This is a genomic window from Bifidobacterium sp. UTBIF-78 (genome assembly GCF_006408945.1).
Classification (GTDB): Bacteria; Actinomycetota; Actinomycetes; order Actinomycetales; family Bifidobacteriaceae; genus Bifidobacterium; species Bifidobacterium myosotis.
Map to the genome: position 1 here is coordinate 57672 of NZ_JFAO01000003.1, position 88540 is coordinate 146211.

General features: G+C 63.0%; 65 protein-coding genes, 1 pseudogene and 1 riboswitch (1 of these 67 running past the window's edge). Of the genes and pseudogenes, 54 read left to right on the top strand and 12 right to left on the bottom strand.

The annotated features are described in order from the left end of the window. On the top strand, positions 1-498 hold the 3' portion of the coding sequence (locus BG22_RS00780) for a MazG nucleotide pyrophosphohydrolase domain-containing protein (protein WP_258186150.1). 486 nt of this gene lie to the left of the window's left edge; 498 of the gene's 984 nt are visible here — the last part of the coding sequence; its start codon lies off the left edge, out of view; the stop codon is at positions 496-498. 357 nt (positions 499-855) lie between these two features. Beyond that, complete coding sequence (locus BG22_RS00785; protein ID WP_140492224.1) at positions 856-1641, top strand: trimeric intracellular cation channel family protein; 786 nt, start codon at positions 856-858, stop codon at positions 1639-1641. A 325-nt stretch (positions 1642-1966) separates the two neighbouring features. Here the strand turns inward: BG22_RS00785 and rpsT are convergent, their stop codons facing one another. Continuing rightward, entirely contained in the window at positions 1967-2227 is a 261-nt protein-coding gene (gene rpsT, locus BG22_RS00790; protein ID WP_140492228.1) for a 30S ribosomal protein S20, read from the bottom strand. 140 nt (positions 2228-2367) lie between these two features. On the opposite strand from rpsT, the gene lepA reads away from it, so the two are divergent. The 4 genes from lepA to BG22_RS00810 all read left to right on the top strand — a co-directional run bounded on the left by lepA (position 2368) and on the right by BG22_RS00810 (position 7713). After that, positions 2368-4254, top strand: coding sequence for a translation elongation factor 4 (lepA, locus tag BG22_RS00795; protein WP_181163318.1), 1887 nt, complete (start codon positions 2368-2370; stop codon positions 4252-4254). Then, the gene (hemW, locus tag BG22_RS00800) at positions 4254-5579 is read left to right on the top strand and encodes a radical SAM family heme chaperone HemW (RefSeq protein WP_140492233.1); all 1326 of its coding nucleotides are present in this window, start codon (positions 4254-4256) and stop codon (positions 5577-5579) included. Before lepA ends, hemW begins: the two co-directional genes overlap by 1 nt. Positions 5580-5693: 114 nt before the next feature. Then, a complete protein-coding gene (locus BG22_RS00805) occupies positions 5694-6686 on the top strand; it encodes a Gfo/Idh/MocA family protein (protein ID WP_219846918.1) in 993 nt (330 codons plus the stop codon). Between the two features lie 142 nt (positions 6687-6828). Further along, positions 6829-7713, top strand: coding sequence for a formate/nitrite transporter family protein (locus BG22_RS00810; protein ID WP_219846919.1), 885 nt, complete (start codon positions 6829-6831; stop codon positions 7711-7713). A 150-nt stretch (positions 7714-7863) separates the two neighbouring features. On the opposite strand, the gene BG22_RS11025 is transcribed toward BG22_RS00810, so the two are convergent. Beyond that, the gene (locus BG22_RS11025; protein ID WP_258186142.1) at positions 7864-7992 is read right to left on the bottom strand and encodes a hypothetical protein; all 129 of its coding nucleotides are present in this window, start codon (positions 7990-7992) and stop codon (positions 7864-7866) included. A gap of 343 nt (positions 7993-8335) precedes the next feature. On the opposite strand from BG22_RS11025, the gene BG22_RS00815 reads away from it, so the two are divergent. Continuing rightward, positions 8336-9376 carry a LacI family DNA-binding transcriptional regulator gene (locus BG22_RS00815; RefSeq protein WP_140492236.1) on the top strand — a complete coding sequence of 347 codons (1041 nt, stop codon included), beginning with the start codon at positions 8336-8338 and terminating at the stop codon, positions 9374-9376. A 50-nt stretch (positions 9377-9426) separates the two neighbouring features. On the opposite strand, the gene BG22_RS00820 is transcribed toward BG22_RS00815, so the two are convergent. Continuing rightward, positions 9427-10047, bottom strand: a complete 621-nt coding sequence (locus tag BG22_RS00820; protein ID WP_140492239.1) for a TetR/AcrR family transcriptional regulator — start codon at positions 10045-10047, stop codon at positions 9427-9429. A gap of 232 nt (positions 10048-10279) precedes the next feature. On the opposite strand from BG22_RS00820, the gene BG22_RS00825 reads away from it, so the two are divergent. The 11 genes and pseudogenes from BG22_RS00825 to BG22_RS00875 all read left to right on the top strand — a co-directional run bounded on the left by BG22_RS00825 (position 10280) and on the right by BG22_RS00875 (position 30651). Next, entirely contained in the window at positions 10280-10981 is a 702-nt protein-coding gene (locus BG22_RS00825; RefSeq protein WP_140492242.1) for an ABC transporter ATP-binding protein, read from the top strand. 5 nt (positions 10982-10986) lie between these two features. Next, the gene (locus tag BG22_RS11325) at positions 10987-14331 is read left to right on the top strand and encodes an FtsX-like permease family protein (protein WP_140492245.1); all 3345 of its coding nucleotides are present in this window, start codon (positions 10987-10989) and stop codon (positions 14329-14331) included. A 28-nt stretch (positions 14332-14359) separates the two neighbouring features. Beyond that, positions 14360-15883 (top strand): amidohydrolase family protein, encoded by a 1524-nt coding sequence (locus BG22_RS00835; protein ID WP_181163319.1) that lies wholly within the window; start codon positions 14360-14362, stop codon positions 15881-15883. Between the two features lie 107 nt (positions 15884-15990). Further along, positions 15991-16698, top strand: a complete 708-nt coding sequence (locus tag BG22_RS00840) for a flavodoxin (protein WP_140492251.1) — start codon at positions 15991-15993, stop codon at positions 16696-16698. A 143-nt stretch (positions 16699-16841) separates the two neighbouring features. Continuing rightward, positions 16842-17990, top strand: a complete 1149-nt coding sequence (locus tag BG22_RS00845) for a glycerate kinase (RefSeq protein ID WP_140492254.1) — start codon at positions 16842-16844, stop codon at positions 17988-17990. Positions 17991-18372: 382 nt separating this feature from the next. Then, positions 18373-22944, top strand: a complete 4572-nt coding sequence (gene gltB / locus BG22_RS00850) for a glutamate synthase large subunit (RefSeq protein WP_140492257.1) — start codon at positions 18373-18375, stop codon at positions 22942-22944. A 1-nt stretch (position 22945) separates the two neighbouring features. Then, positions 22946-24484, top strand: a complete 1539-nt coding sequence (locus BG22_RS00855; protein ID WP_140492260.1) for a glutamate synthase subunit beta — start codon at positions 22946-22948, stop codon at positions 24482-24484. Between the two features lie 577 nt (positions 24485-25061). Continuing rightward, positions 25062-25934: a C39 family peptidase gene (locus BG22_RS00860; RefSeq protein ID WP_181163320.1), complete on the top strand. Its 873-nt coding sequence runs from the start codon at positions 25062-25064 to the stop codon at positions 25932-25934. A 230-nt stretch (positions 25935-26164) separates the two neighbouring features. Continuing rightward, complete coding sequence (locus BG22_RS00865; RefSeq protein ID WP_140492266.1) at positions 26165-27805, top strand: ABC transporter substrate-binding protein; 1641 nt, start codon at positions 26165-26167, stop codon at positions 27803-27805. Between the two features lie 338 nt (positions 27806-28143). After that, positions 28144-30021: pseudogene (locus BG22_RS00870) on the top strand (DUF5696 domain-containing protein); the annotation flags it as partial. Between the two features lie 165 nt (positions 30022-30186). Further along, on the top strand, positions 30187-30651 hold the full coding sequence (locus BG22_RS00875; RefSeq protein ID WP_094668494.1) for a hypothetical protein: 465 nt from the start codon (positions 30187-30189) through the stop codon (positions 30649-30651). A 207-nt stretch (positions 30652-30858) separates the two neighbouring features. On the opposite strand, the gene BG22_RS00880 is transcribed toward BG22_RS00875, so the two are convergent. Continuing rightward, entirely contained in the window at positions 30859-31932 is a 1074-nt protein-coding gene (locus tag BG22_RS00880) for a hypothetical protein (RefSeq protein ID WP_140492270.1), read from the bottom strand. A gap of 838 nt (positions 31933-32770) precedes the next feature. Between BG22_RS00880 and glgA the strand changes: the two genes are divergently transcribed. From glgA to BG22_RS00925, 9 genes are all read left to right on the top strand, one after another. Further along, positions 32771-34018, top strand: a complete 1248-nt coding sequence (gene glgA / locus BG22_RS00885) for a glycogen synthase (RefSeq protein ID WP_140492272.1) — start codon at positions 32771-32773, stop codon at positions 34016-34018. A gap of 289 nt (positions 34019-34307) precedes the next feature. Then, positions 34308-35159, top strand: a complete 852-nt coding sequence (locus BG22_RS00890) for an ABC transporter ATP-binding protein (RefSeq protein WP_140492274.1) — start codon at positions 34308-34310, stop codon at positions 35157-35159. Positions 35160-35170: 11 nt separating this feature from the next. Continuing rightward, positions 35171-36013: an HAD family hydrolase gene (locus tag BG22_RS00895; RefSeq protein ID WP_375137675.1), complete on the top strand. Its 843-nt coding sequence runs from the start codon at positions 35171-35173 to the stop codon at positions 36011-36013. Positions 36014-36145: 132 nt separating this feature from the next. After that, entirely contained in the window at positions 36146-37753 is a 1608-nt protein-coding gene (locus BG22_RS00900; protein ID WP_258186143.1) for a hypothetical protein, read from the top strand. Positions 37754-37762: 9 nt separating this feature from the next. Beyond that, positions 37763-38680: a TerB family tellurite resistance protein gene (locus tag BG22_RS00905; RefSeq protein ID WP_258186144.1), complete on the top strand. Its 918-nt coding sequence runs from the start codon at positions 37763-37765 to the stop codon at positions 38678-38680. Between the two features lie 14 nt (positions 38681-38694). Next, positions 38695-39690, top strand: a complete 996-nt coding sequence (locus tag BG22_RS00910) for a hypothetical protein (RefSeq protein ID WP_140492280.1) — start codon at positions 38695-38697, stop codon at positions 39688-39690. Positions 39691-39818: 128 nt separating this feature from the next. Further along, the gene (locus BG22_RS00915; RefSeq protein ID WP_258186145.1) at positions 39819-40682 is read left to right on the top strand and encodes a nitrilase-related carbon-nitrogen hydrolase; all 864 of its coding nucleotides are present in this window, start codon (positions 39819-39821) and stop codon (positions 40680-40682) included. Between the two features lie 235 nt (positions 40683-40917). Further along, complete coding sequence (locus tag BG22_RS00920) at positions 40918-41709, top strand: DUF1295 domain-containing protein (RefSeq protein ID WP_140492282.1); 792 nt, start codon at positions 40918-40920, stop codon at positions 41707-41709. A 3-nt stretch (positions 41710-41712) separates the two neighbouring features. Then, a complete protein-coding gene (locus BG22_RS00925) occupies positions 41713-41946 on the top strand; it encodes a hypothetical protein (protein WP_258186146.1) in 234 nt (77 codons plus the stop codon). A gap of 287 nt (positions 41947-42233) precedes the next feature. On the opposite strand, the gene BG22_RS00930 is transcribed toward BG22_RS00925, so the two are convergent. Continuing rightward, a complete protein-coding gene (locus BG22_RS00930) occupies positions 42234-43082 on the bottom strand; it encodes an aldo/keto reductase (RefSeq protein ID WP_140492350.1) in 849 nt (282 codons plus the stop codon). A gap of 170 nt (positions 43083-43252) precedes the next feature. Beyond that, on the bottom strand, positions 43253-43999 hold the full coding sequence (locus BG22_RS00935) for a metallophosphoesterase family protein (RefSeq protein ID WP_140492284.1): 747 nt from the start codon (positions 43997-43999) through the stop codon (positions 43253-43255). A 196-nt stretch (positions 44000-44195) separates the two neighbouring features. Then, a riboswitch (TPP riboswitch) is annotated at positions 44196-44353 on the top strand. Between BG22_RS00935 and tenA the strand changes: the two genes are divergently transcribed. Further along, positions 44347-45114: a thiaminase II gene (tenA, locus tag BG22_RS00940; RefSeq protein ID WP_140492286.1), complete on the top strand. Its 768-nt coding sequence runs from the start codon at positions 44347-44349 to the stop codon at positions 45112-45114. (Overlaps the previous riboswitch by 7 nt.) Positions 45115-45697: 583 nt before the next feature. Here the strand turns inward: tenA and BG22_RS00945 are convergent. Further along, a complete protein-coding gene (locus BG22_RS00945) occupies positions 45698-46417 on the bottom strand; it encodes a dienelactone hydrolase family protein (protein ID WP_140492288.1) in 720 nt (239 codons plus the stop codon). Between the two features lie 41 nt (positions 46418-46458). Between BG22_RS00945 and BG22_RS00950 the strand changes: the two genes are divergently transcribed. After that, positions 46459-46650, top strand: coding sequence for a hypothetical protein (locus tag BG22_RS00950; protein ID WP_140492290.1), 192 nt, complete (start codon positions 46459-46461; stop codon positions 46648-46650). Positions 46651-46734: 84 nt separating this feature from the next. Here BG22_RS00950 and BG22_RS00955 read toward each other — a convergent pair whose 3' ends face one another. Then, positions 46735-46920, bottom strand: a complete 186-nt coding sequence (locus BG22_RS00955) for a hypothetical protein (RefSeq protein WP_140492292.1) — start codon at positions 46918-46920, stop codon at positions 46735-46737. A 554-nt stretch (positions 46921-47474) separates the two neighbouring features. On the opposite strand from BG22_RS00955, the gene BG22_RS00960 reads away from it, so the two are divergent. After that, entirely contained in the window at positions 47475-47657 is a 183-nt protein-coding gene (locus BG22_RS00960; protein WP_140492294.1) for a hypothetical protein, read from the top strand. Here BG22_RS00960 and BG22_RS00965 read toward each other — a convergent pair. Continuing rightward, on the bottom strand, positions 47634-48002 hold the full coding sequence (locus tag BG22_RS00965) for a nucleotide pyrophosphohydrolase (RefSeq protein WP_140492296.1): 369 nt from the start codon (positions 48000-48002) through the stop codon (positions 47634-47636). The two genes, BG22_RS00960 and BG22_RS00965, sit on opposite strands and share 24 nt — an antisense overlap. A 69-nt stretch (positions 48003-48071) precedes the next feature. On the opposite strand from BG22_RS00965, the gene BG22_RS00970 reads away from it, so the two are divergent. The 15 genes from BG22_RS00970 (at position 48072) to BG22_RS01040 (ending at position 68097) form a co-directional block, all read left to right on the top strand. Then, positions 48072-50225: a DUF2075 domain-containing protein gene (locus tag BG22_RS00970; protein ID WP_140492298.1), complete on the top strand. Its 2154-nt coding sequence runs from the start codon at positions 48072-48074 to the stop codon at positions 50223-50225. A gap of 187 nt (positions 50226-50412) precedes the next feature. Beyond that, positions 50413-51483 carry a tRNA (adenine-N1)-methyltransferase gene (locus BG22_RS00975; RefSeq protein WP_140492300.1) on the top strand — a complete coding sequence of 357 codons (1071 nt, stop codon included), beginning with the start codon at positions 50413-50415 and terminating at the stop codon, positions 51481-51483. 88 nt (positions 51484-51571) lie between these two features. Further along, positions 51572-52129 carry a histidine phosphatase family protein gene (locus tag BG22_RS00980; protein WP_140492303.1) on the top strand — a complete coding sequence of 186 codons (558 nt, stop codon included), beginning with the start codon at positions 51572-51574 and terminating at the stop codon, positions 52127-52129. A gap of 322 nt (positions 52130-52451) precedes the next feature. Beyond that, on the top strand, positions 52452-54755 hold the full coding sequence (gene metE, locus BG22_RS00985; protein WP_140492305.1) for a 5-methyltetrahydropteroyltriglutamate--homocysteine S-methyltransferase: 2304 nt from the start codon (positions 52452-52454) through the stop codon (positions 54753-54755). A gap of 144 nt (positions 54756-54899) precedes the next feature. Next, a complete protein-coding gene (metF, locus tag BG22_RS00990; protein WP_140492307.1) occupies positions 54900-55745 on the top strand; it encodes a methylenetetrahydrofolate reductase [NAD(P)H] in 846 nt (281 codons plus the stop codon). A gap of 127 nt (positions 55746-55872) precedes the next feature. Next, positions 55873-59106: a bifunctional [glutamine synthetase] adenylyltransferase/[glutamine synthetase]-adenylyl-L-tyrosine phosphorylase gene (locus tag BG22_RS00995; protein WP_140492309.1), complete on the top strand. Its 3234-nt coding sequence runs from the start codon at positions 55873-55875 to the stop codon at positions 59104-59106. A 255-nt stretch (positions 59107-59361) separates the two neighbouring features. After that, complete coding sequence (gene pyrB / locus BG22_RS01000; RefSeq protein WP_140492352.1) at positions 59362-60324, top strand: aspartate carbamoyltransferase; 963 nt, start codon at positions 59362-59364, stop codon at positions 60322-60324. Then, positions 60324-60743, top strand: a complete 420-nt coding sequence (locus BG22_RS01005) for an aspartate carbamoyltransferase regulatory subunit (protein WP_094668348.1) — start codon at positions 60324-60326, stop codon at positions 60741-60743. The genes pyrB and BG22_RS01005 overlap by 1 nt, the downstream gene beginning before the upstream one ends. Then, positions 60740-62206 (top strand): dihydroorotase, encoded by a 1467-nt coding sequence (locus BG22_RS01010; protein ID WP_140492311.1) that lies wholly within the window; start codon positions 60740-60742, stop codon positions 62204-62206. The genes BG22_RS01005 and BG22_RS01010 overlap by 4 nt, the downstream gene beginning before the upstream one ends. Positions 62207-62322: 116 nt before the next feature. Further along, positions 62323-63336, top strand: a complete 1014-nt coding sequence (gene pyrF / locus BG22_RS01015) for an orotidine-5'-phosphate decarboxylase (protein ID WP_140492313.1) — start codon at positions 62323-62325, stop codon at positions 63334-63336. An 87-nt stretch (positions 63337-63423) separates the two neighbouring features. After that, complete coding sequence (locus BG22_RS01020; protein ID WP_094668351.1) at positions 63424-64251, top strand: dihydroorotate dehydrogenase electron transfer subunit; 828 nt, start codon at positions 63424-63426, stop codon at positions 64249-64251. Then, positions 64239-65216 carry a dihydroorotate dehydrogenase gene (locus BG22_RS01025; protein WP_169834135.1) on the top strand — a complete coding sequence of 326 codons (978 nt, stop codon included), beginning with the start codon at positions 64239-64241 and terminating at the stop codon, positions 65214-65216. The genes BG22_RS01020 and BG22_RS01025 overlap by 13 nt, the downstream gene beginning before the upstream one ends. A gap of 88 nt (positions 65217-65304) precedes the next feature. Beyond that, on the top strand, positions 65305-66000 hold the full coding sequence (pyrE, locus tag BG22_RS01030) for an orotate phosphoribosyltransferase (protein ID WP_094668353.1): 696 nt from the start codon (positions 65305-65307) through the stop codon (positions 65998-66000). A gap of 238 nt (positions 66001-66238) precedes the next feature. After that, positions 66239-67084, top strand: coding sequence for a hypothetical protein (locus BG22_RS01035; protein WP_094668354.1), 846 nt, complete (start codon positions 66239-66241; stop codon positions 67082-67084). Further along, the gene (locus tag BG22_RS01040; RefSeq protein ID WP_140492315.1) at positions 67081-68097 is read left to right on the top strand and encodes a hypothetical protein; all 1017 of its coding nucleotides are present in this window, start codon (positions 67081-67083) and stop codon (positions 68095-68097) included. The genes BG22_RS01035 and BG22_RS01040 overlap by 4 nt, the downstream gene beginning before the upstream one ends. Before the next feature lie 304 nt (positions 68098-68401). On the opposite strand, the gene BG22_RS01045 is transcribed toward BG22_RS01040, so the two are convergent. Then, on the bottom strand, positions 68402-69325 hold the full coding sequence (locus tag BG22_RS01045) for a LysR family transcriptional regulator (protein ID WP_094668356.1): 924 nt from the start codon (positions 69323-69325) through the stop codon (positions 68402-68404). Positions 69326-69550: 225 nt separating this feature from the next. Between BG22_RS01045 and BG22_RS01050 the strand changes: the two genes are divergently transcribed. After that, complete coding sequence (locus tag BG22_RS01050; protein WP_258186148.1) at positions 69551-71434, top strand: ABC transporter ATP-binding protein; 1884 nt, start codon at positions 69551-69553, stop codon at positions 71432-71434. Next, entirely contained in the window at positions 71434-73344 is a 1911-nt protein-coding gene (locus BG22_RS01055) for an ABC transporter ATP-binding protein (RefSeq protein ID WP_258186149.1), read from the top strand. Before BG22_RS01050 ends, BG22_RS01055 begins: the two co-directional genes overlap by 1 nt. A gap of 68 nt (positions 73345-73412) precedes the next feature. Here the strand turns inward: BG22_RS01055 and BG22_RS01060 are convergent, their stop codons facing one another. Beyond that, positions 73413-74048, bottom strand: a complete 636-nt coding sequence (locus tag BG22_RS01060) for an HAD family phosphatase (RefSeq protein WP_140492317.1) — start codon at positions 74046-74048, stop codon at positions 73413-73415. Positions 74049-74713: 665 nt separating this feature from the next. On the opposite strand from BG22_RS01060, the gene kdpA reads away from it, so the two are divergent. The 5 genes from kdpA (at position 74714) to BG22_RS01090 (ending at position 83161) form a co-directional block, all read left to right on the top strand. Further along, entirely contained in the window at positions 74714-76390 is a 1677-nt protein-coding gene (gene kdpA, locus BG22_RS01070) for a potassium-transporting ATPase subunit KdpA (RefSeq protein WP_094668359.1), read from the top strand. Between the two features lie 91 nt (positions 76391-76481). Beyond that, positions 76482-78566, top strand: coding sequence for a potassium-transporting ATPase subunit KdpB (kdpB, locus tag BG22_RS01075; RefSeq protein WP_375137676.1), 2085 nt, complete (start codon positions 76482-76484; stop codon positions 78564-78566). Between the two features lie 35 nt (positions 78567-78601). Beyond that, positions 78602-79234 (top strand): K(+)-transporting ATPase subunit C, encoded by a 633-nt coding sequence (gene kdpC / locus BG22_RS01080; protein WP_094668361.1) that lies wholly within the window; start codon positions 78602-78604, stop codon positions 79232-79234. A 166-nt stretch (positions 79235-79400) separates the two neighbouring features. Continuing rightward, positions 79401-82433 (top strand): ATP-binding protein, encoded by a 3033-nt coding sequence (locus tag BG22_RS01085; protein WP_140492321.1) that lies wholly within the window; start codon positions 79401-79403, stop codon positions 82431-82433. A gap of 14 nt (positions 82434-82447) precedes the next feature. Next, complete coding sequence (locus BG22_RS01090) at positions 82448-83161, top strand: response regulator (protein ID WP_094668363.1); 714 nt, start codon at positions 82448-82450, stop codon at positions 83159-83161. A 319-nt stretch (positions 83162-83480) separates the two neighbouring features. Here BG22_RS01090 and BG22_RS01095 read toward each other — a convergent pair whose 3' ends face one another. Further along, positions 83481-85523, bottom strand: a complete 2043-nt coding sequence (locus BG22_RS01095) for a bifunctional ADP-dependent NAD(P)H-hydrate dehydratase/NAD(P)H-hydrate epimerase (RefSeq protein WP_140492323.1) — start codon at positions 85521-85523, stop codon at positions 83481-83483. Between the two features lie 156 nt (positions 85524-85679). Here BG22_RS01095 and BG22_RS01100 point away from each other — a divergent pair, with 156 nt between their 5' ends. Beyond that, on the top strand, positions 85680-87281 hold the full coding sequence (locus tag BG22_RS01100) for an ABC-F family ATP-binding cassette domain-containing protein (protein WP_094668365.1): 1602 nt from the start codon (positions 85680-85682) through the stop codon (positions 87279-87281). Positions 87282-87433: 152 nt separating this feature from the next. Further along, positions 87434-88141 carry an SDR family NAD(P)-dependent oxidoreductase gene (locus BG22_RS01105; protein ID WP_094668366.1) on the top strand — a complete coding sequence of 236 codons (708 nt, stop codon included), beginning with the start codon at positions 87434-87436 and terminating at the stop codon, positions 88139-88141. Positions 88142-88540: the final 399 nt, after the last annotated feature.

Consider the following 88540-nt stretch of genomic DNA (forward strand, 5'->3'; position numbering starts at 1 on the left):
ACCACCAATACCGCCGACTCGGCAGATAACGGCGGAAACGCCAAAGACGGGAACGCATCCCTGCAACAGGAATCCCCGGAAGCCGTTCTGGCGCTATGGGAAAAGATGAAACAGCAGGAAAAGCATCGTACTTCCGTCCTGGAGGGCATCTCCCAATCGCAAGGTGCGTTGCCCCGTGCGGCCAAAGTCGTCTCCCGCATCTCCAAGTCGCCCAATGCCGATGAACTGTTCAAGGCCTTCGATGAGATGCCCTTGAGCAAGGGCCAACGCGATGACGAACGACATGCGGCAGGGCGATCCCAGAAAGCGGAACAATCCACGCTGAACGGCGACGCGACTGCTGAGCGCGAAAAGGCTGATGCATATGCCAATGCGATTCTCGGCATCGTGCGCAAAGCTCGAATCGATGGGATCGATATCGAGGCCGCGTTGCGCAATCGTCTACGCGATGTCGAATCGCGCGTCGCTGATATCGAATCCAGCAGCCGAGCAAGATGAGGAACGCCGGTTTGGCCTGTACCTTCGTCTGCAGCAATGCGTGTAATGGCAGTGTCGTTGATAGGCGAGAGTCGTTATCCGGCCACAGGCTATCCGGCCATGGATTGCCGGGATGGCGACAACCGTACATCCGGTCGGTTTTGGTCACTCTTAGGATGACCATGCATAGCTCCCGACGAGACCCGGCGCTACCCGGCGTGGCGTCGCGGTGCTCAATCAGGCGAGGTTGGGGTAGGCTCGGGTACGGCGTTAGTGCCGGGCAAGGCGAGCGAAGGCGAACACGGTCGGATCGGCGCGGACCGGCGTGAACCGGAACGAACCGAAGCGATGCGAGAGATGCGGGAGGAGTGTGAACTCATGCAGCAGGTGGCGTTGGAGAACAATGTGGTGTTCGTGGGCATCGAATACCTCGCCATCCTGTGTTGGGGCCTGTCGGGCGGGCTCTCCGCCATCCGCAAGGGGTATGACATCTTCTCGATCATGCTGTGCGGCTGGCTGACCGCGTTGGGCGGCGGTCTGTTCCGCGACGTGATGCTCGGCGCGTTGCCCCCGGTCGGCATCACCGACAAAGGCTATGTGCTCACCACATTGTTCTCCGGAGTGGTCGTGGTGGTCGCGCATCCGGAGATCGCGAAGCTCAAATGGACGATGACCATCATCGACGCGCTCGGTCTGGGCCTGTTCGCCGTCAACGGCACGGCGAAGGCCTTGTCGTTCGGCATGTCGGGCATGACGGCCGTCTTCCTCGGCATGTTCACCGCCCTGGCCGGTGGACTCATCCGAGACATCTTCATCGGCGATGTCCCGATGATCATCCGCGACAAGCATCTGTACGCCGTGCCCTCGTTCATCGGCTGCATCCTGACCGTGCTCGTATGGCGCGGGGTGCGCTACGGGTGGTTCGACATGCGTTCGGAAATGATCTTGGATGTGCTCATCGTCATCATCGTGGTGGCCATCCGTCTGCTGTCGGTCGGATTCAACGTCACCATGCCCGGTGCCATGCAGCGTCACCATGTCTATCTTGCGGGGGAGGGACGGTACCTGCGCCGTCCGGTCATCCACCCGCATGTGGGGGAGGATGAGGATGACGACAACGAGGATGACGAAGCCGTTGAGGGGCACGGTCGCCGCCGTCGATGACGCAGCGCGTCGGTGGTGGTCCTACAGTGGCTCGACCCATGATGCCGGTGGCGCGCGCCATGGTGGCAGGTGGCTGACGATTTGTGCGGGCGCATCGGATGCATCAGTTGCATCGGGAGCATCGGTTGCATCGAAACATCGCCCGGGAATCCCGGGGCCTCATCCGACTTGGCATCCCGGAGCATCACGCCGAAACATGGCACATGGCAACATGACAAGCCAAACGCAAGCACCATAACAGAAATCCCGCAAACCAAACGGCTTGCGGGATTTTCTGAAACCTTGACGGTTGTGCAACGTCAGGTCAGCGCTTACGCGATGATGCTCACAGAGTGTTGATCGCGACGGCCAGACCGGACTTGCGGTTGGCGGCCTGGTTCTTGTGAATCACGCCGGCGCCGGCAGCCTTGTCCAGCTTGCGGGCGGCGACCTTGTAGGCGGCCTCGGCGGCAGCCTTGTCACCGGCGGCGATGGCTTCGCGGGTGGCGCGGATGGCGGTCTTCAGGCCGGACTTCACAGCCACGTTGCGAAGGTGCGCCTTCTCATTGGTGAGCACGCGCTTCTTCTGCGACTTAATGTTTGCCACGTTTACTCCAAACGATGTGTATTACAAGGACATACAAAAATGTGAGTATAGCACCGGCCCCGGAAAAACCCGCACCGAGCCACGCCGCATACAGTCCCTCGGCTAGAATAGGACGAGTTTGAGTAATTCCAAGAGGAGGAATGTCGTTGGTCGTTCAACACAATCAGCCGGGTTCCACCGATCAGTCGCTGATCCGCAACTTCTGCATCATCGCGCACATCGATCACGGCAAGTCCACCGTGGCCGACCGCATCCTGCAGTTGAGTGGCATCGTGCCCGAGCGCGAGATGCGTGACCGGTTCCTCGACCGCATGGACATCGAGCAGGAGCGCGGCATCACCATCAAGTCGCAGGCCGTGCGCGTGCCATGGACGTTCGACGGCACCGAATACACGCTTGGCATGATCGACACCCCCGGCCATGTGGATTTCACCTACGAGGTCTCGCGCGCGCTGGCCGCCTGTGAGGGTGCGGTGCTGCTCGTGGACGCTACGCAGGGCATCGAGGCCCAGACGCTGTCCAACCTGTACATGGCCATCGACCACGACCTGACCATCATCCCGGTGCTCAACAAGATCGATCTGCCGAGCGCCGAGCCGGACAAGCACGCCGAGGAGATCGCCGGACTGATCGGATGCGAGCCGGGCGACGTGCTGCGCGTCTCCGGCAAAACCGGCGAAGGCGTGGCGGAGCTGCTCGACCGCATCGTGCTCGAGGTGCCCGCGCCGCACGGCGATCCGGTCGCGCCCGCCCGCGCGCTCATCTTCGACTCCGTCTACGACTCCTACCGCGGCATCGTCACGTACATCCGTATGGAGGACGGCGAGCTGCATGCCCGCGAGAAGGTCCACATGATGGGCATCGGCATGAGCCACGACCCCATCGAGATCGGCGTGATCAGCCCCGACATGACCGCCACCAAGGCGCTCGGCGCCGGCGAGGTCGGCTACATCATCACCGGCGCGAAGGACGTGAGCCAGTCGAAGGTGGGCGACACGCTGACCTCGGCCGTCCGCCCCGCCACCAAACCGTTGCCCGGCTATCGCGATCCCAAACCGATGGTGTACGCCGGCCTGTTCCCGATCGACAACGCCCAGTTCCCCGAACTGCGTGACGCGCTCGACAAGTTGAAGCTCAACGACGCCGCGCTCATCTATACGCCGGAGACGTCCGTGGCGCTGGGCTTCGGCTTCCGCTGCGGCTTCCTGGGATTGCTGCACATGGAGATCGTCAACGAGCGACTGTCTCGCGAGTTCGGCCTGGACCTCATCCAGACCGCCCCGAACGTCACCTACGACGTGACCGCCGAGGACGGCAGCCAGCACCATGTGACCAACCCGAGCGAGTTCCCGGACGGCAAGATCAAGAAGATCGTCGAGCCGATGGTGGCCGCGGACATCATCACGCCCAAGGAGTTCATCGGCTCGGTCATGGACCTGTGCCAGGACCACCGCGGCCAGATGGGCACCATGGAGTACATCTCCACCGACCGTGTGGAGATGCACTACCGCATTCCACTGGCCGAGATCGTGTTCGACTTCTTCGACCAGCTCAAGTCCCGCACCAAGGGCTACGCCTCGCTCGACTACCACGAGGACGGCGAGCAGTCCGCCGATCTGGTCAAGGTGGACATCCTCATCCAGGGCGAGAAGGTGGATGCCTTCAGCGCCATCGTGCATCGCGACAAGGCGTACAGCTACGGTGTGATGATGACCAAGAAGCTGCGCGAGCTCATTCCCCGTCAGCAGTTCGAGATTCCGATTCAGGCCGCGATCGGCTCGCGCATCATCGCACGCGAGAACATCCGCGCCCTGCGCAAGGACGTGCTCGCCAAGTGCTACGGCGGCGACATCACCCGTAAGCGCAAGCTGCTCGAGAAGCAGAAGGCCGGCAAGAAGCGCATGAAGATGCTCGGTCATGTGGAGGTGCCGCAGGAGGCGTTCATCGCCGCCCTGTCCACCGGCGATGATTCCAACGACCGCGACACCAAGGACAAGATCCGCGCCGCGCAGAAGACCGAAGGCTGATGTTCGAGGTCTATATCCACGTGCCGTTCTGTCTGCGTCGTTGTGGGTATTGCGATTTCAATACCTATACGGCTGTGGACATGGGCGCCGGCGCCTCGCGCGGCAATTACGCCAACATGGTCATCCGCGAGATGGAACTGACCCGGCAGTGGCAGCTCGACCACGGCATCGAGGAGCCTCCGGCGTCGACCGTGTTCTTCGGTGGCGGCACGCCAACCATCCTCTCGGCGGACGACCTGGTGGCCATGCTCGACGCGATCCGGCGCATCTGGGGTCTCGAGCCCGATGCCGAAATCACCACCGAGGCCAATCCGGACACTGTCAACGAGTATTACATCGGCAAGCTTGCCGAGGGCGGCTTCACGCGCGTCTCCTTCGGCATGCAATCCGCTGTGCCGCATGTGCTCAAGACCCTCGACCGCACGCACACGCCCGCCAACGTGGAGGCCGGCGTGCGCGCCGCGAACAGGTTCGGGCTGCGTTCCAGCGTGGACCTCATCTACGGCGCGCCGGGGGAGAGCCTCGACGACTGGCGCACCTCGGTCGAAACCGCCATCAATCTTGGCGTGAACCACATCTCCGCCTACGCGCTCACGGTTGAACCCACCACCAAGATGGGCCGTCAGATCGCCGCCGGTACGCTGCCCAAGCCCGATGACGACGACGAGGCCGCCAAGTACGAAATCGCCGACGATCTGTTCGCCGCCGCCGGTCTCACCTGGTACGAGGTCTCGAACTGGGCCCGTCCGGGTTATGAGAGCCGGCACAACCTGGGCTACTGGCGCAACGTTGATTGGGCCGGACTTGGACCCGGCGCGCATTCGCACTACAACGCGGTGTCCAATTCCATCTCCGTCGCATCGGATCGTCTTCGCATCCCGACGACAGCGGAATCCCCTGACCGCGTGGGCGCAGGGCTCGACCGTCACGGTCTGCGTGCCTGGGACATCGCGCATCCGCGCATGTGGGGCACTGCACTCAACGAGGGTCGCATGCCATGGGGCGGCAGCGAGACGATCACCCCGGCCGAGAACCTTGAGGAGCTCATCATGCTGGGACTGCGCATCCGTGACGGCCTCGACCTCGGCCGCATCAACCGAGAGATTGTGGATATCAACGCCGCGAAACCAGCGGGAGAGCCGTCGCCGATGCTGCATCCCATCACCGTGGACCAGTTGCGGCCGTTGATCGACGAAGGGCTGATTGCTATTGATTCCGGTGATTCGGCCGACGCCGCCGATGACGCCCGCATCATCCCCACCCGCGAGGGCCGACTGCTCAACGACGCCGTCATCGAGCGGCTCTTCGACCTTATTGGCGTCTAGACATGAGTTGCCTGCCATCGCCGAGTGCCGCCGGCGCATATGGCAGAATCATTGTTGGACAACGTAACGGATGATCAGAACCGGACATGGACCGTCAACGGAAAGGAGCCGATCGTGGAGACGGATATGCGTGAACTCAACTGGGCGACATTGGGAACCGGCGTCATCGCCAACCAGCTCGAGCAGGCGTTGGAAAGCCGCGGCCGCAAACTGTACGCGGTGGCTAACCGCACGCACGACAAGGCGGTCGCATTCGCCGAACGGTACGGCATCGGCAAGGTCTACGACGACCTCAACGACGTGTTCGACGATCCGCAGGTGGACGTGATCTACATCTCCACACCGCACAACACGCACATCGGATTCCTGCGCAAGGCGCTCGCCGCCGGCAAGCATGTGCTGTGCGAGAAGTCCATCACACTCAATTCGGACGAATTGGATAAGGCGATTGCGCTCGCCGAGGCCAATCATGTGGTGCTCGCTGAGGCCATGACCCTCTATCACATGCCGATCTACAAGAAGCTCGACGAACTCATCGGTTCCGGCGCGCTCGGCGAACTGAAGCTCCTGCAGGTGAACTTCGGCTCCTACAAGGAGTACGACATGGCCAACCGCTTCTTCAACCGCAACCTCGCGGGCGGTGCCATGCTCGACATCGGCGTGTACGCGCTCTCCTTCGTGCGCTGGTTCATGAGCTCCAAGCCCGATCAAATCCTCTCGCAGGTCAAGTACGCGCCCACCGGCGTGGACGAGCAGTCCGGCATCCTCCTGACCAATCCGGACGGCCAGATGGCCACGGTCACGCTGTCGCTGCACGCCAAGCAACCCAAGCGAGGGCTCGCCGTGTTCGACAAGGCCTACGTGCAGGTCACCGACTACCCGCGCGGCGAACGAGCCACCATCACATGGGTGGACGACGGCCGCACCGAGACCATCGAGGCCGGCAGCACCACCGATGCGCTCGCCTATGAGGTCGAGGACATGGAGACGGCCATCGCCGGCGATCCGGCGGTCATGCATCTGGACTACACGCGCGACGTGATGGCCATGATGACCGAGATCCGCGTCGGCCAGTGGGGCATGACCTACCCGGAGGAGGAGCGGTAGGCTTTAGCACAGTGCGATGTGAGACGGTGTGATGGGAGAAGCCGGATTCCATGCGTTTGAAGGCGGCGATGTACTGCCGTAGAATCGGACGCTGGCGGCCGTGACGTGCGATACGCGGCCATGACGAGGGAGCATTACAGCCATGAACGAACAACGTCGGGACCGCGAAGGATCTTCTCCGAAGGTGGCAGCCTCGATGCCGCCTTCGACATCGAAGCTCGGCATCAACGCGCTCACTCCGGTCGAGACCGAGGAGGCGGTTGAAAACGCCGGCGTCGCCAAGACCCGGCTCACCGGTCGTCGTGCCTTCGTATCCGCTATGTTCGCCGGCGCGTTCATTGGTTTCGGCGCGCTGTTCTTCCTGATCGTCACCTCGGACCCGGCGATGACATGGGGGCCTAAGCGGTTCGTCGGCGGGCTCGCCTTCTGCATGGGACTGGTGCTCGTGCTGTGCTGCGGGGCCGAACTGTTCACCGGCAACTCGCTGATGGTCTCCGATCTCGCCGCGCGCAAGGTCACGGTTCGTCAGATGCTGCGCAACTGGATCATCGTCTGGTTCGGCAATCTGGCGGGCGCCCTGTTGCTGGTGCTGCTGGTCGCAGCGGCCGGGACCATGGGCCTTGCCGATGGCTCGGTGGGAGACCTTGCGGTGTCCACGGCCGTGGCGAAGGTCACGCCCGACTGGTGGACACTGTTCGCGCGTGGCATCCTGTGCAATGTGCTGGTCTGCTTGGCGGTGCGCATCGGATTCGCCGCGCGCTCGGTGTCCGACAAGGTGCTGGGCATCCTGCTGCCCATCGCGGGATTCGTCGCGATGGGGTTCGAACACTGCGTGGCCAATATGTTCTTCCTGCCTATGGGACTGGCGGCGAAGCTGCTCGGATTCGGTGCTGGCGTGGCGGATGCGGGTGCGTTGACCATAGGGGCCATCGCGTACAACTTGTCCGCGGCCACGTTGGGCAACATCCTTGGCGGATCGTTGTTTGTGGCGTTGGGCTACTGGTATCTCAACACGAAGAAATGCTAAGAAATACTAAGAAATGAGAGGACGCCATTGTCCGATATTCAGTTATACCGGCTTCCCGCCGATGGTTGAATTATCGATTACTGTTATGACCATATAGGTCGGGGAGTCCATCGGATGATGACGGACCCGTGCGCCCGCTAGGGGCTGGGCTCAGCGGGCGTTCTTCTCGACGTCGTTGATGATGTCACGCATCACCTTGGCGTTGGTCATACCGGCCTGGGCCATGGAGCTCACACCGTACATCGCCAGACCGCGAATCATGGAATCCTTGAACGACATAATCATTCCTTTCGTTGGTCAAAGCCGGGTGGCTTTGAGTTGTTGTTTTCGGTTTCATTCTTTCTGAAACCGGTTTCAGAATAGCGCGTCTTGTACGCGCCAGCAAGTTACCACATGGTCATCGGCGTTTCGCGCCATATTCCGCCATTCTTGTGATTGTTGTGTCGAACCGGTTTGATGTTAGCGTCTGCGGATGCCCAGTCAGCTGTCGCTGACAGATCCCCTCATCGGCGGGCCTATCATTCAGATAATTGCGAGACGGATTACTGGGATATGCCGGGGACGCTATTGTGGAAGCGGACCACACGAGCGGATGCGGTACGACGGAAACGGGGGAGATGGCATGGCGAGGAACGCGGGGCGCACGCGGCCGGTGATTAAGGACGTGGCACGTCTGGCCGGGGTTTCCGCTCCGACGGTTTCGCGGTATCTCAACGGCACGGTCAACGTCACCGAAGACAAGCGGCGCCGCATCGCCGAGGCCATCAAGGAACTCGGCTATGAGCCGAGCGTGGCGGCACGCGCACTGTCCAACCGTGAGATGGACTCGGTGGTGGTGTTCGCCGCCAATCCGGACGACTTCTCCACGTCCGCCACGAACCATGGCGTGGAAGCGGCGGCGCGCAAACGCGGGTTTCTGCTCAACATTGTTTCGCTGGACGAGTCGGACATGGGGTCGGTCGAGGCGCGCGTGCGTATGGGTCTGTCCGTGCGGCCGGCGGGCGTCATCGTCTACGAGTATGGCTGGGCCGGTGTCGAGGCGCTGAAGCGGCTGCCGAAGGACGTGCCGGCCGTCGTGGTGGGAGGCGGCTTCGGCGACGGCGACTATCAGGTGATTAACGCCGAACGCGACGGCGGACGCTGGATGACGATGCACCTGCTGGATCTGGGGCATGAGCAGATTTTCCATGTCGCGTGGGACCGTGAAACCGGCGATAACTCACGCTCGAACGGCTGGCGTGATGCGCTTGCCGAGCGCGGAGTCGAGGCTCCGGAGCCGATTCTGGTGCCCTTCGGCGACCTCGGCGCGGCGGTCGCGCTCGGGCGGACGCTTGGCGCGCGCAAGGACGTTACCGCCATATTCGCCGCCACCGACGAGATCGCCATCGCGGTGATGAAAGGGCTGCGCGAGGCAGGGCGGCGCATTCCGGATGACGTGAGCGTGGTCGGGTTCGACGATATGCGCTTCGACGCCATGTGGGAACCGGCGCTCACCAGCTACACCCAGAATTTCCATGAGATGGGGGAGCGGGCCTTCCGTATGCTGTATGGGCAGATCGAGGCGCAGCGCACCGGCCGGGAGCCGCCGCCCGCTCAGGTCGAGGTGGTGCAGGGCCGTCCATGCTTGCGCGCCTCCGAGCGCCCGCCAAAGGATCGCGTCTGATTCGTTGGCGGAACTGTTGCTGGCGATGTGATGGATGGGCGCAAGTGCGGTCACCACAGAATGTCCGCCGGCGCAGTGGTTTTGTTGCGTTCGATGATGAGACATATTTCCTCAGGGGATTCTTTGCATCCCCGTCGAATCCACAGCCAGACGATGGAGGCGACCGCGGAAACAAGAATTTCCATCGCATAGTCGGCCGGAATACCGTTGTAGATGGTTTGTGGTTCGGCATCCCGGTGTTTCGCCTGCGTGATGATGAGTCGCTTGAGCACGTCCTTGAAACGCTCGTAGAGAGACATGTCGTTGCCGGATTGCGATATCGCGTCGAAAAATGCGTAGTCGTTTTTCACATATTGCAATGCTTTGGCGATGGATTGAGATTGAAATACGTCAACTACTGATTTGCCGGATTGGCTGATTGTTGGTTCGTTCGGGTTAGTTCGTTCGACGAGAATGTGCGTCAAATCGTCAATGGTGTCGTTGATGAGTTGTTGGCGTAGGTTGAACTTGTCAACATAATGCATGTAGAACGTGCCACGATTGATGCCTGCGGTGCGCGCGATATCGCTGACGGTCATCGCTTCGAAGCCTTTCGACTTGACCAATGTAGTGAATGCGGACTTGATTTTGGCTTCGGTTTTCGTGTTGCGTTTGCCGGTTGCGGATGCCATGGACTTCCCCTCAAGTATGAGTTGAGCTGTGTGATCGGCTATTGCTGAATCATAGCAATCTGCAACTAATTCTATCAACATGTTGTTTATTTAATGTCATTATGAACGAATTATACAAGACTGTTCAATTTGAACAGAATGTCGAGAATCGTTCGTTGACAGGCCTTTTTCGTCGTCTTTATCATCATGGCAGTAAATCAACATGTTGTTCATTCAAAGGAAGGTGGTATCGATGGCCTACATTGAAATGATTCATAGCTACAAGCGCTACCACATGGGAGACACCGTCATCGTCGCCAACAATGACGTGAGCTTCGGCATCGAGAAGGGTGAACTGGCAATCATCCTCGGTTCGTCCGGCGCAGGGAAATCGACCGTACTCAACATTTTGGGCGGCATGGATACCAACAGCGAGGGGCAGGTGATCATCGACGGCAAGGACATCTCGAACTACACCGCGCGGCAGCTGACCGACTATCGCCGCACCGATATTGGGTTCGTATTTCAGTTCTACAACCTTGTCTCGAATCTCACTGCGAAGGAGAACGTCGAACTCGCCTCCGAAATCGTGCGCGATGCGCAGGACCCGGTTCAGGCGCTCGTGGACGTGGGGCTGAAGGACCGCATCGACAACTTCCCGGCGCAGCTCTCCGGTGGTGAGCAGCAGCGCGTCGCCATCGCACGCGCCGTGGCCAAGAACCCCAAGATCCTTCTGTGCGACGAACCGACCGGCGCGCTCGACTACAACACCGGCAAGCAGGTGCTGCGCATCCTGCAGGACCAGAGCCGCGTCAAGGGCGCCACCGTGGTGATTGTCACTCACAACTCCGCCATCGCGCCCATCGCCGACCGCGTGATCCACATGCACGACGCACGAGTTAAATCCATCGAAGTCAACGAGCATCCCATGGACATCGAGGACCTGGAATGGTAAGCGCCATGACGTCTCGCAGGCCCCGCAAGCCTCGCAAGCGCATGCTGTGGCGCGACATCCGCGCCACCCTCGCCAAGTCCAAGGGGCGGTTCGCCTCCATCGTGAGCCTTATGACTCTGGGGTCGTTCGCCCTCGTGGGCCTGTTCGCCACCGCGCCCGACATGCGGTCCACCGGTCGCACATTCTACGGCGAGCATAACCTCGCGGACGTCACCGTGATCAGCGACTACGGCCTGACCGCCGACGACGAGGCGATCATCCGCGAAACCGCCGGCGTGAAGGACGCTGAATTCGGCTACTTCAAGGATGTGACGATCGCGGACAGCGATCACAGCCTGCGCATCCACTCACTGCCCGAGACCGTCTCCACCTATGCGGTCGTGGAGGGCCGACTGCCGCAGGTGGCCGGGGAGATCGCGCTTGACTCGGGGGAGCGTGATCGGTTCGCCGTGGGCAGCTCCATCCGTGTGACCGAACTGCCGGACATCGCCGGCGACACCGTGTTGAGACGGACCGGCTTCACCGTGGTCGGCTTCGTGGAGGCCAGCGATACCGTCTCCAACCTCAACATGGGACAGTCCACCGCAGGATCCGGCGAACTCGACGGATACGCCGTGGTCACCACGGGCACGTTCGACTCATCCGTGGCGATGATCGGCCGCGTCACTTTCGAGGACACAGCCGGACTGAACTACTGGGATGACGCCTACCGCGACCGCGTGCAGGACCACAAAACCATCCTCTCCCGGCGGCTCGCCAACCAGCCCTCCGCCCGCCGCGACTCCATCCGTTCCGAACGCCGCGAGCAGATCGCCAAGGCGCAGGAGCAGGTGGACGACGCCAAACAGCAGCTCGCGGACGCCCAAGCCCAGCTTGACGACGCCAAGGCGCAGATCGAATCCGGCAAGGACCAGATTACCCAGGGGCAGCTTGACGCCGTCGACCAGGCATCCTCCGCGGCCGCCGAACTCGCCGGCGCCACCGCGCAGATCGCTTCCGCCAACTCCACGCTCTCCGCCGCCCAAGCCCAGCTGGCCGCCGCCGCCCAGCAACTCAATCAGAGTCAGGGCAGTCTCGAACTCGCCTGGCTGCAGCTCAACCAGGCCGGCATGCAGCTTACCGCAGCCCGCGCGGCGCTCGACGCTTCCAGGATCGCGCTCGACGCCACCGGTCGTCTGCTTGCTGCATGGGAGAAAACCGGGATAACCGGCAAGGCATACCAAAGCCTCAAGGCGCGATATGATTGGGCGCTCGCCGACTGGAACACAGCCGCGGACACGTACAACGCCATGCTGAACCAATACCATAGCGGCCTTGAACAGTTCAACGAAGGTTCCGCCAAGCTTGATCAGGGATCCGAGGAGTATCAAAGGAATGCGGCTGCGATCGCAGAAGCCCAAAAACTGCTTGCATCCAAGCAGACCGAACTCGGGCACGCCGTCTCCACGGCCGCATCCGGATCGGCGTCCGACGGTGCCGCACAGATGATCCAAGGCCAGCGTGATCTCGAGAAGGCCGAGGACGAATACGACCAGAAGCTCAAGGAATTCAACGATGCTAAGCCCGAGGCCGAGAAGAAGATCGCCGACGCGGAACATCAGATCAAACTGGCGAGCGAAAAGGTGGACACCCTCGAGGTGCCTGCGTACTCGATTGACGGACGGCGCGAGGGACTCACCTCCGAGGGATACCGCGTGTACGAGATCATCGCGGACATCGTCATGAAACTCGCGCGCATCTTCCCGATCTTCCTGTACTTCGTAGCCGCGCTGGTCACGTTCACCACCATGGGTCGCATGGTGGACGAGGAGCGCACCAACTCCGGCACCCTTAAGGCGTTGGGATATGGGAACGCGGACATCATGAAGAAATTCCTCGTCTACGGCTTCTCCGCCTCCACGGTCGGTACGGTCTTGGGCGTGGCGGCTGGGCACACCATTCTGCCGCTTATCGTCTACCATGCTTACGATTCCGGATTCACCATGCCGCGCATCGAACTGCGATTCCACCCGGGGGTGACCGTCGCTGCGTTCCTGCTCGCATGGGCAAGCGCCGTGGCTCCCGCATGGATTGCCGCGTCCCACGAGCTTAAGGAGAAGCCCGCCGCGCTGCTCCTGCCCAAACCGCCCGCCAAGGGCTCGAAGATTTTCCTTGAGCGGATCACGCCCGTGTGGGATCGCCTGAGCTTCACCCGTAAGGTCACGGCCCGCAACCTGTTTCGTTACAAGTCTCGCGGTTTCATGACCATCTTCGGCGTGGCCGGCGCGGTGTCGCTGCTCACCGCGGGGCTGGGCGTACAGGCGTCGATTGGTCAAATCGGCGAGCGCCAGTTCGGCGACATCATCCATTACGACCTGATCGTGGCGGAGAAATCGGACAACAACGCCGACCAACGCGACGCCGTCTCCGAGGCCGTTGCCCCGGCGGATGGGGACGACGGGAACGGGACGATCGACCAATCCGCACCGATCCGCTACGAGGAACTCACCACCACCGCCGGCAAGCAGGGCGACAAGCAGACAATCACGCTCATCGTCACCGACGACGCCTACAACTTCGGAGACTACATCACCCTGCGCGACCGCGTCTCGCGCGGCCCGCAGGTCCTGACCGACCGAGGTGCGATCATCTCGGAACGCATGGCGAACATGCTCGACGCCAAGGCCGGGGACACCATCTCCGTGACGGATCCCGACGGCGTGGAGCGCAAGGTGCGTGTGGACGGCGTGACCGAAATGTACATCGGACACTTCATGTTCATGTCCTCCGGCGGCTACGGTCACGCGTTCGACGCCGACTACCAGTCCAACGCCTACATGGTCCGCCTCAAGGACTCATCCGTGGACAACGCCAACAGGCAGGGAGCGGATCTCATGGCCGTGGACGGGGTCAAGGGCGTGGTGCAGAACATCACCATGAGGAACCAGGTGGCCACGATCGTCGACTCGCTCGACCAGATCATGGAGGTGCTCATTCTGGTGGCCGTGCTGCTCGCGGTGGTGATTCTTTACAACCTCACCAACCTCAACGTGTCCGAACGCATTCGCGAACTGTCCACCATCAAGGTGCTCGGCTTCCACACCGGGGAGACGACCATGTACATCTACCGCGAAACGATCGTCCTGTCCGCGTTTGGAGTGCTGGCCGGATACGTGTTCGGCGCCGGCCTGCACCGATACATCATCACCGAGGTGCCGCCGGACGAGGTCATGTTCGACCCGGCCCTCGCCTGGCCCGTGTTCGCCGTGCCGCTCGCCGTGGTGGTCGCGGTGCTCGCCATGCTCGGCTGGGTGGTCTGGCGCCGCCTCAAGGACGTGGACATGCTCGGCGCGTTGAAGAGCGTGGAATGAGCCGGAAATGGAGGAAGAAAGGAAAACCATGAACCTTCCTGTAGAATCGAATGATGCTGCCCCGCTGCGCTTCCGCGGCAAGGTCGACTTCCAGTCGCACTACTTGCCGCCTGCGTATCTGGAATTCCTGCGCGCGCATCATCCCGGAAACCCGGACGGCTATCCCACGCCCGACTACTGGACCCCTGACTGGCAGCGCGACAAGATGGACCTGCTCGGCATCGCCTACGCACATCTGGAACTCTCCTCGCCGAACATCTTTCTGCCGCAGGTGTACGACTGCCTGCAGCTGGCCCGGAAGATCAACGATCAGGGGGCGGCGATCGCCGCCGGAGCGCCGACCCGGTTCGGCCTGATCGCCACACTGCCCCTGCCGTGGGCCGAGGCATCCGCGGAAGAGGCCCGGCGTGCGCTCGACGAGCTCAAGGCCGACGGCGTGGGACTGACGACCAACCACCATGGCGTGTATCTGGGTGACCCCCGACTCGATCCAGTGATGCGCGAACTGGACGACCGCGGCGCAATGGCGATCATCCATCCCACCGCGCCGCCCGTGTCCGTGCCCGGCGCATGCGAGGGCCTGTCCCTTCCTGCTTTCGAATACTTCGTGGAAACCACACGGGCCTTCACCAACATGGTGCTGGAGGACACGTTCGTCAAGTTCCCAAACATCCGCTGGGTGATGCCGCATGCCGGCGCGTTCGTCTCCATCCTCGCCGACCGGTTCGAAAGCTTCGCGTTCATGCTGCGCTTCGCTGACCCGGACCGTCGTGTCGACTATATGGACGCCATGTCCCATGTGTACTACGACCTTGCCGGATTCAGTGAGCCCAAGCAGCTTGCCGACCTTTTACGCAACGTGCCGGACACCCACCTGCTGTACGGGTCGGACATCCCCTACACGCCCATCGAGGCGGTGCTCGGCCAGGCTCGAGCGCTGGAGAGGACCGACAAGCTCACCGAGGAGCAGAAGCGCATGGTGTTCACCGGCAATGCGCTCGCCATCAGTTCGAAGCTCGCTGGGATCCCGGCATTGGCCCGGGCGGCTTCCGAGCCCACGGGGGATGCGGTGGGGGAGCGGAACGGACGGTGGTATGTGCGGCTCCTGCACGATCTCTTCCCGCATAGGCATGTGGCCGTGCGCGTGCCCGTCCCGCCGCACGAGGCCGCCCCAAGGATCGCCGGGGCCGTCCGCGATGCCGCCGCCGCGCGCCTTGCGCCCGATTCCGGCGACGACCCGTCACTCACCGCCCGCTATGATGTGCGGCTCAACTCGCCGGTGGGCGTAATCGCGATCCCTGTGATCGTCTCCTACGATGACGCGACCCGAACCTCGTTCCACGGCAAGGCGAAGATCATGGGAATCGTAGCATCCTACCGTGATGGTGTGCGCGACGGAACGCGGCATTCGTTCGACATTCGCGTGCGCCTGCCGTTCGGCCCGCTTGCCGTCCACCTCGATGCTGACGTGTCCGAACCCGACGGATCGGTTGTGGGTACGGCCGTCGCGCCCCATCGCAGGCCCATGCCCTTCACCGGCCGGCGGCGCTGATCGTCGTGGTCCGATCTCGCATGTGCTTGTCTTCGAGCGCTTGAGGTGGGTATTACGGAAATCGAACGACAGACCGTCCATATCGGGATGAAGGAAAGGAACCCATCATGTCCAAGCGCATGCTCGTCACGTATTTCTCCGCCACCGGCACCACCCGTGAGGTCGCCGAACGCCTCGCGCACGCGATCGGCGACTTCAAGGAGATCGAACCCGCCGAACCGTACACCGCCGCCGACCTCGATTGGCGTGACTCCGACAGCCGCACCAGCGTCGAACACCGCGACCGCGACATGCGCCCGGAGCTGAGGACGCCGATCGACGTGAACGGCTACGACGTCGTGTTCGTCGGATACCCGCTGTGGTGGGAGACCGCGCCGCGCGTGGTGCGCACGTTCCTCGAAAGCGAGGACTGGACGGACAAGACCATCGTCACGTTCGCGACCTCCGGGCCCAGCACGCGCGGCGCCGACGGCGTGCAGCTGCACGATTCGGCGCCCGCCGCCCTGCTGGGGGAGATTCTCGAGCACAATCCGGCGAACGGACCGCTGTTCGCCAGCATGCGCGCGTTCATCACGGAACGCTCGCGCGACCTCATGCGCACTTGCGTGGACCGTGATCGCCATTCGCTGCCCGCCGAACTGGTCGCCGACCACTACGCCAACACCCTGATGCTCGTGCTCGATTGGGCCTACCTGCGTGGTCATGCGCTCACGCGCCCCGAAATGCATGATTATGCGCATGCGCTACTCGGGAACGGGGGAAGCGCCGTTTCGTCGTCGACGTACCGCGCGCCAGAGGATATGTCGGTGCGATGAAAGGTGCTGGACGTCTCATCCCGCCGCCTTCGCCGGGTCTTTGCACGCGAGTTGCATTGTTTTTGCGACCTCGGTAGCGGTGAATCAGCTAACTTTGGATTGCCGGGGTGGGGATATGGCGATGTGATAGATAAGCTGGTGCCATGACCCGAAACGCCCGATACGTATGCGCTCCCGATTCGTTTAAGGAAAGTCTTACCGCACTTCAGGCGGCGCAGGCCATGGCGGAAGGCATCCGCAGGGCCGACCCCGGGGCCGAAATCCGTCTGCTGCCCATGGCGGACGGCGGCGAGGGCACGACCCGTGCGCTGGTTGATGCCACGGGCGGTTCGATGCGGACGACAGCGGCTCACGATCCGTTGGGCCGTGGCATCGCGGCGGAATACGGCCTGCTCGGCGACGGTGCGACCGCGGTCGTGGAGGTCGCCGCGGCGAGCGGTCTGGCATTGCTTGCGCCGTCCGAACGCAATCCGCTGGTCGCCTCGTCGTATGGCACCGGCGAACTCATCCTCGCGGCATTGGATGACGGCGCGGCCAAGATCATCGTCGGACTCGGCGGCAGCGCGACCAACGACGCGGGCGCCGGCATGCTTCAGGCGCTCGGCGTGCGGCTGCTCGATGATGAAGGCCGCGAGCTGTCGGCCGGGGGAGCGGCGCTGGCCCGGCTGACCGACATCGATGTCTCGGGGCTCGATGCGCGGCTGTATGACGTCGAGGTGATCGCCGCGTGCGACGTCACCAATCCTCTGGTTGGTCCGCAGGGTGCCAGTGCCGTGTTCGGTCCGCAGAAGGGCGCGACCGCCGACGATGTCGCGCTACTGGACCGCGCGCTTGGTCACTTCGCAGAGGTCGTCGAACGGCGGCTGTCCGTGGACGTGGCTGATGTTCCCGGTGCCGGCGCTGCTGGCGGCATCGGTGCGGCGTTGAGGGGCTTTCTCGATGCCGGGTTCCGTCATGGTGTGGATGTCGTCATCGAGACCGTGGGATTGCCCGATGCGGTCCGGTGGGCGGATGTGGTGTTCACCGGGGAGGGATCGATAGACGCGCAGACACGATACGGCAAGACCCCCGCCGGGGTGGCCGAGACCGCCAAGCGCTATGGCAAGCCGGTCGTCGCCATCGCCGGGCATGTGGGCGAGGGCATCGACGAGCTGCATGCCATTGGCATCGACGCCATCTTCGGCATCGCCCCCGGTGCGGCCACCTTGCAGGATCTGCTTGAGGATGCGTCGGCGAATGTGGAACGTACCGCGGAGCAGGTCACGCGACTGCTCATGCTGGAAAAGGAATGACCCAAAACGATTTCGCCGGTCGGCATCGATTACCGAAGGAGGATGTGCGGCAATCGGTGCCGGTATGGTTTTCCGTGCTCACGAATTGGTGTCGAAGGCTGGACTCGCGTGTGCTCAGACTGAAACCCACCATGCCATCTATGCAGGTGCCCGCATACGTCGCCGACGCCGTCGCACGTTAGGGCCATCACGATTCCATAACGGCTTTCCTTCGCCGGCGCGGCTTATCAGCAAAATCGGCTAAAATCAAGCCTTGACTTTTTCTGCAATTCGGTATATGGACAGCGAAACGCAATCGACATACCGCAACGCTACTCTGTCAACAGCAACTTAGGAAGTGGCACGTTTGTGAGCGCGCCCATAAGCAATTGAGGTGATTTCGGTGACATTCAAAGCCCCGCTTGATCTCACGGTCCATGCTCCGGACGGCATGTACGACCCCTCCAACGAGCATGACGCCTGTGGTGTGGGTATGGTCACCACCTTGAACAAGCGTCCGGAACGCAAGATCGTCACCGACGCCATCGAGGTGCTGGTCAACCTGGATCACCGCGGTGCCGTGGGTGCTGAGGAGAACACGGGCGACGGCGCCGGCATCCTGATGAGCATGCCGGACGAGTTCATGCGTGCCACCGTCCCCTCCGACCTGCCCGAGGAGGGCCATTACGCCGCCGGCATCGCGTTCCTCGACCGCGACATCGAGACCTCCGGCCAGCAGGAGCAGGCCATCGCCAGGATCGTGCGCGAGGGGGGTCTCGAAGTGCTCGCCTGGCGCGTGGTGCCCACCAACCCGGACGGCCTCGGACTGCAGGCGCTCGCCGCCATGCCGGGCTTCAAGACCCTTGTGGTCGCCTCCCCGGATGGTTCCCTCGCCGGCATCGACCTCGACCGCAAGACCTTCCGCATCCGCAAGCGCGTGGAGCATGAGGTGGGCGTGTACTTCGCCTCCCTCTCGGCCCGTACCATCACGTACAAGGGCATGCTCACCACCATGCAGCTCACCAAGTTCTTCCCGGACCTGAACGACGAGCGCATGAAGGCCGTCATCGCCATCGTCCACTCCCGCTTCTCCACCAACACGTTCCCGAGCTGGCCGCTGGCCCAGCCGTTCCGCCTGCTGGCCCACAACGGCGAGATCAACACCATTCAGGGTAACCGCAACTGGCTGTCCGCCCGCGAGGGCCGTCTGAGCTCCGAACTGCTTGGCGAGTTCAAGCCGCTGCTGCCGATCACCACGCCCGGCTACTCCGATTCCGGCACCTTCGACGAATGCCTCGAGCTGCTGCATCTCGCCGGCCGCTCCCTGCCGCACGCCATCTGCATGATGCTGCCGCCGGCGTGGGAGAAGGACCCGAGCCTCGACCCGGACGTGCGTGCCTTCTACGAGTACAACAACACGCTCATCGAGCCGTGGGACGGCCCGGCCGACATCGTCTTCACCGACGGCACCCAGGTGGGCGCCCTGCTCGACCGCAACGGCTTCCGCCCCGGCCGCTGGCAGCTCACCGACGACGGCTACCTTGTGCTGGCGTCCGAGGCCGGCGTCATCCCCGAGAACGCCCCGGAGCATGTGGTGGCCAACGGCCGCCTCGAGCCGGGCAAGATGTTCCTCGTGGACACCGCCGAGGGCCGCATCATCCCGGACGAGGAGATCAAGAAGAACCTCGCCGCCCAGCACCCGTACCGCAAGTGGGTCGAGGGCAACTCAGTGGAGCTTTCCGACCTGCCCAAGCGCGAGCATGTGAACCACTCCGGCCAGTCCGTCCAGCGCCGTCAGCGCGCCTTCGGCTACACCGAGGAGGACCTGAAGCTACTGCTCACCCCGATGGCCAACACCGGCAAGGAGCCGCTGGGCTCCATGGGCAACGACACCCCGTTGCCGGCCCTGTCGAACCGCAGCCGCATGCTTTTCGACTACTTCCACCAGAAGTTCGCGCAAGTGACCAACCCGCCGCTCGACTGGGAACGCGAGGAGATCGTCACCTCCCTCGAATCCGCCATCGGCCCCGAGCCGAACCTGCTGGCCGATTCCGAGCTGCACGCCAAGAAGATCCTCATCCCGCTGCCCGTGGTCAACTCCGACGAGATGGCCCAGCTGAAGCGCCTCGACAAGGCCCGCGTGCTCGGCGGCTACTACCGCCCGTACGTGGTCAAGGGCCTGTATCAGGTGGCTGGCGGCGGCAAGGCCCTGAAGGAGCGTCTGGACGAGATTTTTACCGAGATCGACCAGGCCATCGAGGACGGCAAGAACTTCATTGTGCTCTCCGACCGTGAATCCAACCACACATGGGGCCCGATCCCGTCGCTGCTGCTCACCTCCGCTGTGCAGCACCACCTGCTGCGCCGCCACACCCGCACGCAGATTTCCATGGCCGTCGAGGCCGGAGACGTGCGTGAGGTGCATCATGTGGCCCTGCTCATCGCCTACGGCGCCGCCTGCGTGAACCCGTACCTGGCGTTCGAATCCGTGGAGAACCTGGCGCGTACCGGCTACCTCAAGGTGGATGCGGACACCGCCGTGAAGAACCTCACCAAGGCCCTGTCCATCGGCGTGCTCAAGATCATGTCCAAGATGGGCGTCTCCACCATCATGAGCTACCGCGGCGCTCAGCTGTTCGAGGCCGTCGGCCTCAACCAGGAGGTCGTGGACGAGTACTTCACCGGCACCACCTCCCGCGTGGGCGGCGTGGGCCTCGACGAGCTCGCCGAGGAGGTGGCCATCCGCCACCGCGTGGCCTACCCGAACCAGTGGACTGCCGCCCCGCACCGCAACCTGCGCACCGGCGGCCTGTACAAGTGGCGTCGCACCGGCGAGGACCACCTGAACGACCCGGAGGCCATCTTCCTGCTTCAGCAGTCGACCCAGCGCGGCGACTACCAGATGTTCAAGAAGTACTCGCACCACATCAACGACACGTCGAACCGCATCATGACCCTGCGTGGCCTGATGAAGTTCAACGAGACCCGCAAGCCCATCGACATCTCCGAGGTCGAGCCGGCCAGCGAGATCGTCAAGCGCTTCTCCACCGGCGCCATGAGCTACGGCTCCATCAGCCAGGAGGCCCATGAGACGCTCGCCATCGCGATGAACTCGATCGGCGCGCGCTCCAACTCCGGCGAGGGTGGCGAGTCCGACGACCGCATCGAGGACCCGCAGCGATACAGCCGCATCAAGCAGATCGCATCCGCGCGCTTCGGCGTCACCTCCGACTACCTCGTGCACGCCACCGATTTGCAGATCAAGCTCGCCCAGGGCGCCAAGCCCGGCGAAGGCGGCCACCTGCCGGGCGCCAAGGTGCCGCCGTGGATCGCCACGGTGCGCCACGCCACCCCGGGCGTGGAGCTCATCTCCCCGCCGCCGCACCACGACATCTACTCCATCGAGGATCTGAAGCAGTTGATCTACGATGCGAAGCTCGCCAACCCGAAGGCCCGCATCCACGTCAAGCTCGTCTCCGAGTTCGGCGTCGGCACCATCGCGGCCGGCGTGGCCAAGTGCCATGCCGACGTGGTGCTCATCTCCGGTTACGACGGCGGTACGGGCGCGGCCCCGCTCAACGCCATCCGCCACGCCGGCACGCCGTGGGAGATCGGCCTGTCCGAAACCCAGCAGACGCTGATCCTGAACGGCCTGCGCTCCCGCATCGTCGTTCAGTGCGACGGCGAGCTCAAGACCGGCCGCGACGTGGTCATCGCCGCCCTGCTGGGCGCCGAGGAGTTCGGCTTCGCCACCGCCGCGCTGATCGTCGAGGGCTGCGTCATGATGCGCGCCTGCCAGAAGAACACCTGTCCGCAGGGCATCGCCACGCAGGACCCGGAGCTTCGCGCCCGCTTCCGCGGCAAGCCCGAAAGCGTGGTCAACTTCTTCATGTTCATCGCCGAGGAGGTGCGCGAGATCCTCGCCCAGCTCGGCTTCAGGACGCTCGAGGAGGCCGTCGGCCACGTCGAGTGCCTGGACCAGAACGAGGCCATCAAGCGCTGGAAGTCCAACGGCATCGACCTGTCGAACGTGCTCAAGCAGGCCGGCCCGGTGCCGGGCACGATCCTGCACCAGACCATCGAGCAGAACCACGAGCTCGAGAAGTCGCTCGACAACGAGCTCATCAAGCTCGCCGAGCCGGCGCTCGAGCGCAAGGAGCCCGTGCGCATCGAAATGCCGATCCGCAACGTCAACCGCACGGTCGGCACGATGGTCGGCTACGAGATCACCCGCCGCTACGGCGAGCCGGGCCTGCCCGACGACACCATCGACATGACCCTGCACGGCTCCGGCGGCCAGTCCATCGGCGCGTTCATCCCGCGCGGCGAGACCCTGCGCATCTACGGCGAAGTCAACGACTACGCCGGCAAGGGCCTGTCCGGCGGCCGCATGATCGTGCGTCCGGAGACCAACGTCACCTTCGATCGTCACGAGAACGTCATCGCCGGCAACGTGACCGGCTTCGGCGCCACCTCCGGTGAGATGTTCGTGGCCGGGCGCGCAGGCGAGCGATTCGCCGTGCGCAACTCCGGCGCCACGTTCGTCGTCGAGGGCGTGGGCGACCACGGCTGCGAGTACATGACCGGCGGCACCGTGGTGGTGCTCGGCCCCACCGGCCGCAACTTCGGCGCCGGCTTCTCCGGCGGCAACACCTACGTGCTCGACCTCGACATGAAGAAGGTCAATCCGGGCGCCATCAAGTCCGGCGCGCTGCTCTTCAAGTCCCTGGACGCCGAAACCTCCAAGCTGGTGTACGACCTCGTCAAGCGCCACGCGGAGGAGACCGGCTCCCAGTTCGCCTCGGCCCTGCTCGAGGACTGGAACGAGACCGTCAAGCGCTTCACGCATGTGGTGCCGAAGCAGTATCTGGCCATGACCCGCGCCATGGAAGAGGCCAAGGCCAACGACATCGATTTCAATTCGCCCGGAGCCTGGGATCAGGTCTACGAGCACGTCATGGAAGGAGTGCGCTGACATGGGCGACCCGAGAGGATTCCTGAAGGTCCGTACGCGCCGCGAGCTGGCCGAACGACCCATCGAGGAGCGCATCAAGGACTGGTTCGACGTCCACGCCGAATCCGGTCTGCAGCCGTGGACCCGCGAACAGGCCGCACGCTGCATGGACTGCGGCACCCCGTTCTGCATGACCGGCTGCCCGCTGGGCAACATCATCCCAGAGTTCAACGATCTGGTGCGTCAGGGCAAGTGGGAGGACGCCTACAACCGTCTGTCCCAGACCAACAACTTCCCCGAAGTGACCGGCCGCATCTGCCCGGCCCTGTGCGAGCAGGCTTGCGTACTTGGCATCCACCAGCCGCCGACGATGATCAAGAACGACGAGTGCACGATCATCGATCAGGCATGGGATCTGGATTACGTCAAGCCCCTGCCGCCGCAGCGCCTGACCGACCAGACCGTGGCCGTGGTGGGCTCCGGCCCTGCCGGCCTCGCCGCCGCCCAGCAGCTCACCCGCGCCGGCCACACCGTGGTCGTCTACGAGAAGGACGATGCCATCGGCGGCCTCATGCGCTACGGCATCCCGAACTTCAAGCTCGAGAAGGGGCTGCTCGACCGCCGTGTGGAGCAGATGGAGGCCGAAGGCACGCGCTTCCGCACCAACGTGGAGATCGGCAAGGACATCTCCTGGGACGACCTGCGCGACCGCTACGACGCCGTCGTGGTGGCCATCGGCTCCCGCGTGCCGCGCGACATGAAGATCCCCGGCCGCGAGCTCGACGGCATCCACTTCGCCCTCGACTTCCTGCCGGACGCCACGCGCCGCGTCTTCGGCGTCAAGCCCGTCAACGACATCACCGCCAAGGACAAGCACGTCATCGTCATCGGCGGTGGCGACACCGGTTCCGACTGCCTCGGCACCTCGATTCGCCAGGGCGCCAAGGACGTGACCGTGCTGCAGATCATGCCGAAGGAACCGGAGACCCGTCCGGCCAACCAGCCGTGGCCGACCTTCGCCCGTACCTACCAGAAGACCACGTCCATGGCCGAGGGCGGCACCTACCTGTACAGCACCGACTCCGTGAACTTCATCGGTTCCGAGGAGGAGCAGGCCAAGGTGAAGATCGAGAACTCCACCACCGCCGAAGGCTTTGTGGCGGACGAGCACGGCCATGTGACCGGCCTCAAGGTGGTCTCCGTGGCCCCCGGCGAGAACGGCCCGTTCACCCGCCAGCCCGGCACCGAGCGCGTGCTGCCCGCCGACCTCGTGCTCATCTCCGTGGGCTTCCTGCACCCGGACACCACCACGCTGCTCGACCAGTTGCCCGTCGAACTCGACAAGCGCGGCAACATCGCCCGCAACGACAACTTCGCCACCTCGCAGGACGGCGTGTTCGTGTGCGGCGACGCCGGCCGCGGCCAGAGCCTCGTGGTCTGGGCCATCGCGGAGGGCCGCTCCTGCGCCGCCGCCGTGGACGAGTACCTGTCCAGCGAGAAGACCAGCGAGCTGCCCGCCCCGATCAAGGCCAGCGACCGCCCGATGATGCTGCCCCGCTGACGGCATTCGGCGCAGGCACGGCCTGAGGGCACGATCGTAGTTTTAGGCCAACTTTGCGAAGGCTCCCCATCATGGGGAGCCTTCGTCGTTTTCTCCGCTTTTCCGCCGAATGCGGACCGCCGAAGGACCTGATTTGTATACATCAGGCGTGGAGTGGCCTTTATACATTTCCAGCGCTAACGGTCGCCGTCAATATGGGAGCCGGGGCGATGCGGTACGATACACTGATTTGACGGTTTTTGAAGTGTTGTACCGCAACATTGCGGTACAACAGCCGAAGCAATCGTTTGCAACAGACATCGTACCAACGCGACGATGATGAAAACCGCGGGAATAAGCCATTCTTGATATACGAGCTACATCATATCTTGGTGATGGCTCGGTACGATATGCGAAAAACACTTGATTTCGCGTATCGTACCGCACGTCTGTCGGATGCGCCGGAACCGGGACATTGCCGGCTGGCACGGCGACGGCGCTGCTCCGATATGATGGAATCATCGGAAGGCGGTGTGCGATGGGGCGGGAACGACGGCGTTGGCTGATTGTGTGCATCACGGTTATGGCGGTGGCTCTTGTGGTGTTCGGCGGCTATGCGTTGGTCCGGCAATACGGCCTGAACCATGGGGATCATGCCGCGAATCAGGCCGTCTCCTCCGGGGGCAACTCCAGCGTGTCCGGCGCAATCACACCTGATGATGGCCCCTCAGCCTCACCAGACACGAATGCGGACACCGGCAAGGACGGACTGGTCGACCCCGCCGTGCTGGCCGGGCTGAACGAGGGCGTCGACGATTCCTATCCCGGCGACGGATGGTTCTGCAATGCGGCCGGCGAGAAAGCCCGATCGATGCGGGAATGCACGGATAAGACGAAGCAAACCGAGACGCAAACCAACCGTGTGATGCTTGAGATACCGCAGCGTGTGCAGGAGAGAAGCTACTGGTGTATGCCGGCGGCGTTGCAGATGATATTGGCCTATCACGGGATCGATGTGAGTCAGGCCACGTTGGCTGAACGGATGAATGCCAGATCGGATGTTGGCACGGTGGATGTGGATTTGGCTCGTGTGGCCAACGCCTATCTATTCGGTGTCGAAGATTCCAATCCGAGTGGCGACGGATACCATGTGCAGGCCATTGACCGAGGAGATACGGATCCGGCGATAGCCAGCACGTTCGCCTCTCGGGTGAAGGAAGGTCTGTCTGCCGGGTATCCGCCCATCGTCACACTCGACATTCACGTACTGTATCCGGAAATCGGCCATGCCAGCCATGCGGTTGTCATTGTCGGATATGATGCGGTGCCGGACGGGTCCATTGCGCAATACTATTTCATCGACCCCTACTACAAGGTGCAGGATGCCGATTACGGAGGGCTGAAGACCGCTTCCGCAGAAGAGATGATCAATGCGATTGTGGCCAATAAGGAGCCGGCATATATTTGGTGACGTTGAAGATGGAGTAATGACATCTCAAATCAAGGCCAATCAAGGCTAATCAAGGTCAATCACGCCGGAATTCCCGCATTGCTGTCTATCGAACAGGCCGCCTCACCATCTAGATGACCGGTGTGTATATCGGTGTTTATATTTCGGGAATTGTGCATATAAAGTTAACAAAACCCTCCTACAGTGTTTCCCTGTCGCCAACGGGCGGCAAACATCAGATGGAGAGGTTCATGAAGAAACGTCATGTCACGGCACTGGTAGCGGCCGGTGCGGCAATTGTCATGCTGCTCAGCGGCTGCGGATCGACCGGCAACACGTCGAACTCCGGCAGCTCTGCGGACAACAACATCATTTCCGTGTACGGCAGCGAGCCGGCGCACCCGCTGTTCCCGGGCGCGGTCACCGAGGCGGGCGGCGGCAAGGTCGTAGACCAGCTGTTCGCGGGTCTGGTCACCTATGACGCCAAGGGCGGCATCCACAACGAGGTGGCCGAAAGCATCACCTCCAGCGACAACGCCACGCACTACGTCATCAAGATCAAGAGCGGCTGGAAGTTCACCGACGGCACGCCGGTGACCGCGCACTCGTTCGTGGACGCCTGGAACTACACCGCCAACAGCGCCAACAAGCAGGGCAGCGCCAGCTTCTTCAGCACCATCGAGGGCTACGACGACCTCCAGAAGCCGGACGTGGACCCCAAGGCCACGCTCTCCGGCCTCAAGGCCGTGGACGACAGCACCATCGACGTGCGCCTGAGCCAGCCCGATTCGGCCTTCCCGGTCAAGTCCGGCAGCCACGCCTACATGCCGCTGCCCGAGTCCGCGTTCAAGGACCCGAAGAAGTTCGGCGAGAACCCGGTGGGCAACGGTCCGTACAAGTTCGTCTCGTGGACGCACAACCGCAGCATCGAGATGGTGAAGAACCCCGACTACAAGGGCAACCGCGTGGCCAAGAACGACGGCCTGACCTTCAAGATCTACACCTCGCCGGATTCCGCCTACGCCGACCTGCGCGGCGGCAACCTCGACTTCACGCACGCGATCCCCTCCACCGCGCTCAAGTCCTTCCAGTCCGACAAGACCATCAAGGCCTACAACCAGCCTGGCGGCAACACGCTCACCTTCACCATCCCCGAATGGCTTGACCACTTCGGCCAGAACGAGGAGGGCAACCTGCGCCGTCAGGCCATCTCCATGGCCATCGACCGCAAGACCATCGCCGAGAAGATCTTCAACGGCACCTCCACGCCGTCCGTCGACTTCCTCGCCGCGCCGATCAGCGCGTACTCCGAGAACCTCAAGGGCAACGACGTGCTCAAGTACAACCCCGACAAGGCCAAGGAGCTGTGGGCCAAGGCCGACGCCATCTCCCCGTGGAGCGGCGACTTCAAGATCGCCTACAACGCCGACGGCAACGCCAAGGGCTGGGTGGAAGCGGTCTGCAACTACATCAAGAACTCGCTCGGCATCAACGCCGAGGGCGCCCCGATGTCCACCTCCGACGAGTTCCTGTCCAACGTGGATTCCGGCAAGATGACCACCGCCTACCGCAGTGGTTGGGGTCCGGACTACCCTTCCGCCGACAACTACCTCATCCAGCTGTACGACTCCAGCTCCACCGGCGGCAAGGGCGCGAACAGCGGCAACTACAAGAGCGACGAGTTCGACGCCCTGATGGACAAGGCCCTCTCCGCGCCGTCCACCGAGGAAGCGGACAAGTACTACCAGCAGGGCGAGGAGGTCCTCATGCAGGATCTGCCGGCCATCCCGCTGTGGAACCAGAACGCCACCGCGGTCAGCACCCCGAACGTCTCCGGCGTCGAGTTCGACTACGGCGGCGGCCCGGTGTTCACCGAACTGACCAAGAAGTGACCGATTGGCGGGCGGCCGTGAATGTCTTCCGGCCGCCTGCCGGCGTCGCTGTAATGCCTAGCTGACGCCCTATCAATGTCCCACGACGCCCGCCTGCCCCGATTCGGCAGACGGGCGTCTTGTGCGCAGGTTCCGGAATCGTCGGACGTCCCGCCCGCCCGGATTATCGGGTACAGTCGTCACGGGATAACCGGAGCATCACCGGGACATCACCGGGACATCACTGGGACATCACCGGAACATAACAATCGATCGATTCCCAAGCCAAACGCAAACCAATCGCAAACCAGGCACAAGCCAACCGCAACAATCACAGGAAAACAGGAGCACAGCACATCATGGAATTCACCGCGTCCGGCACCACCGTACGCTTCGACGAGCGAACACTGCAGTTCACGGTCCGGCGCGATGGCGCCGAATGGGCCACCGTCACCGAGGACGGACCACGGCTGGAAAGCGCGCAGGGCACGTTCGCGTTCGGCCAGGCCACGGCCATCAGCCACGAGGCGCGCGAGACCGGCACCGGTGTGGGCGTACGCAGCGTCTTCACCGGCTTCGGCCATGGCGCGTACGCATTCGAGACCTACGTGTGGATCGAACGCGCGTCCGGCGACGTGCTCTTCGAATGGATACCGCTCAACGAAAGCGGCCTTGATGTCACCAAGGTCGTCTGGCCGGCGGCCCTGACCTTCGACCGCGCGAACGACAAGGACGTCACGCTCATCACCCACGAACAGGGCGTGATGATCCCCAACACCTGGCCCACCGCCGTGGCCACCAAAGACATCACCTTCGACGGCCGCTTCGAGACGGCCGGCGGCTACATGCCCTGGTTCGCCCAGCTGCGCGAGGACGGCCACGGCTATATCGCCATCTGCGAGACCCCGTGGAACGCCGGATACGGCATCGACCATCCCGCCGGCGGCCCGTACACGCACGTCGGCACATGGTTCGAGCCCAGCCTCGGGACGATGGACTACCGTCGCGTCGTGCGCTTCCGCCTCCTCGACCACGCCGATCACACGGCCGTGTGCAAGGAGTACCGCGCGTACGTCAACGAGCGCGGCCGACTGCGCACGCTCGCCGAAAAGGCGGCGCGCAACCCCTCCGTGCGCGACCTCATCGGCCGCTCGTGGGTGCACGTCGGCATCAAGACCAAGGTGCAGCCCGACTCGTACTACTACGACAAGGACCATCCCGAGAACAACGGCTCGCTCGTCACCTTCGCCCAGCGCATCAAGCAGATGCGCACGTTGCACGACATGGGCGCCGGCCGGCTGTACATGCACTTGGATGGCTGGGCCCAGCCGGGATACGACAACGAGCACCCCGACTACCTGCCCGCGTGCGAGGAGGCCGGCGGCTGGGATGGCATGAAGGCGCTCGTGGACACCTGCCACGAGCAGGGCGACATCTTCGGCACCCACGACCAGTACCGCGACTACTACTTCACCGCGAAGACGTTCGACCCGAACAACGCGATTCGTCTGGCAGACGGCACGATGCCCGAGCACGCGCGCTGGGCGGGCGGCCACCAGACCTACCTGTGCGCCGAGCTCGCCCCGGACTACGTGCGCCGCAACTTCGCCGAGATCGCCGCGCATGGCATCCGGCTCGACTGCGCGTATCTGGACGTGTTCACCTGCAACGAGGGCGACGAATGCTCGAACCCCGAGCATCGCATGACGCGTCGCGAATGTTATGAGCGTCGCGCCGAATGCTTCGAATACCTGCTCTCGCACGGCATCCTGTCCTCGTCCGAGGAGGTGTCCGACTGGGCCGTGCCGAGCCTCGTGTTCTGCCATTACGCGCCGTACGACTTCCAGATGCGCTCGCCCAGCGCGCCGCGCCACGGCGTGCCGGTGCCGCTGTACAACCTCGTCTACCACGACTGCGTTATCGAGCCGTGGATGATGGACCGCGTCGTGGATGGCGACGACTACATGCTCTACGCCCTGCTCAACGGCGGCGCCCCCTACCTGATCCGCGACGCCGCGTACATCGGCGTGGACGGCGACATGGACGCGGAACAGCGCGCCCGCACGGAGAACGAGATCGAACGCTGCCATGTGGTCGCCGGATTCCACGAGCGCGTCGGCATGCTCGAGCTCGTGCGCCACGAATTCGTCGACGGCGACCCGCTGGTGCAGCGGTCGGTGTTCGCCGACGGTTCCGCGGTCACCTGTGACTTCCATACGCAGGGCTACCGGTTCTCGGGGTTCGATGCGGGCGTGGCTTCGGGCGTGGCTACGACAGCTGCATCGACGGTTGCCCCGACAGCTGAATCGACGGTTGCGGACAAGTGAGTCGTCAGGCGAGCCATCGAGCCGTCAAGCGAGTAATATAGCCAACAGTGTCATCGCTGAAACAGGAGTAGTAAGATGCCAAATCGCGCAGAACGTCGTGCCCAGGCCAAGGCCAACCGTAGGGGAGTGCCATCGCAGTATGATTCCACCCGCGGTCGCGGCCGTGGCGGCATGATTGACGAATACCAGCTGCAGGAGCGTTCCCGCAGGCTGCAGGACGGCGAGTCGCTCGGCCCGTGGAAGCCCAGCGCCGTCGTCGAGTCGGAGCCCGAGACCGTGCTCAACACCAACCCGGACTACACGAACCCGAAGATGTTCAAGGCGCCCCATTCCGTGCGCCAGTGGTTCCGCGTGGGCAGCTGGACACTGATCTCGCTGGCCATCATCGCGTTCTTCGTGGTCATGTGGCTGCCGAGCCACCCGATGTGGCTCATCGCCACCGTCTCCGGCGTGTTCATCGTGGGTGTGGTGAGCCTGTTCTTCACCGCCGGCGATTCCAAGCACAACCCGAACCTCGACCAGAACGGCACCGCCGTCTGAGTCCTTGCTGTTCGTCGTCTTCGGGCGTAATCGTATTGCGGTCTTTCGGGGTTTGCGCCCCGGAAGACCGTTTTTTCTTTGGCTTTGCGGCTTGTACGGACGGCATGTGCGGACGGGTATGTGCGCGTTTGCAAATGCGCGATGCGCGTGTACGCGACCATATCCACGCACACACGCACACACGCACACACGCACATACGCCCGCAGCTACATCACGGCCTCGCACTCGCCGCGGTGAATCGCCTCGGCGGCCTTGTCGGTGTACTCGTTCATGAGATATTGCGCATGCTGGGCCTCCGCGGCCTGACGGGCGCTTTCCTCGGTCCACGCGCGATCCGCTCCGAGGTACTTGATCGCGTAGCTGTTGGTGACGCCTTCGGTCCGGTCGATGCCGTCCTGCACCGCGATTGGCGGATGGCTGGTGCCGCAGTACATGTGGATTGCGTGGTGCGCGAGCTCGTGCCGTATGGCGGCGGCGGGCGCGTAATCGGTGTCCCAGCCGCTGGCGTTCGGATTCGCATAGATCACATTGGGCGTCACCGGGCAGTAATACGCGAAGGTCTCCTTGTCCTCGAGCGCCTTCATATCCGGGTTCGTGGAGGAGGATTTCGTGCAGTATTGATTGCCGGCGTTGAAGTCCCAGTTCACCTGCATGCCCGCAAGCTCCACGATCTTCTGGGCGCTTTCGGCGTAGGTGGAACCCATGGAGTTGCTTGCGGCGGCGATCTTGGCCTCCAAGTCGGCCCACAGGGGCTTGAGTTCGACGGAATTCTGCCCATCCACCGTGTAGGTCTCGCCGTCGCGGCCGGTCAGGGTCACCGTGACGGCGAGCGGCTCGCCTTTGAGGAAGTGCCCCTCCACCGTATCGGTATCGGTCCGGTACGAGGTGATGAGGTCATCCATCTCCTCGGCGTTGATGCCGATGGTGTCGCCCATCAGCTTGATCTCCGAGGTGTATTTGCCCAATACCGCGATGAAGTCGGTCACGTACTTGCCGCCATCATCCGTGATGGGGATGCGGTATTTGTCCATGAATGCCTGGAGATCGTCGAGTGCCTCGTTGCTGTATTGGGTGTACTTGCCGTTGACATAATCCAAGGTCTCCTGATACGAGGGGCGTTCCTTCATGGAGATGTATTTGACCGTGGGTTTCGTATCCTGCGGGGTGGTTTGGCTTTGGGATTGCTGGGATTGCCGGGCCGCGTCGTCGACGGCCTTGTTCGCCACCGCGACGAAGCCCGCCGTCACCGCGGCGAAGAGCAGCACCGGAATCAGAATCACCGTGATGATGATCGCGGCGATGCCTCCGCCGCCGAGTCCGCGCTTTCTGGCCGGACGCGCGTAATAATACGGTGATGAGGCCGGTGCCGGAGCCGATGCGCCGATGGGGGCCGCGGGGTTTGCCGGGCGCGGGGTGTAGGGATTCGCTTGCCGGACGTCGGGTGACGGCTGAGGCCGGGGATTCTGCGGATTCGGGTGGGTTTGCTGGGGCTGGGAGTATGCGTTTGCGGATTGCCGGGGCGCGCCGGGATAGGTCGGGGCGGGGTATTGCGGGTATTGGTTTGGCTGGTTTGGCTGAGCGGGCGGTTGCGCGTATGCCTGTGCGTATGATGGCGCGTTCGGCTGGCCGTAAGGTCCGGAGCGGGGATACGGATTGTACGGGCCGCACTGTGCTCCCGGGGTTTGTTGGCAGGATTGGTCGCGCTGGCCGTACTGTTCGGACGAATGTGGCTGGCCGGGTTGACCGGAGTGTTGCGGCTGCTGCGGATAGTGCGATTGCGGCGGCTGCCATGGCTGCGGTCCGGAGTGGTGTTCTGGGTGTTGTTCGGTCATCTTTCCCCTCATCGTCGAGCCCTCATCGTCGAGCGTTGGTGCACATGGTACCCCAGTCTAGACCGGGTGCGGAGGGGCAGTCCAGAGCCCGGGCGAAAGAGTCTCAAGGAGTCCGGAAGAATCCGGGGCTGCTGCCCGATGATTGCCTGGTGCCATTGCTCCCTGACGTGCTCCCGGACTCGCTTCGATGCGTCTCGACATGCCTGAACATCTGCGCATTTTGCAAGGCATAGTGGCTTAAAGTGGGAATTGCTTGATTCCCTGATGCACGAAGGAGAGCCATCTGATGAAAGTTGATCTGTTGACCCGCGAGTACCCGCCGCACGTCTATGGCGGCGCCGGCGTCCACGCCGAAGAGCTGTCCAAGGTGCTGGCCGAGCGCATCGATGTGACCGTGCGTGCGTTCGACGGCCCGCGCACCGAGGTCGACGTGCCCGCGATCCCCAACGCGGCCGAAGCCAAGGGCAGCCTCAAGGTGGTCGGGTACGGCACTCCCGCCGAGCTGTCCGACGCGAACCCCGCGCTCAAGACCTTCGGCGTAGACCTGCAAATCGCCAACGACGTGGACGCCGACATCATCCACGCCCACACATGGTATGCCTGCCTGGCCGGCTATCTGGCCAAGATGCTGCACGGCACGCCGCTGGTCATCACCGCGCACTCGCTCGAACCGTTCCGCCCGTGGAAGCGTGAGCAGCTCGGCGGCGGCTACAACCTGAGCTCCTGGGCCGAGAAGGACGCCTACGAGCACGCCGACCGCGTGATCGCCGTCTCCGGCGGCATGCGCAAGGACATTCTCGCCGCCTACCCGAACCTCGACCCGGACAAGGTGGTCGTGGTGTACAACGGCATCACCATGTCCGAGTTCGCCACCCCCGCCGAGGACGATCCGGCGTGGGGCGTGTTCGACCGCTACCATATCGACCGCAGCAAGCCGACGCTGTTGTTCGTGGGCCGCATCACCCGTCAGAAGGGCCTGCCGTACCTGCTCAAGGCGCTGCATTTCGTCAACAAGGACGTGCAGGTGGTGCTGTGCGCCGGCGCGCCCGACACCCCGGAGATCATGGAGGAGGTCAAGACCTCCTTCGCCGAGCTCGACAAGGAGCGCGGCAACATCATCTGGATCGAGGAGATGCTGCCCAAGAAGGAGCTGAGCGCCCTGGAGCACGGCTGCGACGCCTTCATCTGCCCGTCCATCTACGAGCCGCTCGGCATCGTGAACCTTGAGGCCATGGCCTGCGGCCTGCCCGTGGTCGCCTCCGCCACCGGCGGCATCCCCGAGGTCGTCGTGGACGGCGAGACCGGCTTCCTGGTGCCGATCGACCAGCTGCACGACGGCACCGGTACCCCCACCGACCCGGACAAGTTCGTGCACGACATGGCCGACGCGATCAACAAGATCATGGCCGACCCGGAGCTGCGCGAGAAGATGGGCAAGGCCGGCTACGAGCGCGCCCGCGACGTGTTCAGCTGGGAGTCCATCGGCGACGAGACCGTTAAGGTCTACCAGTCCGTGCTCGACGAGCGCAAGTAGTTTCCGCACACCCGCGCCTCCCCTTGCTGAAGGAGGCTTAGCAACGCCCGTACTCGCCTCCCTCTGACGAGGGGATGAGCCGGCCGTCGGATGTAGACATCCGTGACGACCAGCCTGCCTCCCTCTGAGGAGGGAGGTGCCGCGCGAAGCGTGATGAAGGGAGAGACCAAAAGACCAATCGTCACATGGTCTCTCCCTTTTGCATGCGAACTATGCCATGCGTAACCATGGCATACGAATTATGATTGTCCACTATCGAAAACAACCATCACACTGCAAAGGCATCACCGTGAGCTCAGCCGAAGTCCTCAAACTGGAGAACGTCGAATTCCGTCGCAACCGCCGTGTCATCATCACCGACGTGAACCTCACCATCCGTGCGGGGGAGCGGTGGGTGCTGTTCGGGCCGAACGGCATCGGCAAATCCACGGCCGTGGGCATGCTTGCCACCCGCACGTTCCCGTCCGAAGGCCGCGTGTTCATCCTCGGCCATCAGCTCGGCAAATTCGACGTGTTCAAGCTGCGCACGCGCATCGGTCTCGCCTCCGCCGACCTCGGCCGCCAGTTCCCGGAGTTCGAGGACCCGCTGGACGCCGTGGTCACCGGGCTGTCCGCCGTGACCGGTCGCTGGCGGGACACGTACACGGACGAGGAGTACGCGCGCGCCCGCCAACTGCTGCACGACTTCCGAGTCGGCTACCTCGAAGGCAAGCAGATGTGGAGGCTGTCCGAGGGCGAACGCACCCGCGTGCTCATCGCCCGCGCGCTGATGGGTGATCCGGAACTGCTCATCATGGACGAACCGACCACCGGACTCGACCTCGGTGGCCGCGAGCAGGTGATGCGCACCCTGAGCCGCATCGGCGAGGAGAGTTCCGACCGCGCGGTGGTGCTCGTGACCCATCGGCTCGAGGAGATTCCGGCCGGATTCGACCACATCGCCATCATGGGTCGCAAGCCGGTCTCCGCCGAGGACGCCACCGCCGACGGCATCGACGCGATGGGCAATCCCTCCGCCGGCACCATCGTCTATTCCGGCGCGCTCGAGGACGGCTTGACCGACGAGCGCCTTTCGGACCTGTTCGGCATGCCGATAGAAGTCGAGCACAGCCACGGCCGCTGGTCCGCCTACGCGGTGTGAGGGGGATGACAATGACCGCAAGCAAACTGGTTTTTCTTGACATCGACGGCACGCTGGCGGATGAAAACCATGCGGTGCCCGCTTCGGCGCGTGAGGCGTGCGCCGAAGCGCAGCGCAACGGGCATAAGCTGTTCATCTGCACCGGGCGGTCCATGCCGAAGATCGAACGCAGCATCCTCGACCTCGGCTTCGACGGCGTGGTCTCCGTGGCCGGCGCGCAGGCGAATGTGGGGGACCGGCTGCTATTCCAGCATCTTGTGCCGCCCGAGGCGATGGACGCCGCGATGGAGTATTTCCGTGTGCATCACATCGAGAACTACCAGTGGCAGGGTGCCGACGGCATGTACATCTCCGAAGGATACCGTCGTCATCTGGAGTCGAAGGGCAAGGCGTTCAACCGCGGCGAGTTCGCGCGGTTCTGGCATCTCATCGATGAGGTGGCTGTGCCGGCCGGCTCCACGCTCGGGCATACGATTCGCGCGAGCAAAGGCTCGTACTTCACCGGCCCGGACCCGGATGTGACGTTCGAGGAGACCAAGCGGGACCTCGCCCCGTGGTTCGAGCTCGTGCACGGCTCGTACGACAAGATCTCGCCGAACAACGGCGAGCTGCTCATCGCCGGCTACGACAAGGGCACCGCCGTGCGCGACGTGGCCGCGGCGCTGGGGTACGACATCGCAGACACGATCGCCGTTGGCGACTCCGACAACGACACAGCCATGCTCAAGGCCGCCGGCATGTCCGTGGCCATGGGCAACGCCATCCACGGCATCGAGAGATTCTGCACCATCCAGACCACCGACATCCACGACGACGGCATCGCCAACGCCTTCAAGACGCTCGGTTTGGTGTGAAAACGGCTTGTTTTCGTCCGTGTCGGTAAAATTTTACCGTGTTTCGCATCGTGCCATAGTATTGCAGTCAGAACGATTATGGATTGCGCCGGCGTCGCCTAGTGATTGGCGATGCTGGCCGGACAGGAGCGCATGATGGCCGACGACGATAAGCGCATGAATCGTGAGCATGACGAGCGGCATGAGCGGGAACGCCAGCAGGAAGATAAGGGTCGGCACACTGTGCAAGCCGCTTTGCAAGGAGCCGCGGCGGAAACCATTCAACGGTTTGGGGCTGCGGCCAAAGAGCATTTGGTGGCGTATTCCGGGGTGGATCATGAAGCTGACGTCACCCTGACAGTTCCGCATAACAGCCTGAAGGCTAATGCGGCGTTGGCCGACAAACAAGGCGTGAAGCAGATGGCCGGTTTCAGCGCGGAAGTTGAATCGTCTGCTCGTAGGAATGCGAAGCGCGTTGTTGCCGGGGAATCAGGACGTTTCAAACGCTATGATGCAGTGAAGGGCACGGCTAACGATCAGATCGTCGACATTGTCGAGGTTGACGTCAACGGTAACATCCTGCCTAGCTCCCAAGCGCAAATGAAATTCGTGGGGAGCAGCCCTAAAGATCTTCTTGCGGCGCTGAAAAGCAAGGATTACGCAAAGTATCGCGATGCCGGTGTCGGCATGGAGATTCCAGATGATTATTATGACGTGCTGATGGGGAATGGGCCTGATGGCATCGATGCGCAGATACGAAGCATGCAGCAGAAACTTGAAGAGGGGCAGCTCTCGAAGGAATCTTCTGAAAAAGTCCAGCAGGAGATTGATAAACTACGGACCATCAAGAAGAGTCTTCGAAAAAGCGGGCTGACCAAGCATGAAGCGGAAAACGCCGTTGCGCATCCTAAACTCGTCGTTGCCAAGGATGTGGCCAAGCTGGCTCATAAGGCCGGAGTGCAACAGGCCAAGACCGGTGCACTGATCGGCGGCGGTGTTTCATTGGTCCGTGATCTTGTCGGCTGTATCAATGGCACTATCGAGCCGGCGGAAGCAGCCAAAAACGTTGGTATGGATGCAGGCATGGCCGCGGCGTTCAGTTACGTCACCGCGTTTTCGGGCACCGCCATCAAGGGCGCCATGCAGAATGCGTCAAGCGAATACGTGCGTGGTCTGTCCCGTACGAATGTGGCTGCCACGTTGGTTTCCACCACTGTGGATGTCTCCAAGGCGATTGCGCGATATTGCCGGGGAGAAATCACCGGCGCACAGTGTGTTGAACAGATGGGGCAGCAGGGGCTTGGCCAGCTTGGCGCTCTGATGGGCACGGCTGCTGTCATGTCTTCCGCTTCCGCTGTTGGAGTCACCGGTTTGGCTGCCGTCGCTGCGGGTATGGTGGGCAGCACCATTGGTTATACCGCCGCCATCGCAGTGTATGAGGAACTATCCACGGCATTGAATGAATACGAGATGGCCAAGGAGGAACGCATTCTTGTGGAACGCGAATGCGCCGAGGCTGTTGAACTGATACGCCGGTATCGGATTGAATTCAACGATGCTGTGGATACTTATCTGGCGGACAAGGCCGAAGCCTTCAATGCCGGATTCGAGGCTATGGATAAGGCCATCATGGAAAATGACGTCAACGGATACCTGAGCGGCAATGCGTTGATTCAGAAAGCGTTGGGATATAAGCCGCAATTCCGTACACAACAGGAGTTCGATGACGTGATGAGCTCCGATGAGAACTTCGTTTTGTAAGAAAGGAACATGTACACGATGACGTGCATTCAAAAAGAACATGCATTGCAAGCGTTCTATTACTTGATGGCGGTAGACGGTTCCATCGATGATGAGGAACTCGAGCTGTTCGACCATATCGGTGAAGAGCTCGACGCGGAGCATTTCCATGACTATCGGCAGAAGTTGATCGATTCATGCGAAAGCAGACTGCACTCGTATCCTGATGAGGATCGCTACGATGTGATTGTCGAGGGTGTCGATGAAGCGGTGTCCCATCGGACCGATGCCCAGGATGATGGTGTTGTTCCCCGTTTGCTGTTATGGGACATGTTGGCTGCAGCATATGCGGATGGGAATTATGATCCCGCCGAGTGCAAACTCATCAGGCATATCGCGCGGACGGTGGTCAAGGAACGTTCACTATACCCGGGAATGGAACATCTCATGCGATCCGCGCATTCGGTGAGGGATGAACTCGCGTGGATCACATCCTCAGATAGGCCATACGCCGAGGTGCAGCCTGTGGTGGAGATTCTTCAAGAGCGTGAGACGGCAATCCAATTGGCGGCCACGCAGCTGGTCGCCGATGAGATGGTGCCCGAGCCTCCCACGGCGATGACCGTTCGTAAGGATGTGTTCGACATTGCAGCGGAAAACGTCGATAAAGCTGTGACCCCCGTATTGGGACAGGTTCAACAAGGTGTTCAGGGGGCTGCCGACTCCGTCAAGCAAGCCGTGGTCAAAGTCCCTGGTGTTGCGAAGGCCGGTGACGCCGTGAATTCTGCGGTGAAAACTATGGGCGACACATTGAACCCGGTGGGCGACGAAGTGCGCAAGCAAGCCGGAAACGCGGCTCAAGAGGCGAAGAAACAGGCTGATAATGCTGCCAACGCGGTCAAAGGATTCGTTGGCGGACTGTTCGGTGGCAAGCATAAGACGGAATAGAGGAAGGTTATATCATGCCGATTTTCATGGCACCATTGTTTTTAGGACTTGCCGCAGCAGGTGGTGTAGCCGGTGTGGGTATGGGAGCCAAAGGCGGATTCGACCAGTTCAAGGCCGACCGATTGAACGCCAATTCCAATGAGCGAATCCTTTGGGCGGCGAATCGTCTCGAACAGTTGCGTGGGCAATGCTCGGAATCGCTCAGCGCGCTGGGTAAAGAGAAGATCATCATCCTGGATGGGAACATGCGTCGTTTCCTGGATGCATTTGGGCGGTTGAAGAACGTGGATTTCACAGCCTCGGAAGGTTTGGATGAGCTGGAGCGTCTTCGTATCGACGAAGCGTCGTTTGATGAGCTCAAGGTAATGGGGAACGTCGCATCCTCGTTGCTGGAAGGCGGTGCAACAGGAGCCATCAGCGGAGCGCTTACCGCGTTCGGCGCATATAGTGCCGCTTCCACTTTTGCCACGGCTTCAACCGGTACCGCCATCAGTGCATTAAGCGGAGCCGCTGCCTCCAATGCGACCTTGGCGTTCTTCGGAGGCGGATCGTTGGCTGCAGGAGGCATGGGCATGGCTGGTGGGGTTGCCGTGCTCGGCGGTCTGGTGGCAGGTCCCGCGTTGCTGGTCATGGGCGCCATCGTTGGTGCCAAAGGCGGCAAGAATCTGGAGGAGGCGAAAACGCAATCCGCAAAGACCAGCCAGTACTGCGAGGAAATGATGGCGGGAATCGAGCAGTGCATCGCCATTCGCAGGCGCAGCGCAATGTTCTACGCACTGCTAGCCAGGCTTGACGCCAGGTTTTTGCCTCTTATCTACGAACTGGAGCGTGTCATCGACACCGAAGGAGAGGATTACTCGCAATTCACGGTTGATAGCAGACATATCGTTGCCTCAGCAGCCGCCACAGCGGCTTCTATCAAAGCTGTATTGGATACGCCGCTGTTATCTGAGGACGGGTCTTTGACCGCAGAATCCGATGCACTTATTCGTTCGAATAACAATGAATGATGGGCGGGACTCGCCTTAGGAGGGTAATTCAAGCGATGTCGAATGACATCTGACAGTTACATGAACTTTATGGCGAACGGTATGACGTTGTAACGGGACATCTCGTGACTGGCTATGAGGAGGCATTGGTGAACGGCGAGTACATGCCGGTGGCAGTCGCACAGTTTACGGTTGTGCAGGAGCCGGAACGCAATCTGGAATTGATTGATGCGTTCGCGCGGGATGCGGCGCAGGACGGCGCGAAACTGCTGGTGCTGCCGGAGGGCCTTATTGCGCGTGACGGTGATGACGATTCGTTCGCTGCCGCCCATGCGCAGTCCATCGCCGGTCCGTTCGTCACGGGGTTGCGGCGGATCAGCGCCAATCGCCACATCACGTTGATGGGGACGGTCCACGTCGTGCCGGATGCACGAAATATGCGAGGAGATGAGGATCGCCCCGACGATCATTGGTATAGTCAGCCGCACAATCGCGTTTCCAACGCCTTTCTGGTGGTTCGCGAAGGCGACATCATCGCGGACTACCGGAAACTCCACTTGTATGATGCGTTTGCCGCGCGGGAATCCGATGTGGTCCGACCCGGTGCGGAACTTCCTCCCATCGTCGACTTCGATGGGTGGCGCATCGGTGTGATGACCTGCTACGATGTGCGGTTCCCGGAGACCGCGCGATCATTGGCGGTGCGTGGTGCGGATGCGATCGCGGTCAGCGCCGCATGGGTGCGAGGCGATTCCAAAGAACGGCACTGGAGGTTGCTGACGGCGGCCCGGGCCGTGGAAAACACCTGTTACGTACTGGCTTGCAGCGAAGTGAGCAAACGTAATATCGGATGCAGCCGCATCATCGATCCCATGGGCGAGACCATGGCTGAGGCTGACGATACACGATCTGGCCTGATCAACGCTGTTTTGGACCGGAATCGACTTGAACGAGTACGTGAGGTATTGCCGGTACTGAAGAATCGGCGGTTCGCCGACCCGCAACTACCCTGATTCGGTAAGATACCGCCGTAAGCGACGCTATGAGGTCGCGGACCATCATGGTGATGACGGCATGATTCTCTTGCCGATGGCCGTCCGTGACCTCGTGGCGTACAAAAGCGAGACCATGAGCTACGGTTACCGCAGTGCCGACGGCATCCGTGTCCACACCGCTGATTGACCGACTGGCCGACGGGGACTGATCGGCGGAACTGACCACAACAGTGTGATATGTGATAGGAGAGATATGGGCTTTCTGGTGATGTTCATCGTGGCGCTGGTAATCAGCGCCATCGGGTTCAGGAAATTCGTCTGGTTCATTTCGCTTGGATACGGGTTTTCAATCGCAGGCATAGGCGTGGCGTTACTGGTGATGTTCGCGGCACAGCTCACGCCGGTGACGGCGATTATGGCTGTACTCCTCGTCATCTACGGATGTCGGTTGGGTGGATACCTGCTGATACGTGAGCACCGCAGCGCCTCATATCAGGCCACCATGAAGAACGAAATCAAGGACGGTTCGAGCACGCCGTTCCTCGTGAAGATCCTGGTCTGGCTTGCCTGCGCGCTGCTATATGCCTGCGAGACCTCTCCGGTGCTGTTCCGCTTGTCCAATAATGCGACGACGGATGCGGTGGCCGTCGTCGGCGCGGTGATCATGGCCGTCGGCATCGTCTTGGAATCCGTGGCCGACGCCACCAAAAACCGATTCAAGCAGCAGCATCCGAAACGATTCTGCGACGTGGGCGTATTCCGTCTCGTGCGTTGCCCGAACTATCTGGGCGAAGTCCTGACATGGACCGGCGTGTTCGTATCCGGCTGGACCGCGATGCACGGTATCTGGCAGTGGCTGGCGGCCGTCGCCGGCTGGGCATGCATTGTCTGGATTATGTTCGGTGGGGCTCGTCGGCTCGAAATCCGCCAGACTAAGAATTATGGCGACAATCCCGAATACCGTGACTATGCGAACCGTACGCCGATTCTCATTCCGTTCGTTCCACTGTATTCGGTGGCCAAATTCAAGTGGCTGGTGGGGTGAGCGATGGAGGATGATGTGAACTATATGGATGAACGTTGGGTGAAGGCGCTGCAGGCCAAAGGCATCAACGCCAAGCCCGGCGCACGCGGCCGGCAGCCCAATCAATCCACTCAGCCCGCTCAACATGACGAGCGGCGCACGAGAGGCAAGACGTCGTTGTCAGGCGCCGTTTCCGTTCGCACCAAGCCATTCAAGGCCACAGGACACAAGGGCGGCATCAGCCGGCAGGGGGCTTGACGGCTCCGACATGTGATGTGGCTTGTTTCTTAGGTACTTCTGTCGTTTCTTGGGTACGTGCCTCTCGGCGTTGAACACGTATTTCAGCCTTTGCATACGTGTTTTCCTCCGTGACCTGCCTAAGAAACGACAGAAGTACCTAAGTCATGACGATCTGCCCCATATCCGTCGGGCGCCGGCGGTCAGTGACGGGCTTGGTGTCCGAGTACGACATTGTGTCGAGCCGACCGTACCATGTCGATCGCACCGTATCGATTACGCCATGCCGACCACACCGAGCCGCCGCCTCAGTCCTCTTCGTGCCAGTGGGGGTTCTGACCGAAGGTGTAGCCCTCCGGGTTGTCCATGGCGGCGATGTCCTGCATGTCCTGCTCGTCGAGCGCGAAACCGGTCAGGTCGAGGTTGGCGCGCTGGCGTTCGCGGTGCATGGACTTCGGAATCGCCACGTCGCCCAGTTGCAGATGCCAGCGCAGGATGGCGGCCACGGGGGAGACGCCGTGCTTCTCGGCGATGCGCACGATGGTCGGGTCCTTGAGCATCTGGTTGGCGCGTCCGAGCGGGCTCCACGCCTCGGTGATGATGCCGTGGGCCTCGTCATAGGCGCGCTGCTCGTTCTGCTGGAAGAACGGATGCAGCTCCACCTGATTGACGGCCGGCGTCACACCGGTGGCACGGATGAGCAGGTCGATGTGGCCGGGCAGGAAGTTGCTCACGCCGATATGCTTGACGATGCCCTGCTGCTGCGCATCGACTAGCGCCTGCCACGCCTCCACGAACTGACCCTGCGAGGGGTTGGGCCAATGGATGAGGTACAGATCGATGTAGTCGAGTCCCATGCGGGCCACCGACTCCTCGATGGTCGCGCGCGCCTGATCGTACTGGTGATGACGGCCGGGCAGCTTCGAGGCCACGATGATCTCCTCGCGCGGCACTTCGGACTCGCGGATCGCCTTGCCGACCATGCCCTCGTTCTCGTAGTTGAACGCGGAATCGATGAGCCGGTAGCCCACCTCCAGTGCCGACTTGATGGCCTCCGCGCCCGCGAAGCCGTTCACTTTGTATGTGCCGAATCCGATGGCGGGCAATTCCAGCCCGTCATGTGCCTTGCGCGTGGGGATTGCCGGCGGTTCCATCAGCGTCATCATCGCTCCTTTGCTGTCTTGTGCTGTTTGCATGCATATCTGGGCCAGTGCTTGGCCAGTGTGCCGAGGCGGATGCCCCGCCGTTGACAACTGTACTCGTCGTAACCGTGCTGCGCCGGAAGCTGATTAGGCTATTGCGACGATTGCGATCAGTCCTGTTGCGCTCAGAACGTAGGCATGTCGAGCGACGGAGTCCCCGCGGCGTTGGCCCTGCCCATGTCTCTCGCCGTGGCGTGTTCGCGGAACCACGCGATGACCTGCGACTCGCTCACCGGCTGCAGCGACCAAGCATCAAGCCCCACGTTCAACGCCTCGGGGCGGGCGCCGTCGGGGGAGAGCTGGTGGGTGTGCCCGTACAGCAGCATCCGGCCGTCGAACGGCAGCGCCTTCGCGCTGAATTTCGCCACATCGTCGGGCCAGCTGTATGCCAGATCCTCACGATAGGGGAAATGCGACAGGTTGACCGTGCCAAGCCCGTCGATATCGACGGCGTCGTTGGGCTCCAGGGTTTCGAACAGGTTGCGCGCAGGCTTATCCTCGAGCCACCAATCGTCGTGATTGCCGATCACGCCATGCAGGTGCCTGCAGTTAAGCGCCCGCAGGCAATCCTTGAAATGATTGAGCGACGTGCGGAATCCGATGTCGCCGAGAATCCAGAGTTCGTCATCGGGCCGGACCTGTGCGTTGATGGCATCGATGACCGCCCGGTCGTGGGCGTCGGTGTCGGCCGCCTCGCGGAAGGTGAGCCCCGAATCGAGCGCGGTCTTCTTGGCCCAGTCCTCGGCGGCCTTGCGGCCGTAGGTGTGCAGAATCTCCTCGTAGGTCGAACGACTCGGATCGAACGTGGTGAATCCACGTAGCACGGTGACCAGCGGATGCCCGAAATGCGTGTCGGTGGTGAAATATCGCATCGTATGCTCCTTCTCGATGGCTGAGACCGTCCTGCGGCTCGCATCTGTTGTTGCTTGCTTCCACGGATTCCTCATCAACCTCTGATTCCAGAGTAGGCGGTTCCGTGGGGAGGCGTTATACGCCGGCCGAATCGTCGATCGCATCTGCTGCGGTTTTAGCCGCCATGGCGCTGCGCCCGGTCTGCCGTTATAATGAGCGACGTTGCAGGGGAACCTGAGCCGGCCGCGCGAATCCCGTCTGATGATCTGGACGCTTGGATATCCGCTCGGCCGGCTCGAGGTTGAGAAAGGCGCGGGCCTGACCCTTGGAACCTGTTGGCCAACACCATCGAAGGGAGCAATCGCATATGACCGCCGACACCGTCACGTCATCGTCGTTCGACGCCGCCGCATTCGGACCCATCACGCTCGACCATCTGCCGCCGTTCGCGCAGCGCCTGCGCAAGGCCGCCGACCACGTCTGGGAGGAGGGATACCGCCAGCCGTTCCTGCGCGAACTTGGCGCCGGCACGCTCGACCGTGAGAAGTTCGCCTTCTACCTGCTGCAGGACTACCGCTACCTCGACGACTACGCCAAGGTCCACGCCCTCGCGCTCACCAAGACGCACGACCCCGAGATCATGCGCTTCATGGTTGATGTGCAGAACGCCATCTTCAACGTGGAATCCGCCATGCACCGCAAGTACATGGCGAGCTTCGGCGTGACCGAGGCGGAGATGAACTCGGTGCGTCAGTCGGCGTTCGCACGCGCCTACACGTCGAACATCCTGTCCATCGCCTACGGCAATCCGCTGGTTGACGTTCTCGTGGCCGTGCTGCCCTGCGCTTGGGTGTACGCCGATTACGGGCAGCGTCTCGCCCGCGAATTCGGCGATTCGCTGGAGTCGAACCCATACAAGAGCTGGGTCGACACGTACAAGACCGACGAGTTCTGGAGCTCGGCGGCGTGGCTGCTCAAGCACATCGAGACGCTCGTGGAGGGGCTGAGCGAGGAGAGCAAGGCCGAACTCACCGAGATCTTCGTCGTCGGTGTCGAAAACGAGTATATGTTCTGGGCCAGCGCCTACGACATGCAGTACTCGTGGAAGCCCGAATGGGACGCGGCACGCGCGTGAGCGCTGCCAAGCGGGGGACGCCGCCGTTCCCTGGACGCTAATGGTTTGTCTCTCAATTGTTGGAGTGGTATCGGCCCTCTCTGATGAGAGGGCCGTCAGCGAAGATGACTGGGGAGAAAAAAGCTGAAGCCCTCAATTATTTATAGAGACGGACCACTAGTTGCGTTACGAGGGGCTCCCCAACAGGGCAAGCTCCGAGTATGGATGCCGATATATCGGTGTCTGTACTCAGAATCCCCGTTGAACAGCCTCTTGTAACGCAGATAGTCATTTGGGTGGCCTGAAACGCGGTTCGTGCAAGCACGAATGCAGGGACCGCCGGTGGTTGAACACTTTGCAAGCATGGTATCTGGCTTGCAAGGGGTACATATGGGCGTGTGCGGACAGCTATCTGCGTTGCAAGGGGTACCTTATCGGCGAAATGCCGAGTACAAACGTTGCGATATCGCCGTCCGTACTCGGAATATCCATCGTCAGGTACCCCTTGCAACGCAGATAGCTATCCGGAGAACCCGGAATGTACCCCTTGCAAGCGAGATAGGCGCCAACAGCAGTCGAATCCTGCTGCCGGATCGCTGCGTGACTACAGTCCACGCAGAAAAACGCTGATGTCGGCGATTTCCTGATCGCAGATGGCGTGCCCCATGCCGGGGTACGTCCGATAGGTGAGGTGGCCGGCGTCTTCCAGCACGGCACGCGCATTGTGCTGATCGTCCAAGGGAATCGTGTGGTCCTCGGTGCCGTACGCCAGGAAGAACCGCGTCGGTGACTCGAGCGTCGCATCCTCCTCACCCTTGAATGAGGGGCTCAGCAGTATCGCCGCATCGAACAGGTCCGGATATGCTTTGACCAGTCGGTAGGACAGATAGCCGCCCTGCGAAAACCCAACCAGCACTTTGAGTCGGCTTGCAAACGTCGGTGCCGCAAGCAGTTGCGTTACCGCCTCGCCGACCGACGCGCATTCACGTTGACGCTCCTCGACGTCGCATCCATCCGGATACCAGTAATGGCCGCCCATGTACAGCCGGCCGTAAGTGCCTCGGAACGACAGATAGCTGGGTGTGGCGCCGAGGGGAGCGGCACTAACCGGTGCAGTGCCGGGAAACACTGCGGATGCGGGAGACGCCGCGGATGATTGAACTGCATGCGGCGTGGCGTCGGGCCCAAGGCCGTCTTCGCATGCATACACCGCGTCGATGATGCGGACCATTTCGCTTTCGTCGTTCCCGTATCCGTGGAACATCACGAACAGCCGGTCGTCGTCCGGCGCAACATCGATATTGCTGGTCATCTGCAACCGCATTGTCGTTTCCTTTCTACATACGTCTTGGTCTGAAGAGTCTGATGATGACTGACTTGCTGCCAGGCCAGTCGTTGGATTCGAGCACAAGCTGCTTCAGCGGGGGCTGCGTATCAGACGCGTTATTTGGCGCCTTGCCAGACAACCACGAAGGCAGCTGGATGCCAAGTATGGAGCTCATTATTGTATTGTCGATTGCTATTATCGGCGGCACGAATGACGAAATGGAGGAGTGAGCGGTATGCATCGTTAGGTAGCTCATCTTCGTGAATCAGCTCGTAACGTGTCATGTAGGTAGAGCCGGCTTCGGGATTCAGCTCCTACGGATTTCTGTCATCAGTCAGCGCAAGGACCGGAGCAGCCATATCGACAAACTTGCTGGACATTTCTATTCCATTGAGCTGTACCGCAAGGCATTGCAAATAGCGCGGAGAACATGCGATTCTGATTCTCTGCAGGATGCCGCGGTGCTGGCGAGCATCGATTTTCATCTTGCCGAATGGCATGAGTGTTTCGGCCAATCATACGTCAGCCGGGACAAACTATGCCGGGATGACAATCGCGACGCATTCCGATTGAGCAACGCTAGGCGACCGTGGCGCCGATCCCTCCGCCGACCGTCATACCCGTTTGGGCCGATAGCCAATCTATTGGCCTCCGGCGCATGCAGTTTGTGTCCCCACGCGTATCCGTCATTCCACGGCTGCGTTGTTGAATATCGACGGCTGGCTGTCGGTTCTCGACGCATGATTGTCGGTTCTCAACAGTCCGGTGTCGTCCGATATTGAAACGACAAAACCGATAGTCAGGCGATGAGAGTCGACTGCCATGCGACTACCAACCATCGAAAACCTGACAGTCAAGGGGCACTAAGGCCACTAATCCGACAACCCACCGTTGGCACCTGACATCGTGACGACGACAAACGACTCAAGCGATGAAACCGGCGCCGAACTGCATCAATCCGCTCCCGTATGGGGCAAAATTAGGTGCATTCACCGTTTCTTAGGTAGGTTCCAAAGAACAGGACGGCACACAAGGTCGGTATACGCGTAGGGTGATGATGAGTGTGAACCTAAGAAACGTTGAATGTGCCGAAGAGATGAAGCCGCACGCCCCTTACACACCACAATCAGAAGAACCTGTAAAACACTGGCAGAATGTGATTTGGCTTGGCTGCTTGACAGCGAAAGAAGAAGCGACTTTCTCAATGGCAATGTCACTGCTGGGCGGTTTCATCTGATTCGCGCGCAGCCAGGTGCCGAGATTCGTATTCGTCGAAATTGCCGCGTACGGCTTCGGCGGGATATTTGCTTGCTGTTTTTGCCAGTTTGCTCATGATGATGTCATCCATATCGACGCCAAGCACATCGGCCATCATGATGCAATAGGTCAGTACATCCGCCAATTCTTCTTGGGCATGTTGTATATCCGATACCGGGGCTTCCGGCGTCCACTGGTAACACTCCAGCAGTTCCGCAGCCTCGATGATGATGGATTTCGCCAGATTACCCGGAGTGTGGAACCGCTCCCAGCCACGTTCCTTCGTGAAATCGCGTATTGCCTGAATGGTGCTGTCGCTAATCATGTTCGCCATTCTAGAGCCTGTTGAATGATAGCGATGTGGATTTCGGCCGTTACATGACATAATATAACCATGTTCTCTGAGCGGTTGGACCCTATCATCATCAAACTTCCCTATGGCAATTATGAGGAGAAGGATTTTGAGGCCGCATTGAACGAAGCCGTTGAAAGGCGGTCGGCGCGCACTCGCGTCGCTGATTCCGAACTCGAAAACGCCATGCTCTATGTATTGTCGTATCCAACGGTGTATATCGTGTATTCGGGTAAGGGCAGTCGGTATTCCGCCAAAAACGAATACACGGTATATGTCGGCGAGACCAATGACATACGGCATCGGACCATCGAACATCTCAAAATCGATTCCAGAAGACGAGATGATTGGTACGCGATTGCGGAAGCGATCAGTCAAGACGACGATGCTTTCCATCAGTATGTGATTTCGCATCCGATGTTCAACAAATCCTTGACCTTGGACGTCGAAAACCGTCTGATGCATTACTTGTCGAGCACGGATTGCGTCAAAAAACTCAATAACCGACGCACCAATGCGCAGGGCATGTATTACACGTCCAATCAGTTTGATGGCATCTTTTCCAAGATTTGGCTTGGTCTGCATAAGGATGATCCTGACTTGTTCCCGGCGGAGGAAATCATTCGTGATTCGGCCTTGTTCAAGGCATCGCCTTTCCACCGGTTAAGTCCCCATCAGATGGATGCCGAAGAGTCGATTCTCACGCAGCTTGATATGTTGTTCTCGGCAAGTCAATCAAGCCAAACTGGGGCCGACCGTGCGACGCCCCCTAAACTGATTTTTGTTCAAGGAGCCGCAGGAACCGGGAAGACGGTACTCTTGAGTCACTTGTTCTACCGCATCGCCACAGAAGTCGGTATTCAGGGTGGTACATATTCCGAGGATGAGGAGCATCTGTCACCAAATTACACGCAGAACGGTGAGCTTTCGGCATATATTCTGGTGAACCACAAGGAGCAGGTTCATGTCTATAACCAGATTGCCCTGAAGCTGGGATTGCAGAGGAAATCCAACGAGGTGGTGATGTTGCCCAGCCAGTTCATCAACCGGTTCAGCGAGACGAACGAACACGGCCGAGGCATACCCGACAAACCGCGGGGCGTCGCCGACATTGTGCTTATCGATGAGGCCCATCTTCTCACGACGCAGGGAACGCAAGGGTACTCGGGGAAGAACCAGTTGTACGACATTCTGCACCGCGCTCGCGTCGTCATCGCAGTATTCGATCCTGAACAGATTCTACAAGCTCGCCAGCAGTGGCATTCATCTGTGTTGAGGCGACTGTTCCCGAACGATGAGCTGACTGGTGGCAATGCCTGCAATATCGGAACGATCAGTGATTTCGATACTGTCGAGTTGGGCGAAGAGGATGAACTCCCGTCCGTATCCGTCGATGTGGCTCATGTTCGGTTGGAACAACAGTTCCGTATAGCCGCCAGTGCAGGAATCGTACAATGGATTGACCGGTTTGCAGCGGGCGAAGGCATCGGCCCGATTCCTTGCGATCAGATTGAGCTAGGCCCTGACGAGAAGCCGATTCGCCTGCCCTATGATATTCAGGTATTCGATTCGCCTGTCGATCTGTTCGAGGCGATAGCGAGGAAGGCGCAGCTGCCTGCCAGTGGCTGGAATGGTTCCGGTTTGTCCCGCGTACTGGCCACCTACGATTGGAAATACTCCTCGTCCAAGAACGATGAAGATCCTCAGGGGCTCTGGAACGTGACCATGCATTGTGATTCCGCGGGGCATTGGCATATGGGATTGGCTGAAGGCGATAACGAAGGATATATCCCGGGAAATGCGGATTCACGTCGCTTCTGCAAACCATGGAACTATCAGCTGACCGATCCTGCTCCAAGGGCGATTGACAAGGATTTGGCTTGGGCGGAGAAGCCTTACACCATCAATGAGATTGGATCAACGTTCACTATTCAGGGTTTTGATTTGAACTATTCCGGAGTGATTATCGGCCCATCGGTGAAATACCGAGACGGGAAGATTATTTTTGATAATCATGCGAGCCGCAACTATCTGGCGACCAATAAGCGTAAGGATCTGGATAATGATTATACCGAGCAGAACCTTCAGCATGAACTGAACGTTTTGCTCAAACGTGGAGTCCACGGCTTGTATCTGTTTGCCGTCGATGCGGAATTGCAACGGCGGTTAAAGGAATGCAGCGACGAAAGGTGCTGAGAGAGAATAGTCTCCTTACGCATTGAGATATTTCGAAAGACTTCGGGCAGCAATCCCCGGATAAGGTCCATCCATCTAAGCGTCTGGAGACCTCTTGCCTCATGCATTACACTGAAACGGTTTGAGTCGGTTGCGCCTGAGCGCGGCCGTATGGGCGTGACGCGAGATGTTGCAGGGAAGGAGACCCATGAATCCGAGACGGGGGCCGTTCGCGGCGGGGGAGAAGGTGCAGTTCACCGACCGCAAGGGCAAGAAGATCACCGACCAGTTGGTACCGGGCGGTTCCACGCAGACCGAGCATGGGCTGATCCTCCATGACGAGGTGATCGGCAGCCTCGAGGGCACGGTCATCGCCACCGTGCATGCCAAGCGCGAGGCGCAGGTCAACGCGGTCCACCCCGAACGCGACCGGAACAAGCCGTGGAAGTCGTCGCGTGCGATCGGCGGATGGGAATACGCGGCCATGCGCCCCCGACTCGCCGACTACGTGCTCTCCATGCCGCGCGGCGCGCAGATCATGTATCCCAAGGACATCGCCCAGGTGATCCAGCTCGGCGACATCCGCAACGGCATGCGTGTGCTCGAGTCCGGCGCGGGGTCGGGCGCCATGAGCGTGAACCTGCTGGACGCCGTGGGCCCCGAAGGCCATCTGACCACCATCGAGCTGCGCCCCGACTTCGCGCGCGTGGCCCAGGCCAACGCCACGCTCTACTATGGTGAGCAGCCCGGCTGGTGGGATCTGAAGACCGGCGATTTCGACAGCGAGGCCGCCGGCCTGCCGGAGCACTGGTTCGACCGCATCATGCTCGACATGCTCGACCCGTGGAACCGACTCGCCGAGGCGTACCGGGTGATCGCCCCCGGTGGCGTGCTTGTCAGCTACGTAACCACCACCACGCAGATGAGCCGTATGGCCGAGGCCCTGCGCGACGCGGGCTGCTGGACCGAGCCGCAGATCGAGGAGACCCTCGAGCGCACATGGAAGGCGCAGGGGCTTGCCGTGCGTCCCGACCATCAGATGATCGGCCACACCGGATTCCTTGTGGTATCCCGTGCGATGGCACCCGGCTTCGAAGCGCTGAAGAAGCGCGAGCGCGTGACCAAGGACACCGAGACCGACGTCGACTCGCTGACCGACGAGCAGCGCGAGGCCCGTCTGGAGGAGCTGGAACTGCGCGACATCTCCGACCACAAACTACGTAAGGTGTTGCGCGACCTCGACCGTCAGGTGGGTGCGCTGGAACATCCGGCCGAATAATACGGGCCGGCGCATGTCCGCGCGCCTATACTGGTGATAATCAGCCGGTTTCGCACACATCGCGCCATCCGGTTCGGGAAGGAACGACATGGGCATCAAGCTCAACAAGGTAGCCAAGGCCGCAAAGAAATATGAGCACATCCTCATCATCATGCGGCATGCCAAGGCCGAGCCATTCGGCGGGACCGGCGACATGGAACGTCAGCTCACGGACAAGGGTCTGAAGCAGGCCAAAGCCGTCGGCAAGGGCATCGAAGCGCTCGGTCTGGTACCCGACCAGATTTCCTGTTCGTCGGCCGTTCGCACCCGTCAGACCCTCGACCGCATGATGAAGACCTTCGGCGACAAACCCATCGTGGACTACCGCATCAGCCTGTACGAGGGCGGCGTGCAGTCCATCTTCGACGAGCTGTCCCACGTCAAAGCCAAGATGCGCGTCTTCATGGTGGTGGGCCACGAGCCGACCATCTCGATCAGCGCCCAGTGGCTGTCCTCCGCCGAATCCGACTCGGAATGCCTCGACCTGCTCAATCTCGGGCTCTCGCCGGCATCCGTGGTGATCCTCGGTTCGGACAAGCCATTCGACGAGTGGCAGGTCCACAGCGGCGATCTGCTCGCCGTGATCAACGTGAAGGACTTCGACTAGCGTTCCTGCTGGCCTCGGGCGAAGGTGGGCTATGAGAGCTCGGTTTTTGCCTGAGGGCTTGTAGGCTTGCGGATTTGCGGGCTCGCGGGCGTCCTCGAATCTCTGCGGGTGAGCGAGGTCGTGCCGTGCGGGTTATCGCTACCGGGCTACCGGGGCGCATGCGTGGCAAGGCACATGCGTTGTGAGACGCATCGCGATGAAACGCCTCGGAAAGCACCGCTATAAACTTCGTCTATAACGACACTCAAACCGTTCTTATGGGTCCGAAAAGCCAATGGTTTGGTAGCCTAATCGGGTTACTGACGCATACATTGGAGGATTCATGTCCACTCTGACTTCCGTCTCCGGCTTCCCGCGCATCGGGCAGAACCGCGAACTGAAGAAGATCATCGAAGGCTATTGGAAGGGCGCCAACGACCTCGCCGCCGTCAAGGCCACCGCCGCCGAACTGCGTGCCAAGCACTGGAAGCTGCAGCAGGCCGCCGGCATCGACCTGATTCCGAGCAACGACTTCAGCTACTTCGACCAGCTGCTGGACACCGCCATCCTCCTCAACGTGATTCCCAAGCGCTACGAGCGTCTGGCCTTCGCCGACCCGGAGGACACGCTCTTCGCCATGGCCCGCGGCTATCAGGGCGACAAGGGCGACGTGACCGCTCTACCGATGAAGAAGTGGTTCACCACCAACTATCACTATCTGGTGCCCGAGATCGAGCCCGGCGAGGAGATCAAGCTCAACTCCACCAAGCCGTTCGACGAGTTCAACGAGGCCAAGGCGCTCGGCATCCTCACCAAGCCGGTGCTCATCGGCCCCTACACCTTCCTCAAGCTCGCCCGTGGCGCCAACGCCCAGAAGCTCGACTACGACAAGGGCCTGGTCAACGCCGTGGCCGCCGTCTACGCCGAGGTGCTCACCAAGTTCAACGAGCTCGGCGCCCAGTGGCTCCAGCTCGACGAGCCCTACCTCGTGCTCGACAAGGAGCCGGGCGACGTGGAGCTCTTCAAGACCCTCTACACCAAGATCCTCGCCGCCAAGGCGTCGGTCAAGGTGCTGCTCAACACCTACTTCGGCCACATCGCCGACGTGTACGAGACCGTGAACCTGCTCGGCTTCGACGGCATCGGCCTGGACCTCAACGAAGGCCGCGAGGAGAACCTCGAGGCCGTGGCCAAGTACGGCGTGGCCTCCGGCACCACCCTCTTCGCCGGCGTGATCAACGGCCGCAACATCTGGCGTAACAACTACGCCACCTCGCTCGGCCTTGTGGACGCCCTGAAGCAGGTCACCGCCAATGTGGCCGTCTCCACCGCATCCTCCCTGCTGCATGTGCCGTTCAGCACCGAGGGCGAGACCGGCATCCCGGCCGACGACCTCAAGCACTTCGCATTCGCCGTCGAGAAACTCGGCGAGCTCAAGGAGGTGGCGGTCCTCGCCGACGCCACCGAGGACGAGAAGAAGGCGTCCGCCGCCCTCGCCGCCAACCAGGCCCTGTTCGACGGCACCCGCGTGGCCTCCGATCCGGCGGTCGCCCAGCGCGTGGCCGGCCTGACCGCCGACGATTTCGTGCGCCAGCCCGCCCGCGAGGAGCGTCAGAAGCTGCAGCGCGAGGCCCTTGGCCTGCCGTTGCTGCCCACCACCACCATCGGCTCCTTCCCGCAGACCAAGGAGGTGCGCGCCGAGCGCGCCAAGTTCCGCAAGGGTGAGATCACCAAGGAAGCCTACGACGAGTTCATCAAAGGCCAGATCGACGCCTGTATCAAGCATCAGGAGGAGATTGGCCTCGACGTGCTGGTCCACGGCGAATTCGAACGTAACGACATGGTCGAGTACTTCGGCCAGAACCTCAACGGCTTCCTGTTCACCAAGAACGCCTGGGTGCAGTCCTACGGCACCCGCTGCGTCAAGCCCCCGATCGTCTGGGGCGATGTCTCCCGCGCCAAGCCGATCACCGTGGAATGGTCCGCGTACGCGCAGTCCCGCACCAACCATGTGATGAAGGGCATGCTCACCGGCCCGGTGACCATCCTCAACTGGTCCTGGCCGCGCGAGGACATCACCCATGAGGAGCAGACCAAGCAGCTGGCCCTCGCCATCCGCGACGAGGTGCTCGACCTCGAGGCCGCCGGCATCAAGGTCATCCAGATCGATGAGGCCGCCCTGCGCGAGAAGCTGCCGCTGCGCAAGAGCGACTGGCACGTCAAGTACCTTGACTGGGCCGTGCCCGCCTTCCGTCTGGTGCATTCCGCTGTCAAGCCCACCACGCAGATCCACACGCACATGTGCTACTCGGAGTTCAACGACATCATCCGCGACATCGACGCGATGGATGCCGACGTGATCTCCTTCGAGGCGTCCCGTGGCGATCTGGTGGTGCTCGACGCCATCCACGACGCCCACTTCGAGACCGAGGCCGGCCCGGGCGTCTATGACATCCACTCGCCGCGCATCCCCTCCGAGCAGGAGATCGAGGACCGCATCTACGAGATCCTCAAGAAGATGGAGGTCGAGAAGGTGTGGATCAACCCCGACTGCGGACTCAAGACCCGCGGCAACGCCGAAACCTGGCCGAGCCTCGAGCATCTGGTCGCCGCCGCCAAGGCCGTGCGCGCCAAGCTCGCGAAGTAGTCATTATTGGGCTCCCCTCAGTGAGGGAAGCTGTCAGTGAAACTGACTGAGGGGCGTTGACTCAGTATCGGGATCTCCCCTCAGTCGCCTATGGCGACGGCTCCCCTCACTGAGGGGAGCCGTAATGCTTGTAAGGAAGCCAATATGCATACGCCGATGTTTTCGTTGGAGGTGTTCCCGCCGAAGCGCAATGCGCCGGTCGGCACCATCTATGACACGCTCGACGGCCTCGAGGGTCTCGAGCCGGACTTCATTTCGGTCACCTACGGGCACGGCACCCACACGGACCGCACCGCCACCGCCCGCATCGCCAACACCATCCGCAACGAATACGGCATCCCGGCCGTGGCCCATCTGACGGCGCTCTATTCCGACCGGGACAAGGTGGACGAGGCGCTCGACATGTTCGAACAGGCCGGCGTCCAGGCCGTACTCGCCCTGCGCGGCGACTACATCGAGGGGGAGGAGCCGGTCGGTGTCTTCGAACATGCCAGCGACCTCGCCGCCTACATCCGCGAACGCAAGCCCGACCTCAAGGTGTTCGGCGCATGCTACCCGGAAGGCCACTATCAGTCCTCCTCGCTCGACGAGGACATCGCCAACCTGAAGACCAAGGTGGACGCAGGCGTCACCCACCTGATCTCCCAGCTCTTCTACGACAACGACGACTTCTACCGGTTCCTCGACAAGGCCCGTGCGGCCGGCATCGACGTGCCCATCGAGGCGGGCATCATGCCGGTGCGCGGCGCCAAGTCCGTGCGTCGCATGGCCGAGCGGAACGCCTCGCGCATCCCCGACCATCTGGCCGTGATGCTCGACCGTTGGGAGGGCAACGCCGACGCCATGCGCGCGGCCGGCATCGCCTATGCCTCTGAGCAGATCACCGACCTCGTGGCACACGGCGTGGACGGTATTCACCTGTATTCGATGAACCACCCGGCCACCACCCGCCGCATCTGGCGCAACGTGGAGCCGCTGTTCGCCGCCTGACGGACCGTCCCCGTCCATCGACGGCCTTCCCGCGGGCGTCGCCCGCCACTGCCGCAGATGGTGCCGTGCGACGCGAGTTTGGGAGAACGCCGGGGATGACGGCCCCAAGCGTATATAGTGGAATTCCATGGAACTCAAGACGACGTTCAATCCCGGCTCCATGGACCTCATCAGGGCGGGTCTGCAGGATCTCGACAAGGCCCGGTCGCTGTTCGACCAGCTCAAGGCGGACGGCATCCCCGACAACCGTAGAGCCGAATTGCTGGGCGTGCTGGCCCACGCCGGCGACCCGGACGTGGCGCTGAGCAATTTCGTGGACATCGTCAACGCCATGCAGTCCTCGGGCCGCGACCTCGAACAGGTGATTCCCGATGGCGCGGCCCTCAAACGTCTCGTCACCGTGCTCGGCGTCTCCGACGCGCTGGGCAAGTTCATGCGCTTCAGGTCGGATCTCGTCGCCGCGGCGGCCACCGACGAATGCAACAGTCACCTGTTCAACCATGCGCAGCGGCGCGCGCGTCTGCTCAAGGCGGTGGGCGCCGATCCCGACGACGCCGCCCATCCCACGGCCTCCAAGGACCTCGCCGAGGCGGCGACGGCCCTGCGCGCCGCCTACCGTCGCCAATTGGCGGCCATCATCGCCCAAGACGCCGTCGCCGACGACCCCACCGCCATCCAGCCGACCATCAGCCGCGAACTGTCGGACCTCGCGGACGCGGCCCTCGAAGGCGCGCTGGCCATCGCCCGGCACGAGGTGGACGGCAGCGAGCATGTGCGCTTCACCGTCATCGGCATGGGCAAGCTCGGCGCCCAGGAGCTGAACTACGTATCCGACGTGGACCTCATCTACGTGGTCGAGCCGGCGGACAAGGAGATCGACCATCAGACGCTCATCCGCGTGGGCACCAAGATGGGCACCACGTTGCAGCGCGTCTGCCAGTCCGCCATCATGGGCGTGGCCGAACAGCCCCTGTGGCAGATCGACGGGGGACTGCGGCCCGAAGGCAAGGACGGCCAACTGGTGCGCGTGCTCGACTCGCACAAGACCTACTACGAGCAGTGGGCGGAGAACTGGGAGTTCCAGGCGCTGCTCAAGGCCCGTCCCGTGGCGGGCGACCCCGAGCTCGGCCAGGCGTACATGGACATGACCCGTCCGTTCGTCTGGAGCGCCTCCAAGCGCAAGAACTTCGTCTACGACTGCCAGAAGATGCGCCAGCGCGTCGAGGACCTCATCCCTGCGCCCCTGAAGGACCGCGAGATCAAACTCGGCCGCGGCGGCCTGCGCGACGTGGAGTTCACCGTGCAGATGCTGCAATTGGTCCACGGCCGCACCGATGAGACGCTGCGCACACGCGACACGCTCGAATCGCTGCACCGCCTGTCCGAGGGCGGGTACATCTCGCGCAAACAGGCCGTGCGCATGTCCCAGGACTACCGGTTCGAGCGGGTGATGGAGCATCGCCAGCAGATCTGGTCGCTTAAGCGCACCCACCTGTTCCCGGACCTCGGCCGTGCGTCGGTCGGCGGGCTGGAGCGCAAGCGCGACATCGACGTGGACGAGCTCAACCGCAACCCCGAGCTGCGCCGTCTGGCCCGCGCGTTCGGCATGCACCCGGAGGAGTTGGTCGAAAAGTACGACGACGTGCGCCGCGAGGTGCGCCACCTGCACCTTGACATCTACTACCGTCCGATGCTGCCGGTCAACGCCCAGCTCGAGGACGACCAGATCGGCCTGAGCGTCGAGGCCGCGCAGGAGCGTTTCGCCTCCATCGGATTCGGCGACCCGCAGGCCGCCATCCGCCACGTACAGGCACTCACCGCCGGCGTGAGCCGCGCCGCCAAGATCAACCGCATCATCCTGCCGGCCGTGCTGCAATGGCTCGGCGAAGGCCAGAACCCGGATATGGGCCTGCTCAACTGGCGCAAACTCGAGGAGAACTTCGGCACCGAATCCGGCTACCTCGGCTTCCTGCGCGACTCCACCTCCGCCGCCCAGCGCCTGTGCCATGTGCTGTCCAACTCCCGGTTCCTCGGCGACGCGCTCAACAAGTCGGTCGAATCGATCAGCTGGCTCGGCAACGACGACGACTTGAAGGCCCGCACCCGCGAGGCCCTGGACGTGCAGACCCACTCCTCGCTGGAGCGGTTCGGTGCGAGCATCAACGAGTTCGCCAACTCCATGCGTGCCATGCGCCGTCACGAGATCGAACGCATCGGACTGGCCTGGATGAGCGGCGTCATGACCGACGACGCCAGCCTCAAGGCCATGACCGACGTCTACGACGCCATCATCGACGCCTCGCTGACATGGGCGATCCGCCACAGGACCGCCGAATTCGGCGTGGATCGGGCCCCGGCGGGCATCGCCGTCATCGCGATGGGCCGGTACGGCGGACGCGAGGTGAACTTCAGCTCCGACGCGGACGCGATCCTCATCTACCGGCCTGCCGACGACGCCGGGGACGCCGAGGCCAACGCCTTCGCCAAGAAGGTGGTCGAGGACCTGCGCAACATCCTGCAGGGCCCCACCACGCTCGAACCCAAGATCGAGCTCGATCTGGACCTGCGCCCGGAGGGCAAGAACGGGCCGATCGTGCGCTCCTACGCCTCCTGCGAGGAGTACTACGAGTCCTGGGCCTCCACATGGGAACGCCAGGCGCTGCTGCGCGCCCGGTACGCGGCCGGCGACGCCGAACTGGCCCGCGACTTCCTCATCAACATCGCCGACCCGCTGCGCTACCCGACCACGCCGCTGACCGACGCCGAGGTGCAGGACATCCGCCGGCTCAAGGCACGCATGGAGGCCGAGCGTCTGCCGCGTGGCGTGCGTCGAGAACGCCACCTCAAGCTCGGCAAGGGCGGACTGTCCGACGTGGAATGGACCGTGCAGCTCCTGCAGCTGCAGCACGCCGGCGACATCCGCGACCTGCGCGTCAACGGCACGCTCGAGGCGCTGGAGGTGCTCGAGGCCAAGAAGCTCATCAGCGCGGTGGACGCCATCCAGCTGCGTAAGGCCTGGACGCTGTGCACCGCGGCCCGCAACGGCAACTACCTGTGGTCCGGCCGCGCCAATCAGGCCGACATCTTGCCCGACGACATCTACTCGCTCGGCGGCATCGCCGTGTACCTCGGCTACGGCGCACACCGTGGACAGCACTTCGAGAACGATCTGCTGGGCGTCATGCGCAAATGCCGTGACGTGTGCCAGCGGCTCTTCTACGGCCAGATCGAGGAGGAGGTCGGCGCGGCGGGCGTCGGACGGGCCGGCGCCGGACCGATCGGTTCGGCCGCACCGGCCAAGCCGCGGATGCATGTCATCGCGCCGCGTCTGGTCGCCAACCGTCGCCGCGCCCAGCGGTAGTGGCCCGCGTCGGAAATTCGTTGACTATATTCCAAGGGGAGCCAACAATATAATCAACGAACTTCTGGCGCAGGATGCCAGCCATGCCAGCGCTACTTGCAACATGAACGCGAGGTGACGCGCGGGTGGCGGGGGAGTGAGGCGCGCGTCGCGGAAATGGTCTATAGTCGGAGAGGTCACGTTAGTGGCCACCTTATCCGCTTCACGCACGAAAGGTGAGCCGTGTCAACTCCACAAGAGCCGGCGGAGACGCCGATGATCGGTAAAAGCGTCATCTCGCTTGATGATCTCTCCATTGCACAGATTCGGGATTTGCTGCACAAGGCGCAGTACATCGACGCGCATCGCAAGGAGGTATCGCACACCTGCGAGGGCAGGGTGCTGGCCACGCTCTTCTACGAGCCCTCCACTCGCACGCGCCTGAGCTTCGAGACCGCGATGCTGCGTCTCGGCGGCAAGGTCATCGGCTTCGCCGGAGCGCAGTTGGCATCCGTCACCAAGGGCGAGTCCATCGCCGATACGCTCAAGACCGTGTCCAACTACGTGGATGTCGTCGCCATCCGCCACCCGAAGGAGGGTGCCGCGCTGGTGGCCTCCCGCGCCGCCTCCGTGCCGGTCATCAACGCCGGCGACGGCGGCCACATGCACCCCACGCAGACGCTGGCCGACCTCGCCACGTTGCAGTCACGCTTCGGCCGCGTCAACGACCTGACCGTGGGCCTGTGCGGCGACCTCATGTTCGGCCGCACCGTGCACTCCCTCATCGAGACCCTGTGCCGCTTCGGCAACGTGCGGTTCATCCTCATCAGCCCGGACGAGCTCAAGACCCCGCAGTACGTGATCGACCGCATCAACGCCACGCCGAGCTGCTCCTACGTGGAGGTGCGCGACCTGGCCTCCGTGATCGGCGACCTCGACGTGCTGTACATGACCCGCGTGCAGAAGGAACGCTTCTTCAACGAGGACGACTACCTGCGCCTGCGCGACACGTACATCCTCGACGAGGACAAGCTTTCCCTTGCCAAGCCGAATATGGCCGTGCTCCATCCGCTGCCGCGCGTCAACGAGATCGCCGTGGAGGTGGACGACGACCCGCGCGCCGCCTACTTCGAACAGGTCAAGAACGGCATGCTCATGCGCATGGCCCTCGAAAGCACCGTGGTGGGCGACGACCTGCCCGGATACGAACCGCTCGAATCCAAGGAGGTACGCGCCTGATGGAAGTCACCAGCATCGTCAACGGCATCATCATCGACCATGTGCCGGCAGGCACCTCGCTCAAGGTGCTCGAATACCTGAAGATCGACCCGTCCAAGACCAAGCTCGCGCTCATCATGAACACCACGTCCAAGCGCTACGGTTCGAAGGACATCATCAAGATCGAGGACGACAAGGACATCGACCTCGACGTGCTCGGCTTCGTGGCCCGTCAGGCCACCGTGGACGTGGTGCGCGGCGGCACGATCGTGGAGAAGAAGCAGCCGAACCTGCCCGAGCACATCGTCGGCGTCATCAAGTGCGTCAACCCGCGCTGCGTGACCACCACCGAGCCCGGCATCAAGCAGATGTTCCATCTCGTGCACTCCGAACGTCTCGAATACCGCTGCGACTACTGCGACGAGGAAGCCAAACTGTGAGCATCACACTACGCAACATCAGGGTCTGGAACACCGGCGAGATCATCGACCTCACGGTGCCGGGCCTCGCCGACGCCTACTTCGCCGACACCGATACCGTCCGTGACGGCGCCGATATCGACGCCACCGGTCTGACGCTGGCCCCCGGCTTCGCCGACCCGCATGTGCATTTCCGCGACCCGGGCCAGACCTACAAGGAGTCGATGGTCTCCGGTTGCCGCGCCTCGGCATCCGGCGGATACACCACCGTGCTCATCATGCCGAACACGTTGCCCGCGCTCGACGGCCAGACCGTCACCGCGGCCGACGCCGAGGCCGGCAAGCCCGGTGCGCGCGAGGTACTGGACGCTGGCGCGACCAACGTCATCGACTTCCTGCAGCAGTACGATCGCACCCATGATGTGAAGCTGCCGGTCCGTTACGACCTGTGCGTGTGCGCATCCAAGGACCGCGCCGGACGCGAGGCCAGCGACACCGCCGACTGGCTCAGGTACGTGCCCGGATTCGAGGATGACGCCAAGACCGAGGCGATGAACGCGCACCCCGTCACCGCGATCAGCGATGACGGTTCCGCCGTGCCTGAGCCGATTCTCGACCAGGTGCTGGCCAACGCCAAGGCGTCCGACCTGTACCTCATCGAGCATTGCGAGCACCACGACACCGGCGCGGTGAACGACGGCCCGGTCTCCCGCAAGCTCGGCGTGCCCGGCATTCCGGAGGACACCGAGCTGAAGATCGTGGCGCGTGACATCGAGGCCGCCCGTCGCACCGGCGTCCACGTGCACTTCCAGCATGTGAGCACGGCGATCTCGTTCGAGGCGATTCGCGCCGCCAAGGCTGAGGGCCTGCCGATCACCTGCGAGACCGCGCCGCACTATCTGGCGCTGAGCGACGAGGCGCTGCTCGAATACGGCACGCTCGCCAAGATGAACCCGCCGTTGCGTTCCGAGGCCGACCGCAAGGCCACCATCGCGGCCATCGAGGATGGTACGGTGGACCTGCTCGCCACCGACCACGCCCCGCACACGATGGAGGAGAAGGCGCTGGGCTTCCTTGAGTCGCCCAACGGCATCATCGGACTCGAATGCGCGTACGGCGTGTGCCACAAGGTGTTGGTGGACGGCGGCCACATCTCCGACGAGCGCCTCATCGAGCTCATGGCCGTCGAACCGATGCGCCTGCTGGGCCACGAGCCCACGGACATCGCCGCCCTCGTCGAGGGCTGCGCCGAGCCCGCGCCCACCGGCGACGATTCGGAGGGCGTGAACCGTCTGCTCGATCTGAGCCGCGTGGAGGACGCCGCCAACGTGGATCTGGCGGTGCTCGCCACCGATCAGGCCTGGACCGTGGACCCCGAGCAATTCCACTCCAAGGCCCGCAACACCCCGTTCGGCGGATGGCAGGTGACCGGTCGGCCGCTCGCCACCATCATCGGCTCACAGTTCATGTTCAGCCGCATGTAGGCAACCTGTCTTGCGGCTCCCCTCAGTCGCGCTCCCCGAGCCTGCTTCCCTCACAGAGGGGAGCAGCATCCCAGGGAACTCCCGCAGGAGCACCCCACAAGTAGAGAAGGACTTCAATGGATCGTCTTATCGAAGCCATCGAGAACACGCAGAACCCGTCCGTCGTCGGCCTCGACCCCACCGAGGCGCTGGTGCCGCCGCAGGTGGTGGCGAGCTTCGCCGACGAGGTGCGCGATTCGGTCGAGACCCCCGAGGAACTGCCCGCCGCGCAACTGGCGGTGGCGTATTTCGAGTTCAACCGCACCATCATCGACGCCGTGGCCGATATCGTGCCCGCGGTCAAGCCGCAGATCGCCATGTACGAGGCGCTGGGTCCCGCCGGCGTGGACGTGTACACGATGACCTGCGAATACGCGGTCCAGCAGGGACTGTACGTGCTCGGCGACGTCAAGCGCGGCGATATCGGCTCCACCGCTGCCGCCTACGCGCATCATCTCAGCGGCGTGGGCACCGGCGCGGGCGTGGACGCCGCGACCGGCGACGATGCCGCCGATAATGGCGAATCCATCGTCTTCGACCCATGGCACGAGGACGCCGTGACCGTCAACCCGTACCTCGGCACCGACGGCATCACCCCGTTCGTCGAAGCCGCGACCGCCGCTGACAAGGACATCTTCGTGCTCGTGCGCACCTCCAACCCGTCCTCCAGCGAGCTGCAGATGCTCGATCTGGCCGACGGTACGAAGGTCTACGAACATGTGGCCGACCTCGTGGAGGGCTGGGGCGCCGAAACCCGCGGCCGGCACGGCTACTCCCGCGTGGGAGCCGTGGTGGGCGCCACCCATCCCGAGGAGGGCCGCGCGCTGCGCGCCCGCATGCCGCACACGTTCTTCCTGGTTCCCGGCTACGGCGCCCAGGGTGGCACCGCGCAGGATGTGGCCGGCATGTTCGACGAGCGGGGCGGCGGCGCGATCGTCAACTCCTCGCGCGGCATCATCGGCGCGTGGAGGAAGAGCGGCAAGTACGACGCATCCATGAGCGCCGACGACGCGCTCGACCTCGTGGCCGAAAGCGCGCGTCAGGCCGCTCTCGACATGCGCGACGCGCTGCGCGTGGCCGTCTACCGGTGATTCGCCGGTGCCGGAAGCCGATCGTTCATCGTCAGCCGCAGACGTATCCTCTGCATACGAACCTTGACTAAGGACAGCACAACACCAATGACATCATCATTCACATCCACCTACGACGTGGTGGCGGAGGCGCAGGCCGCGGGCTACTTCCCGCCCCGGCACACCGTCGAGGTCACCGACGTGCGCGAGCTCGCCGACCATGTGGTGCGGCTCACCTTCCGCGACCCGTTCATCGCCTCCCACGCCAAGCCCGCCCAGTTCGTCAACCTGTTCACCCACGACGACTTCATGCTCATGCCCCGCCCATTCGGCGTCAGCGAGGTCGAAGACGACGAGGTCAGCGTGATCTTCGCCGTCATCGGCCACGGCACCGAACAGCTCGCCGAGCTCGAGGCCGGCGACGGCGTGGACGTGCTCGGCCCCCTCGGCCGCGGCTTCGACCTGAAACAGGACGCCAACTACATTCTCGTGGGCGGCGGCCTCGGCGTGCCCCCGCTCATCTACGCCGCGCAGAAGCTCGCCGAAAACGACGCCTCCTTCGCCACCGCCGTCTTCGGCTACCGCGATGAGCATTTCGCCGAGGAATACGTCTCCCGCTACGCCGACTGGTCGTGGAGCATCGACAACGCCGAAGGCAACGTGGTGGACCTGCTCAACCGGCTCGAACAGGGCGATGCCCTCAAGGCGTTCGACCGCAAGCCGATCATCCTCAGCTGCGGTCCGCTGCCGATGATGAAGGCCGTGGCCGAGTGGGCCGCCGAACGCGACATTCCGGCCCAGCTCAGCATGGAACAGCGCATGGGCTGCGGCTACGGCACCTGCGTGCTGTGCACCGTCGATACCGTGGACGGCCGACTCAAGGTCTGCTCGGACGGCCCGGTGTTCACCCGCGAACAGCTTGGATGGGGGGAGTGACCATGTGCGCGAACCGGAACGTCAACGACCGTCACATCAACATCTACGAGGCACATGAGTGGAAGCACCCCACCAAGGTGGCCGGCATCGAATGGAAGAATCCGGTGGGCACCGCCTCCGGCACGTTCCAGTACGCCGCCGTCCGCTGGTTCTATGACGTGAGCCAGCTCGGCGCCGTGGGCACGAAGGGCTGCTCGCCGGTGCCGTGGGAAGGCAACCCCGGACCGCGCACCGCCGAAGGTCCGGCCTCGAACCTCAACGCGGTGGGTCTGCAGAACCCCGGTGTGGACCATTACCTCGCGCACGACCTGCCGGCGCTCAAACAGGCGGGCGCTCTGGTCGTGGCCAACGTGGCCGGTCACTGTGACGACGACTATATGCAGGTGGTGGCCAAGCTCGCCGATTCCGACGCGGACATGCTTGAAATCAACGTGAGCTGCCCGAACGTCACGCACGGCGGCATGAGCGTGGGCACCGACCCGGTGGCCCTCGCCGCGCTGATGGACAAGCTGCGCCCGATGACCGATAAGCCGATGGTCGTCAAGCTCACGCCGAACGTCACCGACATCACCGTGCCGGCGCGCGCCGCGGTCGAACACGGTGCGGACGCTCTGAGCATGATCAATACCGTGCTGGGCATGCGCCTTGACATCCGCACCGGCGAGCCGATCATTGCCAACAAGACCGGCGGCGTCTCCGGTCCGGCCGTCCTGCCGATTGGCATCGCGGCGGTTTACCGCACGCGCACCGCGCTGCCGGAGATCCCGATCATCGGCATCGGCGGCATCGACTCCGGCGAGAAGGCGCTGGAATACCTGTACGCCGGCGCGAACGCCGTGGAGGTGGGTGCGGCCGCGCTCTTCGACCCGGTGGCGCCGCTGCGCATCGCCCGCGAACTGGACGATTTGCTGGACAGCCGTCCCGAACTCGCTGCTAAACTGGCCGCAGGCAAAACTTGGAGGTAACCGGCACGCCTCCGGTTCCCTGCTTACGGGGGAACCGGAGGCGAAGCCGTCTGAGGGCAGCCGGATACAAGACTTGGAGGTAGTCACTATGGCAGAAACGCTCGCACACCGCTTCACCGAATTCCTGCTGGAATCCAACGCGCTGAAATTCGGCGATTTCACGCTGAAGTCGGGCCGTCAGAGCCCGTACTTCATCAACGCAGGCGCGTTCGACGACGGCAAGAAGATCGCCGCGCTCGGCGCGTTCTACGCCGAGAAGATCAGCCAGGCGATCGTGCACAACACCATCCCGCGCGACATCGACACCGTGTTCGGCCCGGCCTACAAGGGCATCCCGCTGGCCGTTTCCACCTCGATCGCGTTGACCGCCCGCCATAACATGACCGTGGGCTACACCTTCGACCGCAAGGAGAAGAAGGACCATGGCGACGGCGGCTGGATGGTCGGCACCCCGCTCAAGGACGGCATGAAGGTGCTGCTCGTGGACGACGTGATGACCGCCGGCACCGCCGTGCGCGAGGTGATCCCGAAGCTCAAGGCCGAAGCGGACGTGGAGGTCGTTGGCCTCGTGCTTTCCGTGGACCGCATGGAGAAGACCAAGGATTCCGACGTCTCCGCCGTCAAGGCCGTGGAGGCTGAATTCGGCTTCCCGGTGCTCGCCATCGCCAACGTGCGCGAGATCTTCGACGCCGCCGCCAAGATGAAGAACGCCGACGGCACCCCGTTGCTCAGCCACGAGCTCAAGCAGCGTGCCGAGGCCTATCTCGAGCAGTACGGCGCCTGACGGCGGCGGATTACCGGGGCCGCTGCTTGATTCCTTGTGCGGTTCCTCGCACGGTTTCTTTCACACAGACCCGCCAAGCGCCCCCTCGATGGGGGCGTTTTTTCATCGGCGTCCATCGGGGCCGCGAAGAAGCGCTTGCCCCGATTCGGTTCCATCGATCCCGCAACCATCCGACCGTGAAGATGAACTTTCGGTGACATAGCCTGCGCACCGGGGCCTTCATCAATACAGTGGAAGTATGAGAGATGATGCGCAGGGGCAGGTGCCGTTTGATGGGGGAGCGGCGCCGAAGAAGACACAATCCGGAAAGAACGGCGATGCCAGGGCCGGCGGAGACATCGGCATCGGACCGGGGAATGACGATTCCTCGGCAAACAAAGCTATCGGACGTGGCATCGCCATTCGCACAATCATCGCGGTGGTGCTCGTCGCCGTAGTCGTGTTCGTCGCAGCGTTCGCGGTCGGCCGGTTCACCGAGGATCCGACGAAAAGCCAGGGCTATCTCGACGTGGAGGCCAAGGCCGCCAAGGTCGAGGAGCAGGTGGCCGACAATCGCAAGAAGACCGAGGAGCTGACCGAACAGCGCAACGATTTGCGCAAGCAGGCCGCCAAGGCCCAAAAGGAAGTCGAGGACAATAAGAAGGTCTTCGGCGAACTCGGTGGCAACACGGCCGCCGGGGCCGAGCCGCTGACCATCGAATCGATCAGCGAGAGGCCGGACACGTTCTACCAGCAGTACGGGACTGCGAGCGGTGCGGATAAGTACTACTATCCGCAGATCACCGTGCGTAACAACTCGGGTCATGTGGTCTACAGCATCAGTCTGCGCATCGATATCGTGGGACAGGACGGGACCGTGCTGAAAAGCGACGCTTCGGCGTATGCGAGCAACATCGTGCTCTATCCCGGCAAGACCGCGGTGTGCAAAGGCACGATTCAGGACACGGGCTTTTCCGGGGCCACGCTGAAACCCACCGGATACTATCTGACCATCCCCGACACGAGCGGCAGCGGCGGTTCCGACGGTACCACGACGGAAAGCCACGAATTCGGCAAGGACGTCAAGACGGCGGTGATTTCATGAGTGACGAACAGCACGAACACGACAAGCTGGGCAACGAGCAGTATGACGAACGGCATGGCATCAAGGGTCCTGCCGTGGCTTCCGATGCAGCTAGGGCCGCGGGGTCGGAATCGGGGTCACCTTCGGCGACGTCCTCCGAAAAGGGATTGCGTGAGACGAAAACGCATGGAGAGGAATCCAATCAACTGCATCATCGCGGGCCGGTGACCGCCAAGGTGCCCACGAATGAGACCATGACCGTGGGCGATCGGGTGTTCTCGATTCTGGACAAGGCGTTCACATGGCTGGGACAGACCGGACGGGCCGCGTCGCGGGTGTCCGCAGGCAACGCCAGCGATGCCGACCGCGCGCGTTGGGACATCGTCAAAGGACCGCTTGCGGGGGTCGCCAAAGCGGCGGCGACCTTGGTTTGCGTGGGTGTGCTGATGTGGGCCGGCTCGACCGGTTACCGGCTCGGCGGGCAGTCCGTGGTGGTCGCGGACACGCCACAGTACCAGCAGGCCAGTCAGAAGCTCAAGTGGGCCAACGTGGACCTGATGGAGTCCAAGCAGGACGTCGCCAACCGCGAGAAACAGATCAAGGAAGCCAACGACGCCATCGACCAGGCCAAGAAGGACCGCGAGAAGTACGGCAAGATCGTGGAGGAGGTCCAGCAGGCACAGCGGGAGAGCAAATCCCCGGTCCTAACCGTGATCGCGATCGGCGACACGTCGCAGTCGTACATCTTCTTCGAAACGCCGATGACAGTGCACAACAATACCGACAAGACGTATTCGTTCTTCGAGGTCTACGTGCAGGCCACGGATGCCGATGGCAACGTGGTCCATTCGGGATACGCGCTTGGGGAAAGCGAGACCACTTGCGAGCCCAACGCCGATTGCCAGATCAAGCTATTCGACGAATTCGATCCGCGCGGCCTGAAGGTGACCCCCACGTACTGGAGCGTGACCGCCAATGACGGCAGCAGCGACTACGGCCGCTACGGCGCCGACGTCATGAGCAAGCAGCTCTGAACCCATCCGGATAGAGGGAACGGACGGTAAGTACGCGGCTCGACGGGGATGCCGCGTACATACAGTCCGTTTGCGACCCTGGAGCGACGGTAAGTATGCGGCTCAACGAGGGTGTCGCGTACATACAGTCGGTTTGGGCGTTGAAACGGACTGTAAGTATGCGGCTGGTTCGTCGAGCCGCGTACTTACAGTCCGTGGGAGGTCCGATAGCACGGATTACGGTTGGCGTATACGACGAAGGCGGTTCTCCTCCCGGAACAGGGGAGGAGAACCGCCTACGTGTGGATGTCGTCCGGTCGGTACGTCAGTCGATGAGCTTGTATCCGTGGGAGGCCACCACGGACTTGAGCTTGGTGAGATAGGTCTCGGCGGCCTTGGACAGTTTGGCGCGCTCGTTGGTGATCCAGCCCACGAGCATCGTCTCGTCGGAATCGAGCGGGACCGTCACGATCTTCTCGTTGTTGAGGTCGCCGTTGTCGATGCCGGTGCACACGGTGTAGCCGTTGAGACCGATGATGAAGTTGAGGATCGTGGCGCGGTCGGTCACGTTGATCTGCTTGGGGGAGTACTCCGGCCAGACCGCCTCCTCGTAGAAGTAGAACGACCCCTCCTCGCCCTGCTCGTACTGCAGGAACGGGTAGGGCTTCAAATCCTCCATCGTGATGACCTTCTTGGCGGCCAGCGGGTTGTCGCGCGAGATGAACACATGCAGCGGCGCGCGGAACAGCGGATGGAACTCGAGGTGCTTCTCGCGCAGGAGCTTGCCGAGCACGTCCTTGTTGAAGTCGGACAGGTAGATGATGCCGATTTCGGAGAGCATGTTGGCGACCTGATTGATGATGTCGCGCGTGCGGGTCTCGCGGATGGTGAACTCGTACTCGTCGGACTTGATGGAGTTGATCATCTCCACGAACGCCTCGACGGCGAACATGTAGTGCTGCGTGGAGACCTGGCACAGCTGCTTGCGCGGCTTGGCGTGCTTGTAGCGCTCCTCGAGCAGGTCGGCTTGGTCGAGCACCTGACGGGCGTAGGTGAGGAACTCCGCGCCGTCCACGGTCAGGGCGATGCCCTGCGAGGAGCGGGTGAAGATCTCGATGCCGAGCTCGTTCTCCAGTTCCTTCACGGAGGAGCTCAGGGCGGGCTGGGAGACGTACAGGGCATGCGAGGCCTCGTTCATCGAGCCGCATTCGACGATTTTGACGATGTATTTGAGTTGCAGAAGCGTCATAAAAAACGGTTATAGCAGTGGGACTAGCCGATGGGTGCGGTTATAGCCAATTGTTTCCATGTTCCTGTCTGTCCTATGAGATACCGGTTTTGGGATACCGGATGGCGGCGGCTCACACGGTCCGAATGCCGGGAGACTGCTAACCTGTTGATGTCGAAATCCGCGGCCCGGGGAATCAAGCCCCGAAAGCCGCGGACGACAACGGAAACACGAAAGGTGGAGCGGGTGGAAACCGTCAAGGTGCTGATGCGGCACATCGGGGAATTCAGGCGGGATGCCATCCTGACCCCGCTGGTGATGATCGGCGAGGTCGTGTGTGAGATGATCGTGCCGCTGCTCATGGCCACGCTCATCGACGACGGCGTCGAGAAGGGGGACATGGGCATCATCGTGCGCACGTCCCTTATCATGCTCGTGGTCGTGCTGTGCGGCCTGACGGTCGGATGCCTCGGCTCGGTGTTCGGCTCGAAGGCCGCCGCCGGCTTCGCGAGGAACCTCAGGCAGGACCAGTACGACAACATCCAGACCTTCTCCTTCACCAACATCGACCGCTTCTCCACGCCGAGCCTCGTCACGCGCCTGACCACGGATGTGATGAACATCCAGAACGCGTTCATGATGATCATGAGGATGGTTCCTCGTGCCGCGAGCTCGCTGATCGTCGCGATGTGCATGGCGTTCGTCGTCTCCGGGCGCATGGCCCTCATCTACCTCGGCGCCGTGATCTTCCTCGGCATCGTCCTGGGCGTGCTCATGAACATCGCCGCGCGCTTCTTCCGCCGCGCGTTCCCCGAATACGACGTGCTCAACGAGAACACCGAGGAGAACATCACCGCCATCCGCGTGGTCAAGGCGTTCGACCGCGGCGACATGCAGAACGAGCTGTTCCGCACGATCTCCAAGCGCATCTACGACATCTTCATGAAGGCCGAACTGACCCTCGCCGCCGTCAACCCGGTCATCCAGCTCACCGTCTGGGCCTCGATGCTGCTCATCAGCTGGTTCGGCGCGAACCTCATCGTCGCGGGCGACCTCACCACCGGCGACCTGACCTCCCTGCTCATGTACTGCATGAACATCCTCATGAGCCTCGTGATGCTGTCGATGACCATCGTGATGATCACGATGTCGTCCGCCTCCGCGCGCCGCGTGGCCGAGGTGCTCACCGAACGGGCCGACATGCCCGTGGCTGAGCATCCCGTCATGGCCGTCAAGGACGGGGTCATCGACTTCAACGACGTCGATTTCAGCTACCCCGAGGTCACGCTCTCCGAAAACGACCCCACCGCCAAACGTCGCGCCGACATGGCCGCGAGGATCACCGGCACGAGACGACGCGAGCGCGTGCTCGACGACATCGACCTGCACATCCCCTCCGGCGCGGTCGTCGGCGTGATCGGCGGCACCGGCTCGGCCAAGACGTCGCTCGTCAACCTCATCCCTCGCCTCTACGACGTGACCGGCGGCGAGGTGATGGTCGGCGGCGTCGATGTGCGCGACTACGACCTCGACACCCTGCGCGACAACGTCGCCGTCGTCCTGCAGAAGAACGTGCTGTTCTCCGGCACCATCGCCTCCAATCTCAAGTGGGGCGACCCGAACGCGACGCTCGAGGACATGCGCCGCGCCTGTCATATCGCCTGCGCCGACGAGTTCATCGACCGGATGCCCGACGGCTACGACACCGTGGTCGAACAGGGCGGACAGAACCTGTCGGGCGGCCAGCGGCAGCGCCTGTGCATCGCCCGCGCCCTGCTCAAACACCCCAAGGTGCTCATCCTCGACGACTCCACCTCCGCGGTCGACACCGCCACCGACGCGCGCATCCGGCACGCCTTCGCCACCGAGATGCCCGAGGTCACCAAGATCATCATCGTCCAGCGCGTCTCCAGCGTGCAGGACGCCGACATGATCGTCGTCATGGACGACGGGCGCATCCACGGCGTCGGCACACACGCCGAACTCGTGGCGAGCGACGAGATCTACGCGAGCATCGTCGAACTGCAGACCAAGGGCGGCGGCGACTTCGACGAAGCCGCGATGGGCGACCATGACGAATCGCATGACGAATCGCACAATGAATCGCACAATGAATCGGAGGTGAAGTGATGCCGGGACCAAGGGGCAATGCGGGCAGGAACGCGGCCGCAGCCAAGGACTACCTGAAGATGGGCCACCCGTGGCGCACGTTCACGCGTCTCATGGGCGACCTCTTCTCGCACTACGGCGTGCAATACGCGCTCATCATGGTGTGCATCCTCGCCACCGTGTTCGCCAACGTGCGTGGCAACCTGTTCATCCAACGGCTCATCGACGACTACATCATGCCGCTCGTCCACGCGAATCCCGCCGAACGCGACTTCGGCCCGCTGCTCGGGGCCATCCTCGGCCTCGCGGGCCTGTACGCGGTAGGCGTCGCGGCGACGGCGCTGCAGTCCGTGCTCATGGCGTTCGTCACCCAGGGATTCATGCGCCGGCTGCGCAACCGCATGTTCGGCCACATGCAGAAGCTGCCGCTGGGCTATTTCGACACCAACTCGCGCGGCGACGTGATGAGCCTGTACACCAACGACATCGACACGCTGCGCCAGATGGTCTCCCAGTCCATCCCGCAGATCCTCACCTCGGTGCTCCAGCTCGCCATGGTGCTGGTCTCGATGATCTACCTGAGCGTGCCGCTGACCGGCGTGATGCTCGTCATCGCCGCGGTCATGGTGCTGCTCACCAAGGTGCTCACCGGCCGCTCAGGCGCGCATTTCTCGCAGCAGCAGAAATCGGTCGGCAAGCTCAACGGCTTCGTCGAGGAGATGATGAGCGGGCAGAAGGTCGTCAAGGTGTTCACGCACGAGGAGGCCGCCAAACGCGACTTCCGCGAAGTCAACGAGAAGCTGTACGACGCCTCCAACAAGGCGAACAAGTTCGCCGGATACTTGGGGCCCATCAACAACCAGCTCGGCTACATCGGCTACGTGATGTGCGCGCTCATCGGCGGGGCGCTCGCGATGACCGGCGCCACGGGACTCACGCTGGGCGCGCTCGTGAGCTTCCTGACGTTCGTCAAGAGCTTCACGATGCCGATCTCCCAGGTCTCCCAGCAGCTCAACTCCATCGTCATGGCGCTGGCCGGCGCCGAGCGCGTCTTCGCGCTGCTCGACGAGCGGCCCGAGGGCGACGACGGCCGCGTCACGCTCGTCAACGTCACGCGCGACGACTCCGGACGGCCGGTCGAATCGAGGGAGCGCACCGACGATTGGGGGTGGAAGGACCCGTCCGACGGGCATATCACGCCGATGCGCGGCGACATCCGGCTCGATCATGTGAACTTCAGCTATGTGAAGGGCAAGGAAGTGCTCCACGACATGACGATGTTCGCCAAGCCCGGCCAGAAGATCGCGCTCGTCGGCTCCACCGGCGCCGGCAAGACGACGATCACGAACCTCATCACCCGCTTCTACGATATCGACTCCGGTTCGATTACCTACGACGGCATCGACATTCGGAACATGCGCAAGGGTGACCTGCGCCGGTCGCTGGGCATGGTGCTGCAGGACACGCACCTGTTCTCCGGGTCCATCATGGACAACATCCGCTTCGGACGGCTCGATGCCACCGACGAGGAGGTGAAGGCCGCCGCGCGCCTCGCCAATGCCGACGCCTTCATCGCCAAGCTGCCCGACGGCTATGAGACGCAGCTTGCGGGCGACGGCGCGGCCCTGAGCCAGGGACAGCGGCAGCTCCTCGCCATCGCGCGCGCCGCGGTCGCCGATCCGCCTGCGCTGATCCTCGACGAGGCGACCTCGTCGATCGACACCCGCACCGAATCGCTGGTCCAGCATGGCATGGACGAGCTGATGAAGGGACGCACCACGTTCGTCATCGCGCATCGCCTTTCGACGATCCGCAACGCCGACTGCATCATGGTCATCGAAGCCGGGCGCATCATCGAGCGCGGCACCCATGACGAGCTCATCGCCTTGAAGGGGCGGTACTACACGCTGTACACCGGGCTCAAGGGATGATGGAAAAGGCCGTGCCGGTGGGCACGGCCGAAAGCGTTACAGCGTTGCAGCGTTATAGCGTTGCAACGTTACAGCCGCACGCCGAGGGATGCGAGGGAGTCGCGCGCCGCGATGGCGCCCGAGAAGAGGATGCCGTGGATGCCCACCTCGTTGGCGCCCACGATGTTCTTGGCGGTGTCGTCGAAGAAGACGCACCGCTCGGGCGTGAGTCCGAAGCGTTCCATGGCAAGGTTATAGATGTCGGCGTTCGGCTTGTGCATCTTCTCCACGCCGGAGACCACCGTGCCGTCCAGCAGCTGCTCGAGTCGCGGGAACTTCTCGAAGGCGAGATGGAAGGTCTCGTGCGACCAGTTCGTCAGACCCCACACGCCGTATCCGTGGCGTTTGAGATCGGCGAGCAGCTCGGTCATGCCCGGCAGCGTGCGCGGCAGCGCATCCGCGTAATGCTCGATGTAATAGCGGAAGATCGCCGCGATGTCCTCGCCCTGCTCGCGCACCACATCCGGGTAGATGCTGTCGAAGTCCTCGCCGGCGTCCATACGATCCTCATAGCGGAAGAAGCCGTGCGGATCGTCGGGCGCGCAGATCGCGGCGACCACGTCGTCCGGAAAGCGGCCGGTCAGGCATGCGCGGGTGTCCCAGTCGAGCAGCACGCCGCAGAAGTCGAAGATGACATCGGTGATGGTGGTGGGGGAGTCAGCCATACAAGCTCCTTATATATACGGGTATCCGGGACTATCGTGGTCCGCAAACCAGTGTACGGATGCGGCGGATATCCGGCGGGCGCTGGTGGTCCCATTGCGGTTGCGGGGTGTCTGCGGGTGGTACTGCGGGATGGCAGTGTGGGTGGCACTGCGGGTAGACAGAAGCATTTGCACGCCGCCGAAAAGCGGAGAAAACAGGCAATGTGCGGCCGTCTGACCAACCTGTCTGACCAACGGTTGCCGGCGCGAAAGCAGCGGTGTTAGCAAAGTGTTAGCAAATCGCCGCCAGTTTCGCATAGGTACGTATGCAAGCCGTAAAAACCGTCACAATTCCTGCACCGAATCCATACGATTAAGAATCGCAATGACCCGATGACGTCGTCGCGCAGCCCCAGAGGGGAGGCGGAACGCGGCATCGGGTTTGTTCGATGATAAGGAGAAAGACATGCCCTGGTGGGTAGATGTTGCCTACGTTGTGGGCACAGTGGCGTTTTTCGTTCTCGTTGACCTGTTCGGAAAGCTGGTGGACAGGCTATGACCACGTTCTTCACTGTGCTGGGTGTCGTGCTGGGTATCGCGGGAATCGCATACATGTTCTATTCCCTGTGCCGTCCCGAGAAGTTCTGAACTGTACTGAGAGATCTTAGGAATCAAAGGTTCATCACATGGTATATCTTTTTGCGATCATGGCATTCGCGCTGATTGCCATCATCCTCGCGGCGATCTACAAGCCGCTGGGTGACTACATGTACAACGTGTTCACGACCGACAAGGATCTCTTCTTCGAGAAGTGGATCTACAAGATCATCGGCGTGGACTCCAAGAAGGGACAGACCTGGAAGGCATACCTGCGCGGCGTGCTCGGCTTCTCCCTCCTGAGCGTGCTGGTGCTCTACCTGCTCCAGCGCGTGCAGCAGTGGCTGCCGTTCTCGCTGGGCTTCCCGAACGTCGAGGGCCCGCTGGCGTTCAACACCGCGGCCTCGTTCGTGACCAACACCAACTGGCAGTCCTACTCGCCTGACGTGACCCTTGGCTACACCGTGCAGTTCGCCGGCCTGGCCGTGCAGAACTTCGTGTCCGCGGCCGTCGGCATCGCCGTGGCGATCGCGCTGGTGCGCGGCTTCGCCTGGCGCAAGTCCGAGACCATCGGCAACTTCTGGGTCGACCTCACCCGTTGCACCCTGCGCATCCTCATGCCGATCGCCATCGTCATGGGCATCATCCTCATGGCCCTCGGCGTGGCGCAGAACTTCGCCGGATTCGTGCAGGTGAACACCGTCGCCGGCGGCACCCAGACCATCATGCAGGGCCCGGTGGCCTCCCAGGAGGTCATCAAGGAGCTCGGCACCAACGGTGGTGGCTTCTTCAACGCCAACTCCTCGCACCCGTACGAGAACCCGAACATGTGGACCAACATCATCGAGATTCTGCTCATGCTGTGCATCCCGGTGGCCCTGACCCGCACCTTCGGCCGCATGGTCGGCGACATCCGCCAGGGCTACGCCCTGCTCGGCGCCATGGTGATCCTCTTCGGCATCAGCTTCTTCTGCGTGGTGACCGCCGAGTCCTTCTCCAACGACCCGATCACCGCCCTGACCGGCGGCTCGATGGAAGGCAAGGAGACCCGCTTCGGCATCGTGTGGTCCGGCCTGTTCGGCACCACCTCGACCTCCACCTCCACGGGCGCCGTCAACTCGATGCATGACTCGTACACCGCCTTGGGCGGCATGATGTACATGCTCAACATGATGCTCGGCGAGGTCAGCCCGGGCGGCGTGGGCGCCGGCCTGTACGGCATCCTCGTGATGGCCGTCGTGGCCGTGTTCATCGCCGGCCTCATGGTGGGCCGCACCCCTGAATACCTCGGCAAGAAGATCGGCCCGCGCGAGATGAAGATGGCCTCGCTCTACTTCCTGGTCATGCCGATCACCGTGGTCGTGGGCGTCTCCCTGAGCTTCGCTCTGCCGTTCGCCCGCCAGTCGATCTTCGACACCTCGCTCAACAACAGCGGCAACCACGGCTTCTCCGAGGTCGTGTACGCCTTCACCTCGGCCGCGAACAACAACGGTTCCGCGTTCGCCGGCATCACCGCCGACACCCCGTGGCTCGACACCGCGCTGGGTCTGGCCGTGCTGCTCGGCCGCTTCCTGCCGATCGCGCTGGTGATCGCACTCGCCGGCTCCCTCGCCAAGCAGGACAAGGTGCCGGTGACCTCCGGCACGATGAAGACCGACAATGGCCTGTTCGTCGTCCTCCTGGTGTTCGTTATCTTCCTGATTTCCGCGCTGACGTTCTTCCCGACGCTTGCTCTGGGACCGTTGGCAGAAGGTTTGGTGGCGTGATATGACTTCCGCAACTGCGAACGACGTCGCGAACAACGCGAGCTCCATCGCGAACGACGTCAAGAACTCCAACAACAAGTCGCTTGGAGCCATGCTGGGCAAGAGCCTGCCGGACGCGTTCCGCAAGTTCGATCCCCGCAACATGTGGCACAACCCCGTCATGTTCATCGTGTGGGTGGGCGCCGCGTTCCTGACCCTGCTGGGCATCTGCCAGCTGTTCGTCCCCGCTCTGGCCAACGGCGAGCCGGTGTACTTCACCTGGATCGTGGCCATCGTGCTGTGGGCCACCGTGCTCTTCGCCAACCTCGCCGAGGCCGTGGCCGAGGGCCGCGGCAAGGCGCAGGCCGACGCGCTGCGCAAGACCCGCACCACCACGCCGGCCCGCATCGTGCGTGGCTATGACGAGAAGAACGACCCGGACGTGCGCGCCCCGGAGCGCGGCGAGGGCCCGACCTACGTCGAGGAGATTCCGAGCTCCGACCTGAAGCTCGGCGACGTGGTGATCGTCTCCGCCGGCGAGCTCATCCCCGGCGACGGCGACATCATCTCCGGCATCGCCTCCGTGGATGAATCCGCCATCACCGGCGAGTCCGCCCCCGTGATTCGCGAGTCCGGCGGCGACCGCTCCTCCGTGACCGGCGGCACCCGCGTGCTGTCCGACCGCATCGTGGTGCGCATCACCCAGAAGCCCGGCGAGTCCTTCGTGGACAAGATGATCGCCTTGGTCGAAGGCGCCAACCGCCAGAAGACCCCGAACGAGATCGCTCTGGACGTGCTCCTGAGCTCCCTGACCATCATCTTCCTGGTCGTCGTGCTGTGCATCAACCCGCAGGCCTCCTCGGTCGACACCTCCGTGAGCCTCACGGTCCTGATCGCCCTGCTCGTCTGCCTCATCCCGACCACCATCGGCGCCCTGCTCTCCGCCATCGGCATCGCCGGCATGGACCGTCTGGTCCAGCACAACGTGCTCGCCACCTCCGGCCGCGCCATCGAGGCCGCCGGCGACGTGACCACGCTGCTGCTCGACAAGACCGGCACCATCACCTACGGCAACCGTCAGGCCTCCGAGTTCCACGCCCTGCCCGGTGTGGACCACGACGAGATGGCCAAGGCCGCGGCCCTGAGCTCGCTGGCCGACTCCACCCCCGAAGGCCAGTCCATCGTGGCCCTCGCCAAGTCCGAGGGCTTCGACCTCGAAGAGGTGCCGGGCGCGCTCGACGTGCCCTTCACCGCCGAGACCCGCATGTCCGGCCTCGACCTGCCGAACGGCGACCGCATCCGCAAGGGTGCCACCTCCGCCGTCGAGGCGTGGATCGAGAAGGAAGGCGGCGCCATGCCCGTGGAGGTGCGCGACGCCCTCCACGAGAAGGTCAACGCCATCTCCGGCCAGGGCGGCACGCCGCTGGTCGTCGCCGAGCAGTACGCGAACGGCGAGGTCAAGGTGCTGGGCGTGGTCCAGCTCAAGGACGTCGTCAAGAAGGGCCTGAAGGAGCGCTTCGCCGATCTGCGCAAGATGGGCATTCGCACCGTCATGGTCACCGGCGACAACCCGCTCACCGCCAAGGCCATCGCCCAGGAGGCCGGCGTCGACGACTTCATCGCCGAGGCCAAGCCTGAGGACAAGCTCGCCTACATCAAGAAGGAGCAGGCCAAGGGCCAGCTCGTCGCCATGACCGGCGACGGCACGAACGACGCCCCGGCCCTCGCCCAGTCCGATGTCGGCGTGGCCATGAACTCCGGCACCTCCGCCGCGAAGGAGGCCGGCAACATGGTCGACCTCGACTCCGACCCGACCAAGTTGATCGACATCGTGGCCATCGGCAAGCAGCTGCTCATCACCCGTGGCGCCCTGACCACCTTCTCCATCGCCAACGATGTGGCCAAGTACTTCGCCATCATCCCGGCCATGTTCATGGAGAAGTTCCCGGGCCTCGGCGTGCTCAACATCATGGGCCTGCACAGCTCGCTGTCCGCCGTGCTCTCCGCGATCATCTTCAACGCGATCATCATCGTGCTGCTCATCCCGCTGGCCTTGAAGGGCGTCAAGTACCGCGCCGAGGCGAGCGAGAAGATCCTGGGCCGCAACCTCAAGGTCTACGGTCTGGGCGGCATCATCGCGCCGTTCATCGGCATCTGGATCATCGACCTGTTCGTCCGTCTGATCCCGGGCTTCTGATCCCCGCTTACGGACATTAGGAAAGAGTGAATGTTATGAAGAACACCATCTCATTGAACCTGCGCAGCTATTGGGCCGGGTTCAAGGCCGTGATCGTCTTCACCGTCATCGTCGTGGTCTACACGTTCGTGATGGCCGGCATCGGCCAGCTCGGCATGCCCGACAAGGCCAACGGCTCGATGATCACCAACTCCCAGGGCGAGGTCGTCGGCTCCTCCCTGATCGGCCAGTCCTTCACGGATGAGAACGGCGACGCCCTACCGCAGTACTTCCAGTCCCGTCCGTCGGCCGCTTCCGACCCGAACAAGGACGAGGACAACCAGGGCTACTACGGCGGTGCCTCCTCCGGCACCAACAAGGGCCACCAGGACGAGGACCTCATCAAGAGCACCACCGAACTGCGCGAGGCCATCGCCAAGCGTGAGGGCGTGAGCGTCAAGGACGTCCCGGCCGACGCCGTGTCCGCCTCCTCCTCCGGCCTCGACCCGGAGATCAGCCCGGAGTACGCGGCCATCCAGGTCAAGCGCGTGGCCAAGGAGCGCGGCCTCAAGGAAGAGCAGGTCGAGCAGCTGGTCAAGGAGAACACGACCGGTCGTGGCCTCGGCTTCATCGGTGAGTCCACGGTCAACGTGGTCAAGCTCAATCTGGCTCTTGACGAGCTCAAGTAACCGGTTACCAACCAAGTAACGAGTTGCAACCGTTCATCGGGGGTGATGGCGTGAAGTGTCTGCGCCATCACCCCTGATGGCGTTTATCGTATACAGTCGTATACAGGGACGTCAGCGCGATGGCCGCGGATGGCGACCAGTCGATGAGTCGAACAGGGGAGAGTGTATGGCAGAGGCGAGAGGGACGTTCAGGGTGCTGCTGGGTGCGGCGCCGGGCGTCGGCAAGACCTGCGCGATGCTTAAGGAAGGGCATCGCCTGCAGGAGGATGGCAAGGACGTGGTCATCGCTCTGCTGGAGACGCATGGGCGCACCGCCACCGCCAAGGCCGCGGAAGGACTCGAGACGGTGCCGCGCCGCCATGTGCGCTACCGCGGCATGTGGCTCGAGGAGATGGACCTGTTCGGGATCATCGAACGCCACCCACAGGTGGCCCTCGTCGACGAGCTGGCCCATACCAACGCGCCCGGCTCCGTGCACAAGAAGCGCTGGCAGGACGTCATGGACCTGCTCGACGCCGGCATCGACGTGATCACCACCATCAACGTCCAGCACATCGAATCGCTGAACGACGTGGTGCGCGAGATCACCGGCAGCACGCAGAAGGAGACCGTGCCGGACAAGGTGCTGCGCTCCGCCTCGCAGGTCGAGCTGGTCGATTTGCCGCCGGAGGGTCTGCGCGAACGCCTCGCCGCCGGTTTCGTCTACAAGCCGGACCGCGTGGACGCGGCCCTGAGCAACTACTTCCGCGTGGGCAACCTCACTGCCCTGCGTGAGCTGGCCCTGCTGTGGCTCGCCGGCCGCGTGGACGAGGCGCTGAAGACCTATCGCGAGGAACACCACATCAAGGCCAAGTGGGAGACGCGCGAGCGTGTGATCGTCGCCCTGTCCGGTGGGCCCGAGGGCGAGCAGCTGCTGCGCCGTGGCGCCCGCGTGGCGCGTGCATCCGGCGGTGGCGACCTCATCGCCGTGCACGTCACCCCCGAGGACGGGCTCGCCGGCTCGAACCCGGCGCTGCTCATCAAACAGCGCGAGCTGGTCGAGGAGCTTGGCGGCACCTACCATCAGATCGTCGGCGAGGACATCTCCGAGGCGCTGCTCGACTACGCGCGCGCCAACAACGCCACGCAGGTGATCGTCGGCGTCTCGCGGCGCGGTGCCATTGCGCGCTGGCTCGGCCGGCCCTCGACGCCCAACGGCATCATCGAGAAGTCCGGCGACATCGACGTGCACATCGTCACCCATTCGTTCGTCAACCGGGGCATCCGCATGCCCTCCTCGAACCATACGCCGATGGCTTGGACGCGACGTGCCGCCGGGTTCGCATTCGCCGTGCTGTCCGCGGCGCTCACCGGATGGCTGCTGTACCTGTTCAGCGACGTGCAGTTCGCCCAGCGCGATGCCCTGCTGCTGCAGCTGATCGTGGTGGTCTCGGCCGTCATCGGCGGGCTCATGCCGGCGGTGCTGTCCGCCGTGCTCTCCGGACTGCTGCTCGACTTCCTGTATACGGAGCCCATCGGCACATTGCATGTGGTGCGTGTGCAGGATTTCGTGACCATCGTACTGTATGTGGTCGTGGCCATCATCGTCTCCGCGGTGGTGGACCGCGCCGACACCATCGCCCGTCAGGCCAAGCGCGCCAGCGCCGAATCGGAGACGCTGGCCAGCGTGGCCGGGGCCGTGCTGCGCAGCGACGACCCGTTGCAGGCCATCGTGCACCGCACGCGCGAGGCCTTCGGCTTCTCCTGCGTGCGCGTCGTGCAGGACAACCGGGTCATCATCTCCGACGGCGAACCGGGAACCCGCGCGAGCGAGGAGACCGGCACCGACATCACCACCCCCATCGAGGAGCCGGAGACGATTTCGCTGTCCGACCACGGGCTGTCGCTCAAACTCTACGGCAAGACCATCGAGGCTTCCGACCAGCGCATGCTGCTGGCCATCCTCTCCCAGATCCAGACCGTGCTCGAGCACAAGGATCTGGAACGCAAGGCCAGCGAGATCGGCCCTCTTGCCGCCGCCGAGAAGGTGCGCACCGGTCTGCTCAACGCGGTCAGCCACGACCTGCGCAGGCCGCTCGCCTCCGCCACCGCGGCCATCTCCGGTCTGCAGCGCATGGGTGACACGATGAGCGAACGCGACCGGCGTGATCTGCTCGCCGTGGCCTCCAACGGCCTCAAGCAGCTCACCAAGCTCGTCACCGACCTGTTGGACGTCTCGCGCATCCGCGAGGGCGCCCTGCCGCTGTCGCTCGTCGCCACGGATGTGGGCGAGGAGATCATCCCGCTGTTCGACGAACTCGGCATCGGCCCCTGGTCCATCGACCTTGACATCGCCCCCGACCTGCCGCTGGTGGTGGCCGATCCGGCGCTGCTGCGTCGCGCGCTGTCCAACGTGTTGGTCAACGCCATGCGGTTCAGTCCGTCGGACAAGCGCGTACGCCTGTCCGCCTCGTCGTTCAACGGCGTGGTCGAAATCCGCGTCGCCGATCAGGGACCGGGCGTGCCCGACTCGCGCAAGGACGACATCTTCCTGCCGTTCCACCGTCTGGGCGATACCGACAACACCACCGGCCTCGGACTCGGCATGGCCCTGTCGAAGGGGTTCGTCGAGTCGATGGGCGGCTCGATCAGCCCCGAGGACACGCCCGGCGGCGGCCTGACCATCGTGATCACGCTGCGCGAGGCCGATTCGAAGCTGCTCGCCGGCCAGGTGATCCCGCCCGCCGAACGGCCCAACCCGGCCGACATCCTCGAGAAGGACACGCTCAACGTGTCGGATGCCGTCTCCGATGTGATTCTGCCGCTGCCCGGGCGTGGGCGGTCCGATGAACGCGGACTTGACCGGTTCATCACCTACGGCATCATGAAGGGCGGGAAGGATGAGTCCGCAGCCGTTGACAGGGCCGACGGGCGGAAGTCCGGGGCCGGTGCCCACGATGCCGCTGATGTCGACGGCGGGAAGGGTTCTGGCGCCAGCTCCGACGGCAAGGACCGGGACGGCGACGCAGCGGGGAGGCAGACGCACTCCGCCGAGGAGCCGTCGCCGGTGGACGATCATGACGACGAGATAGTCGCGCCGGTCCCCATCCCGGTGAACGGTGCGGACGAGGACGACGGTCATGCCGGGCATACCGGTCATGACGCCGATGGAGCCGGACGGCCCGCCGCAGGCGGTGACGGTTCGGCACAGGATTCGTGAGAGGAGGCAAGGTGATGAAGATTCTGGTGGCGGACGATGATCCGCAGTTCCTCAAGGCGCTGAAGATCACCCTGCATTCACAGGGGTATGACATCGTCACCGCGCGTGACGGCGTCGAATGCATCACGGTGGCGGTCGAGGAGCATCCCGACCTGTTCGTGCTGGACCTCGGCATGCCGCGCATGGACGGCATGGGCGTGATCCAGGGCGTGCGCGGATGGACCGAGGCCCCCATTCTGGTGGTGTCCGGCCGCACCGACGCGCGCGAGAAGGTGGCCGCGCTGGATGCCGGCGCCGACGACTACGTGACCAAGCCCGTCTCCATCGACGAGCTTCTGGCCCGCATCCGCGCCCTGCTGCGTCGCGTCACGCAGGAGAACGCGGCGGAAAGCGAGACGCCGCTGGTGCATTTCGGCGACGTGACCGTGGACCTCAACGCGCACGCGGTGTTCCGCGGCGGCAAGGGACGCGAGGTGCGTGTGCGCCTGACGCCCACCGAATGGAAGGTGCTCGAGGTGCTGGTGCGCAACGCCGGCAAGCTGGTGACCCGTCAGGATCTGCTCACCTCGATCTGGGGGTCGCAGCACGTCAAGGACACCGGCTACCTGCGTCTGTACATCTCGCAGCTGCGCAAGAAGATCGAGCCCGATCCCGCGCACCCGAAGTATCTCAAGACCGAAACCGGCATGGGCTACCGTCTCGACACCGACGGCGAACCCGAGGTGTGAGTTTCCGACCGTATGCGCGCGCTTCGCACTGTGCGCCGTTTGCTGTGCGCCGCGGCGTGACGTACCGTACCGGACCGGACGCACATCGTCCGTGTCGGTACGTTTGGAGGCCGTTCGACGGCCGTTTTCGACGGTATGTATGCGGCGTGACGAGGTATCCGCGTACATACCGTCTGTTTGAGGCTGGTTTGGGACGGTAAGTACGCGGCCATATCGTCGGGCCGCATACTTACCGTCCCAAACCAGCCTGTGTGGTGCTTCTGCCACGGCGATGCGGCCGCGACGGAAGACGGAAAAGGCCTGCGGACCGGCCGATGCGTCACGCGACGACGTCGGCAATGGCCTCCGGGATGGCGCGAATCACGTCGCCGGCCACGATGGGGTGGCCCAGGGTCATGAACCGCTGACGGCGGCCGTGGCCGACCAAATCGGGCTCCTGCCACCCCTGCTGTTCGGATTCCGAAGCGATCGCCGCGGCCATGCCGTGCAGATACGCGGCGGCGGCCACTGTCTCGGCCGTGGTGATCTCGTCATCCTGCTGCGCCAACAGGGCGCCGACCAGACCGGCCAGCACATCGCCCGCACCGGCCGTGGCCAGCCATGCGGGCGCACTGCCGGAGACGTAGGTGTGGTCCTCATCCACCACGATGGTCACGGCGCCCTTGAGCAGCACCGTCGCACCCGTGAGCTCGTGGGCGCGACGCGCGCAGGCCAGCGGATACGCGGTCACGTCGCGCGCGGTGAAGGCGGCAGCCGGTTCGTCCGGCGTTGCGGATGATGACGGCGTATCGGTCGCGGGGGAGGCGGCACGGGAATCGCCGGTGACGTCGGACTCGGATTCAGCGGCCGTGGGGGAGGAGACGGTATTGGATTCAGTCCCATCGGACTTGGATTCAGCGGTTTCCGGGCTGCCGGTGCCCGTACCGGTACTGGTGGAGCCGGTGCCGGAATCCGCGTTGCCATCGAAGCCGACGGTGTCGTGGGCATCCTCTGCATCAGACGCTCCGGCGTAGCCGCCGGCATTCGGCGACGCGTCATCGGCCCGGGCCACGGCCCGACCGGCCTCGAGCCGGTTGAGCAGCGCCGCCATCTCACCGGCGTGCGGCGTGATGACCACCTGACCGGGCACGCGGTCAGGCAGCAGATCCAACGCGCCGGCGTCCACGACCACCGGCGGCATGTCGTAGGCGGCGTCGTCCACCGCCGGCTCGCCGTCCAACGCATAGTGCCTGAGCAGCGCGGCGATGGTCTGGCGCTGGAGGTCGGCATCGGCACCGTCCGCGTCGCCCGACGGCACGCCGGAACCCACCACCCAGGACTGCACATGCCCCTTGCCCAGCACCGCTTCGGGCAGAGCCACAAGCACCATGTTCTGTGCACGTTCGGGGCCGAGGTAACGCACCATGCCGGTGTTCGCGCGGGCCGCAGCGCGGGCGGTGAGCACAGCCGCGCCCGGGTAGCGTTGGGAGCCGGTCACAAGGCCCACCACGCCGCGCGAATACTTGCCGTCATCGACATGCGGCAGGCGCACCGCATCGGAGGCGAACATGTTGTCCACCACCTCCACGGCCGGCTCCACGTCGTCGATGTCGAAACCGAAATCGACCAGTTCGATGCGCCCGGAGCCGAACGTGGCCGGCGGCAGCACCGCGCACGGCTTCATCGCGCCGAACGTCACCGTCACATCCGCCGGCAGATACGGTCCCGGCAGCGAGCCATCGTCCACGCCCACGCCGGATGGCGTATCGACGGCCAGCACCAGCGGGAAGTCGCCGGACGATTCGCGGCCCGGCAGTGCGGATTCGTCCGGCACCTCGCCATCGAGGCCCAACGCGGAGGCCAGCGCCGCGGGGATGCCGCGCAGCGCGCCATGAATGCCGATGCCGGTCATCGCGTCGATGATGAGATGCGACTTCGACGCCAACGAGACGGCGGCCTGCAGCCGTTCCCCGGCCTCGCCGGCGGAGAAGCCGGACGCGCATCCGGGAATCCCCGCCTCCGGGTCGAGCACCAGCACCTTGCCTCCCGCACGCACGAACGCGGCGAACCCCTCCTCGTGCAGCGTGCGGCCCACGGCCACGGCGGTCACGGCCGCACCCTCCTGGGCCAGTGCGGCGGCGGCGAACAGACCGTCGCCGCCATTGTCGCCGGCGCCGGCGAGCAGCACGATCGACGTGTCCTCAAGCGCCAGATCCTCGTCATCCAGCATCCCGGCGGCCGTATGGGCCACGGCCTGGGCCGCCATGCGCATCAGCGGCACGCCCCTGTCCAACAGCGGCCGTTCCATGGCCCTCACCTGCTCGGCGGCATAGGCGCTGTGCAGCAGCAGTTCGCGGCGATCGGCGTCATCGGCGTATTCCATGGCAACCCCCTTCGAAAAACACATGTTCCCTTGACGATTCTAGTGGCTCGCCGGGCGCCGGGATGGCGGTGTCTTGCCCATTCTTCACGCCTTCCGCTACCATGGTGCGTTGGTTTATTTCGGGATTCAACATTCAAGGAAAGCGTTAGGTGAGGCATGGCGATTGATGCACAAGGTCTGGAGATTCAGATCGGCGCGCGTACGCTGCTGCATCCCACCGACTTCCACGTCGCGAAGGGCGACAAGATCGGTCTGGTCGGGCGCAACGGTGCCGGCAAGACCACGCTCACGCGCGTGATCACCGGCGATATGCTGCCCACGGCCGGCAAGGTGCACGTCTCCGGCAAGCTCGGCTACCTGCCGCAGGACACGCATGCCGCCGATCCGGAGCAGTCCGCGCTCGACCGCATGATGAGCGCGCGCGACATCGCCACCATCATCAGCCGCATGCGCAAGGCCGAGAAGGAGATGACCGACCCGGATCCGGACGTGATGAGCAAGGCCATGAACCGCTACGACAAGGCCATGCAGGACTTCGAGAAGGCCGGCGGCTACGCGGCCCAGTCCGAGGCCACCGCGATGGCGGCATCGCTGGGACTGCCGCAGGAGGTCATGGAGCAGAAGCTTGGCACCCTGTCCGGTGGCCAGCGCCGACGCATCGAGCTGGCGCGCATCCTGTTCTCCGACGCGGACACGCTCATCCTCGACGAGCCGACCAACCACCTGGACGCCGATTCCATCGAATGGCTGCGCGGCTTCCTCAAGAAGTACGAGGGCGGATTCCTCGTGATCTCCCACTCCACCGAACTGCTTGATGAGACCGTGAACAAGGTGTGGCATCTGGACGCGCAGCTCGGCCAGATCGACATGTACTCCCTGGGCTGGAAGGGCTACCTGCACCAGCGCGTGGTGGACGAGGAGCGCCGCCGCCGAGAGCGCGAGGTGGCCGAGAAGAAGGCCGAACGCCTGATGAAGCAGGGCATCCGCCTGCACGCCAAGGCCACGAAGGCCGTGGCCGCGCAGAACATGATGCGCCGCGCCGAGAAGCTGCTCGAGAACACCTCGACGGCCGAGAAGAAGGAGAAGGTGGCGGACATCCGCTTCCCGGAGCCCGCGCCCTGCGGCAAGACGCCGATCATGGCCAAGGACATTTCCAAGGCGTACGGCTCCAACATCGTGTTCGCCGGCGTGAACCTCGCCATCGACAAGGGCTCGCGCGTGGTCATCCTCGGCTACAACGGCGCCGGCAAGACCACCACGCTGCGCCTGCTCGCGCATATCGAGGAGCCGGACACCGGTTCGGTGGACTACGGCCACGGATGCAAGATCGGCTACTTCGCGCAGGAGCACGACACGCTGGACCTCAACGCCACCGTGCTGGAGAACCTCACGCATGTGGCGCCGGAGCTCAACGACACGCAGGCCCGTTCCATCCTCGGCTCGTTCCTGTTCTCCGGCGACGACGCGATGAAGCCGGCTCGGGTGCTCTCCGGCGGTGAGAAGACCCGTCTGGCGCTGGCCACGTTGGTGACCTCGCGCGCCAATGTGCTGCTGCTCGACGAGCCCACGAACAACCTAGACCCGGCTTCGCGCGAGGAGATCCTCAAGGCCATCGCCAAATACGAGGGTGCGATCGTGCTCGTCACCCACGATGAGGGCGCGGTCGAGGCGCTCAACCCCGAGCGTGTGCTGCTCATGCCCGACGGCGACGAGGACCTGTGGAACGACTCGTACCTCGAGCTGGTCGCCGAGGAGTAGTTGCTGCAAAGGACGCTCGCATAACAGGTGCGCGGCCTACGATCGGACAGTCTACGATCGGCGGTTGGCCCGACGATGCGCGACGATGCACACGACAGGGCCGGTTTCCAGGTAATTTTGTAACGGAAAGCAATCGGACGCAAGGAGCCACTATGACCACCGCAACAGGCCAGAAGATCGCCATCGTCACCGGCAGCGCGCTGGGGCTCGGCTACGAGTTCGCCAGCCAGCTCATCGCCAAGGGCTGGCTCGTGGCCGGCATCGATTTCAACGCCGAACGGCAGGCGGAGCTTACCGCGCAGTGGCCGGCGGAATCGTACCGGGCCTATGTGGGCGACATCACCGACGAGGCGTTCGTGCGCGCCTCCGTGGCCGACATCGCCGCACTGGGCCACATCGACCTGCTCATCAACAACGCCGGCCAGCCATCGTTCAAGGTGCCCACCGCCTACGAAGCGGCCGACGTGGACAAGTGCCTCAAGGGGCTCAAGGGCATGATCCTGTGGACCGTGGAGACGCTCAAGGCCTGCGGCGAACAGGACGTCAAGATCGCCCAGATCATGAGCACCGCGGCCACCCGAGGCAATGCGAACGAGAGCGTGTACTGCGCCACCAAGTGGGGCGAGAAGGGCTATACCAAGAGCCTGCAGGCGGCATACAAGGGCACCAGCGTCAAGGTGGTGGCCGTCTACCCGGGCGGCATCGACACCGCCTTCTACCGCGACAGCCATGATTACGTGTCCGAGGCCAAGCAGCACACCTTCATGCAGCCCGGTCCGCTCGCCGAGGTCATCCTGTTCAACCTCGTCAACGAGGCGAACCTCACCGTCACCGACATCGAAATCAACCGCAACAGCTGATGCCGGTTCCCGGTCGCCCGGCCGCGCGGCAGTGATCACCAGTTGCCGTCAGTGTCCTGCGTATCCAATCGAGTCTGGCCTCCTGCCGACTCGTCGTGATTTGAGGGCAAGAGTCGCAGGGGTGAATGTGCCGAGTGCATTCGTTGGCGATGGTGATTCGCCAACGAATGCGACGCACTGGTGATTCGCCAATGCCTGAGGTAAGAGCGGAACGCAAACGCATTTCGGCCGATTTTGCGTTTGCGTCCCGCTCCCATTTCACTCGCTTTATTTGGGGATTATCGAGGAATGGCGGAATTCCAAGGATTTGGAGTCCTTGGCAGTGGGACGGAAGTGCAATTTCGCCGGTATTGCGTTTGCGTCCCGAATCCAAGTGGGACGGAAATGCAGATTTGGGGG

Bases quoted from the DNA above. Each gene is read 5' to 3' on its own strand.
- BG22_RS00785 (WP_140492224.1), top strand. From the start codon at position 856: ATGCAGCAGGTGGCGTTGGAGAACAATGTGGTGTTCGTGGGCATCGAA.
- lepA (WP_181163318.1), top strand. From the start codon at position 2,368: ATGTCGTTGGTCGTTCAACACAATCAGCCGGGTTCCACCGATCAGTCG.
- hemW (WP_140492233.1), top strand. From the start codon at position 4,254: ATGTTCGAGGTCTATATCCACGTGCCGTTCTGTCTGCGTCGTTGTGGG.
- BG22_RS00810 (WP_219846919.1), top strand. From the start codon at position 6,829: ATGAACGAACAACGTCGGGACCGCGAAGGATCTTCTCCGAAGGTGGCA.
- BG22_RS11025 (WP_258186142.1), bottom strand. From the start codon at position 7,992: ATGTCGTTCAAGGATTCCATGATTCGCGGTCTGGCGATGTACGGTGTG.
- BG22_RS00815 (WP_140492236.1), top strand. From the start codon at position 8,336: ATGGCGAGGAACGCGGGGCGCACGCGGCCGGTGATTAAGGACGTGGCA.
- BG22_RS00820 (WP_140492239.1), bottom strand. From the start codon at position 10,047: ATGGCATCCGCAACCGGCAAACGCAACACGAAAACCGAAGCCAAAATC.
- BG22_RS00825 (WP_140492242.1), top strand. From the start codon at position 10,280: ATGGCCTACATTGAAATGATTCATAGCTACAAGCGCTACCACATGGGA.
- BG22_RS11325 (WP_140492245.1), top strand. From the start codon at position 10,987: ATGACGTCTCGCAGGCCCCGCAAGCCTCGCAAGCGCATGCTGTGGCGC.
- BG22_RS00835 (WP_181163319.1), top strand. From the start codon at position 14,360: ATGAACCTTCCTGTAGAATCGAATGATGCTGCCCCGCTGCGCTTCCGC.
- BG22_RS00840 (WP_140492251.1), top strand. From the start codon at position 15,991: ATGTCCAAGCGCATGCTCGTCACGTATTTCTCCGCCACCGGCACCACC.
- BG22_RS00845 (WP_140492254.1), top strand. From the start codon at position 16,842: ATGACCCGAAACGCCCGATACGTATGCGCTCCCGATTCGTTTAAGGAA.
- BG22_RS00855 (WP_140492260.1), top strand. From the start codon at position 22,946: ATGGGCGACCCGAGAGGATTCCTGAAGGTCCGTACGCGCCGCGAGCTG.
- BG22_RS00865 (WP_140492266.1), top strand. From the start codon at position 26,165: ATGAAGAAACGTCATGTCACGGCACTGGTAGCGGCCGGTGCGGCAATT.
- BG22_RS00875 (WP_094668494.1), top strand. From the start codon at position 30,187: ATGCCAAATCGCGCAGAACGTCGTGCCCAGGCCAAGGCCAACCGTAGG.
- glgA (WP_140492272.1), top strand. From the start codon at position 32,771: ATGAAAGTTGATCTGTTGACCCGCGAGTACCCGCCGCACGTCTATGGC.
- BG22_RS00895 (WP_375137675.1), top strand. From the start codon at position 35,171: ATGACCGCAAGCAAACTGGTTTTTCTTGACATCGACGGCACGCTGGCG.
- BG22_RS00900 (WP_258186143.1), top strand. From the start codon at position 36,146: ATGATGGCCGACGACGATAAGCGCATGAATCGTGAGCATGACGAGCGG.
- BG22_RS00905 (WP_258186144.1), top strand. From the start codon at position 37,763: ATGTACACGATGACGTGCATTCAAAAAGAACATGCATTGCAAGCGTTC.
- BG22_RS00910 (WP_140492280.1), top strand. From the start codon at position 38,695: ATGCCGATTTTCATGGCACCATTGTTTTTAGGACTTGCCGCAGCAGGT.
- BG22_RS00920 (WP_140492282.1), top strand. From the start codon at position 40,918: ATGGGCTTTCTGGTGATGTTCATCGTGGCGCTGGTAATCAGCGCCATC.
- BG22_RS00925 (WP_258186146.1), top strand. From the start codon at position 41,713: ATGGAGGATGATGTGAACTATATGGATGAACGTTGGGTGAAGGCGCTG.
- BG22_RS00935 (WP_140492284.1), bottom strand. From the start codon at position 43,999: ATGCGATATTTCACCACCGACACGCATTTCGGGCATCCGCTGGTCACC.
- tenA (WP_140492286.1), top strand. From the start codon at position 44,347: ATGACCGCCGACACCGTCACGTCATCGTCGTTCGACGCCGCCGCATTC.
- BG22_RS00945 (WP_140492288.1), bottom strand. From the start codon at position 46,417: ATGCGGTTGCAGATGACCAGCAATATCGATGTTGCGCCGGACGACGAC.
- BG22_RS00950 (WP_140492290.1), top strand. From the start codon at position 46,459: ATGATGACTGACTTGCTGCCAGGCCAGTCGTTGGATTCGAGCACAAGC.
- BG22_RS00955 (WP_140492292.1), bottom strand. From the start codon at position 46,920: ATGCCATTCGGCAAGATGAAAATCGATGCTCGCCAGCACCGCGGCATC.
- BG22_RS00960 (WP_140492294.1), top strand. From the start codon at position 47,475: ATGATGAGTGTGAACCTAAGAAACGTTGAATGTGCCGAAGAGATGAAG.
- BG22_RS00965 (WP_140492296.1), bottom strand. From the start codon at position 48,002: ATGATTAGCGACAGCACCATTCAGGCAATACGCGATTTCACGAAGGAA.
- BG22_RS00970 (WP_140492298.1), top strand. From the start codon at position 48,072: ATGTTCTCTGAGCGGTTGGACCCTATCATCATCAAACTTCCCTATGGC.
- BG22_RS00975 (WP_140492300.1), top strand. From the start codon at position 50,413: ATGAATCCGAGACGGGGGCCGTTCGCGGCGGGGGAGAAGGTGCAGTTC.
- BG22_RS00980 (WP_140492303.1), top strand. From the start codon at position 51,572: ATGGGCATCAAGCTCAACAAGGTAGCCAAGGCCGCAAAGAAATATGAG.
- metE (WP_140492305.1), top strand. From the start codon at position 52,452: ATGTCCACTCTGACTTCCGTCTCCGGCTTCCCGCGCATCGGGCAGAAC.
- metF (WP_140492307.1), top strand. From the start codon at position 54,900: ATGCATACGCCGATGTTTTCGTTGGAGGTGTTCCCGCCGAAGCGCAAT.
- BG22_RS00995 (WP_140492309.1), top strand. From the start codon at position 55,873: ATGGAACTCAAGACGACGTTCAATCCCGGCTCCATGGACCTCATCAGG.
- pyrB (WP_140492352.1), top strand. From the start codon at position 59,362: ATGATCGGTAAAAGCGTCATCTCGCTTGATGATCTCTCCATTGCACAG.
- BG22_RS01005 (WP_094668348.1), top strand. From the start codon at position 60,324: ATGGAAGTCACCAGCATCGTCAACGGCATCATCATCGACCATGTGCCG.
- pyrF (WP_140492313.1), top strand. From the start codon at position 62,323: ATGGATCGTCTTATCGAAGCCATCGAGAACACGCAGAACCCGTCCGTC.
- BG22_RS01020 (WP_094668351.1), top strand. From the start codon at position 63,424: ATGACATCATCATTCACATCCACCTACGACGTGGTGGCGGAGGCGCAG.
- BG22_RS01025 (WP_169834135.1), top strand. From the start codon at position 64,239: ATGGGGGGAGTGACCATGTGCGCGAACCGGAACGTCAACGACCGTCAC.
- pyrE (WP_094668353.1), top strand. From the start codon at position 65,305: ATGGCAGAAACGCTCGCACACCGCTTCACCGAATTCCTGCTGGAATCC.
- BG22_RS01035 (WP_094668354.1), top strand. From the start codon at position 66,239: ATGAGAGATGATGCGCAGGGGCAGGTGCCGTTTGATGGGGGAGCGGCG.
- BG22_RS01040 (WP_140492315.1), top strand. From the start codon at position 67,081: ATGAGTGACGAACAGCACGAACACGACAAGCTGGGCAACGAGCAGTAT.
- BG22_RS01045 (WP_094668356.1), bottom strand. From the start codon at position 69,325: ATGACGCTTCTGCAACTCAAATACATCGTCAAAATCGTCGAATGCGGC.
- BG22_RS01055 (WP_258186149.1), top strand. From the start codon at position 71,434: ATGCCGGGACCAAGGGGCAATGCGGGCAGGAACGCGGCCGCAGCCAAG.
- BG22_RS01060 (WP_140492317.1), bottom strand. From the start codon at position 74,048: ATGGCTGACTCCCCCACCACCATCACCGATGTCATCTTCGACTTCTGC.
- kdpA (WP_094668359.1), top strand. From the start codon at position 74,714: ATGGTATATCTTTTTGCGATCATGGCATTCGCGCTGATTGCCATCATC.
- kdpB (WP_375137676.1), top strand. From the start codon at position 76,482: ATGCTGGGCAAGAGCCTGCCGGACGCGTTCCGCAAGTTCGATCCCCGC.
- kdpC (WP_094668361.1), top strand. From the start codon at position 78,602: ATGAAGAACACCATCTCATTGAACCTGCGCAGCTATTGGGCCGGGTTC.
- BG22_RS01085 (WP_140492321.1), top strand. From the start codon at position 79,401: ATGGCAGAGGCGAGAGGGACGTTCAGGGTGCTGCTGGGTGCGGCGCCG.
- BG22_RS01090 (WP_094668363.1), top strand. From the start codon at position 82,448: ATGAAGATTCTGGTGGCGGACGATGATCCGCAGTTCCTCAAGGCGCTG.
- BG22_RS01095 (WP_140492323.1), bottom strand. From the start codon at position 85,523: ATGGAATACGCCGATGACGCCGATCGCCGCGAACTGCTGCTGCACAGC.
- BG22_RS01100 (WP_094668365.1), top strand. From the start codon at position 85,680: ATGGCGATTGATGCACAAGGTCTGGAGATTCAGATCGGCGCGCGTACG.
- BG22_RS01105 (WP_094668366.1), top strand. From the start codon at position 87,434: ATGACCACCGCAACAGGCCAGAAGATCGCCATCGTCACCGGCAGCGCG.